The sequence below is a fragment of the Actinocrinis sp. genome, from assembly GCF_035653575.1.
In the GTDB taxonomy this organism is placed as follows: Bacteria; Actinomycetota; Actinomycetes; order Streptomycetales; family Catenulisporaceae; genus Actinocrinis.
Window position 1 is genome coordinate 1 of record NZ_DASRBQ010000111.1, and the last position, 114890, is coordinate 114890.

Genomic DNA, 114890 nt, shown 5'->3' on the forward strand with positions numbered 1-114890 from the left:
GGGATCGCCCGAGCGGCAGGAGCACGCTGCTCAGCAAGGCGGTGCCCAACAAGGCAGTGCCCAACAAGGCGGTGTCCAACAAGAGCAGGGCGGCGCCCAGCAAGAAGAGCGTGGGCAGAACCTCCCGGTGCCGCAGTGGTCGGCGCAGCAGCCCGCGCCCGCGCCGTGGTTCCTCGGCCAACCCGGGCCGGTGCCGCCGAACTTCCCGCCGCCGTTCCCGCCGGCCGCCATGCCGCCGCTGCCGCCCCCCACGCCGGATCAGGCGAACTGGCCGAACCACGCTCCCGGGATGCGGCCGCCGCAGCAGCAGCCGGGCCAGCCGGGGCAGCCTGCGCAGGACGGGCAACCCGGTCAGCCGGGCGATCAGGGCCAGGCCGACGCCGGCCAAGCGCCCGGCGCCCCGCAGCAGCCCGGCAACGTGCCCGCGAACGGTCCGGCGCGCAAGCCCGGCCAGAGCCCCGGTCCCGCGCTCGGCCCGTACGGCAGCCCGCAGCAGCCGGCCCCGTGGCTCGACCCCGACCGGTACAACCAGCCAGGTCAGCGCCCTCCACAGTACGATCCGCGCTCGCCCTATCGGCCCCCGCAGCCGCCGCGCCAGCCGCAGCAGCCGCGCGGGGAGGAACCTGCCAAGCGCCCGCCGCTGAGCCTGCGCACCCGCTGGGCTCGCGGCCTCGCCGTCGGCGGCGCGGTATGCACGCTGATCACCCTGCTCAACGGCTACCGCAACTTCCCGGACTGGCTGATCGGCGCGTGCGCGGGCCTGGCGATGTCACTCGGCGGCCTGTGGTTCGGGACGTTCGCGCAGCGCGACGCCCTGCGCAAGTCGCAGCGCGCGCCGGAGGCCGTCGCCTCAGTGGTGTGGAGCAGCATCTCCTCGCTGATAGCGCTGGCCATCGTGTCCTATTCGCTGATCTTCTTCCCGCAGCTGCGGCAGTACTCGGACTGCATGCGCGCGGCGAACACGATCGCGGGGCAGAGCGTCTGCCAGGAGCAGTTCAAGAACTCGCTGGCCGCGTTGCCGTGAGCGGCGTGGCCGGTCCCGAACCCGCCGTCGGCGTCGGCCGGGGCGGGGCGGCGGCGAGCGCGTTCGCGCCGCTGCGGCGCAGTCCGCGGACCTTCGCGCTGCGGTTCGGAGCCGTCGCGGTGGCGTCGGTCGCGGCGGCCTGGGTGCATCAGAACCACGATCCGGGAGCGCTTTGCCCGTTGCGGCGCGTGACCGGCGTGCCGTGTCCGTTCTGCGGCTCCACGACCGTGTTCATGGAGGCGGGCGCGGGGCATTGGGGCGCGGCTCTCGCGGCGAACCCGGTGACCGTCGTCGCCGCGCTGCTGTTCCTCGCCGCGCCGCTGCTGGCCTTCGATCCGTTCGGGGCGCTGAACCGGCTGCCCGCCCGGCTGCGGTGGTTCGGCGGCGCGGCGCTCGTGGCCGGATCCTGGCTGTGGCAGCTGCACCGCTTCGGCTTTCTGGGTTAATACCCGTTCAGAGCACTGGAGAATGTGGCAGATCCGGCAAAGCCTGACGATGGAGACAGAGAACCCGTCAGGAGGAACGGATGAGCAGCACACCGGATCAGCCGCAGCAGCCCGAGCGTAAGCCGGAGCCGTCCGAGCAGGAGGCCACCGCGGCCCGTGACGCCCTGCGCGACCTGCCGAACCAGCCGCGGAGCGACGAGGTCGGCGCGACCGCGTACTCGGCGGTTCCTCCCCCGCTGCCGCCGATCGAGGACCCGGCGCAGGGCCCGGTGCAGGATCAGATCCCTGGCATGGCCGAGCAGCCGCAGACCGGTTTCGCGGCGCCGACCGCGCCGGAGGCCGCGCAGCAGAGCCCTTATCAGCACCAGCCGCCGCCGCAGCAGGCCTCTCAGGAGCCGCAGGATCAGCCCGGCTACGGTCAACAGCCGTATGGCCAGCCCCAGTACGGCCAACCGCAATACGGCCAGCAGCAGCCTTCGTACGGTGACACGCAATACGGTGGCACTCAGTACGGTGGCACTCAGTACGGAAGCGGCACCTACGGCGCCTATCAGGCCGCTCCTCCCCCGCCGGTCTACCAGCAGGGATACGGCTATCCCGGCAGCGGCCTACCCGTCGGAATGCCCCCGCTCGCCGACTGGGGGCAACGCGCCGGCGCCTTCGCCCTCGACAACGGGCCCACCATCGTCGCCGGCTGGATCGCCGGCGCCACCCGCAGCGTCACCCTCGACGTCATCTTCGGCGTCCTCAGCTTCCTCGGGCTGATCTGGGCCATCGTCAACGCCGTGCGGGCCGGGCGCAGCGGCCAGTCCTACGGCAAGCGGGTCCTCGGCATCCGGCTCGCCCGCCTCGCCGACGGGCAGCCGGTCGGAGCCGGCTTCGGCTTCCTGCGCCTCTTCCTCAACTGGCTGTTCTGGATCGCCTGCCTCCTGCCCGGCGTCCTCAACCTGCTCTGGCCGCTCTGGGACGGCAAGCGGCAGACCTGGTCCGACAAGATCGCCCGCTCCGTCGTCGTGCGCACCCAGTAGCGGCGGCCGCCGCCTGGCCCGGAAGTAGTCGAGCACGTACCAGAACCCGAATCCGACGATCGCCACGGAGCCGAGCTCTGCCACCACAGCGAGCCCAACCTCCCACGGCGTCGGGCCGACGACCGCCATGGCGCCCGCGGCGACTGGTCCACCGGAGAGCACCGCAGCTGCCGCGGCCAGGGCGCCGACCGGGGGCAGCGCCGCGCCGAGCGCCGCGGCGCGGTCCGTGAACCCGCGCAGCGAGCGGCCGATGATCAGCACCGCGGCGGCTCCGGCCAGCAGCGGGACGGCGAAGACCAGGTAGAGCCACGGCGAGGCGGCACCGGGATGCGGCACGGCCTGCAGCAGCGGCAGCCCCGGCAGCGCCCCGTGCGTTGATCCGCGCACTGAGACCGAACTGCCGGCGCCCACCGCGAACCCCGGTCCGGCGAGGTAGCTCAACGCCCAGACCACTAGGTTCGGCACGAGCGCGAGGTCGATCAGGAACAGGCCGAAGTCTCCCGCGGTGCCCTGTCCGATCGTCGTACCGAGCTGCGCCACCTCGGTGAAACGCAGGCCGACCGCGAGCGCGGCGAGCAACGCGGCACCGCAAGCGAACACCGCCAACGCCGCCGCGCCGGCGCGCACGGCCGTGGCGGCCCATCGCTCAAGGCCCGGGGTGTGGACGCTGAGCAAGCCCGCGCCGAACGCACAGCAGGCGATGATGCTGGAATAGCCGGCGGCCGCGCCCACCGCGGCGTGCAGCGGACCCGAGGCGGCGCTCCAGGCGATGGCGAGCGCGGCGAGCGGGTAGCAGGCGGCGACGGCGACCAGCGCCCAGAGGCCCGCGCCGAAGCGGTGCGCCGCGTACCGTCCCGCGAGCAGCAGCGAGGCGGCGGGCAGGATGGTGAAACCGAGCGGGGAAAGCCCGAAGGGGCCGTCAGGAGTCTGCAACAGCACGTGGTGCGCGGCCAGCCAAAGCTGCCCGGCGACGTGCAGCGGCTCCGCGTACGACCCGCCCGTCGGCGCCGCCATCGCCCACACGCCGAGCGTCAGCGCGGCCGCGACCAGCCAGCCGCCGGCCGCGATGACCACGGCGGTCGCGGCGCCGACCGCGAGTTCGGAGGCGTGCTCGACCACGGCGGTCGCGGCGTGCTCCAGCAGGTGCCCGGCCTCGGTCCGGAGCGCGGCGACGCGACCGGACAGCCCGCCGGGCGGGAAGTCGTCGTAGCCGGGATCAAGGTCCAGCCATACGCAGTCTTCCGGCTCTGATCCGGGTTCCAATCCGGACTCGGGCACCGTCTCGGGCGGCGCCGGGGAGTCGACTGGCGGCTGCGGGCTGTCGGCCATGACACCCATGCTGGGCGCCGGGACTTGCGCGAACAGCGCAGGCGCGCCCGTTCTTCACCCGAGTGAAGGACGAGCGCGCCCGCGATCGCTACGGCGTCAAGGCGTTACCGCGTCCGGCGACACGCTGAGCGTGCCGTCGTGCTGCTCAGAGCGCTTCGACGATCTCGCGCATCAGCCGCGCGGTCTCGGACGGCGTCTTGCCGACCTTCACGCCCGCGGCCTCCAGCGCCTCCTTCTTGGCTTGCGCGGTGCCGGACGAACCGGACACGATCGCGCCGGCGTGGCCCATCGTCTTGCCCTCGGGCGCGGTGAAGCCCGCGACGTAGCCGACGACCGGCTTGGTGATGTGCTCCTTGATGTACGCCGCGGCCCGCTCCTCGGCGTCGCCGCCGATCTCGCCGATCATCACGATCGCGGCGGTCTCCGGGTCGTCCTGGAACGCCTGGAGCGCGTCGATGTGCGTGGTGCCGATGACCGGGTCGCCGCCGATGCCGACGGCGCTGGAGAAGCCCAGGTCACGCAGCTCGTACATCATCTGGTAGGTCAGCGTGCCGGACTTCGAGACCAGGCCGATCTTGCCGGCCTTGGTGATGTCGGCCGGGATGATGCCCGCGTTCGACTTCCCGGGGCTGATCAGGCCGGGGCAGTTCGGGCCGATGATGCGGGTTCCCTTGCCCTGCGCGTAGGCCCAGAACTCGGTGGAGTCGTGCACCGGGATGCCCTCGGTGATGACCACGGCCAGCGGGATGCCGGCGTCGATGGCCTCGATGACCGCGCCCTTGGCGAAGGCCGGCGGCACGAAGATGACCGAGACGTCGGCGCCGGTCTCCTTCATCGCCTCGGCGACGGTGCCGAACACGGGGATCTGGGTGCCGTCGATCTCGACCTTCTCGCCGGCCTTGCGCGGGTTGACCCCGCCGACGATCTTCGAGCCGGAGGCGAGCATGCGCCGGGTGTGCTTCATGCCCTCGGAGCCGGTCATGCCCTGGACGATGATCTTCGAGTTCTCGTCGAGGAAGATAGCCATTCTCGTCACTCCCCTACTTCGCCGCGGCGAGCTCGGCCGCGCGGGCAGCGGCGCCGTCCATGGTGTCCACCTGCTCGAGTCCGGGCAGCCCGGCCTCGGTCAGGATCTTGCGGCCGAGCTCGGCGTTGTTGCCGTCGAGCCGGACCACCAGCGGCTTGTCCACGGCCTCGCCGCGCGAGCCGAGCAGCGCGAAGGCCTGCACGATGCCGTTGGCCACCGCGTCGCAGGCGGTGATGCCGCCGAAGACGTTGACGAACACGGACTTGACCGCCGGGTCGCCCAGGATGATCTCCAGGCCGTTGGCCATCACCTCGGCCGAGGCGCCGCCGCCGATGTCCAGGAAGTTCGCCGGCTTGACGCCGCCGTGCGCCTCCCCGGCGTAGGCGACCACGTCGAGGGTGGACATGACCAGGCCGGCGCCGTTGCCGATGATGCCGACCTCGCCGTCGAGCTTGACGTAGTTGAGGTGCTTCTCCTTGGCCTTGGCCTCCAGCGGGTCGGCCGCGGCCTTGTCCTCGAGCTCGGCGTGGTGCGGCTGGCGGAACCCGGCGTTGGCGTCGAGGCTGACCTTGCCGTCCAGCGCGGTGATCTTGCCGTCCGGGGTCTTGACCAGCGGGTTGACCTCGACCAGGAGCGCGTCCTCCGCGACGAAGACCTTCCACAGGCTCTGCAGGACGTCGGCGACCTGGTCGGCGACCTCAGCGGGGAAGTTCGCCGCCGCGACGATCTCGCGGGCCTTCTCGGGGGTCACGCCCACGGTCGCGTCGACCGGGACCTTGGCCAGCGCCTCGGGCTTGGTGACCGCGATCTCCTCGATCTCCATGCCGCCCTCGACCGAGGCCATCGCCAGGAAGGTGCGGTTGGCGCGGTCCAGCAGGAAGGAGACGTAGTACTCGGCCTCGATGTCCGCGGTCACCGCGAGCATCACCTTGTGGACGGTGTGGCCCTTGATGTCCATGCCGAGGATCTGCTCGGCCTTCGCCCGCGCGTCGGCGGGGTCGGCGGCCAGCTTCACGCCGCCGGCCTTGCCGCGGCCGCCGGTCTTGACCTGGGCCTTGACGACCGCCTTGCCGCCGAGCCTGGCCGCGGCCGCCTCGGCCTCGTCCGGCGTCTCGGCCACTTCGGCCGGCAGGACCGGCACACCGTGCTTGGCGAAGAGTTCCCTCGCCTGGTATTCGAAAAGATCCACGCGCGTCCGTCCTCAGTGACTGACGGCTCGGGGCGGCTGCTCGTCCCCGGCCTACCTAGGAAGCTGCTATGAGGTTATCCCGGTTCGGTGAATGGCCCGTAACCGGCCGCCTGTGATGTGCGTCTACAGCACGCGTGTCCGGTAGCCGGACGGGAGCGGGGCGAGGTGCTTGCTCGCGGCCCCGGAGTGCGGGCACAAGCTCGCGGGGCCGGCTGAGTGCCGTTCCTGCGGTCAGGCGGTGCCGGCGGGGGCGAAGTTCTGCCCCGAGTGCGGTACCGCGACCTGACGGCGTTTCAGGCGCGAATGGCCTGACTGCTACGCCGAGGGCGCGCCGTGATGCGCGCCCTCGGCGGTACGGCTAACCCTGCACGACGATCGTGCTGCACATCTTGTCGGCGAAGGTCTGGTTCTTGGCGTCCCAGAGCGGCCACAGGAAGCCGATGTAGCAGAACCCGTCGGCAATGTGCGCCAGCCTGCGCACGATGGCCATGCCGAAGCCGGTGTACCGGCCGTCGGCTTCGCGAATGACACGGATGCCGACGACCTTCTTGCCGATGGTCTGGCCCGTGGTGCCCTGCCGGTAGAGCTGCCACAGCTCGAAGGCGAGGGCGCCGAGGTAGAGAAGCACGATGAGCAGGATGCCGAGCGCGGAGATCCCGCCGCCGGTGTAAGTTTCCGTGTTCGGGTCGTAGGTCGAACTCGTGCTCGTCGCGGCGAGGAAGACGAAGAAGAGGATCAAGACCGGAACGCCGACGATCACTGCGTCGAGGAGAGTCGCACCGACGCGGGCGCCCCATGTCGCCAGCTGCGCAGGGGGCGCACCGTAGTAACCCGGCGCTCCGCCGTAGGGCGCGTACTGGTTGTAGGGGCCGCCCTGCGGCGGGTATCCCGGTTGCGGATAACCCTGCTGGGGATAGCCAGGCTGCGGGTAACCCGGCTGCTGCCCGTATCCCTGCTGCGGGTAACCGCCGGTCGGCTGGCCGAACTGCGGCGCGCCGGGCGGCGCGTCCTGCGGCGTGCCTTGTGGTTGAGACCAGCCGCCCGATGCGCCGGTACTCGGGTCTTGAGGTGACGTTGACATAGACCGGGACAGTACCGATGCATCCGACGTCCGCGAAAGGGGGTTCGCCCGGTCAGCCGGAGGCGGCGTATGGCGCGAGGTCACGGCGCTCGATGGCGGCGGCCATCAGCGGGCCGAAGCGGTCCGGCGTGCACGCGAACGCGGGGACGCCCAGCTCGGCGAGTGCGGCGGCGTTGCGCTGGTCGAAGGCGGGAGCGCCCTCGTCGGAGAGCGCCAGCAGGGTGATGCACTGCACCCCGGTCGCGGTCATCTCGGCCATCCGGCGCAGCATCTCGTCGCGGATGCCGCCTTCGTAGAGGTCTGAGATGAGGATGAAGATCGAGTCGGTGGGCCGGGTGATCAGCGACTGGCAGTAGGCGATCGCCTTGTTGATGTCGGTGCCGCCGCCGAGCTGTGTGCCGAACAGCACGTCGACCGGGTCGGTGAGCACCGGCGTCAGGTCGACCACCTCGGTGTCGAAGGCGACCAGGGAGGTCTTGAGGGTCTTCATCGAGGCGAGGACCGCGCCGAAGAGCGAGGCGTAGACGACCGACGCGGCCATCGAACCGGACTGGTCGATGGCGAGGATCACGTCGCGCTTCACGGTCTTGGCCGCGCGGGCGTAACCGACGAGCCGCTCGGGGACGATGGTGCGGTATGTGGGCTGGTAGTGCTTGAGGTTGGCGCGGATCGTCCGGTTCCAGTCGATATCGCGCGGCTGCGGGCGGTTGGTGCGCGCGGCCCGGTTGAGCGCTCCGGTGACGGCGGCCCGGAAACCTTGGGCGAGCTGGCGTTCGAGCTCCTCGACGACGGTGCGCACGATCTGCCGTGCGGTCTGCTTGGTCTCCTCGGGCATCAGCCGGTTGAGGGAGAGCAGGGTGCCGACAAGGTGCACGTCCGGTTCCACGGCACTCAGCAGTTCGGGTTCGAGCAGCAGCTGACGCAGGTTCAGCCGGTCGACCGCGTCGCGCTGCATGACCTGGACGACGGAGCTGGGGAAGAACTCGCGGATATCGCCGAGCCAGCGCGCGACGTTCGGGGCGGAGGCTTGCAGCCCGGCGCTGCGCTGCCCGCGGGTGTCGGGGCGGCCACGCGGCGCGGTCTTGCCGTTGGCGGCGGCGTAGAGCGCGTCGAGGGCATTGTCCATGCGCTGGTCGCGGCCCCCGAGCTCGCCGCAGGAGCCCTCGGCCTCGCCGCCGAGCACGAGCCGCCAGCGGCGCAGCCGCTCGGTCTCGGCGGCGTTCGAATCGGCAGCGGTGGTCACGGCGCGGGCTCCAAGCTCTTGTCGGGCGACGGCGGGGTGGCGGGCGCGGAGGCTTCGGTGTCGGGGTTCTGCCCGGTCAGCAGCAGTCGGACGGTCGGCAGCGCCGCCGCGAACCAGTCCGCGGCGATACCGGTCGGCAGCGTGGCGGCCGGCGCGTCCGGCGTGCTGCGGTCCGCGCGGCCGAGCTGGGCGGCGCGTTCGCCGATGGTGCGCTGCTCGGGCGTGCTGAAGGTGGAGAAGGTGCGGCGCAGCAGCGGGAGCACCTGTTCGAAGCGGTCCGGGTCGAGTTCGGCGAGCCAGTCGTCGATCAGCCGGAGCAGCGTCTTGTCGTGCGCGAGTACGAGGCCTGACCCGGCCAGGAAGCCCTCGAGCCAGCCGGCCGCGTCCGCGGGTTCGGTGCCGCGGGAGAGCGCCTTGGCCATGCGGGCGGCCACGTCCTCGGCGTGGAAGAGCCCTGCGTCGCTCAGCAGCCGGGTGGCGCGGCCGACCAGCAGGCCGTGCGCGCCGGAACCGCCGAGGTCGGCCACCTGACGCAGCGCCTGCACCCAGGGCTCGCGGATCGCGTCCTCGTCAAGGGTCTGAATCGCGGCGTGTACCTTGCCGAGGGCGGGGGCGAGGGCGCGCGCCGCGTCGTCGTCCACGTTGACGCAGGCCGGCGGCAGGCCGATCGCGATGCGTACCGCGATACCGCGCACGACCGTGTGCAGTCCGTCCGCGCGGGTGCCGCGCACGTCGCCGTATCGCAGGATGTTGGCAAGCGGCGGCAGCGCCGTGGCCAGGTCGCCGATGTCGGTGTCGAGCGCGGCGCGGTTCTGTACCTGGGCGATCAGCGGATCAACTGCGTCGGGCAGATCGGCGGTCAGCGCGCGCTGCACCAGGACCGTGAGCGAACCGAGCGCCTCGGTCTGCGCCGCGGTGTCGAGCACCTTCGCGGTCGCGGCGGCCAGCACCGTGGTGCCCCAGACCGCGGCCTCGACCAGACGCACCTCGAACAGCGGCTCCCAGGTGACGTCCCAGGACTCGCGGAAGGTGCCGGAACCGCGCGAGCCGACGGCGACGGCCCAGTCGATGCCGAGCAGCCCGAGGCGGTGGAAGAGCTTCGAGCGGTCAAGGTCGGTGGCGTTGCGCAGGTCGAGGTTGTACTGCTTCTGCGCGGCGGTCCTGGGCACCCGCAGCCGCTTGGCCTCGCGGGTCAGGTCGGCGGCCAGCGGCACCGTCGGCACGCCGCTCGGGACGCTGCCGAGCGTTTCGCCGACGACCAGTTCCCGGCCGATCAGCGCCAGCGGCTCCTCCCGGCCCTCGCACAGCACCGCGACCGTGGCCTCGGTCAGCTCGGCCAGGCCCGGCATGGGCCGGCCGCGCAGCGCGGCCAGGGACTCGGCGAGCCGCACCCCCTCGATCAGGTGCGCGGAGGAGACCGGATACCGCTCGGCGCGCAGCAGTTCCGCGACGGACGCGAGCCAGCGTTCCGCGATGTGGTCGTCGGTGTCGAACAGGTGCTGATACCAGCCCGGGGAGCCGATGCCGGCGCCATAGCCGGAGTGGTAGGACAGCCGGCTGTGCGTCCACGGCACCCAGGTCAGCTTGGTCACGGTGGCTTTGCTCTGCTTGGGCAGGCTCGCGAGCAGCCGCTTGTCCGCGGCGGCGGTCGGCGGCGTGGTCTCGCACCCGTCGCAGATGCCTGACAGCGCCGGCACGTGATAGGCGCCGCAGACCACTGCGACACGCTGCGCGCCGTCGGCGAGCGCCGCGCGAAGCACCATGCGCATGTGGGCTTCGCGCAGCGCGTCGCGCCGCGGAGTCGGTGCGTGCTCCCGCACCGCGGCCATGGCCTCGGCGACGGCGTCGAAGGCCGCGAGCGGCTCCCCTCCGGTCGCCCGCCGCCCCGTCTCGTCCTCGCCGTACTGGCCGCCGCGATGTTCGACGACGTCCTCCCACCACGCCTCCGGATCGGCGTATCCGGCGGCCTCGGCCAGCTGCGCGATCGGGTCGGGGCCGTCCGCGCCTTCCGCGTCCGCCTCCGGCTCGCCGGACAGCGAGACCGCGGCGGGCAGATCGCAGAACCCGGCCTCGATCCCGCGGGTGGCGGCGTACTGCAGCGCCGTCCACTCCGGAGAGAACGCGGCGAACGGCCAGAACGCCGAGACCTTCGGGTCCTGCTCCCGGTAGGCGAGCAGGGCGACCGGAGGTTCCATGCCGTCCGCGCCGACCAGCGGGATGAGCGGATCGGCGTCGCCGGGCCCCTCGATCAGGATCCTGTCGGGTTCGAAGGCTGACAGGGCCGCGGCGACGGCTCGCGCCGAGCCCGGACCGTGGTGCCTTACTCCCAGCAGAACGACTTGCGCCGCGCCGTGGTTCACGCCGAAAGCTCCCGGCAGGCCTCGTAGAAGGAGGACCATCCGTCGCGCGGCCTGACCACGGTCTCCAGGTACTCGCGCCAGACCACCGGGTCGGCCGACGGGTCCTTGACCACGGCGCCGAGGATGCCGGCGGCCACGTCGTGCGGGCGCAGCGTGCCGTCGCCGAAGTGCGCGGCCAGCGCGATGCCGCCGGTGAGCACGGAGATCGCCTCGGCCGGGGAGAGGGTGCCCGAGGGCGACTTGAGCTTGGTGCGGCCGTCCTCGGTCACCCCGGAGCGCAGCTCGCGGAACACGGTGACCACCCGGCGGATCTCCTCCGCGGCGGCCGGGATCTCGGGCAGCTCGAGGCCGCGGCCGAGTTCCGCCACGCGCCGCGCGACGATTCGCACCTCGTCCTCGGCGCTGGCCGGCAGCGGCAGAACGACGGTGTTGAAGCGGCGGCGCAGCGCGGAGGACAGGTCGTTGACGCCGCGGTCGCGGTCGTTGGCGGTGGCGATGACGGTGAAGCCCTTGACCGCCTGCACTTCGTCGCCGAGTTCCGGGATCGGCAGCGTCTTCTCGGACAGGATGGTGATCAGCGTGTCCTGGACGTCGGCCGGGATGCGGGTCAGCTCCTCGATGCGCGCGATCTTCCCGCCGGACATCGCGGCCATCAGCGGCGAAGCGGTCAACGCGTCGCGGGAGGGGCCGTGCGCGAGCAGCTGCGCGTAGTTCCAGCCGTAGCGCATCGACTCCTCCGCGGTGCCCGCGGTGCCCTGGACCAGCAGGGTCGAGTCGCCGCAGACCGCGGCGGACAGGTGCTCGGAGACCCAGCTCTTCGCGGTGCCTGGCACGCCGAGCAGCAGCAGCGCGCGGTCGGTGGCGAGGGTGGCCACAGCCACCTCGATCAGCCGGCGCGGGCCGATGTACTTGGGCGTGATCTCGGTGCCGTCCGCCGCCCTGCCGCCGAGCAGGTAGGTCGTCACGGCGCGAGGTGAGAGGTTCCAGCGCGGCGGGCGCGGCAGGGTGTCGCCCTTGGCCAGCGCCTCGAGTTCGTGTGCGTAGGCGTCCTCGGCGTGCGGCCGCAGGACGGCTGGTTCGGACAGCGGGTTGGTCATCGTCGGCGATTCCTGCCTGTCTCAGAAGATGGGAGGAGCGAGTTCGGCGAGCATGTCGTGGCGGAAGTCCAGCAGGGCAAGCATCGAGACCAGGTCGATGCGGGAGGCCTGGTTCACGCCCGGGCCGCCCGGCGCCGTCGCCACAGCCTGCTCGGCCACCAGCGCGGCCACCCGGTCGCGCAGCGCGACTGGGGCGTTGTCCGCGAGCGCGACCTGCAGCTGCTCGGCGATCCAGCCGGTCCACGCGGGCTGATCGGCCCGGCGGCCGTGCTCGACGAGCGCGTCGAGCAGCAGTTGCGCCCCGTCCAGCGGCCAGGGCTCGCCGGTGCGGGTCATCACGAAGTTGTGCAGGTCCCGGCCGATGCCCCGGGCGCCGGCCAGCAGCCGGGCCACCTCGGCGGTGAAGTCCGGCGGCTGCGGCTTGTCGCGTTTGCGTTCCAGGCTGCCGGCTAGCAGCGTGGCCTCGTCGCGCACCTGCTTGGAGGCGTCCCGGATGAGGGTCTGCACGAACGGCAGGTCCTCTTGGTCCGGGTAGCGGGAGAGCAGCGCGAGCAGGCCGAGTTTGACCGGCACGCGCTCGCCGGCCCAGGTCTCCCGGATCAGCCGGCGGGCCGCGTCGGCGTCGGTGAGGTAGAGCCCTGCGACGTACGCGATGCGGTCGTCTGGATCAGGGCTCTGCCAGTCCTCGGGCCACAGCTGGGAGCGGGCCTCGCGCAGCAGGTACTTCCAGTTGCCGCCGGTCGCCACGAGCCAGCGTCCGGGTTCGCCGGCCACGGCAGCGAGGTCCACCCGGATCAGCATGTTGGTACGGCCGAGGTCGAGCAGCGGCGGCAGGAACGCGGCGGGCAGCCGGTATCCGGCGGCGCGCACGGCGGCGAGCCACTCCGGAAGGTACTTGGGGTACGACTCCAGGATGGTGCGCAGCCTGCGGGCGGCCGGTTCAGGCAGCGGCGGCCGCGGGTCCGCGGGCGCGGGAGCCGGCAGCGTACCCTCGAAACGTTCCGGCGGCCGTCCGACACGCCAGGCCAGGGCGCTGAGTGCGGCCTGGGAGAGCAGGACGAGCGCAGGATCCTGCGATGCCTGGCCCGCTGCCGAGCCGGGGCCCGCGGCCTGCGGCACCGGCCGCCGATCCGTACCGACCAGTGCGATCGACACCAGCTCGGCCCAGTCGACGGGCTGCGTATCCGTCACCACAAGCTCGCCGCCTGTCCGTTGTTCCAGATCGTGATCGGGGTCAGCCCGGCGGGCCGGTAGAGGCCGAACAGCGGTGCCGGATGAGCCCCGCCGCAGGCGAGCAAGGACTGACATAGCTGTTCGGCACGTGTCGGGTCCGCGCCGTCGGCGCTCGCGAGCAGAGGGACCCGGCCGCCGCCCTTGGCGTCGACGATCTGCCACGCCTCCGGCTTCGGGCCGACCAGCGGCACCGCGGCGTCGAGCACGACCGGTACCGCGGCGGTCCACGGATCGGCGGCGAGCGCGGCCGCGAAGCCGGCGGCGGCCTCGTCCAGCGTTCCGCCCTGCGGGCCTTCGCCGCCTGACTCAGCTTCCTGGTTCGGCTTAGTGTCCTGATTTGGCACGGTGTGTTCGACCACCGTGTGCTCGACCACCGTGTGCTCCACCAGGACCGCGCGCAGCGGTACCGCGTCCGGTGCGAACGCCAGTTCCGCCTCGACGACGGCGCCGGCGGGCAACGCGATGCCGAATGCTTGGCCCGGCGGGGCGAATGCCAGCAGCATGGCGATCCGGCCGTCCGTCTCGCGTTGCAACCAGACCCGGCGCTCGACCAGCTTGTCCGCGGCCAGGTCCCGGCAGCCGAGGACCAGCCAGCGCCCGGAGGCGTGCTCGCCGACCTCCGCGACCTCCGCGGCGGCCATGGTCAGCCCGATCCGGCGGCGCACAGTCGCGGCGAGCGGCGCGGGCAGCGCGTCGCGGTGGCGCCAGCCCTGGATGAGCAGGTGCAGCAGGGAGAACTCGGCCAGGGTGCGCTCCGGCCAGTCCTCCGGCGAGTTCAGGCAGTGAGTCAGTTCCCGTACCCGCGTGGCCAGGGCGCCCGCCTGGGCGTCGATCAGGCGCCGGGCCAGGTCGTCGATCGGCCGGTATCCGGCGGCGCGCAGCCCGGTCAGCCCCGAGCGCACCTGGTCGCACAGCCACAGTTCCAGGTCATCGAGCCCTGCGTCGATCCGCTGAATGCGTTGCGCGGCGCGGCGTTCGGCCGCTTCAGCCGCCTTGCGAGCGGCCGCCGGATCCGCGTCGTCCCCCTCCCTCGCGGCTCGTTGCGCGGCCGCGGCTTTGCGCGCCTCGCTGCGCTCGGCCCGCTCGCGGCGCGCGTCCAGCCAGTCGCGCACGCGCTGCGGCGGCTCCTCGGCTTCCGGCACCCCGCCCGCGGACCAGAGCAGCATCAGGCCGAGCGCGTGTTTGCACGGGAACTTGCGCGAGGGGCAGGAGCAGGCGTAGCCGGGCGTCCCCTGGTCTGCGGAGAGCTCGACAGTGACCTGATACGGCTTCGCGCCGCTGCCCTTGCAGTCCCCCCACAGCAGGCCCACCGCGCTTTGCGCGCCACAGTCGCGCCACGGCCCAGGTGCGGCCAGTTTCGCGCCCGCACGCTGCGACGACGCGTCCGGGGCCAGCGCGTGCACCCGGTCGGCCGACCAGCGCTGCGCCGCGGCGGGGTTGATCGTTCCTGCCATGGACGAGACACTATTCGATCGCGCCGACAGAGGCGGGAACGACTGTTACAGGGCGCCGTGCGACAGCTGACCGCACAGGTACCAAGGGCTAGACTCGGGGTGCGACCTGCCGCCGGGAGGGCTGTGGTTTGGGCCTCGAGATCGAGTTCGACTACGACGACACCCAAGGCGGCGTGTGGTCCCCCGCCCGCGAGGCGCCACCGCTGCACGAGCGTGTCGGCCGGCGCTGGAACGCGGGCCTTTCCACGGGAAATCCGCTGTTCGTGCAAGCGGGTATCGCCTTGGCCGCGCTCGCACTTGGCGCCGCGTCCACGGCCGGATTCCTGGAAGGCAGGTCCGCGGCACGGGACCGCGCGATCGTCCGCCTGCACTTGGCACCGATCGATCCGTTCGTCATCGAGCCGCTCGCTCCCGCGCCGAGCGACGTGCGGCAGTTGCTCGCGACACCGTGGACCAACACCTTCGACCAGCACGTGACCCTCAATGTGATCAATGACAGCCCTGATTCGGTCGCGCTGCTCGGCGCTCAGATCACCGCCCCGCAGTTCGGTACCGCGACACTGACGCCGGTAAGCTCCGGCGCTCCGACGGCTCCTGGCGCCGTCACCGCGCTGCGCGGCGTCGCGCACTTCGTCTGCGGCGATTTGCCTTCGGTGGATCCAGTCGCCACGGTCGCCCGGCTCACGCTCCGCACGGCGGACGGGCACACGCGCGTGCAATCGCTGATGGTCGACCGCTTCAGCGACGTCGAAGAGGTGACCGTGTGCGCGGCGATGCCCGGCCCGCAGGTCGTCACGGCAACCAAGGCGTCCACGCTGCCGATGCTCTTCCCCGGCGACTACCTCTATGACGTCGACGTCACCAACCGCGCGCCGTTCCCGCTGCTGGCCGCCATACCGCTGAACCTGCGCGCGAGCTGGATGTCCGGCGCGGGCCTGGACGTGCAGCTGTCCAATCCGCTGCCGGTGACGGTGCCGGCCCGCGGCTCGGCCCGCATCGAACTCTTCGTCAGCGTTCAGAACTGCAATGTCGCGCGCGAGGCGGTCCAGGCGGGATACGCGTACGACGCTCTGGCCTTCACCGACGCCCGCGACGGCCCGTCCAATCCCCAGGCGCGCGAGAGCGACCAGAGTCTCGCCCTCTACGATCCGGCGGTGATCAACCAGTACTGCGGACTGCCCGAACTACCCGGGATCAGCGGCGGCGGCAATGGTCATCTCAAGTAGCGAATTCGGTACCGCGGCCCGGCTGCGCCAGCACACCGGCGTGGTCGCCGTGATTGTGGCCGTCGCGGGCTTCGCGTTCGGCGCGTACGGCGCGTACCGCTTCGTGGACAAGCCGCAGCCGGCCCCGATCCTGCTGCGCCAGGCCACCGAGCCGGTGGACATGTCGAGCTACGACGAGGTACCCGGCTCCGGTGGCGTGCTGGTACTGCTGCGCAATGACGGCACGACGACGGTCGACGTCATCGACGCGGCGTTCGCGCGCACTTCGGCCGCGCCGCCGCTGTATATCGCGCCCGCGTCGGTACCGCCTGGCGGCGAGGTGAACGTGTACGTGGCCGTTCCCGGCAAGTGTTTCTCGGGCAACAACTTCGTGGCGGTCACCGACGATCCGCCGCCGGTCCGGATCACGGTGAGCGCGCAGGAGCACGACGGCCCGCTGCGTTTCGTCCCGGTCGAGGTCACCGGCACGCTGGCGATGATCCTGGCCCAGTGCGGACTGACCGGCACCGGTTAAGGCAGCTGAGCCGCCGCCGCGGCCCCAGAATGCGGGCCAGCTCAGGATTCAGCACTCAGGACGCGGTTGCGACCGCCGGGCCGAGCTGTGCGTTCACCCAGTCCACGATCGACTGCGTCGGCGTGCCCGGGGTGAACACCGCGGCGACCCCGGCGTCCAGCAACGGCTGGATGTCGGCGTCCGGGATGATCCCGCCGACGAAGACCTTGATGTCGGCCGCGTCCCGCTCGCGCAGCAGCTCGACCACCTTGGGGCACAGCGTCATATGCGCGCCGGAGAGGATGGAGAGCCCGACGCCGTCCGCGTCCTCCTGGATCGCGGTCGCCACGATCTGCTCCGGCATCTGGTGCAGGCCGGTGTAGACGACCTCGATCCCGGCGTCGCGCAGCGCCCGCGCCACGACCTTCGCCCCGCGGTCGTGGCCGTCAAGACCCGGCTTCGCGATCACCACGCGGATCGGTCCGGACTCGCTCATTGGGCACTCCCTGCTGCGTCATCGCCTGCGGACAGTCTCCTTCGAAGGGTAGCGGAGGCCGCTAAAAGCCGCGTTGTGACTCCCACCACCCGCGCTACAGCGGCCGGGTTCGTGCCAGCACCACCTCAGGAACGGGTGACCGCTCCCTCGCGGGGGGTGCTCGCCGGCCGGGAGAGTTGGGGCATGACCTCGACATACGCGATCGAAGCGCAGGGATTGACCAAGCGATACGGCGGCAAGGCCGCCGTGGACGGTCTGAGTTTCACCGTCGCGCCGGGCAAGGTGACCGGCTTCCTGGGGCCGAACGGGGCCGGCAAGTCGACCACGATGCGGCTGCTGCTGGGGCTTGAGCGGCCGGACTCCGGAAGGGCGCTGATCAACGGCCGCCCGTACGCCTCGCTGCGGATCCCGCTGACCCAGGTGGGGGCGCTGCTTGAGGCCAAGGCCTTTCACAAGGGCCGCACCGCGCGCAACCACCTGCTGTGCCTGGCGCAGTCGCAGGCCCTGCCGGCCCGGCGGGTCGACGAGGTGATCGACTTGGTCGGGCTGCGCGATGCGGCGCGGCGGCGAGCCGGGGGCTATTCGCTCGGCATGGCTCAGCGGCTCGGGATCGCGGCGGCGCTGCTGGGCGACCCGCGCACCATCGTGCTCGACGAGCCGGTGAACGGGCTCGACCCGGAGGGCATCCTCTGGATCAGGAATCTGATGAAGCGGCTGGCCGCCGAGGGCCGTGCGGTGCTGGTCTCCTCGCACCTGATGAACGAGATGGCGGTCACCGCGGACCACCTGCTGGTGATCGGCCGCGGCCGGCTGCTGGCGGACTGCTCCACGGCCGAATTCATCCGGCGGCACACCGATCCGGCGGTTTACGCGGCGACTCCGGACGTCGCGAAGCCGGCGCTGCTCGAAGAGGCGTTCATGCGGCTGACCGCGAACGCCGTGGAGTACGCCGCCCGCTGACCCGCCGCCATGCGGCGCGACTCGCGCGGAGGCAGGGGACCGCGCGATGCGCGCCGCGAGCAGCAGCCACGACCGAAACCCGAACCGGCACCTCCGGATCACCCGGCCTTGCCTCGGCCCGCCCCGGCGGCCGAGAACCCACCCACGAGGGGAAATCATGAGCACTCTGACCATCGCGCCGACCACGGCGACGCGGCCGACGCACGCTCCCGGCTTCACCGATCTGCTGCGCAGCGAGTGGACCAAGTTCAAGACGCTGCGATCCACCTGGTGGTCGCTCGGCGCGATGCTGTTCTTCTCGCTCGGCATGTCGATCCTGCTCACCTCGCTGTTCACCGCGCACTACGCGACGCTCGGCCCGGAGGACAAGGCCAGCTTCGGCAACGACACCATCGGACTGATCCTGCAGCCCGGCGCGCAGCTCGGGGAGCTGGCCCTCACCGTGCTCGGCGTCCTCTTGATCAGCTCCGAGTTCTCCACCGGCATGATCAAGGCGACCGTGCTGGCCGCGCCGCGCCGCACTCCGGTGCTCGCGGCCAAGGCCGTGGTGCTGGCCGCGGTGGTGCTGGTGCTCTCCGAGGTGATCGCGTGGGCCTGCTTCTTCGTCGGCAGCGCGATCGTCCATAAGCACGCGAGCGTCACCCTCTCCACCCCCGGCACGCTGCGCGCGATCCTCGGCTTCGGCGGGGTGATGGCGATGACCTCACTGATCGCGCTGGCCACCGGCACCCTGCTGCGGCACACCGCGGCGGCGGTGAGCGTCGCCCTGGGCGTGAACCTGGTCGTGCCGATCCTGCTCCAGCTCGTCCCCGGCAGCGCGGGCCGGCACCTGAGCTACGCGATGCCGCAGCGGGCCGGCCAGCTGATCATGGACCGGACGGAGTCCGTCAACACGCCGTACAGCCAGTGGACCGGCTTCGGCATCGTCGCGCTGTGGACGGTTGTCCTGCTCGCACTCTCCTTCTGGTCGATCAAGAAGCGCGACGTGTGAGCCCTGATCGGCAACACTGAGAACCGACCAAGACGTTCGCAACGGCCATGGACCTCCGGAAAGGAACGGCAATGATCGCCAAGCGCGCGCTGCGAGAGATCATCGCGGCGCGCACTTGGCGTGAGGTGCTGTACGCGCTGCTCGGCTGGCCGCTCGGCATGCTCGGCTTCGCCGCCGTCGCGGCGACCTTGCTGCTGACCGTCGCGTCGATCGGGACTGTCGTGGTCCTGGTGCCGATACTGCCGCTCTTCCTCGCCCTGGACCGCGTGGTGGCCGGGCTGTGCCGGCGCACGGCGAATCGGCTGCTAGGGCTGGATGTGCCGAAGCCGACCCGGCAGCCACGCGGGCCGGGCCTGCTCGGCTTCCTGGGCCGGTACGTCGCCGACCCGGTCTCCTGGCGCTCGGTCGCGTATCTCGCACTGCGGCTGCCGCTCGGGCTGGTGCAGTTCGGGTTCGGCGTCCTGCCTTGGCTCTATGCGTTGACGTTCATGGGATATCCGCTGATCTGGAAGCTGACGCCGGGGCACGTCACCGATCGGTACGGCGTTCGCCACAGCTCGGCGCTCCAGCTCGGCAGCTTCTACTTCGACACCTGGCCGCGCGCGATGCTGGCGGCGGCGTTCGGTGCGCTGGTGCTGTGCGCTTGCCCGTGGATCACCCGCGCCTCGCTGCTCATCGACCGCTGGCTGCTGCCCCGGCTGCTTGGCCCGTCGGCCAGTTCGGTGCGGATCAGGGAGCTGGAGGAGACCAGGGCGAACGCGATCAACGAGGCCGCGGCCACGCTTCGCCGGATCGAGCGCGATCTGCACGACGGGGTGCAGGCCCGCCTGGTCGCACTCGGCATGCAGCTCGGGCGGGCCGAATCCCGGCTCAAGGCGCAGGAGTACGACCGCGTCTCGGAGCTGGTGCGCACGTCGCGGCAGGACGCCAAGGAGATCATCGGCGAGCTGCGGGAACTGGTGCGCGGCATTCACCCGCCGGCGCTGGATTCAGGGCTCGAACCCGCGCTGCGCACGCTGGCGGCGCGTTCGCCGATCCCGGCCTCGGTGCGCGTGGAACTACCACAGCGCCCGCCCGCCTCGGTGGAGACGATGCTGTACTTCAGCGCGGCGGAGCTGCTGACGAACGCCGGCAAGCACAGCGGGGCGTCCACGATCGCGCTCACGCTGCTGTCCGACGGCGAGCGCACGCGGCTGATCGCCACGGATGACGGCAAGGGCGGCGCGCGGCTGGACGGCGCGGGCACCGGGCTGCGCGGACTGGCCGAGCGGGTACGAACCGTAGACGGGCACTTGGACGTGGACAGCCCGCCGGGCGGCCCGACCACGATCACGATCGAGCTGCCGATCAGGCTGTGACGGAACCGGCAACGGGTTGGAACGGGACGGGATAGCAATGCTCGTAGTCATCGCCGAGGACACCGCGATCCTGCGCGGCGGGCTCATCGGCCTGCTGGAGGACGAGGGGCACCAGGTCGCCGCGGCGGTCGCCGATGGCGAAGCGCTCAAGCTCGCGGTCGCCGAGCACCGGCCCGACATCGTCGTCGCCGACATCAGGATGCCGCCCACCCATACCGACGAGGGCGTGCGCGCGGCGTTGGAGCTGCGCAGCCGCGACCCGAAGCTGCCGGTGTTGCTGTTCTCGCAGTACGTGGAGACGCAGTACGCGGGCAGGCTGCTGGCCGGCGGCTCGGCCGGAATCGGCTATCTGCTCAAGGAGCGCGTCTTGGACGTGAAGGACTTCGTAGACGCTTTGGAACGCGTAGCGGCGGGCGGTACCGCGCTCGACCCGGAGGTCGTTTCACAGCTGGTCGGCGCGAGCCGGGCCACCTCGGTCGCGGACGTGCTCAGCCCGCGCGAGCGAGAGGTGATGGCGCTGATGGCCGAGGGCCGCTCGAACAGCGCGATCGCCGAGGCGCTGTTCGTGACCGAGCGCGCCGTGGAGAAGCACGTGGCGAACATCTTCACCAAGCTGGACCTGCCGGTCTCCGCGGCCGACCATCGCAGGGTCCTGGCAGTGCTGCGCTACCTGGGTCTCGAGCAGGGCAGGTAGCGAGCCGGCCGCGGTATGCCGCCGGCGCTAGTACGGCACCAGTGACACCGGCAGCGGCAGCGGCTAGAGCTTCTGCAGTGGAGCGAACGCGAGCACCAGCTTGCGCACGCCGGAGGAGCCGAAGTCCACCGTCGCGTGCTCGCCGGAGCGTCCCTCGACCGCGACGACCGTGCCGAGGCCGTACGTGTCGTGCACCACCCGGTCCCCCGGCGCGACGGAGATCGGCTCCCGATTGCCGGGGCCGGCCGACTTGAAGCCCCGCTCCCGCGAGCGCTGCGCCGCTGCCGTCAGCGAGGGCGCGAGCGTGCCGAACGACGTGGACTGCGGTTCCGGGGCGGTGCGCTTCCAGTCGATCAACTTGTCCGGCACCTCGGACAGGAACCGCGACTGCGGGTTGTACGCGGGCGAGCCCCAGGCCGAGCGCATCACCGCGCGGGTGAAGTAGAGCCGCTGCCGCGCGCGCGTGATGCCGACGTACGCGAGCCGGCGCTCCTCCTCCAGTTCCTTGGCGTTGCCGAGCGAGCGGGTGTGCGGGAAGACGCCTTCCTCAAGACCGGTCAGAAACACGACCGGGAACTCCAGGCCCTTCGCGGTGTGCAAAGTCATCAGCGTGACCACGCCGCCGCTGTCGCGGTCCGGGATCTGGTCCGCGTCGGCGACCAGCGCGACCCGCTCAAGGAAGCCGGTGATCCCGCCCTCCGGATCGGTCTGCTCGTATTCGTGCGCGACCGCGACCAGTTCCTGCAGGTTCTCGACGCGGCTCTCGTCCTGCGGATCGCTGGACTCCTGCAGCTCGGCCACGTAACCGGTGCGCTCCAGGATCGACTCCAGCATCGCGGCCGGGCCGGCGCCCTCGGCCATCTGCTCGCGCAGCGCCGCCATCAGCGCCGCGAAGCCCTTGACCGCGTTCAGCGACCGCGCCGCCAGGCCGTACGCCTCGTCTGCGCGGTCGATCGCCGCGCCGAAGGAGATCCGTTCGCGCTGAGCCAGCGCGTCGAGCATCGCCTCAGCGCGCTCGCCGATGCCGCGTTTGGGTACGTTGACGACGCGGCGCAGCGAAACCGAGTCGTCCGGGTTCGCCAAAGCGCGCAGGTACGCCAGCGCATCCTTGACCTCCTTGCGCTCGTAGAAGCGGACGCCGCCGACCACCCGGTAGGGCAGGCCGACTCGGATGAACAGCTCCTCGAAGACTCGGGACTGGGCGTTGGTCCGATAGAAAACCGCCACCTCGCCCGGTTTAGCAAGCCCCTCGTCGGTAAGCCGGTCCACTTCGTTGGCGACGAACGCCGCTTCGTCATGCTCGTTGTCGCCGACATAACCGGTGATCAGCGCGCCGTCGCCGGCGTCCGTCCACAGGTTCTTGGCCCGGCGGCTCTTGTTGCGGTCGATGACCGAATTGGCCGCGGCCAGGATCGTCTGCGTCGAGCGGTAGTTCTGCTCCAGCAGGATCGTGGTCGCGTTCGGGTAGTCGGCCTCGAACTCGAGGATGTTGCGGATGGTCGCGCCACGGAAGGCGTAGATCGCCTGGTCCGCGTCGCCGACCACGCACAGTTCGGCCGGCGGCACCTCGCCGGCCGCGTCGTGCGCACGGTCATCGGGTCCGGCGCCGACCAGCTCCCCGTCCACGGTGTACTTCGGAGCCTGCGACACCGCTCCGCCGACCAGCTCGCGCACCAGCACGTACTGCGCGTGGTTGGTGTCCTGGTACTCATCGACCAGCACGTGCCGGAACCGGCGCCGGTAGGACTCGGCGACCGCAGGGAACGCCTGGAACAGGTTGACCGTGGTCATGATCAGGTCGTCGAAGTCCAGCGCCTTGGCCGCGATCAGCCGCTGCTGGTAGTTCGCGTAGACCTCGGCGATCAGCCGCTCCTGCTCGCTGGCGGCCTTGTCCCTGGCGCTCTCGTGGTCGACCAGTTCGTTCTTGAGCGCGGAGATCTGGGCCAGCAGGCCGCGCGGTGGATGCCGCTTCACGTCCAGTTCCAGGTCGCGGGCCACCGTGGTGATCAGCCGGCGCGAGTCGTCCGCGTCGTAAATCGTGAAGGACGAGGGCAGACCGAGGTGGGTGTGCTCGCGGCGCAGGATCCGCACGCAGGCCGAGTGGAACGTGGAGACCCACATGATCTTGGCCCGCGGCCCGACGAGCGCGGCGACGCGCTCCTTCATCTCGGCGGCTGCCTTGTTGGTGAACGTGATCGCCAGGATCTCGCCGGGATGCACCCCGCGCTCGGCCAGCAGGTAGGCGATCCGGTGAGTCAGCACCCTGGTCTTGCCGGATCCGGCGCCGGCGACGATGAGCAGCGGGCTGCCGGTGTGCACGACCGCCTCGCGCTGGGCCGGGTTGAGCCCGGAGAGCAGGGCCTCCGGATCGAGCCCGGAACGCAGCCTGGCGGGGGCGAAGGTGCGCGCGGCCTCGGCGCGCTCGTGCTCCACGTCCTCGGGCGGCGGCGCCGCGCCCTCTTCCTCCTCGGGCGGCGGCTCGGGCAGCCAGTCGCGCTCCGCGAGGTCGCCCTCCACCGGGAAGGCCGCTGACGGGAGCGCGGGCAGCGCCGCCTCGGCCCGGGTGCGCGCCACGGCACGACCGGCACCGGGCGGCGGCTTGGGCAGGTCGAAGAGGGGGGCTTCGTATGAAGCTGAGGAACTGCTCATCGTGGGACCGAGTTTAGAGCGCGCGGCCGACAGGATCGGCGGCCTGGCCGGGGCGCTGGTGGCGGGCACTGGCGCGGCCGGAGTGCCGGCGCGCGCCGGTACCGGATCTTGCGGATCGTCAGATGTGGGAACGGCGGGCGCCGAAAAGACGTTGCCATGCCTGAACGCGAACGCTATGACGCCGGAATGCCGACACACGCGGCTGAACGAGGCAACGCGCGAACAACACGGTGTGGAGCAGAGCAGTTACTCATCCGCTGCGGCGGGCGGGTCAGGGTCCGCCGAAGCCTCGCCGCGCGCTCCGGGCGAGGCCCGATTTTACCGACATGATGTCGTGAAAATCTCGGGCCAATGTGCTCTACGTCACGGCGCCGGGCGGCCCCGGGTTTAGCGTGGAAACCGAGCGGGCAAAACGGACTTTCAGGTGCAGAGGCTCAGGCAGCGGCCGAGAGGGCCGAACGCCGCGCCGGCGTCGCGCCAGGGTTCTGCGGGCAAAGACGAAACAAAATCCCGAGGCCCGCGGCGGCCATTCGGGCGACATCTCGCTATGGTTACGGGCCAGAAGTCGGCGAGCCTGCCGGTCCCCCGCACCGGCCGCCGGCTTCCGCGCCGAGTCCCAAGGCGTTCGGCAGGACCGAGATGCGCGCCCCTCTCCCCAGTGGGCCGGATCAAGACCTGCAGTCGCCACGGGAGCCGGGGACCCACAGTCCCACCGGGGTGAATCGCCGCGCCAGACTCGTTCGGTCACCGCCGAGCGCGCCGGGCAAGGCGTAGGGCGACTTCTTCCAGCCCGAACCCGTCAGCTAACCCGGTAGGCGCCGTCGGAAGAAGGAGTTATGGCGTCTCATCGCGCCCCGAAGGTAACCGGTAGAGCTACCGCCGCGGCGGCCGTGGTCGGTGTGACCGCAGGCACCGTCGCGCTGATGCCGGGAACCAGCCAGGCGTCACCGACGCAGAGTCTCAGCCAGGTCAAAGCCGAAGTCGCGACGCTCAACCAGCAGGCCGAAGTCGCCGGCCAGCAGTACGACGCGGCCCAGGAGCAGTACGCCAAGCTTCAGCAGAAGGTCGACGGGCTTCAGGCCCAGATCACCCGCGAGCAGTCGGCGCTCGACACCCTCGAGACCACGATGGGTTTGCAGGCGGCCGCGCAGTACCGCAACGGTGGCATCTCCCCGACCCTTCAGCTCGCGCTCAACGCGAGCCCGGAGAAGTACCTGAGCCAGGCCGGGATGCAGGACCAGCAAGCCCAGCAGGAGGCGATGCTGCTCAAGAGCATCGTCCAGGAGAAGGCCCAGCTCGCCCAGGACAAGAAGGCCGCCACCGCGGCGCTGGCCGAAGAGCAGCAGGTACGCAGCCAGGCCGCGGCGCACAAGGCCCAGATCGCCGCCTCGCTCACCAAGGAGCAGGCGCTGCTCGCGACGCTCTCCGCCCCGGTGCGCGCCACGATCGCCGCCGGAGGCGGGTCGACCAGCGGTTACAACGGTCCGCTGCCCGCTGTCTCCGGCCGGGCGGCAGCAGCGGTCGCCTACGTCAAGTCGAAGGTCGGCGACCCGTACGTGTATGGCGACACCGGCCCCGGCGCATTTGACTGCTCCGGTCTGATCTACGCCGCGTACGCCTCCGCCGGCATGTCGATACCGCGCACGTCGGAGGAGCAGGCCGCCGCGGCGACCTCGATCCCCGAGTCGGCCCTCCAGCCAGGCGACGTCATCTACTTCTACGGATATCCGCCGAGCCACATCGCGATGTACGTCGGCAACGGCATGTTCATCGACGCGCGCAACTCCAACGTCGGGGTGGTCTGGGGTTCGCTCGACCCGTCGTCGAAGTACTACTCGTACATGCCGGTCTCGGGCTACGGCCGGTTCTGACAGCTGAAGGCGCGGGCCGCACGGCGGTCCGCGCCGGAACCACCGGCCCTGGTTCGCCTCACCGGCCGTCAATCGACGCGGTCGGTACAACTCCACCAGCGTCCGAGCACGCAGCGCTTCACTGACCGCGGTCGCGGTAGCGACGCACCGCCTCCAGTGCCTCATGAAGAAGCGGGCCTGCCAGGTCGGCCTTCCCCTCCCCCCGACCGGCCTGGCAGCCGCCCCGACAGCGCCCGGACCGTCGAAACCGCCGCATCCAACCCCACCACCTCCCGCGGCCACCCACCCGACGGTCCGGGCGCACCTTTGCGCCGCGGCCCGCCGTCACCGCAGTGCTGAATTCGCGGCGGCACTGGATTCGCGGCTGTACTGAGTTCGCGGTGGCACTGGATTCGGCGCTGTACTGGCTTCACAGCTGCACTGAGTGCGCGCCGCTGTACCGAACTTCGGCGCCGTCCCGGCCCGTACAGCCACGCAGCCGCGCGCTCCGGCCGCGGTGTCAGACCTCTGCCGAAGCCTCCGCGAACGCCGCCCAGAGCCGCGCGTACGCCCCCTGCGCCGCCAAGAGCGCGTCGTGCGTCCCGTCCTCGACGACACGGCCGCCCTCCAGCACCAGGATCCGGTCTGCGCGGGCCGCCGTGGTCAGCCGGTGTGCGACGACGAGCGTGGTGCGGGCGCGGGCCACCTCGTCCATCGCCCGGGTGACCGCGGCCTCGGTGGCCAGGTCGAGCGCGGCGGTCGCCTCGTCCAGCAGCAGGATGTCCGGATCGACCAGGTAGGCGCGCGCCAGCGCGAGCAGTTGCCGCTGCCCGGCGGACAGGTTGCGGCCGCGCTCGCCCACCTGGTGCAGGTATCCGTCGGACAGTCGCGCGACCACGTCGTGCGCGCCGACCGCCCGAGCCGCGGCTTCGACCTCTGCGTCAGTCGCCTCGGGACGGCCGTAGGCGATGGCGTCGCGAACCGTGCCAGGGAACAGATATGCCTCCTGCGGGACCACGCCGAGCCGCGCGCGATAGCCGGCCAGGTCGTACTCGCGCAGGTCCACGCCGTCCACGCGCACCGAGCCCGCGGTCGGGTCGTAGTAACGGGCGACCAATTTGACCAGCGTGGACTTTCCCGCGCCGGTCTCGCCGACCAGCGCCACGGTCGTGCCGGGCTCGATGGTCACGCCGATGCCGCGCAGCGCTTCAGGAGCGTCCGGTGAGTAGGCGAAGTGCACGTCGCGGAACTCGATCCGACCGGTCAATCCGTTCGCCGGAATCGCCAGCGGTTCCTCGGCCTCAGGCGTGGCGGTCGGCGTGCGCATCAGGTCTCGGATACGGCGCAGGCCGACGTTCGCCTGCTGATAGCCGTCGAAGACCTGGGAGAGCTGCTGGATCGGCGAGAAGATCATGTCCACGTACAGCAGGTACGCGATCAGCGCGCCGGCGGTCAGCGTGTGCTGCCCGATCCGGTGCGCGCCGTAGACCAGCGCGAGGGCGCCGGCGAGGTCGGCGAGGAACTGGACGAACGGGAAGTACGTCGCGATGTACTTCTGCGCGCGGGTGCGGGTGACGCGGTAAGCGTCGGCCTTTCCGGCGAACCGGTCGCGGTTGACGCCCTCACGCCGGAACGCCTGAGTCACCCGCATTCCGGCCACGTTTTCCTGCAAGTCCGCGTTGACCGCGCTGATCCGCTCGCGCGCCTCGGTGTAGGCGCGGGAGGACTTCTTGCGGAAGATCAGGGTCGCGGCGACGAGGATCGGCAGCACGGCGTAGACCACCAGCGCCATCCGCCAGTCCAGCACCAGCAGGGCGGCGGCGATGCCGAAGAAGGTGAGCACCGAGACCACGGCGGCCGAGACGCCGTTCTGCAGGAAGGAGGCGAGCGCGTCGATGTCGGTGGTCATCCGGGTCATGATCCGGCCGCCCATCTCCTTCTCGTAGTAGTCCAGGCCGAGGCGCTGGAGGTGCGAGAAGGACTTGACGCGCAGCAGGTAGAGCAGGCGTTCGCCGGTGCGCCCGGTGACCATGGTCTGGATCGACTCGACGATCCAGTCGCCGACCACCAGCAGCAGGCCGAAGATCGACATGGTGACGATGACGTGGTACGCCGCGCCCTGGATGCCCTGGTCCACCGCGGTGCGGATCAGGGCCGGAATGAGGAGCGAGGCGAGCGCGTCGGCGGCTTCGAGCAGCAGGCCGAGGGCGAGCAGCCAGGCGAACGGACGCAGCAGCCTGCGCAGCGAGAACTCCGGCTCCTCGGCATGTACGAGGGCTGCGTCGAGGCCGGGTTTGTCGGTCGCGGGCGGCAGCGCGGCGACCTTCGCCAGCAGCTCGGGAGTGGCGGGCAGCGCGGCCATGATCCGGCCCGGGCCGCCGCCCCCGCCGCCCTCGGCCCGCCGCTTGTAGTAGGCGGCGAGGGGGTTGACGCCGGCGAGCTTCGAGCGGTCCCAGAGTTCCGGCGTCACGCCGCCGACCAGGACGCCCTTCGGCTTCGCGCCGTTGATCGAGCCGGAGCCCGCAATCGCCGGCGCCGCGGCGTCGAGGACGGCCTCGGCCTCCGCGACCACGCCGGATTCCAGCTCCGGGTCGGCCAGCACCGCGCTCAGCTCGCCAGCGTCCACGCCCTCGGCGTCGTCGCCGGGACCGGAGAGCAAAAGCCGGTAGAGGGGGCAGCGCCGCTCAAGCTCTGCCGCCGTGCCGACGTCCACCAGGCGTCCTTCGTCGAGCACTGCGATCCGGTTCGCGAGTTGCAGCGTGGAGCGGCGGTGGGCGATCAGGACCGTCGTGCGCCCGGCCATCACCCGGCGCAGCGTCGCGTGGATCTCGGCCTCGGTGGCCGCGTCGATCGCCGAGGTCGCGTCGTCGAGCAGCAGGATGCGCGGATCGGTCAGCAGGGCGCGGGCGAGGGCGACGCGCTGGCGCTGGCCGCCGGAGAGGGTCAGGCCCTGCTCCCCGACCACGGTGTCATAGCCCTGCGGAAGGTCCTCGATGAACCGCTCGGCCTCGGCGGCGCGGGCGGCGGCGCGGATCTGCTCCTCGGTCGCGTCCGGCCGCCCGTAGGCGATGTTCGCCCGCACCGACTCGGAGAACAGGAACGCGTCCTCCATCACCAGGCCGATCGAGGCGCGCACCGAGTCGGTGGTCACCTCGCGCAGGTCGTTCCCGCCGATGCGCACCGCGCCGGACTGCGGATCGTAGAAGCGGGGCAGCAGCATCGCGACGGTCGACTTGCCGGAGCCGGCCGTGCCCACCAGCGCCAGCGTCTCGCCGGGCCGCACCTCCAGCGTCAGGCCTTTGAGCACCGGGCGGGAGGGCAGGTAGCCGAAGGTCACGTTCTCGAACGTGACGCCCTCGGCGCCCTCCGGCAGCGGCGGCGCGTCCGGCAGGTCGGTGATCTGCGGCTTGCAATCGATGACCTCGAAGACGCGCACCGCGCTGGCCCGCACCTGCTGGCCGAAGGTCAGCAGCGTGGAAAGGGCGCGCACCGGCCCGCCGAACTGGGCCAGGTAGGCGGAGAAGGCGAGGAAGGTGCCGAGGGTGATGTGCCCGCGCAGCGCCAGCCAGCCGCCGAAGGCCAGCACGCCGAGCTGTCCGAGGGTGGGGATCGCGCTGAGGGTCGGGTTGTACTTCGCGGTCAGCCGGATCGAGCGCAGCCGGGCGGCGAACACCGACTCGGCGGCGCTCTCGAGCTTGCGCACCTCCTGGCGCTCCTGACCGAAGCCCTTCACCACGCGCACGCCGGTGACCGCGGACTCGACCACGCCGGCCAGCATCCCGGCCTTCTGCTGCGCGTCCCAGGTGGCCGGGAACAGCCGCTTGCGGGCCAGCGTGGTGACCACGGCGAGGCCGGGGCCGACGGCGAGCCCGATCAGCGTGAGCTCCGGCGAGAGCACCAGCATCGCGACCAGCGAGCTGATGAAGGTGAGCATCGTGCCGACCAGCATCGGGGACATCCCGAGCAGCTGGGCGACGATGTTGATGTCGGAGGAGGAGCGCGAGACGATCTGCCCGGTCTCCAGGTTGTCCTGGCCCTGCCCGTCGAGCTGGGTGAGGGCGTCGAACACGTCGGTGCGCAGGTCGTTTTGCACCTCGATGCCGACCCGGCCGCCGACGTAACGCCGGGTGCGCGAGACGACCAGGTTCAGTACCGCGACGGCGATGAGCGTGATCGCCCAGGGCAGCAACGGCTGCGAGTGCCTGATGATCACGTCGTCGATGACAGCGCGCTGAATCAGCGGCACGGCAAGGTTGATGCCGGTGAGCGCGAGTGAGGCGACCACGGCGACGATGACGAGTTTCTTGTACTTCCAGGTGTAGCCGAGCAGCCGGCGCAGCCAGCCTTCTCCGCTGGCTGCGGCGCCGGCGTTGCGAGCGCCGGCGCTGCTGTTCGTCCCCGTGGCCCCGTCCCGCTTTGCGCTGCTCGACCGCCCTGCTGGAATCCTCGTCACCTGACCCCCTCGTCTTGGCTCCGAGTATTATATATGAGAAAGACTCACTAATCTCAGACGAGTCTGCGCGCGGTAGCCCAGCGGGACAGTTCGTGGCGGTTGGAGAGCTGCAGTTTGCGCAGCACGGAGGACACGTGGCTCTCCACGGTCTTCACCGAGATGACCAGCTCACGTGCGATTTCCTTGTACGCGTAGCCGCGAGCGATAAGGCGCAGCACCTCGCGCTCACGCGCCGTCAGCCGGTCCAGCTCCTCGTCCACGGGTGCGGCCGAGCCCGAGAACGCGTCCAGCACGAAGCCCGCCAAGCGCGGCGAGAAGACGGCGTCACCGTCGGCGACCCGACGTACCGCGTCGACGAGTTCGGTACCGGTGATGGACTTAGTGACGTAGCCGCGCGCCCCCGCTCGAATGACTCCGATCACGTCCTCGGCGGCGTCCGAGACGGAAAGCGCCAAGAACCGCACCTCGGGCGCACGTGCGAGACACTGTTTGAGGACTTCGATTCCGCCGCCGCCCGGCAGGTGCACGTCGAGCAGCACGACCTGTGGCCGCGTCGCCAAGATGACCGCGACGGCGCGCGGCGCGTCGTCCGCTTCACCGACGACCTCCACCGCAGCGCCGGCTACCTCGTCGAGCTCTGCGCGCACGCCGGTGCGGAACATGCGGTGGTCGTCGACGAGCACCAGCCGGATCGGGGTGGCCGCCGTAGCCGCCGCTTCGCCGGCGGCCATCGCCTCGCCTCGATCGACTTCGGCCTCTGCGCTCGACACTTTCTCACGCCCCTGATCAGTCACGACGCCACTCTATGCGTACCTCGGTGCCCTCGCCGGGCGCGGTGCGAATGCTTGCCTCTCCGCCGAATCGCCGCATTCTTCCGACAATGGACTCGCGGATGCCCATTCGGTCGGTGGCGACGGTGTCCAGCTCGAATCCCGGTCCGCGGTCGCGCACGAAGACCTCGGCGCTGCGGGTGCGGTTGCCGTCGGTCTCCAGCTCCGCGTAGACCGAGATCGGGGCGCCCTTCGCGTATTTCGCCGCGTTGACCGCGGCCTCCCGGGCGGCCGCGACACAGGCGCCCAGGTGCTCGTCGAGTGGCGCGTCGCCGACCGTGACCACCTCGATCTGCACGCCGTGCCGGTCCTCGACCTCCGCGACCGCGGCCTTGATCGCCTGCACGAAGGTCTCCGGCGGCACGTCGCCTCCCGAGCGCGGCCGCGGACCGCCCTCGTAGAGCCAGGAGCGCAAGTCGCGCTCCTGCGCCCGGGCCAGCCGCGCGACCTCCGCCGCGTCGGCGCTGCTGCGCTGAATGAGCGTCAGCGTGTGCAGGACGGAATCGTGCATCAGCGCCGCCACCTCGGCCCGCTCCTGGGAGCGGATGCGCTCGGACCGCTCGGCGGACAGGTCGCGGAAAACCCGCAGCAGGAACGGCGTCGCGATCAGCAGCACCCCGGCGACCAGCGCGCCCGCGGCGAGCAGGACGCGGCCGGCCTTGTTCCATGGCACCCCGCCGGAGACCAGGACCGCGATGCCGCCGAGCACCACCGCCGAGCCGAGCAGCCCGCGCAGCAGCGAGGAGGGATTGAACCGGTGCGGCCGGAGCCAGCGCGCGCGCTGGGCGTCGTCGGCCTGCCGCCACAGCACCCCGAGCCCGACCACCACGGCGGCCACCGGCAGCAGGACGTTCCACTTGCCCGAGTTGTTCGTGCCGCCGATCCCGATCACCAGGACCGCCTCGGCGGCGATCGCGATCGCCACGGCCGCACGCGCACCGGGGCGCGGAGCCGAGCGGTCGACCTGAGGCACCTTGCCGAGCGGCACGAACAGCCAGAAGGCCGCGTACGTGACGATGCCCGCGCCGCCGACGAACACGAGCAGCACGAAGGCGAGCCGCAGCAGCCAGACGTCGACGCCGAGATGCAGCGAGAGTCCGCGCGCGACACCACCGACCAGCCGCCGTTCCGAGGATCGGTAGAGGCGGCGGGTGCCTTCGGGCAGCGGCGGCGTCATCACAACGGCATCACGACAGCCATGCTCACACGGCGCGCGGCGATTGTGCATCGGGGATGACCCGGAGCCGGACTCGGGGATGAACTTCCGGGTTGGATCCTGGGAGCGCCCGATGGCAGGAGCCGCCGGGCGCGGCAGTCTTGGGGACATGAGCGATGCAGAAGCGGGTGGGGCCGGAATGAGCGGTGCTGAGTCGAGTGGCGTCGGCGCGGGAGCGGGGAACCCGGGCGCGGCAGGCACTGCGGGGAGCGGTGCGGCGGCCAGCGCAGGGGCGGGGAACCCGGGCGCGGCAGGCGCTGCGGGGAGCGGTGCGGCGGCCAGCGCTGGAGCGGGGAACCCGGGCGCGGGGCACCTAGGCGCGGGGACCGGTGCGGCGGCCGGCGCTGGAGCGGGGAACCCGGGCACGGGGAACCCAGGCGCGGGAGGCGCTGCGGGGAGCGGCGGCGCCTGGGGCTGGGGCCCGGGCACGGCGGCCGGGGGCGCGCGGGGAGGCGCGTCCTCGGCCGGATGGGGAGCGTACAACGCCGGAAGTGCGCAGCCGGGACCGGAGCAGGGGCCGGGCTCGGCGCGACCGGTACTGCGCCGCGATCGACGCTCCAGGATGATCGCCGGGGTCTGCGGGGGCCTCGGCCGGCACCTGGACGTCGATCCGGTGGTGTTCCGCATCCTGTTCGTGGTGCTCACCTTCTTCGGCGGCTTCGGCCTGCTGGCTTACGCGGCCGCGTGGCTGTTCGTGCCCGCGGACGGGGAGCATGAGTCAGAGGCGCACCGGCTGTTGACCGGGCGCAGCACGCTGGGCGCGGTGGCGGTCGCGGTGCTCGTGGTCCTCGGCTTCATGGTCGCGCTCACCACACTTGCCACCGGCTTCCACCACGCGATCCCGCTGCTGGTGCTGGCGGCCGCGATCATCCTGGTGCTGATCTGGCGCGGTGACGCGCGCCGCGGCGGCCAGCCCGGAACCGCGCAGTACGCCGGTCCGGATGCGGGAGCAGGCGCGGGAGAGCGGCCGCAACCGTGGTGGCAGCGTCCGGTACCGACGTATCCGGCTCCCGGACCTGGCGCGAGCGCGCCGAGCGCCGCGGGTGCGATGGGTGGCGAAAGCGCTCCGGTCGACGCCCCGCCGGAGGGATTCGCCGCGGAAGAGGCGGCGTACGGCTCCGCGCTCGGCTGGGAGTACCGCGGCTACGTCCCCGGTGCCGAGGCCGCGGGAGCAGCCGGCCTCACCGGCGAGGCTCCCGAGGTCGACGAGCCGAGGCAGCGGCGGCTCAGTGGCCTGACGCTCTCCGTCGCGCTGCTGATCCTCGGCGTGATCGGGGTGCTGGCGCAGGTCGGCGTGTTCCACGTCGGCGGCACGTCGGGGCTGGCGCTGGCGGTCATGGCCGTCGGCGCGGGAATGGTCGTGGGCGGCCTGTTCGGGCGTGCCAGGGCGCTGATTCCGCTGGGCCTGGTGCTGTCGGTGCCGTTGATCGTGGCCAACGCGATCGGCGTCCCGCTGCGCGGCGAGACCGGCGACACGACGTGGGCACCGGCCTCCGCCGCGACGATCCGCTCGCCCTACAACCTGGCCGCGGGCAAGGGCCAGCTCGACCTGTCGAACGTCGATCCGCGAGGCGGCACCGTGCACGTCACCGCCTATGTCGGCGCGGGCCAGATCCTCGTCACCGTGCCCGACGACGTCGCGCTCCAGATCACCGCGCACGTGGGCGTGGGCCGCATGCAGTTCCCGGACGGCTCGCAGCGCTCCGGCCTCGACCTGACCAACGGCTTCGAGGCCGCGTCGATCGGCAGCTCACACGGAACGATCGTGCTGGACCTCAAAGCGGGCGCCGGAGACCTGGAGGTGGACCGTGCCAACTGAACCGTTCGAGCCGATCGAGCAGCCCGGCGAAGAGACGTTCACGGAACCGCTCTCCGCGCCACTACCCGAATACCCGACTCTCCAGGAAGCGACGACGGTGGCAGCGACAGCAGCGACAGACCCCGAGCGCCCGAACGAGCGCGGCACTCGCACCGGACGAGGAATCTCGATGCGCGACTCGGCCGACCCGGTGTCCATCCTCGCCGGACTCGTGTTCTTCCTGCTCGGCGGGGCGTACCTGCTCGCGTCGGGTGGGCATCTCGACGTCAACGCGGGCTGGACGCTCTCGTTCCTGCTGCTCGGTCTAGGCCTGTCCGGCGTCGTCGGCGGCTTCCTTCGCGCCCGCCGCAACGGCCGCGCCCGAGCCGGCTCCCGCAGCCACGACGATTGGTGACGCGCCCTAACGCGAGCCGACTCCGGTCGCGCCCGTCTTTACAGTGCAGATGACTCACGGGAGGCTGGCGCCATGCGGAAGCTGATCTACGGCATGAATGCGACCCTGGACGGCTATATCGCCGCACCTGGCGACGACATCGGCTGGGGCGGGCCGCCGAGCGACGAACTCTTCGAGTGGTGGCTCGTCCAGGAACTCGCCAGCGAGCTCTCGCTCTACGGGCGCAAACTGTGGCAGACGATGAGCGCCTACTGGCCGACCGGCGACCAGCAGCCCGACGCCACCCCGGCGCAGATCGAATTCGCACGGAACTGGCGGGACACACCCAAGGTGGTGTTCTCCTCGACGATCGACAAGGTCGACTGGAACACCCGCCTGTTCACCGGCGACGCCGTCGCCGAGATCGCCCGGCTCAAGGCCGAGGACGGCGGACCCATGAAGATCGGTGGCGCAACGCTCGCCGCCGCTGCCATGCGGGCCGGACTGATCGACGAGTACGCGCTGGCCACCGTGCCGGTCCTGGTGGGCGGCGGCACGCCGATGTTCACCGCGCTGGACAGCTGGGTCAACCTGAACCTGGTCGAGACGCGGACGTTCCCCGGCGGCGTCGTGCTGACCAGATACGAGACGCGACGCTAAACAGCCGGGCCAGAGTGGCGGCGGAAGCCGCAGGCGTTACCAGGCCAGCCGCAGGCGTCATCAGGCGCCGGCGAATCAGACCTCGTCGGCGAGGATGTCGAGCGGATAGTCGCTCGTCTCCAGGCCTGCGGCCGTCACGACGCGTACCGTCCACGGGCCCGGTTCGGCCTCATACGGGATCGGTACCGTCACGGACGTGTCGGTGGGGTTGATGAAGGCGCCGTCCTGGTCCGGGACGAGCGGGACATGGATGTGGATGGGGCCGAGCTTGACCACGATACGGGCCAACTGGTCGGGGGACGCCGCCGCCGCGGGCACGAAGCCGAGGCCGCGGATCTCGATCTCGTCGCCCTGCCGGATGGGGCCGTCCGGCTCACCCGGAGTACGAACCCTGACGACGGAGACCAGAACCGGCTTGCGCACTTCGGTCAGCTTGACCGCCAGATAGAGCACGGCGGCGCCGAGCGCGATGGCGGTGACCGCGGCGGGCAGCTGCGGGAGCTGATACGGGTTCTCGGCCAGCCCGATCACCAGGAACAGCACGCCGACGAGGTTCACCGGGAGCCACACCGCGGCGGCCAGCGAGCCGAGGCCGGTCTCCTCGACCAGCAGGTCGCGCAGCTGCGAGCGCTGGCCCGGCAGGTACGGCGCGGCCCTGCGGCGCATCCGCGCGGCCAAGACCGCGCTGCTGATCACCGCGACCACGACCGGTGTCGCGAGCAGCGCAAGGTACTCCCAACGCAGATGCGAGAGGGACGCGGTGATCTGCGCGCGTTCGGCCGGATCGCCCGCCGCGATGTCCTCGACCCCGAAGTACACGAAGGCGGTCGCCAGGCTCGCCGCCCACAGCACCCCGAGGGTGCGCGGCAGCGAGAGCCTTCCGTCGACCCCGATCAGAAAGCACAGCACCCCGCCGATGTCGCTGTGCACCAGGCTGAACAGCGTGAACAGCGCGGCGAAGGCGAGGAAGGCGACCGGGGCCGCGGTCCGCGGCATCGTCCAGCCGTCCGAGAGCGGCAGCGTGGCCAGGTCGACCACAAGCACCGCGACCAGCAGCCACCACGCGCCGCGCATCGCCTGCCGGCCGACCAGCGCCAGCCAGGCCGCGTTCTCCCGCCGCGACGCCGCGGCCAGCCGGCCGGCCCGACGGGTCAGCTCGTCGGAGATCCACTGCCGCGCGCCGGACTCCGAGTGCGACAGCGCGGCCGGTACGCCCTCACCGCGGGCGAACTCCTTGCAGCGGTCGACGAACTGGGTGAGTTCGAGGTCGTAATCGCGCCGGACCTCGCCGTGGAGCTGCGGCCCATGCAACTGCGGTCCGTGGGCCACGCCCGCCCCTCCCTGTGTCACGAATCGGCAGCAGGCTCGGAGCGTACACCGGTGAGGCCACGCGCCGGGCGGGGACGGTGCGGCGGATGGGAATCCGTTACGGGATATCGATAATCCGAGACCGGAAGGTCCGCGCGGGCGCCGGTCTCACTCCCACTCGATGGTGCCCGGGGGCTTGGACGTGACGTCGAGCACCACCCGGTTGACGTCGCGCACCTCGTTCGTGATCCGCGTCGAGATCCGGGCCAGCACGTCATACGGAAGCCTGGTCCAGTCGGCGGTCATCGCGTCCTCGGAGGAGACCGGGCGCAGCACGATCGGGTGCCCGTATGTCCGGCCGTCGCCCTGGACGCCGACCGAACGCACGTCCGCGAGCAGCACCACCGGGCACTGCCAGATCGCCCGGTCGAGCCCGGCCTTGGTCAGTTCCTCGCGGGCGATCGCGTCCGCGTCGCGCAGCAGCTCCAGCCGCTCCTCGGTGACCTCGCCGACGATGCGGATGCCGAGGCCGGGGCCGGGGAAGGGCTGGCGCCAGACGATCTCGGGGGGCAGGCCGAGCTCCTCGCCGACCCGGCGCACCTCGTCCTTGAACAGCTTGCGCAGCGGTTCGACGAGTTCGAATTCGAGGTCGTCGGGCAGGCCGCCGACGTTGTGGTGCGACTTGATGTTCGCGGTGCCCGCGCCGCCGCCGGACTCGACCACGTCGGGGTACAGGGTGCCCTGCACGAGGCACCAGTCGGCGGGCGAGGCGCTGTGTGCGGACTCTGCGTCGCCGGCGACGATCTCGGCCTGCGCCTGCTCGAAGACCCGGATGAACTCCCGGCCGATGATCTTGCGCTTCTCCTCCGGATCGGTCACCCCGGACAGCGCGTCGAGGAAGCGCTGCCTGGCGTCGACGACCTTGAGCTCCACTCCGGTGGCCGCGACGAAGTCCTTCTCCACCTGCTCTGCCTCGCCCTTGCGCAGCAGCCCGTGGTCCACGAACACGCAGGTCAGCCGGTGGCCGATGGCCCGCTGCACGAGCGCGGCCGCGACCGCGGAGTCCACCCCGCCGGACAGGCCGCAGATCGCGCGGCGGTCGCCGACCTGGGCGCGCACGGACTCCACGGCCTCCTCGACGATGTTGACCATCGTCCAGCTCGGGGTGATCCCGGCGCCGTGGTACAGGAAGTTCTCCAGCACCTTCTGCCCGTGCGCCGAGTGCAGCACCTCGGGGTGGTACTGCACGCCGTACAGCCGCCGCTCGTCGTCTTCGAAGGCTGCGACCGGCGTTCCGTTCGTGCTCGCGCTGACCAGGAAGCCCTCGGGCGCGGCGACGACCGAGTCGCCGTGCGACATCCACACCGACTGCGCGGCCGGGGTCCCGGCGAACAGCGTCGAGGAGGACTCGCGCACGGCCAGGTCGGTGCCGCCGTACTCGCGCGTCCCGGTCTTGTCGACCACGCCGCCGAGCGCCCGCGCCATGGCCTGGAAGCCGTAGCAGATGCCGAACGTGGGCACGCCGGCGCGGAACAGCTCCGCGGCCACGTTCGGCGCGCCGTCGGCGTAGACCGAGGAGGGGCCGCCGGACAGGATGATCGCGGCCGGGCGCCTGGCCAGCAGCTCGGCGACGGACGTGTCGTGCGGCACGATCTCGCTGTAGACCCGCGCTTCGCGGACCCGGCGCGCGATGAGCTGGGCGTACTGGGCGCCGAAGTCGATGACGAGGACCAGGGGGGAAGTGGAGTCCATAGTGCGACCAGTTTAGGGGACCGGCGGAAAGCGGCCGTCCGCCGCGAGGGTCCCCGTGCCTGGCCGGACAGGAGTGATCCCGGCGGTCTGGCACGGGGACGGGAATGGTACGCGGACGCTGCCGGCTGTCCCCTGCCGGCGGACACGCACCGAGGCGAGGTCCCACAGCCGCGGGTCGGTTGTCGCTCGCCCGGCCCCGGCCGTTCGCCCCGGCCCATCCGCCGTGGACAACGACTGATCGGACGTCCGGTTACGCGCGTCCGCGGCCGAGTTCGAGCAGGGCCATGGCGATCGCCGTACCGGGGCGGCCGAGCGCGGCGGAGTAACGGGCGATGATCTCGGTCTCCCGGCGCAGGTCCACCCGGCGACCGCCATCGGCGATCCGGGCGGCTTGGATCTGCCGGGAGACGTCGATCCGGCGTTGCACCAATGCGGCGATCTGGGCGTCGAGGGCGTCAATACGTTCACGGCCGGAGAGCACGCCCTCAGGGCCGTCAGGGCCACCGGCGGCCTCGGAGGCGATCGCTTCGGCGGGTGACGGGGCGCTGCTCGACGCCGCGGGCTCGGTGCGTGCGGCAGGCGCGGCGGGCGCGGCCTGGGACTGGGGCGAAAGCTCGGTGGCGGTCATGGTCGGTCGGTCCTTCCGGAGGGGTCCTTGCGGGCGGTGTGGGAAGGCGCCGGCCGGTCCGCACGACCCGAGGCGAACGCGACGGCGCCCCGGACCCTGCGGGGTCCGGGGCGCCGTAAGTGGTCTCGCCGTGTTCGTCAGCGCGCGACCGCCTGGCTTGCCGGACCTGCCGGAAAGCCATAGCTAAATCGCCGGGACTGAAGCACGTTCGTCACCTTAGCAGAACGCACGAAGAGTCCGGCTCGCGTCCACGAGCCGGACTCACCCGCGCTTGACCGAAGACTCAGCTCCAGCTCTGGGCGTTGGACGACTCGGTCTGCCGGTAGGCCTGCTCGGTCTCGTCGAGCACCCGGCCGATCGTCTGCAGCACGTTGCCCAGGTCGGTCTGAGCCTGCATCCACTGCTGCTGCTTCTGCTGGTACTGCTCGGACGCGGAACCGGTCCAGCTTGAGACCAGCGGCTGCAGGTAACTGTGCAGGTCGTTGAGCTTCTGCTCCAGGCTCTGATACGTGGCCTGAGTGTTCTGCGCGGCCTCCGCGATGGTCGCGAAGGTGACGACGACGCTGCCGGAACCGTAACCAGACATTTCCTACTCCCCTCGTGAATTCAACAACCGGCGCGCGGCGGATAAGAACCCTGCCGTCTGCCTCTTACTGGAGACCCTTGAGAATCGCGCCGATCTGCGACGAGTTGTTCTCTTCAGCCGTCGAGTAGGCCTTGTTGCTCGAGTCGAGCATCTCGGCGATGCTCGCCAGAGCCTGCGTCAGCTTGCTGGCGTCCTCCTGCCAGCGGCTCATCAGCTGCTGGAACGCGCTGGCCGCGTTGCCCTTCCAGGAGCCGGCGACCGGCTCGAGCTTGCTCATCAGCGAGCGCAGTTCCGCGTTGATCTCCTCGCTGACCTGCTGGACCTGCTGGGCCGCCTTCTGCATCGTCGCAGCGTCTGTTGCGTAAGATCCGGCCATCGTTCACCATCCCCGTCAAATCAGGAAATCTGCGTATAGGACAACTGTGAGGTTGTCAGATCCACCATTCCCGCGCTCCCCCAAGCCCCAAGGCCCTCGCAGAGGTGACGGTTCGGTGCCATCTGCCCCTACACGCTACTGGCACGAGCACGGCGGCAGAAAGCGGGGTAACAGACATTACCAAGTCTTTACCCCCGCCCGGCGCGTCGTGATCGACGGGATGCAGCCGTCTGACGCGGCCCGCTATCAGCGCTCTGGATCAGGTCAGCGCCTTATGAGCGTTGGCGCCGACCCCGTGGCTACTTCATTCCGAGCCGCTTGAGCAACCGCAGCGAGAAGCTCAACTGCTTGGTGTAACGCTCGGCGGAGAATCCGAACCACGGGGCGAGCGGCAGTACCGTCTGCCGGGCGATCGTCTGCACCTCGGTGTATCGGTGGATGCCTTCGGCCCCGTTGCGGCGGCCGAGCCCGGAGTCGCCCATTCCGCCGATGGCCGCGCCGACGGAGCCGAAGGCCGCGGCGTAGGCCTCGTTCACGTTGACCATTCCGGAGTGCAGGCGCAGCGCGGCCTCGCGCGCGCGCTTCGTGTCGCGGGTCCACACGGCCGCGTTGAGGCCGTACGGGGTGTCGTTGGCCAGCTCCAGGACCTCGGCCTCGTTCTTGAATCCGTACACTGACACGACCGGGCCGAAGGTCTCCTCGCCGTACACGGACATGGCCGGAGTCACCCCGGACAGGATGGTGGGCTCGTAGAACAGCGAGCCGACGTCCGGCCGGCGCCGGCCGCCGGCCAGCACCTTGGCGCCCTTGGCCCGCGCGTCCTCCACGTGCAGCGTGACGGCTTCGAGCTGCTTGGTCGAGGCAAGGGAGCCGATCTCCGCCGAGTAGTCGAGGGCGCCGCCGAGCCGCAGCGCCTTGGTCTCGGTCACGAAGCGCTCGATGAACTGGTCGTACAGCGAGTAGTGCACGTAGATGCGCTCGAAGGACACGCACAGCTGGCCGGCCGATGAGAAGCAGCCGCGCAATGCGCCCTGCACCGCTTTCTCCACGTCGGCGTCGTCGAACACGACCATCGAGTTCTTGCCGCCGAGCTCCAGCGAGCAGCCGATCAGCCGGCCGGCGGCCTGCTGGGCGACCTGCCGGCCGGTCCGCGTCGACCCGGTGAAGGCGACGTAGTCGGCGTGGTCGACCACGGCAGGTCCGGTCACCGGGCCCTCGCCGGTGACGATCTGCCACACGTCCTCGGGCAGTCCAGCGCGGACCGCGAACTGCCGGACGTAGAGCGCGGTGAGCGTGGTGGCGTTGTCCGGCTTGTGCACGACCGCGTTGCCCGCGACAAGGGCCGGGGCGATGTCCATGACGACCAGCGCGAGCGGATAGTTCCACGGCGTGATCAGCCCGACGACGCCCTTGGGGTGGCGCACCTCGGAGACCTTGGTGAGGCCGGGCAGGATGCCGGGGCGGCGCCGGTCCTTGAGGTACCCGGCGGCCGCGGCGGCGTAGTGGCGCAGCGCGGCGGCCGAGCCGGCGAGTTCCTCGTAGGCGTGCAGCCGGGCCTTGCCGGTCTCGATCTGGACGAGGTTGAGCAGGTGCGGTTCGTTGTCGAACAGCAGGTCGTGCATGCGGCGCAGCACCGCGGCGCGTTCCCGCACCGGCCGGGCGGCCCAGGCCGGCTGCGCGGCGCGGGCCTTCTGGAAGGCCAGCCGCACGTCGCCGGGCGCGGACTGCGGCAGATCGACGATGACCTCGCCGGTCAGCGGGGCGTGGATCGGCGTCGACGCGGCCTTGGAGCCGACCACGACATCCTCGACCAGCCGGGCGACGAACTCGCGCGGCAGGTGCGGGCGTATGGACTCGAGTCTCGTCGCCGAGCCGCCGTTCGCGCCCACTCCGGCGCCGGCGCCCGACCCCCCTCCGACCGATTGGCTTTGTGCCGTCTGGGGAGTCACACCGCTCGTCGTCATGCGCACAGACTAGAGCGGCCACCTCGCTGAATCCAGACCAGGTTACCGGCAAGTAATCGAGCTTGGCGCAAGGTGATCAAGCAGCGCCGCGATCAGACCACGGTGAGCGGGAGCAGCTTCTTCCCGGTCGGGCCGATCTGGATCTCGGTCTGCATCTGCGGGCACACGCCGCAGTCGAAGCACGGGGTCCACCGGCAGTCATCGACCTCGACCTCGCGCAGCGCGTCCTGCCAGTCCTCCCACAGCCATTCGCGGTCGAGTCCCGAGTCCAGGTGGTCCCAGGGCAGCACCTCGACCTGGTCGCGCTCGCGCGTGGTGTACCAGGGCACGTCGACCGGCTCGTCCTTGAGCGCACGCTCGGCGGCCTGCATCCAGCGCTCGTAGGAGAAGAACTCGCTCCAGCCGTCGAAGCGGCCGCCGTCCTCGTAGACGGCGCGGATGACCTTGCCGATCCGCCGGTCGCCGCGGGAGAGCAGGCCTTCGACGATGCCGGGCTTGCCGTCGTGGTAGCGGAAGCCGATGGCACGGCCGTAGTCGCGGTCGGCGCGGATCGCGTCGCGCAGCTTGGCCAGGCGTGCGTCGGTCTCCTCGGCGCCGAGCTGCCCGGCCCACTGGAAGGGGGTGTGCGGCTTGGGCACGAAGCCGCCGATGCTGACGGTGCAGCGGATGTCACGGCTGCCCGAGGCTTCGCGCCCGGCCTTGATGACGTTGCGGGCCATCTCGGCGATCTGCAGCACGTCCTCGTCGGTCTCGGTGGGCAGGCCGCACATGAAGTACAGCTTGACCTGGCGCCAGCCCGCCGAGTAGGCGGCGCTGACCGTGCGGATCAGGTCCTCCTCGCTGACCATCTTGTTGATGACCTTGCGGATCCGCTCGCTGCCGCCCTCGGGCGCGAACGTCAGGCCGCTGCGACGACCATTGCGGGACAGCTCGTTGGCCAGGTCGATGTTGAACGCGTCGACGCGCGTCGAGGGCAGCGAGAGCGAGGTGTTGGTGCCCTCGTACCGGTCGGCCAGGCCCTTGGCGATGTCCGCGATCTCGCTGTGGTCCGCGGAGGAGAGCGAGAGCAGGCCGACCTCTTCGTATCCGGTGGCGGACAGGCCGCGCTCGACCATCTCGCCGATGCCGGTGATCGAGCGCTCGCGCACCGGCCGGGTGATCATGCCGGCCTGGCAGAACCGGCAGCCGCGGGTGCAGCCGCGGAAGATCTCGACCGACATGCGTTCGTGCACGGTCTCCGCCAGCGGGACCAGCGGCTGCTTCGGGTACGCCCACTCGTCGAGGTCCATGACCGTGTGCTTGGACACGCGCCACGGCACGCCGGTCCGATTCGGCACCACGCGCTTGATCCGGCCGTCCGGCAGATATTCGACGTCGTAGAAGCGCGGGATGTACACGCCGCCGGTGCGCGCGAGACGCATCAGCAGCTCGTCGCGGCCGCCGGGCCTGCCCTCGGCCTTCCAGGCGCGCACGATGTCGGTGATGGTGAGCACCGCCTGCTCGCCGTCGCCAAGTACGGCCGCGTCGATGAAGTCCGCGATCGGCTCGGGGTTGAAGGCGGCGTGGCCGCCGGCGATGACCACCGGATGCGACTCGTCGCGGTCCTTGGCCTCCAGCGGGATGCCGGCCAAGTCCAGCGCGGCGAGCAGGTTGGTGTAGCCGAGTTCGGTGGAGAAGGAGACGCCGAACAGGTCGAACGCGCCGACCGGCCGGTGTGCGTCCACGGTGAACTGCGGCACGTCGTGCTCGCGCATCAGCGCCTCGAGGTCCGGCCAGACCGAGTAGGTGCGCTCGGCCAGCACGCCCTCGCGCTCGTTGAGCACTTCGTAGAGGATCATGGTGCCCTGGTTGGGCAGGCCGACCTCGTAGGCGTCGGGATACATCAGCGCCCAGCGCACGTCGCAGGCGTCCCAGTCCTTCACCGTGGAGTTCAGTTCGCCGCCGACGTACTGGATCGGCTTGCGCACGGAGGGCAGCAGGGCTTCTAGACGGGGCCAGACGGAGTTCACCACGGTCCCAGGCTACCTGGTGGAGCGCAGCCTGACGTTTTCCAGCAGGCCGACGGCGATGAAGTTGGCGAACATCGAGGAGCCGCCGTAGGAGACGAACGGCAGCGGGATACCGGCCACCGGCATGATCCCGAGCGTCATCCCGATGTTCTCGAAGGTCTGGAAGGTGAACCAGCACAGCACGCCGGCCGCCAGCAGCAGCGGGAAGGGCTCGGTGGCCAGGCGGGCGATCGTGCAGGCCCGCCAGAGCAGCACCGCGAACAGCGCGATGATCAGCAACCCGCCGACCAGGCCGAGCTCCTCCCCGGCCACCGTGAACACGAAGTCGGTCTGCTGCTCGGGCACGAACTGGCCATTGGTCTGCGCGCCGTGGAAGAGGCCCTGTCCGAAGATGCCGCCGGAGCCGATCGCCAAGCGCGCCTGATGCGTGTTGTAGCCGACGCCCTGCGGGTCGAGGTTGGGGTCCGCGAACGCCGCGAACCGGTTGACCTGGTGTGCGGCCAGCAGGTGCAGCTTGACGATCGCGACCACGCCGCCGGAGGCCGCGAGCGTCAGCAGCGCGAGCACCCTCAGCCGGACGCCGGAGACCACGATCATGCCGACCACGGTGGCGACGATGACCATGGTGGTGCCCAGGTCGGGCAGCAGCGCGATCAGGCCCATCGGCACGGCGGCGGCCAGCAGCGCCAGGGACAGCAGCCGGGCGGACGGTACGTCTCCGGGCCGGCGCGGGTCGAAGACCGGGGCGAGCAGGTCGGGGGCGCGCCGGACGGTGGGCCGGGCCGCCAGGGTCATCGCCACCGCCATCACCACGCCCACCTTGGCGAATTCGGCGGGCTGGATGGAGAAGCCGGCGCCGAGTTCGATCCAGGAGCGGGCGCCGTTGACGGTCGAGCCGAGCGGGGAGAGCACCGCGAGCAGGCCGAGGACGGCGAACAGGTACACCGCCGGGGTCAGCGCGCGCATCCGCTTGTGGTCGAGGGCGCTGACCGCGGCGGCCAGAACGAGGCCGACGCCGAGGTTCAGCAGGTGGCGCTTGAGGAAGTACTGCGGGTCGCCCCCGGTCAGCGCGCTGCGTTCCCGAGTGGCCGACCAGACAAGGAGCGCGCCGATCAGGGCGAGCGCGACCGCGGATCCGGCCAGCGGCCAGTCGAACCGGCGCAGCGCTCCGCCGCGGCGAGCGGCGGCCCGCACGCGTTCGGTCGGGGAATCGGCCGGCGCGACGGCGACCGCGGGGACGCCGGCCTTCTCACCGATGATCATGTGGCCGTTCCCATTCGGTACGGGATCCCTCTCGACCAGTTCGCGCGGTACACCTCTGCGAAGCGACGTTCCGGGAGGAAGTACGCGGCGGCGGCGAGGACCGGGGGTGCGTCATGCAGCGAGGGCCTGACCGCGGAGACTCCGTAGGCGGGCGGCGGCAGGTACGGCGGCGGGAGGATCTGGTCAGCGGGGGCGACCAGTGTGCCGTCCGAGCGGATCTGCGGAAGGGACGCGGGCGGCTGCGGCAGCATGGCGGCCTGCGGGTTGATCGCGCCCTGCTGGACGCCGTAAAGCGCCTCTTCGATCTTCTCCACCGCCGGACCCGAGGTCATCGCGCCCTGCCCGCCCTGCGAGACCATCATCGCGACCGCGTACTGCGGGTGGTTCGCCGGGAGGAACGAGGCGAACACGGAGGTGGCCTGCTTGCCGTAGACGTCCGCGGTTCCGGTCTTCGCGCCGACCGCGATCTTGTCCAGCGGCCAGCCGCCGAACACGCCCGACGCAGTGCCTTCCTGCGCGACGCCCTCGAACGCGTTGACCAGGAAGGAGCGCGTGGCCGGCGAGACCGGCACGTGCCCGACCACCTTCGGCTGATACGTCGCGACCACGTGCCCGTCCGGGGAGATGACCGCCTTCTCCAGGTGCGGCTGGTACAGCGTCCCGCCGTTGGCCAGCGCCGAGTACGCGCGCGCGAGTTGCAGCGGGGTGACCAGGATGCCGCCCTGGCCGATCGCCTCGATGACCGCGTCGCCGCCGCGGAACTGCCAGCCGTCCTGGCAGTTCTCGTACGCGATCTGCTTGAGGTACGCGGCGCGGGTCGGGTCGGAGGCGGCCACCTCCGGATAGCCGGTCTGCGCCCGGCGGCACCAGACGTCCTTCATCTGCTTCCAGGTGGCCAGCTTCTCCTGCCGGGTCTGCACGTCGCCGCCGGCCTCGCCGGGCAGGTCGATTCCGGTGCGGCGGCCGAAGCCGTACTGCGCGGCCATGGTCTGGACCGGGTCGGCCGGGTGCGCGACCGGGCGGTTGCCACCGTCGTGCAGCCACATCTGGTAGGCGGCGCGGTAGAACACCGTGTCGCAGGAGACTTCGATGGTGCGCTTGAGCGAGATGGGACCGAAGGCCTCGCCCTCGAAGTTGTGGAAGGACTGGCTGCCGACCTCGAAGGAGGGCGAGCAGTCGTAGGTGCCGTGCGCCGGGAAGCCGTCTTGGAGCATCGCGGACGCGGTGACCAGCTTGAACGTCGAACCGGGGGCGAACTGGCCCTGATACGCGCGGTCCAGCAGCGGGACGCCGGCGTTCGGGTCTGTCAGGTGCGCGTAGTCGGCCGCGCTGATGCCGCCGCTCCACACGGTCGGGTCGTAGCTCGGGTAGGTGGCCATCGCGACCACCCCGCCGGTGTTCACGTCGAGCACGACGACCGCGCCGGAGTCGGCCTTGTAGTGCGCGCTGCTGTTCTTGTCCCAGCCGCCGCGCGCGGTCTTGATCGCCGCCGCGAGCTGCTGTTCGGCGACGGCCTGAATGCGCGCGTCAAGGGTGGTGACCACGTCGTCGCCGGCGACCGGTGCGGTGGAGGAGACGGTGCGCACGGCGCGGCCGAGGTTGTCGACGGCCACCTCGGACACCCCGGAGACGCCGCGCAGCTCCTTGTCATAGGTCTGTTCCAGCCCTGAGCGGCCGACCATGTCCGTGGGCTGATAGGTAGAACCGGGGGCGCTCAGCTCGTCCGGGCTGACCGGGGAAAGGTAGCCGAGTACCTGCGAGGCCTGGACGCCGTATGGCTCGGGGTAGGCGCGTTGCGCGGCGGGCACGACCGCGATACCGGGGAACTGGTCGTGCTCCTCCATGATCTTGACGGCGAGCGGCGGCGGCACGTCCTGCGCGACCGGGATCGGCTGGTACGGCGAACCGGTCCAGCAGGGCTGGGAAACCGTCGGCGAGCAGAGCCTGGCGCGCTGCTCAAGCTGCGCGACGGGTACGCCGAGGGTGTCGGCGAGCCGTTCGAGCACGGCCTTGCCCTGGTGCGGCTGCTGCGTCAGCGTGCTGAGGTCGACGGTGACTTCGAGCACGGTGCGGTTGTCCACCAGCGGCCGGCCTTGGTCGTCGAGGATCGAGCCGCGCACCGCCGCGGTCGCCACCGTGCGCAGGTCGTTGGCCGCGGCCGCCTGCTGGAACTGCGGCCCGGAGCGCACCTGGAGGTACCAGAGCCGGACACCGAGCGTGCACAGCAGGGCCAGTACCAGCACCTGCACGACGGACACGCGGCTGCGCGCGAGTTGCGGCACGGACAACGGACGGTTCACACCCTCTCAGCCTCGGAACGCAGCCCGGGGCTGGTGTGCGCCGGGCCGGGGAAAACGGGGCCCTGGACGGCGTTGCCGACCGGGGCGAGATAGCGGGCGCCCCCGCCGGCCACACGGCGGGCCAAGGCGGCAAGGCCGGGAACGACCAGGGGCGTGGCGACGGCGGTGTACAGCGCGGCGGCACCGAGGGCGAGCAGCAGGCCGGGGCGGGAAAGGCCGATGCCGTCGCCGAGGGCGAGGCCGATCAGAGTATTGAGGATCAGGGCGAGCGCGGCGTAGCAGCCGGCCCGCAAGCTGGTGCGCAGCGCGGAGCGGCGCACCTCGCGGGCGGCGCGCCCGGCAAGCGCGCCGACGACGGTCAGCACCAGGGCGTGCCGTCCTACCGCGCCGAGCGAGGGCGGCGCGAGGTCCTGGATGAGGCCGGCCAGGAAGCCGGCCGCCGCCCCGCCGGCGGTCCCCCACTCGGCGGCGAGAGCCAGCGCGACAAGTAGGACCAGATCCGGCACCGCATAAGGCAGATGCAGCTTCGGCACGACCGACGACTCGAGCGTGAGCGCGAGGATCGCGGCGGCAGCAGTCAGCGCGGCACGCAGCAGGGTTCGCATGGTCTCCTGACCTCTTCCGGCGCGGTTTGGGCTGCTACGGCTGCGTCGCGCCGGCTGACTGAGGGTCGGATGCAGCGGCGCCCGGCACCATCGCGTCGCGCGGATCTGTCCGCGGAGGCTGCACAACCACGGCCACTGTGTCGACGGACGTCGCGTTGACGTACGGGGTAACCAGCACCGTGCGCGTCAGCGCGCCGGGTGTCGAAACGACCTGACGCACCGTCCCGACCGGCACTCCGGGCACGAATGGCGCGTCACCGGCCGAGCCGAGGGTGACGACCACGGCACCCGGCTTGACCTCGAGCTGCGGATCCAGGAACTCGACGCGCAGCGTATGCGGGTCCTGACCGGTCGCGGTGCCGATGGTGCCGGAGCCGGCGAGCCGGACCCCGACCGTGGAGGCCGGGTCCACGGCCAGCAGCACGGTCGCGGTGTACGGGCCGACCGCGGTGGTGCGGCCGACCAGCCCGTCGCCGGTGACGACGGTCTGGTTCTCGGTGATGCCGTCGCGCGTCCCGGCGTCGATGGTGGCCGACCAGGTTCCGTCCTGGGCGGGGGAAAGGCCGACCAGCCGCGCGGGCACGGTCCTCAGGCCGCCGAGCGCGGTCAGTCGCAGCAGCTTGTCGAGTTGGTCGGCCCGTGCGCGGTTCTGCGGATCGGTCTCCAGCTGCGCTTTGAGCGCGGCGACCTGCGCGTTGAGCTGCGTGATGCGCTGCTGGTCCGCGGCCGAGTGGCCCCAGCCGCTCAACAGCGACCCGACGCCGCGCACCCCGCTGTCCGCGGCGCGCTGCACCGGTCCGAGCACTGACTGGCCGAGGGAGCGGACCTTGCCCAGCGGGCCCGGAGCGCCGGGGCGGTCGCCGTGTGCGTCGACGGTGATCAGCGCGAAGCCGGCCAGCAGCAGCCCGACCAGCACGATCCGGGTACGGCGCGTGTCACGCATATAGCCGCGTCCTTCATGCCCGCACTCCCCCGGTCACCTGCGGCTCTGCGCACCGAGCACCGGCTGCAGCGCGTCGAATTCGTCCACGCAGCGGCCCGAGCCGAGCACCACCGAGTCCAGCGGGTTCTCCGCGATCAACACCGGCATCCCGGTCTCCCGGCGCAGCCGCTGATCCAGGCCGCGCAGCAGCGCGCCGCCGCCGGTGAGCACGATGCCGCGGTCCATGATGTCGCCGGACAGCTCGGGCGGGCACTTGTCCAGGGTGTCCTTGACCGCGTCCACGATCGCGGCCACCGGCTCGTCGATCGCGCGGCGGATCTCGGTGGAGGTCAGCACGATGACCTTCGGCAGGCCGGAGACCAGGTCCCGGCCGCGCACCTCGGCGTGCAGCTCGGAGTCGTGGTCGTCGGCCGAGCCGATGGTGATCTTCAGCTCCTCGGCGGTGCGCTCGCCGAGCAGCATCGAGTACTCCTTCTTGGCGTACTGGATGATCGCGTTGTCCAGCTCGTCCCCGGCAGTGCGGATGGAGGAGGCGGTCACGATGCCGGCGTAGGAGATGACCGCGACCTCGGTGGTGCCGCCGCCGATGTCCACCACCATGTTCCCGGTGGCCTCCTGGATCGGCAGGCCGGCCCCGATCACGGCCGCCATCGGCTCCTCGATCAGGTGCACCTGGCGGGCGCCCGCGGCGTCGGCGGCGTCCTCGACCGCGCGCCGCTCGACCCCGGTGATCCCGCTCGGCACGCAGATGACCACGCGAGGCTGGGCGAGCAGCCGGCGGTGGTGCACCTTGCGGATGAAGTACCGCAGCATCCGCTCGGCAATCTCGAAGTCGGCGATGACCCCGTCCTTGAGCGGGCGGATGGCGACGATGTTGCCGGGGGTGCGGCCCATCATCTTCTTCGCCTCGGCGCCGACCGCGAGCACCGCCCCGTTGTGCGTGTTGACCGCGACGACCGAGGGTTCGTTGAGCACGATCCCCTTGCCGCGCACGTAGACCAGCGTGTTCGCCGTTCCGAGGTCCACCGCGATGTCACGGCCGACGACCGACATGCCCATATTCGTACCAGTTACCTTCCGCGATCACCCACGCCCGTCTTCAGACAGTACGGGTGCTTCCCGCCGATTCGCGGCAAGGAAACGGAGGTTCCACCGGACGAGGGACCGGTTTCTGGTCTGGTTGGCGGGACCGGGAAGCGGCTGCTTCCCGGTCTGCTCAACCCTGCTCGGGGAAGAAGATCTTGATCTCGCGCTCGGCGGAGGCGGGCGAGTCCGAGCCGTGCACCAGGTTCTGCACCACGGTGGTGCCGATGTCGGTGGCCAGGTCGCCGCGGATGGTCCCGGGCGCTGCCTTGACCGGGTCGGTGGCGCCGGCGAGAGTGCGGAAGGCCTCGATGCAGCGGTGCCCCTCGATGATCATGGCGACGACCGGGCCGGAGGTCATGAAGGAGACCAGCGGCTCGAAGAACGGCTTGCCCTCGTGCTCGGCGTAGTGCTCCTCGACCAGTTCGCGGGGCAGCGCCCGCAGGTCCAGCGCGACCACTCTGATCCCCTTGGCTTCGATCCGCCGGATGATCTCCCCGGTCAGCGCGCGGCGCACGCCGTCCGGCTTCACCAGCACGAGCGAGCGTTCCACGGGGGTCGCCACCATCATCTCCTCAAGCAGTCGCGCGACGTCTGATTCGACGTCTGTGGTTCTCTTGATGGTATGACCCGGATCAGCGGGCCTTCACTCCAGGACGCTCTGTAGAAGTTGGCGTAGAAGTTGGCGGCTCGGCGTCCGCTTCGGCGGCCTGCTCGTCCGATCCCGCCTCCTGCTCGGCCATCCGCTGCGCCTTGATCTGCTCCGCCTTCTGGCCGAAGTGCAGTCCGGCCCACCAGATCGCGGTGAAGATGACGCCGAGCACGAACATGTCGGTGACCAGGAATCCGGCGGCGATGAAGCCGATCTGCAGCGCCCATCCGACGCCGTACGCCCAGCGGTACCGCATCATTCCGGACAGCAGGATGCACACGCCGCCCAGGACGACGGCGACGATCCAGTCGCCGGAAGGGTGCAGCTTCGCCGCGACCAGGCCGAAGAAAAGGGCGATGAACGCCTCGAAGACGAGTACGGAGGCGGCCATCCGGCGCATCGGATCGCCCTTTCTGCTTCAGTGACCGAGGCTGACCTGTCGGCCGTTCGAACCTCCATTGAAGCAGCCGCGGCGCTGCCTCTTACACAGGGTCTGGTCACCTAGGGCCTAGTGGCGCAGCAACCGCCCGGCCTCGCCCGCGGTGACCACGGACCCGGTGATCAGGACCCCGGTGCCGCCGAGCGAGGCATCCGGCACCCCCTCCTCGGCCAGGCCGATCGCCCGCTCGATCGCGTCGTCGAGCCGGTCCACCGGGGTGACCCGCTCGGGACCGAACACGTCACCGGCGATCGCGGCCAGTTCGGCGACCGGCATCGCGCGCTCGGTGGAGTTGCGGGTGACCACCACCTCGGCCAGTACCGGTTCGAAGGCCTCGAGCACGCCGCGCACGTCCTTGTCCCGCATCGCCGCGATCACGCCGACGAGGTGGTCGAACGAGAACTCCTCGGCGACGGCCTCCGCGGTGGCCAGCGCGCCGCCGGGGTTGTGCGCGGCGTCGATCAGGACGGTCGGGCTGCGGCGCACCACCTCCAGCCGGCCCGGCGAGCGGACCGCGGCCATGGCCTCGCGCACGATCTGCGGTTCCAACGTGCCGCCGCCCTGGCCGGCGCCGAGGAAGGCCTCGACGGCGGCGATGGCGCAGGCGGCGTTGTGCGCTTGGTGCACGCCGTACAGCGGGAGATAGACGTCGTCGTACTCCTGCGACAGCCCCTTGATGACGAGCTGCTGGCCGCCTACCGCGAGCTGACGGTCCATCACCCCGAACTCGATGCCCTCGCGCGCCACGGTCGCGCCGACCTCGGCGGCCTGCCGCAGCAGCACCTGCGCGGCCTCCAGCGGCTGTTGGGCGAGCACGACCAGCGCGCCGGCCTTGATGATCCCGGCCTTCTCCCAGGCGATCTCCTCGACGGTGTCGCCGAGCAGGTGGGTGTGGTCGAGCGAGATCGGGGTAACCACCGCGACCTGCGCGTCGATCACGTTGGTCGAGTCCCAGGTGCCGCCGAGCCCGACCTCGACGACCGCGGCGTCCACCGGGGCGTCCGCGAAGGCCGCGTAGGCCATGCCGGTGATCATCTCGAAGAAGGAGAGGGGGAAGGGCTGGCGCTTGTCCACCAGCTCGGCGAACGGCTGCACGTCCCGGTACACCTCGACGAACCGCTCGCGGCTGATCGGCTCGCCGTCGAGGCAGATCCGCTCGCGCATCTCCTCCAGGTGCGGGCTGGTGTAGCGGCCGGTGCGCAGGTTCAGCGCACGCAGCAGCTCGTCGATCATCCGCGCGGTAGTGGTCTTGCCGTTGGTGCCGGTGATGTGGATCGACGGATAGGAGCGCTGCGGCGAGCCGAGCACGTCCACGAGGTCTTCGATCCGGTCCCGTGAGGGTTCGAGCCTGGTTTCCGGCCAGCGCCGCAGCAGCTCCCCCTCGACCGCCCGGTACTCCGCCTCGATCCCGTCCTGCCCCTGTCGCGTGCTCATGGGCTCATCTTCTCTTACTGCGCGACTGGTTTCTTCCGCGCGGCCGGGACGCGCGCGCCCGCCTTCTGAGCAATCCCCTTCTGACCGCCCGCCTTCTGACAGCGCGGGCAGAAGTACGACGATCGGTTCATGAAGGCGACGCGGGTGATCGGCGTGGTGCAGCGGCCGCACGGCAGGCCGGCCTGGCCATAGGCGTTGAGGGAGCGGGAGAAGTAGCCTGACTCGCCGTTGACGTTGACGTACAGCGAGTCGAACGACGTGCCGCCGACCTCCAGCGCCTCGGCCATCACCGCACGGGCGGCGGCGAGCAGGCGCTTGGCCTCGGGCAGGGTCAGCGAGGTCCCGGGCCGCTCGAAGTGCAGCTTGGCGCGCCACAGCGCCTCGTCGGCATAGATGTTGCCGACTCCGCTGATCAGCGACTGGTCGAGCAGCGCGCGCTTGACGCCGGTGCTCTTGGCCCGCAGCGCCGCGAGGAACTTCGCGTCCTGGAACTCGGCGTCCAGCGGATCGCGGGCGATGTGCGCGATCGGCGCCGGCACGCCGTCTTTGAGCGGCTCGAGGCTGAGGCCGCCGAAGGTGCGCTGATCGACGAAGCGCAGCTCGGGACCGTCGTCGGTGAACGTCACGCGCACGCGCAGGTGGGTTTCGTCCGGGGCGCCGACCGGCTGGATGAGCAGCTGACCGCTCATGCCGAGATGGCCGAGTACCGCTTCATCCGCTCCGAGCGGAATCCACAGGTACTTGCCGCGCCGCTGCGCGACGCCGAGGGTGCGGCCGACGAGTCTGGAGGCGAAGTCGTCCGGGCCGGCGACGTGTCGCCGGATCGCCCGCGGGTGCAGCGCCTCGACGGTCGCGACCGTGCGTCCCGCCGTCCAGCGCTCCAGGCCCCGGCGGACGACCTCGACTTCAGGCAGCTCCGGCATCGGGTTCCGCCTTCGCCGAGCCGTAGACCGCGCGAATGGCCCGGTAAGCGTGCTCCGCGGCGATCTGCTCGGCGACCTTCTTCGAGCGGCCGCGGCCGGACGGGTACTCCTTGTCCGCGACGCGCACCCGGGCCTCGAAGAACTTGTCGTGGTCCGGGCCGTCCTCGGTGACCAGGTACACCGGCACGCCGAGCCCGTGCTCGGCGGTCAACTCCTGCAGCGAGGTCTTCCAGTCCAGGCCCGCGCCGAGGCCCGCGGAGGCCTCGATCAGCCCGTCGAAGAGCCGGTGGATGAGCGCCCCGGCGGTCTCCAGGTCGTGGTCCAGGTAGACCGCGCCGATCAGCGCCTCCATGGTGTCGGCGAGGATCGAGGACTTGTCCCGGCCCCCGGTGGCCTCCTCGCCCTTGCCCAGGCGCAGGAACTCCCCGAGCCCGAGCGAGCGGGCCACGTCCGCCAGCGCGCGCGAGTTGACCACGTGCGAGCGGAACTTGGCCAGCTGCCCCTCGGGCAGGTCGGGATGCGTGTCGTACAGCGTGCTTGTGACGACGAGACCGAGCACCGAGTCGCCGAGGAATTCGAGGCGCTCGTTGGTCGGCACATTGCCGTTCTCGTAGCTGAACGAACGGTGGGTGAGCGCGCGCTCGAGCAGCTTCGCGTCAAGCGGAACGCCGAGCCGCTGCTCCAGCACGGCCGGGGGCACCTGGGAATCGGTCACGGCGGCTTCCAGCCGTCAGACGGCGACGACCTGGCGCTTGTTGTAGGTGCCGCAGTTCTCGCACAGCGTGTGCGGGAGCTTGGTCTCGCCGCAGCGGTCGCAGGTGGCCAGGGTCAGCGGCGCGGCCTTCCACTGGGCACGCCGCGAACGGGTGCGGCTGCGGGACTTCTTGCGCTTCGGAACGGCCACGGTTCGAACTCTCCTGGTCATCGCCCGCCGCAGGCCGCCAAGCCGGCAGCGGGTAGGGAAAAACTGCTGCGATTTTACCGTGCCCCGCGAGGATCCCGGGGCTCGCGTTTCCGCGTGGAGCCGTTCGGCGGGCCGGCCGGCTCCCTTATTGCTCAGACGACTGTACTGGACAGCGCCGACTGCTACTTACCTACTGCGTCGTACTGCTGATTTACCCGCCGTTCCCGCGCTGTTGGCCGGTTTCGGCGGATTGCGGACCTTCCGACCCGCCACCCGGCATCGCCAGGCTGCTCAGCGCCGCCCAGCGCGGGTCCACGGTCTCGTGTCCGTGGTCCGGGTCGTCGGCCAGCCTGGCGCCGCACTGCGCGCACAGCCCCGGGCAGTCCTCCCGGCACAGCGGCTGGAGCGGCAGCTCCAGCATCACCGCGTCGTGCACCAGCGGGCCGACGTCGATCAGGTCCTCCACCACGAGCTGGGCCTCCTCCGCCTCCTCGGCGGTCAGGTCCTCGAGGTCGTAGTAGAACAGCTCCTGGAATTCGGCGTCGAGGTCCACCTCGACCGGGTCGAGGCAGCGCACGCACTCCCCGACCAGCGAGCCGGAAACCCGCCCGGTGGCCAGTATCCCTTCCACCACCGACTCGACCCGCAGGGTGAGCCGCAGGTCCGCGCCCTCGGCCGAGTAGAGGCCGTCGAGCGTGGTCGCCTTCTCGCCGCCGAGCAGGTCCGCGGCCGGCAGATCCCGGTCGAACTCGCGCATCGCTCCGGGGCGACGGCCGAGCTCCCGCGCGTCGAAGACGAACGGGGACCGCGCGTCGAGACGGCGTGGCTTGGGTGCGGCAGGCATGACGGCTTCCAGCTTGAAAGGGTGGGGTGGTCGAGCACACGGTCCGAGGTAGCGCAACCGGCCGTCCAGAGTAGCAAAAAGCTGGGCCGTTCGAGGAACGGCCCAGCTCAGCGTCGCTTTCGCTACGGTCTCACCCGTGCCGCTCGGCGCCGGACCGGGCCGGTCGGCGCCCTCGGCCCGGCTTAGCGGCCGTATCCGTCGTGCTGGAACTGCCGCACGTCGATCAGGCCGGTGTCGAAGTACGAGGTCTCGTCTGCCGGGTACTGCGACGGCGGGGCCTGGCGCTGCGCCGGCGGCTGACCGTACTGCCCGGACTGGTGGCCGTAGTCGTCGCCGTACTCGGAGCCGTAGCCGCCCCCCTGCGGGTCGGTGTGGAACTCACCGGTGCCGTACCCGTGGGCCGCGCCCTGGTCGTACGCACCCTGCTCGTAGCTGTAGCCCTCGTGCTGGTCCGAGCCGTACGCACCCGCGGCCGCGTAGTCGCCCTGCCGCTCAGGGTATCCCTCGCCGTACTGGTGCTGCTCGTACGGGCGCTCCGCCTCGGCGAAGGCGTCCACGGTGAAGTCCTGGCTCTCGTACCCGTCGAAGGAGCTCTCCCCGCCGGAGAAGTCCCGCGAGCGTCGGCGCTCCTCGGCGACCGCGTCCTGCTCCTCGACGTGCCGGCCGAGCTCGTCCATCGGGTTGCTGCTGCCGCGCATCTTCTCGCGACCGCGGCCCACCGCCTGGATGGTCTTGGTGAGCACCACCTCGAAGTTGGCCAGCTTCTGGTCGACCCAGTCCTCGGCCTCGGCGCGCATCTGCTCGGCCTCGCGCCTGGCCTCGGCCAGGATGCGCTCGGCCGCGCCGCGCGCCTCCCGGGACACGTCGGTGTTCCCGATGATGGACTCGCGCTCGCTGCGGGTGCGCTCGAGCAGCCGCTCGGCCTCGCGGCGGCCGTCTTCGAGCACGGACTCGCGGTCGGCGAGCACCCGGCGGGCATGCTCCATCTCTTCCGGAAGCCCCCGCCGCAGGTCGTCGAGCAACTCGAGCACCTGGGCGCGGTTGATCACACACGAGGCCGACATCGGCATAGCGCGTGCGCTCTCCACGATCTCGATGAGTTCGTCGATCTTGGCATTCACGTCCACCGGACTGGCACTCCCTGTTTCACGGGCGGCGCCCGGAAGCGGGCGTCCCGCCAACGGTACCCCGTACGGCTCAGTGTGCGAGTGCCGCGCCGGGAATGGCTGCTCTGCCGTGAATGGCGCTATCGCCGGTAATGCCCGAAAGGCTAGCTATAGATATGACGTACCGTCACGTATCGGTCACTTAACACGCACCTCTGCGGTGCGTTACTTGCGCAGACGCTCGATCAAACGCTCCAACACCGCGTCGGGAACCAGGCCCGCGACGTCCCCGCCGAGCGCGCAGACCTCCTTGATCAACGAGGAGGACAGGAAGCTGTAGAGCGGATTGGTGGCCACGAAGAGCGTCTCGACGTCGGCCAGCCGGTGGTTCATCTGGGACATCTGCAGCTCGTAGTCGAAGTCGCCGACCGCGCGCAGCCCCTTGACGATGCCCCGGATGCCGCGCTCCCGGCAGAAGTCGACCAGCAGTCCGTCGACGACCTCGACCTTGACGTTGGGCAGGTGCGCGGTGACCTCGCGCAGCATGTCCATCCGCTCGCCGTAGGGGAACAGGCCGTTCTTGCCGGCGTTTTTGCCGACCGCGACGACCACCTCGTCGAACAGCTGCGCCATCCGGCCGATCACATCGAGGTGGCCGTTGGTCACGGGATCGAAGGAGCCGGGACACGCCACGCGGCACAGCTTCGACTTTTCCGGGAGGCCGGGATTGGGGTCCACGAGACAGTCCTTGTCATCGTCGGCAGAGCTTGTCGTCGTCGGGGCGCCAGTCAGGTCGAGCCGCTCGTCAGCTGGCAGCGTCTGATTCGCTCGTAGCACCGGCTTGGCGGCGACCGTACCAGACCGTGCCCTCGCCATACGCGCGGGACCGCAGGGCGCCGAACCCCGCAGGCCAGCGCCACTCGGGACCGCGCGACGCGCGCTCGACCGCGACCATCGCGCCGGGGGCGATCCAGCCGTTGTCCGCGAGCGAGACCAGCACCGCGGCCAGATCCTCGGCGGGCATCGCGTACGGCGGGTCGAGGTATACGAGGTCGTACGGTTCGTCCGGGCAAGGGGTCGCGGCGAGGTGCTCGACCCGCTCGATCGCGATGCGCGCGCCGGGCAAACCGAGCGTGTCGAGGTTCGCATGCATGACGCGGACCGCCGCGCGATCCGAATCGACCAGCAGCGCGGCAGCGGCACCGCGGGACAACGCTTCGAGCCCGACCGCTCCGGAACCCGCGTAGAGGTCGAGGACACGCAGTCCGCCGAAGCCGTTGAGCGCGGCGTCGAGCGCGGAGAACAGGCCCTCTCGAGTGCGGTCGGAGGTCGGTCGGGTGCTGCGGCCGTCAGGCACGGCGAGGCGTCGCCCCCGCGCGCTCCCGGCGATGATGCGTGTCATGGCGCCGATTCTGCCCGCAGGCACGTGGTGAATGCCTAATGGAGGGCGTGGTGACGTACTCCGGCTCCGTTACTCGCTCAGGATTTCTCGAGGAACGTCGCCCGATCGGAGGTGACCAACGCGGCGACCGCGGCGGCGAGCGCCGGTTCCCCGATCAGCTCCGGGTCGCGGTCCACCAGCTCGGTCGCGGCCTCGCGGGCGTCGCGAAGGAGGTCCTCATCGTGCAGGACGCGTAGCAGCTTGAGCGAGGAGCGGCGTCCGGACTGGCTCGCGCCGAGCACGTCGCCCTCCCGGCGCTGCTCGAGGTCGATGCGGGAGAGCTCGAAGCCGTCGAGGGTTCCGGCGACCGCGTCGAGCCGCTCGCGCGCGGGCGAGTCGGCCGGTGCCTCGGTGACCAGCAGGCAGAGTCCGGGCGCCGTTCCGCGGCCGACCCGGCCGCGCAGCTGGTGCAGCTGCGAGACACCGAAGCGGTCGGCGTCGAGCACGGCCATGACGGTCGCGTTGGGCACGTTGACGCCGACCTCGATGACGGTCGTCGCGACCAGCACGTCGACCTCGCCCGCCGCGAAGGCGGTCATCACCGAGTCCTTCTCCTCGGGCGCGAGCCTGCCGTGCAGGACGCCGATGCGCAGACCGGCGAGCTGCTGCTCGCTCAGTTGCCGGGCCATGTCCACGACGGACAGCGGCGCTCGTGCCGCTGAGGCAGGCGAGGCGAGGTCGTCGAAGGAGAGCTGTGCCTGACCTTCGAGCGCCGACTCGGCGTCCGCGTCGTCGTCGCCGTGACCGTCGCCGGCGCCGTCACCATCGAAGTCGTCCGCGTCCGGCCCGGCTTGATTGCGCCGCCGCCTCGCCTTCGGTTGCTCATCGTTCTGTGCCTCGTAGCCGCCCGCCTCGTCGCTGCCGGTCTCCGCGCCGTCGCCGATCCGCGGGCAGACCACGTACGCCTGGTGCCCGGCGGCGACTTCCTCGCGGATCCGGTCCCAGGTGCGCGCGAGGTAGTGCGGCTTGTCGGCGGCGGGCACGACGAAGGTGGAGATCGGCGAGCGGCCGCGCGGCAGCTCCGCGAGCACGGAGGTCTCCAGGTCGCCGAACACGGTCATGGCCACGGTGCGCGGAATCGGTGTCGCGGTCATCACCAGCAGGTGTGGCGGCTTCTCCGCCTTCGCGCGCAACGCGTCGCGCTGTTCCACACCGAAGCGGTGCTGTTCGTCCACCACGACCAGGCCGAGGTCGGCGAACTGGACGGTGTCCTCGATCACCGCGTGCGTGCCGACCACGATCCCGGCCGCGCCGCTCGCCGCGTCCAGCAGGTTGGCACGCCGTTCCTTCGCACCCTGCGATCCGGTGAGCAACGCCACGCGGGTGCCGTCGGGATCGCCGTCCAGCTGGCCGGCGCGGGCGAGCGGGCCGAGCAGGTCGAGGATCGAGCGGTGGTGCTGCTGGGCCAGCACCTCGGTGGGCGCGAGCAGCACCGCCTGGCCGCCCGCGTCGACGACGGTGAGCATGGCGCGCAGCGCGACCACCGTCTTTCCCGAGCCGACCTCGCCTTGCAGCAGCCGGTGCATCGGGTGCGTGGCCGCGAGGTCCTGCTCGATCTGGCGGCAGACCTCGCGCTGACCGGCCGTCAGCTGGAAGGGCAGCCGTTCGTCGAAGCGGTCGAGCAGGCCGCCGGTCCGCACCGGCCTGGGCACGGCGGGCAGCGCGAGCGCGGCGCGGCGGCGTTGCGCCAGCACCACTTGCAGCGGCAGCGCCTCGTCCCACTTCAGCCGGATCTTCGCGAGCTGATAATCCGAGCGCTCCTCGGGCCGGTGCACCTTCTCGAAGGCCTCGCGCAGGCCCAGCAGCCGATGCCGGTCGCGCACCTGCTGCGGCAGCGGATCGGGCACGGACTTGAGGCTGTCGAGCGCGAGCCTGACACAGGCTTGGATCTTGCGGGTCGAGAAGCCCGCGGTCGCCGGATAGAACGGGATCAGCTCGTTCGCGTAGCGCTCGGCCTCGGCCTCGGCGTCCTGGTCGTCCTTGAGCAGCTCGAACTCGGGCTGGGCGAGCTGGCGGTGCCCGCGGAACTCGGTGACCCGGCCGGAGAAGAGTCCCACGCGTCCCGGCCGCAGGTCGCGGTCCAGCCAGGGCTGGTTGAAGAAGGTGAGCGCCAGCGAGGAGGTGCCGTCGGTGACCGTGACCTCGGTCAGCGAGCCGCGGCGGCCCTTGAACGGGCGCTTGGTGACCTTCTCCACCTCGGCCAGCACGGTGACGTAGTCGTCGAGCGTCAGGCTCGCCAGGTCGCTGAGCTCGCCGCGCTTGGCGTACCGGCGCGGATAGTGCCGCAGCAGTTCGCCGACCGTGTGCAGCTCGAGATTGCGTTCGAGCACCTTCGCGGTACGGCCGCCGACCAGGTCTTTGAGGGGTTCGGCCAGCGGGTCGGCTACTGCGGTCGGCCGACCCCGGACCGTTTCGACCATCGCGCTCCTCGCTCCTGCCGTGCTCACTCCACCCCGATCAGCAGCGGCCAGCCGCTCTGGCCGCCCTCGTAGGCGACTACGTCCATCTCCGGCCTGGTCGCGTGTACACGTGCCCGCACGGCCTCGACCAGTTCCGCGGCGTCCAGGCGGGTCCCGTCCGGTCCGCCGGAGGCCTCGTCGAGCCCGTCGCCGGTGACTAAGGTCACCATCTCACCGCCCGCCGACACCATGCGATCGACCACCGCGAGCGCCGCTTCGAGCAGGGTCGAGCGGATCAATGCGACGTCGCCCTCGATGAAGCCGAGCACGTCGCCGGCGTGGCACACCCCGGCCATGGTCCACGCGTCTTCCACGGCGACCTGCAGGGCGGCGTGCCGGGTGGCTCCGGCGGCGGCGGTCATGGCGACTATGTCGGCATCGAAGCGGCGGCCCGGCTCGTGCACGGCTACCGCGGCGATGCCCTGCACCACGGCCTTGCTCGGTACGACGGCGACGCGGGCGCCGGAGGAACCGCGGTGCACCTGCTCGGCGGCGGCGGACGCGGCGGCGAGACCGTCCGGGTCGTTGACCAGGATAATGATCTCCTCGACCCCGGCGTCCGCGATGGCCCGGCTGAGCTGCGCGCTGTTCGGCGGGCGCCCGCTGGTGCAGGCCAGCGGGATCGCTCCGGCCTCTGCGAACAGCTCCGCGATACCGGGTCCGGGTGCCGCGGCGAGTACCGCGCGACCTGGCGCGGCGCGGTAGTGCGGGGCGGCTGCGGTATGGCCGGCTGACTGAGATTCAGCGGAGTGCGCGCCGACCAGCTCCCCGTCCCATGCGTTGTCGCTTTGCGTCGCGACGGAGCAGTTGGCCAGCGCGGTCACAGTGAGGTCGTAGGGCCTACCGAGCCGGATCGCGGCCTCGATCGCCGGTCCCGGCTGGTCTACGTGGATGTGTACCCGATAAGCACCGTCGCCGCCTGCGATCACCAACGAGTCGCCGTCGCCCTGTTCGCAGAGCTCTTCGAGCGTGGAGCGCAGCTGCGCGAGTTGCGGTTCGCTCGCCTCGAGCATGTAGAGGACCTCGAAGGACGGGGACGCGACCGGCTTGGTACGGGCGGCTCCGTTGTTGCTCACGGCCGAGACCGCCCTGGGCGGAACACGCACACGCCCCACTCTTACCGCGCGCGTGGGGTCGTAACCGCCGAGTAGTGCGGCGAGTACGTCGAGCAGGATGCACACGCCGCGACCGCCGGCGTCGACGACGCCCGCTTGGCCAAGTACCGGGAGCTGCGAGGGCGTGAGGGCGAGGGCGGCCTCCGCCGCGTCGCGCGCGGCCTCGGCGACGGCTGCGAAAGTGGGTTCGAGAGTCCAGTCCCCCGGTAGGTTCGTACCGTCCACCACGGCGCACGCGGCGTCGGCAGCGGCCCTGGCGACCGTGAGCATCGTCCCCTCGACCGGGACGGCGACCGCCTGCCAGGCCAGTTCGGCGGCGTCGGCGAGCGCGGCGGCGAGCACGCGCGGGCCGGCCGGTTGACCGTCCCGGATCGCGGCCCCGACCTCGTCGGCGAGCCCGCGCAGCAGCTGGCTGAGAATCACCCCGGAGTTACCGTGCGCGCCTTTGAGCGCACCGGCGGCGAGAGCGCCGAGAGCCGCGGCCGCGCCCGCCTCCCCGGCCTCCGCCTCGGCGCCGGGATCGAGCGCGTCGAGTCCCTCGCACGCGGATTCGAAGGTGAGGAAGAGGTTGGTGCCGGTGTCCGCGTCGGGCACCGGGAAGACGTTCAGCGCGTCGAGCTCCTCGCGGGCACGGCCCAACGCGGCCAGGCAGGCCCTGGCCCACAGTCGTACCGCCGGCCCGTCGAGCGTCTCAAGCACGCTGTGCCTCTCTGTCCGCCGGGGTCGGAAACAATCTGTACCCGAGGATATGTGCTACCCATACCGCTGGAGCAGGTTCGCGACACGGACCGGATTGGCTCTTGCCGGGCCGGTTGGGTTACCCTGACCAGGTTGCCTATCGGCGTCTGCGTCCCACGACGGAGATGACTCGGCTCCGGCGACAAGCTCTCGTACGTAACCATCGGTCTTTTGGAGTGTCTCCCGTGGCTGCCACCTGCGATGTCTGCGGCAAGGGTCCGGGCTTCGGCATGAATGTCTCGCACTCGCACCGCCGCACCAAGCGCCGGTTCAACCCGAACATCCAGCGGGTCCGCACCACGCTGCCCAACGGGACGCCGAAGCGTCAGAACGTCTGCACCAAGTGCCTGAAGGCGGGCAAGGTTTCCCGCTAGGCGCAACGGCTAGGGCCCCGCATCGTCCTCGCGACGAGCGCGGGGCCTTCTGCTTGCCGCGATTCCCCTTCTGCTTGCCCCGGTTCCATTGCGCGAACGCTTTGCGCGTCAGCGTCTCCAGCCGTGGTCGACTGGCCCGATACCTGAGCCCAGCAGGAATCCGGCCCTGATCGCGCCCGTGACGTACAGCTTCGCGGCGCGTACAGCCTCGGGCATGCTGCGGCCCAACGCGAGGTATGAGGCGATGGCGCTGGCGAGTGTGCACCCCGTGCCGTGCGTGTGGCGGTTCTTGTCGCGCTCAGCGGTGAGTGTGACTTCGTCCGGGCCGTTGGTGAGCAGGTCCGTGCACCAATCCGAGTCCAGGTGCCCGCCTTTCACCAGCACCCACCCCGGGCCGAGATCGAGCAAGTTCGCCGCGGCTTCCCGCATCCCGTCGAGGTCCGCGACGGGAAGGCCGGTTAGGGCGCGGGCCTCGTCGAGGTTCGGTGTGATGATCGTCGCACGCGGCAGCAGTTCGGTCCGCAGAACGTCGAGGGCGTCATCGGCGAGCAGCGCATTGCCGTGCTTGGAGACGGCTACCGGATCGACGACCACGGGGATGGACGGATCGAGCGTGGCGAGCAGTCGCGCCACCTCGGCGACCGCATCCCTGGTGCCGAGCATGCCGACTTTCACCGCCTCGACGCCGATGTCCTCGACGACAGCGCTGAATTGCGCGGCTACCGCTTCGGTCGGCAATTGCCAGACTCCGTGCACACCGGTGGAGTTCTGCGCGGTGACCGCCGTGATGACGCTCATGCCGTGCACGCGCAGTGCCAGCATCGTCTTGAGATCGGCTTGAATTCCGGCGCCGCCGCCTGAATCAGAACCCGCGACCGTCAGGACCCGAGGTCTCCGCCGCTCACCGAGTCGCACCCAGCCCCGAACCTCCTCGTCCGCGTCAACGTCCGATTCCACGCGCGCGTTGAGGTAGTCCATGTACTGCCGCGGGTCCTCCGCGTCAGGCAAAGTGATCCCACCCTTGGCTGCCGCGCCATACCTTACCCGCAACGGTGATGCGTGGCGCGGCGTGATCGGCGGATCGCTTGGCCACCGTGCCTATCACTGTCCAGCCCGGCGGTACGTCGGCCGCGGCCGGATAGCACGCGGCAAGTGCGTGGTCCTCGCCACCGGTGAGAATCCAGCTGAGCGGATCGATCCCGAGACGATCGGCTACAGCGCGCATTTCGTCGGGAATCGGGAACGCTTCGGGTTCGAGGTCGATCCCGACGTCGCTCTCCCGGGCAATGTGGCCGAGGTCCGCGAGCAGCCCGTCGCTGACGTCGATCATCGCCGTCGCGCCGGCCTCAGCTGCTAGGGGGCCCTGCGCGTACGGCGGCTCGGGCATGCGGTGCCTCGAGAACGCCTTCTCCGGTCCGGAGGAACCGTTCGCCAGCAACGCGTAGCCGCAAGCCGACCAGCCGAGTTCTCCGACAACCGCAACCTTGTCCCCCGGATGGGCGCCGGAACGAGTTAGCGGCGCCCGGCCGCGTAGGTCGCCGAGGGCAGTCACGGCGATCATGATCGTCTCGGCCCGGGTGGTGTCCCCGCCCGCGACGGAGACTCCGACCAGCGCGCATTCGTCAGCCAGGCCGGCGACGAGCTCGCGCGCCCAGGTGACGGTCAGGTCGGCCGGTGCGGCCAGGCCGACCAGCAGCGCGGTCGGGACAGCGCCCATCGCGGCGATGTCGGCGAGATTCTGCGCGGCGGCTTTTCGGCCGACCTGGTAGGCGGTGGACCAGTCGGTGCGGAAGTGGCGGCCTTCGAGGAGCAGGTCCGTGGAGGCGACCACGCGGCCGTCCGGCGCGGCGATCACGGCGGCGTCGTCTCCGGGGCCGAGCAGCACGGTCGGGCTCTGGACGGAGTGCCGCGCAACCCGGTCGATCAGTCCGAATTCGCCGACGTCGCGCAGAGTTTCGCCGCTGTCACCAACATCGCGCGCGGGTGCGCCCACAGCGCGCACGGGTACGCCGAGAGCTTCCGCATCCGCAGCCGAGTGGCCAGCGCCCCGGGCGTCCCCTGCGACCTCCGCCGCAACGTCACGAGCGATTCCCGCGCCATCACCACGGATAGCGCCCGACTGGCCAGCGCTCCGTGCGCCCCCTTCGACGTCCACCGCAGCATCACGAGCGATTCCAGCACCATCGCGACGGATTCCGCCCGACTGGCCATTGCTCTGACCGTCGCGCTCCGCCTCAACCGCGAACTCGGCCGCGCGGCGTATTTCGCCGGACGCGCCGACATGGCCGGTCCTGCTCCTGGCCCCGGCGTCCGCTTTACCGGTTTCGACGCTCTCCTCGGCCGCCCGTTCGCTCACTTTCAAAGCTTATGGCCACCCGCAGGTGGTAACGCGCCGCCTCCCCCTTGCGCCGGAGAGGTATCAGGCGGGTAACGTTTCGCCGTCGCATAGTTCTAATTGACTACTCTCACTAGTCCAACCGGATAGAGGAGCAGGGAGGACCGCATGGTGCAGGCGTACATCCTCATCCAGACCGAGGTCGGCCGGGCGGCTGCGGTCGCTCAGAAGATCGCGGGCCTGACCGGGGTCACCAACTCCGAGGACGTCACCGGACCGTACGATGTCATCGTGCGCGCAGAGGCGGAGACGATGGACGACCTTGGCAAGCTCGTGGTCGCCCGCATTCAGACGATCGACGGCATCACCCGTACCTTGACCTGTCCGGTGGTGCGGCTCTGACGTGCAGTACGCAAGGCTTCCCGTTTCACTCCAGGCGGCCGTCGCGCTCGGGGTGACCGCCCTGACCGGCGGCGCCGTCTGGCTGCTGTTCAACTCCGGCAACGCGGTCGCCGTCGCCGCGCCCACACCGACCTCGTCGAGCGCGCAGTCCGAATGCGCCGCGCTGACGAAGGCCGCGCCGCAGATTGTGGACAACGAGAAGCGCCGCAGTACCGATCCTTCTTCACCGCTTACCGCAGCCTGGGGCGATCCCGCGATCACGCTGCGCTGCGGCGTACCGGAGCCCGAAATTCTGCGACCCGGGTCGAAGACCTATGACCCGACCGCCGAAGAAGGATATTTCAACGGCGTCGCCTGGCTGATCGAGAAGACCAGCGACGGCTACCGATTCACCGCCGCCCAGCGCGCCGTCTACGTCGAAGTGGACGTGCCCAACGCGTACAGCCCGCAGACGGGCGCCGTCATCGATCTCTCCCCTGCCGTTATCAAGGCCATCCCGCGCAATGACGGCGCCTCGGGTCCGGACACCTCGCCGGCGGCCGGCGCGAATTCGACGGCTTCCGCTTCTCCGTCTGCTTCAGCCACTGCTTCTGCGTCGCCCAGCCCGTCGGCTTCCCGCTAGCGCTAGCGCAGGCCGGTCGGGCGGGACAGCGCCTCGTTGATGAGCTGGTCCACCAGCTGCGCGTAGGAGACCCCTGATGCTGCCCACATCTGCGGGAACATCGAGGTCGGCGTGAAACCGGGCATCGTATTGACCTCGTTGACCAGCCAGCGCGCCGGCCGGTCCGGGCCCTCGTCGGCCAGGAAGAAGTCGACGCGGGCCAGGCCCTCGCACTCCAGCGCCTCAAAGGCGGCCAGGGCCAGCCGACGCAGCTCGGCCGACTGCTCGTCGGTCAGCTCAGCGGGCAGGCCGATGTCCGTCGAGTCGTCCAGATATTTGGCTTGGAAGTCGTAGAACTCGTGGCCGCCGCGCACCTTGATCTCGGCCGGAACCGAGGTGCGCGGGCTCTCCCCCGGCCCGGCCAGCACGCCGATCTCGATCTCCCGGCCCCGCACCATCGCCTCGACGATGACCTTCGGATCGTGCTGCTGCGCGACCTCCATCGCGGCCGCGAGCTCCTCGGGACCGTGCACCTTCGAAATACCCATCGAGGACCCCGCGCGGGCGGGCTTCACGAACACCGGGAAGCCCAGTTCCGCGACCGCCGCCGCGACGCCCTCCGGGTTCCGTAGCCACTCGCCGCGGCGCACCGCCACATACGGCCCGACCGGCAGCCCCGCTGACGCCAGCAGCCGCTTCATGAACTCCTTGTCCATGCTGACCGCGGAGGAAAGCACCCCCGAGCCGACATAAGCCACGCCCGCGAGGTCCAGCAGGCCCTGCAGCGTGCCGTCCTCGCCGTACGGGCCGTGCAGCAGCGGGAAGACGACGTCCACCTCGCCCAGCGCCTTGGGCACCGAACCGGGCTCGTGCACAGTCAGCTCGCGGGCGGTCGGGTCGGCGGCCATGGTGACCAGCGCGCCGCTGGTCTCGTCGATCCTGGCCGGCAGGTTCCCGCCGGTGATCGCCAGCTGCGCGGTCTCCTCCGACGCCATCAGCACCCAGCGCCCGTCGATGGAGATGCCGATCGGCAGCACCTCGTAGCGTTCCGGATCGAGGACGCGCAGCACGCTGCCCGCGGTGACGCAGGAGATCGCGTGTTCGGAGGAACGGCCGCCGAACACGACGGCGATCCGGATCTTGCGCTGCTGCGTCGGCGGCACGGAAGGCAGGGACTCGCTCATAGCAACGAGACCTTACCGTCTTCGCCGTACGGACTCCTCAGTAGAGCGACTCCGACTTGGCCGATCGCGCCATCAGCGCGGCCAGCATCTCGCGCGGCGAGCGGCCGTCGTGCACGACCGCCACCACGGTTTCCACCAGCGGCATCTCCACGCCGTGCCGCCGGGCGAGTTCGAGCACTGACGCGCAGGACTTGACCCCCTCGGTGGTCTGCCGCACCTCCTGCTGCGCCTCGGCCACCGTGCGCCCGCTGCCGAGCAGGCTGCCGAAGCGGTGGTTGCGGGAGAGCTGGGAGGCGCAGGTGGCCACCAGGTCGCCGAGGCCGGCCAACCCGGAGAAGGTGTACGGGTCCGCGCCGAGCGCGAGGCCGAGCCGCGTGGTCTCGGCCAGGCCCCGGGTGATCAGCGACGCCTTGGTGTTGTCGCCGAGGCCCATGCCGTCGGCGATTCCGGCGGCCAGGCCGATCACGTTCTTGACGGCGCCGCCGAGCTCGCAGCCGATCACGTCGGTGTTGGTGTACGGCCGGAAGTAAGGGCTGTGGCAGGTCTTCTGGAGCCGCTCGGCCACCGACTGGTCCGCACAGGCCACCACGCAGGCCGCCGGGTGCCGCTCGGCGATCTCCTGGGCCAGGTTCGGCCCGCTGACCACCGCGATCCGGTCCGGCGCGGCCCCGGTCACCTCCGCGATGACCTGACTCATCCGCATGCAGGTGCCCAGCTCGATGCCCTTCATGAGCGAGACGAGAACGGTCTGCGGGGGGATGAGCGGGGCCCAGCGGGTCAGGCTCTCGCGCAGGCTCTGCGCCGGGATGGTGAGCACGAGGAAGTCGGCGCCGTCGAGCGCGGCGGCCGGATCCGTGGTCGCGTGCACCGTCTCGGGCAGCGTGATCCCGGGCAGGTACTCGGGATTGTGGTGCTCGCGTTCGATCCGGTCGACGACCTCGGCGCGCCGCCCGCACAGCACGGTGTCGGTGCCCGCGTCGGCGAGTACGAGGGAGAAGGCGGTCCCCCAGTTGCCGGTTCCGAAGATGGCGGCTCGGGTCACGCCTGCGCCCCCGAGTCCGCGGCGTTCTGAGCGCTCGTCTCAGTGCCAGTCCCAGTGCTCGGCTTCGGCTTCGCGTCCGGGTCGAAGCGCTCCGCCGGGGGCTGTTCGCCGCGCAGTTCCGCCAGCATCCCGGTGATCACGTCCATGATGTGCTCGGTCGCGGTGCGCAGCGCCTCGCCGGTGACTTCGGGGCCGAACTCGGCGCGCAGGTCGATCGGCTTGCCGGCGGTGACCTTCAAGGTCTTGCGCGGGAAGAAGTCCGGCTTCTTCGAGTAGTGGGCGAAGACCTCCTGAGCGCCCCACTGCGCGATCGGCAGCACCGGAGCCCCGGTGCGCAGCGCGATGCGGGCCGCTCCGGTCTTGCCGACCATCGGCCACAGGTTCGGGTCCTTGGTCATCGTGCCTTCCGGATACACGATGATCGTCTCGCCGCGTTCCACCGCAGCCAGCGCGTCCTTGAACGCCAGCGCCGCGTCGCGGGACTCGCGGTACACCGGGATCTGGCCTGCCGCGCGGAACAGCTTGCCCAGCGTCGGCTGCTTGAACACCCCGGCCTTGGCCAGGAAGCGCGGCGTACGGCCCGCGGCGACCAGGAAGTGGCCCACCGAGATCGGGTCGAAGAACGAATAGTGGTTCGCCACCACGATGACCCCGCCCTCGCGCGGCACGTTCTCCATTCCGCGCCAGTCCCGTTTGACCAGGACCACCAGCAGCGGCCGGCAGATCGCCTCGATGAACTTGAACGCTGCCCCGGGCCGGGGATTGCGGCGCGATGCGCGGGCCACCGTCGATCCTTCTTCCGTTGTGCTGGCCAGTGAAGTGGTGCTCGGCGGTTGATCGCACGGACCGGCCGGAGCACAGCGCTTCAGTGTCCCGCGCCAGGTGCTCGGGTGCCAAGCTCGACAGGTCCCGCGCACTTGCGCCGCCGGGACGTGGGAAGATCTTCGGGTGTGGTCCGTGGTGATTCCCGTCAAGCGGCTGCCGGAGGCCAAGTCCCGGCTTGCGCCGCTTTCCGGCGAGCACCGAGCCGCGCTGGCGCTGGCATTCGCGAGCGACACGGTCGTCGCGGCCGTCGCCTCGCCGGTGGTGGCGGCGGTTTTCGTGGTCACCGACGACCGGCGGGTGGCTCGGCGGCTCGGTGCACTCGGTGCACGCATCGTGCCCGATGACGCTTCGGGCGGACTCAACGGCGCGGTCGAGGCAGGGCGGATCCACGCGCTCGCGGACGATCCACGGCGCCGCGTAGCCGCTCTCACCGCCGATCTGCCGGGCCTGCGTACCGTGGATCTGACCGAGGCCCTGGCCTCAGCTCCGGACGGCCGCGCGTTCGTCGCCGACGCCCCGGGAAGCGGAACGACGTTGTTGCTCTCGGACGCGCACGGCACGCTCGCCGCGCGTTTCGGGGTCGATTCGCGCTACGCGCACGAGGCGAGCGGCGCGCTGCTGCTGGCCGGCGCGGGTCGCTCGTTGCGGCGCGACGTGGACACCATGGACGATCTGGCGGATGCGATCGACCTCGGCGTGGGCGCGCACACCACAGCCGCGCTCAAGCTTCTGGACTGCGCGCCTCGGCTGGGCGACTGCGCCCTACGCTGACCTCGGGCCGGGCACTACGCTGATCGTATGCAAGGGACCGTTCGCGTTTTCGACCCCGAGACCAGGGGCGGCTCCGTACTGCTCGACGACGGAACCGAGTTGGCTTATGACGCCGCCGCTTTCAACGCCGGCGGACTGCGTCTCGCGCGTCCCGGACAGCGTGTCGCGCTGCGCGTCGATGCGGAAGGGCGCATCACGGCGCTGACTCTGGCCACTTTGCCGCTGCCGAATTAGCCCGGCGCGATGGTGAATCGCAGGCGGCAAATCCGGCCTCGGCGATTTCTGATATCCGGCCCCGGAACTGACGCCCCGTCGAACTAACAGAAAGTCAGGAACCGGCAGGAAACGACAGACAGCGGCCCGGGTATCGCGCGATACCCGGGCCGCTTGTCAGGTCTGCCGGCGGTGCGCCGGCTTAGCGGTGGCGGCGTTCAGAGCCGCTTGCTTTCGAAGCTACTCGCTTTCGAAGCCGCGCCCTCTCAACGCCGCAGCCTTTCAACGCCACGGTGCTTCAGTCCCGCAGTGCTTCAGCGCCGCGATGCTTCAGTCCCGCGACCGTTCAACGCCACGGTGCTTCTGCCCCGCAGTGCTTCAGCGCCGCAGTTCCATCAGCGCCTATCTGCGCCGCCGCGCCTTAGCGCTTCTTGGCGGTGGTCTTCTTCGCGGTCGCCTTCTTGGCCGCGGTCTTCTTGACAGCGGTCTTGGTCGCCGGGGCGACGGCCGCGGTCTTGCGGGAGACCGGCCGGGCCGCGGCCTTCTTGGTCACCGTCTTCTTCGCGGTGCTCTTCGCCGCGGCCTTGGTCACCGCCGCCTTCTTCGCGGTGGCGCCGCGGGTGGTGGCCGCCGCCTTGGTCGCGGTGGTCTTACGCACGGCGGCCTTCTTCGCCGGCGCGGCCTTCTTGGCGGCGGTCGCGCGGGCGGGGGCCGCGGTGGCGCGCGAGGCGGTCGCGGTCTTCTTCGCGGCGGCCGCGCCGGTGCGCTTGGCAGCCGTCTTCTTCGCCGCGGCGCCCTTGGCGCTCTTCTTGGCGCCGTTGACCTCGTCCTTGAAAGCCTGGCCGGCGCGGAACTTCGGCACGGTCGCCGCCGCCACCTTGACCTGCTCGCCGGTGCGCGGGTTGCGCGCGATCCGGGCCGGCCGCTTCGCCGACTCGAAGGTGCCGAACCCGGTCAGCGAAACCTTCTCACCGGCCACCACCGCCCCGGTGATCCCGTCGAGTACCGCGTCGACCGCTTCGCCGGCCGCCCGCCGCGACACCTCGAGCTTCTCGGCAACCGCGTCGATGAGCTGCGCCTTGTTCACGTTGCTTCCCTTTGGGGAGGGTGCGGTGCGCGGTACGCGCCGCACGGGTGGAAACCTGGGCCGCCGCGCCCGGATTTCCCTCCGGTCGTAACGACCTTTTCCGCACCGTAGAGCGATGAATCGGGCGAATCAATCACCAACGGCCCTAATCACCCTTGTGTCGCAATGGTTTCCACCGAGGGAGGAACGCCGGAAGTCGGACTATCCGCTTCGAACCGCGCGCTATCCGGGTTCTGCGGCCGCCGTTAAACCTCCGGCGCGGCGCCGCGCTTCTCGTCTACTGCGCTCAGAAATCGCTCGAGACGGCGCATGGCGTCATCCTGATCGTGTCGGGAAGCGGCGGTGATGACGAGCAGCCGCCTCACGAAATCAGCCCGGTCCGGCAGTTCCAGATCCATTCCGCGCAACACGCCGTGCGCTTCCTTCAGCAGCTCGGCCAGCCGCGCGTAACCGGAAAGCTGCCGCAGTTCCTCGGAATCGAACAGCTCGCCCGCGGACGTGGCGCCATGGCCGGTTTCGTCACCGTCCTGATCCGCGCGCTGTTCCACCTGCACTCGTCCATTGTGCCCCGAGTTGAGGCATGCTCCAGCCACGCGCCGATTGGCGCACTCAGACATCCACGCGCCCGCGTCCAACGCGCAAGCGGCGCGTCGTACCGGTGCTGACCGGTACGACGCGCCGCTTGCGATCTGCTTGATCGGTTAGGCCGGAATAGGCTGCGTGACCGGCTTGAACGACGGACGCTCCGTCTCGAAGGTGTCGATCGCGTCCACGTGCCGCAGGGTCAGGCCGATGTCGTCGAGCCCTTCCAGCAGCCGCCAGCGCGTGTAGTCGTCGATCTCGAAGGCCGCGACCAGTTCGCCGGCGCGCACCTCGCGCGCCTCCAGGTCGACGGTCACCTCCGCCTTCGGGTCCGCCTCGATCAGCTCCCAGATTTGCTCGACGGTCTGCTGCGGCAGCACGACGGTCAGCAGGCCGCCCTTGAGCGAGTTGCCGCGGAAGATGTCGGCGAAGCGGGAGGAGATGACCGCCTTGAACCCGTAGTCCTGCAGCGCCCAGACGGCGTGCTCGCGGGACGAGCCGGTGCCGAAGTCGGGCCCTGCGACCAGGACCGAGGCGCCGGCCCGCTCCGGCTTGTTGAGCACGAACTCCGGGTCGTTGCGCCAGGCGGCGAACAGCCCGTCCTCGAAACCGGTGCGGGTGACCCGCTTCAGGTACACCGCCGGGATGATCTGATCCGTGTCCACGTTCGAGCGGCGCAGCGGAACCGCGGTGCCGGTGTGGCTGATGAACTTCTCCACGGCTCTCAGACCTCCAGCAGATCGGACGGGGCGGACAGGTGGCCGGTGACGGCGGTGGCTGCGGCGACCAGCGGCGAGACCAAATGCGTGCGCCCGCCCTTGCCCTGCCGGCCCTCGAAGTTGCGGTTCGAGGTGGAGGCGGAGCGCTCGCCCGGGGCCAGCTGGTCCGGGTTCATGCCGAGGCACATCGAGCAGCCCGCGAAGCGCCATTCCGCGCCCGCCGCCTCGAAGACCTTGTCCAGGCCCTCCGCCTCGGCCTCGAGGCGCACCCGCGCCGAGCCGGGCACGACGAGCATCCGTACGCCGTCGGCCACCTTTCGGCCCTTGATCACCTCAGCGGCCGCACGCAGGTCCTCGATCCGCCCGTTCGTGCATGAGCCCACGAACACGGTGTCGACCGCGATTTCACGCAGCGGCGTGCCCGCGTTCAGGCCCATGTACTCCAGCGCCCGCTCGGCGGCGGCGCGCTCGTTCGGGTCGGCGAACGAGGCCGGGTCCGGGACGCGGTCGCCGAGCGGCGCGCCCTGGCCGGGGTTGGTGCCCCAGGTGACGAACGGGGTCAGCGCGTCCGCGTCGATCTCGACCTCGGCGTCGAAGACCGCGTCCTCGTCGGTCTTGAGCGTCGACCAGTAGTTGACGGCCGCCTCCCAGTCCGCGCCCTGCGGGGCGTGCGGCCGGTCCTTGAGATAGCCGAAGGTGGTGTCGTCCGGCGCGATCATGCCCGCCCTCGCGCCGGCCTCGATCGACATGTTGCAGATCGTCATCCGGCCTTCCATGGACAGCTCGCGGATCGCCTCGCCGCGGTATTCGAGCACGTAGCCCTGCCCGCCGCCGGTGCCGATCTTCGCGATCACGGCCAGGATGACGTCCTTGGCGGTCACGCCCGGCTTGAGCCGGCCGGTGACGTTGATCGCCATGGTCTTGAACGGCTTGAGCGGCAGCGTCTGGGTGGCGAGCACGTGCTCGACCTCGCTGGTGCCGATGCCGAAGGCGAGCGCGCCGAACGCGCCGTGGGTCGAGGTGTGCGAGTCGCCGCAGACGATCGTCATTCCGGGCTGGGTGAGGCCGAGCTGCGGTCCGATCACGTGCACGACGCCCTGGTTCGCGTCACCGAGGGAGTGCAGCCGTACGCCGAACTCGGCGCAGTTGCGGCGCAGCGTCTCGATCTGGGTGCGGGAGACCGGGTCGGCGATCGGCTTGTCGATCTCCAGGGTGGGGGTGTTGTGGTCCTCGGTGGCGATCGTCAGGTCCGGCCGGCGCACCTTGCGGCCGGCGAGCCGCAGCCCGTCGAAGGCCTGCGCGCTGGTGACCTCGTGCACGAAGTGCATGTCGATGTAGAGCAGGTCGGGTTCGCCTTCGGCGCGGCGCACCAGGTGCGCCTCCCAGACCTTCTCGGCCAGGGTGCGGCCTTTGTCGGCCGCGGCCCCTGAGGCATTGGCTGCCATCGGTTTTCTCTCCTTCGGCTTCGCCGGCCCCGCCGTTGGGGTTGCTCCGGCGATGGGCGATAGGCACAGTCACACCGGCTGCTCGGCGGATCAACACCATCTGCCCGGCGCTGCGCTCGTCGAACTCGGTCGGTGGGACGAGCCTGGCACCGTCTCAATGGCCATCGCATTTGTGTCTCGTGATTTGAGATGGCAATATCGTTCCATGGACACAGCCCGCTCCGTGGACAGCCTCCGCACCGTGGATCCGGCCCGCGCCCTGGATCCGCTTGCCAGAGCAGCGGAATCGGCCCGCGCCGGGGATCCGGGCCGCCTCGCGGACCCGCACGCCCGACCGGCGGACAGCCTGCGCTCGATGGAGGGTGCCCGCCCGCTCGACTCCGGTTCCAGCGGGGTCGGAGTGCTGGACAAGGCCGCCGCCGTGCTCTCCGCGCTGGAGGCCGGCCCGGCCACCCTCGCCTCCCTGGTCTCCGCGACCGGCCTGGCCCGGCCGACCGCGCACCGCCTGGCGGTGGCGCTCGAGCACCACCGCCTGGTCTCGCGCGACATGCAGGGCCGGTTCATCCTCGGCCCGCGCCTGTCCGAGCTGGCCGTCGCGGCCGGCGAGGACCGGCTGCTCGCGGCGGCCGGACCGGTGCTGACACACCTGCGCGACATCACTGGCGAGTCGGCGCAGCTCTACCGGCGGCAGGGCGACATGCGCGTGTGCGTCGCGGCCGCGGAGCGGCTCTCCGGCCTGCGCGACACCGTTCCGGTCGGTACCGCGCTGCCCATGGCCGCGGGTTCCGGCGCGCAGGTGCTGCTGGCCTGGGAGGAGCCGGACCGGATGCACCGCGGCCTTCAGGGGGCGCGGTACACGGCCACCACGCTGGCTGGCGTGCGCAGGCGCGGCTGGGCTCAGTCGGTCGCGGAACGCGAGATGGGCGTCGCGTCGGTCTCGGCGCCGGTGCGCGGCCCGAACAACCGGGTGATCGCGGCGGTGTCCGTCTCCGGGCCGATCGAGCGGCTGACCCGCCAGCCCGGAAAGTTGCATGGCGAGGCCGTGGTCGAGGCGGCGGCGCGGCTTTCCGAGGCGGTCAAGCGCGGCTCCTGACCCCGGGTCCGTGCGGCGCGATCCGGACGTCTTCGCGCCTGCTTAAGCCGGGCCTTGGCCGGCCATAGCAGAATTCGACCATGCCGATGGACCTCGAACTGCGCGGCCGCACGGTGCTGATCACGGGCGCCTCCAAGGGGATCGGGCGCGCGTGCGCCGAGGGTTTCGCGGCCGAGGGCGCCGTGCTCGACCTGGTCGCCCGCAGCGCGGCGGACCTGGAGCGGGCCGCGGACGAGCTGCGCGAGACCCGTTCGGCGAAGGTGCGCACCCATGCGCTCGACCTGAGCCGGTCCGCGGATCAGCGCGAGCTCGCCGAGCGGCTGGAGGCCGTGGACGTCGTCGTGAACAACGCCGGCGCGGTACCGGCCGGTGACGTCTCCCGGGTCGACGAGGAGTCTTGGCGGCGCGCGTGGGATCTGAAGATCTTCGGCTACATCAACCTCACGCGACTGCTCCTGCCGCGGCTGGAGGCGCAGGGAAGCGGCGTGTTCGTCAACGTGATCGGCACGTCCGCGCTGCGTCCGACACCGGACTTCATCGCCGTGTCATCCGGTAACGCAGCGCTCGATGCCTTTACACGCGCACTCGGCAGCAACTCGCTCAAGCGCGGCGTGCGCGTCCTCGGCGTGCATCCGGGGCTGATTCTTACCGATCGGTTGATCTCCCAGGCCCGGCTCTACGCGGACGCGAAGCTCGGCGATGCGGAGCGGTGGCGGGAGATGATTCCCGCCGACACTCCGCCGGGCACGCCGGATCAGGTGGCGGACGTCGTCGTGTTCCTGGCGTCGGCCCGCGCCAGCCACCTCAGCGGCATCGTCGTGCCGGTGGACGGCGGAGCTACCGCGTCCTGAACTGCGTGCCTGTTGCCCTGTGCCTGTTGCCCTAAGCGAAGCTCAATGAGGCGTTATCGGGGCGGCGCTCTAGACCTCTGCACGGCGGGCGCGCGGCATGATGCGCAGGTGGGCGACATACCGGCGCGGATATTGACGGGAAAGTGCCCGCGCCGAGCCCTTGACCTGTGAATTGGTCTAGTCCACTGTAAGAATTCGCCCGGATCGCGCGCGACGACCTCTCTCCCCTCCCCCGCGCGCGACGGGCCGCTCAACCCTCGGACCGCGATGCGGCTCGGGCCGGACGGCGCCCCGGTCCGCTCCGCCTCCCCCTCCGCCCGCCTGCGCCCGCACCCACGTCGCGCAGCCCGGGCGCGAATGTGAACAGGAGTAGTCCTTGAGAAGGAAGCAATTCGCGGCGCTGGGCGCGGTGGCCGCGGTCGGGATCGCCACCGGTACGACCTTCGCGCTGGCCACGTCGAGTAACGCGGCGACGACCGCGCTGTCGAGCAACTGGTACGCCTCCGCGCCGTACCTCTTCGTCAATGACACCGCCACACCCGACCCCGGCACCGTCATGGACGCGACCGGGCAGAAGGCCTTCGAGCTCGCGTTCATCCTCGACTCCGGCGGCTGCACCCCGTCCTGGAACGGCACGGACAACGTCTCCGGCGACACCTCGGTCGGCAACCTGATCAACGAGATCCGCGGCAAGGGCGGGGACGTCTCGGTCTCCATCGGCGGCTACGGCGGCACGAAGCTCGGTCAGGATTGCGGCACCCCGGCCGCCACCGCCGCGGCGTACCAGCAGGTGGTCAGCAAGTACTCGATCCACGCGATGGACTTCGACCTGGAAGAGCCGGAGTACGAGAACAGCACGGCGATCGCCAACGAGCTGGGCGCGGCGCAGATCCTGCAGCGCGACAACCCCGGCATGATCATCACCGTGACCATGCCGGGCACCACCTCGGGGACCGGCTGGTTCGGCACCCAGCTGCTCGACGAGTCGAAGTCGCTCGGGTTTACCCCGGCCAGCTTCTCGATCATGCCGTTCGACGGCGGGTTCAACGGTGGCTCCTCGCAGACGGCTGCGCTCGACGCCTTCCACAGCCTGCTGGAGACGCACATGGGCTGGGACAGCGCGACGGCCTACGCGCACGAGGGCATCTCGATGATGAACGGCCGCTCGGACACCGGCGAGTACTTCTACCAGTCGGACTTCCAGACCGTGCTGAGCTACGTCGAGAACAACCACCTCGGCAGGTACACCTTCTGGGACGTCAACCGGGACCGGCAGTGCAACCCGCCGGACAACAACGGCGCCACCTCCAGCTCATGTAGCAGCGTTCCGCAGGCCGACTGGGACTTCACCAAGTACACGACGCAGTTCGCCGGCGCGACGCCGCCCACGACCGTTCCGTCCAGCACGCCAAGCTCGAGCCCGACCGGCGGCACCGGCGGCGGGACGTGTTCGGCTCCGGCGTGGGTGTCCACGACCGCGTACAACGGTGGCGCCGTGGTCTCCTACAACGGCCACACCTGGACCGCGAAGTGGTGGACCCAGGGCGATATCCCCGGCAACAACGCGCAGAACGTGTGGACCGACAACGGGGCGTGCAGCGGAGGCGGCAACCCGAGCCCGTCCGCGTCGAGCACCACCGGAGGCGGCACCTGCTCGGCCCCGGCGTGGGTGTCCACGACCGCGTACAACGGTGGCGCGGTGGTCTCCTACAACGGTCACACCTGGACCGCGAAGTGGTGGACCCAGGGCGATATCCCCGGCAACAACGCGCAGAACGTCTGGACCGACAACGGAGCCTGCTAGCGCTTCGGCAGGACGCGATAGACAGCGGTAGACAACCGGAGCTCGGCACCGTGAAGGTGCCGAGCTCCGGCGTTTTCAAAGACTGGGGTTGTAAAGCTCGCGCGCGCTGCGCTAAAGTGGCCAACCGCGCATATTTGCGCGCAGCCCAAAATAAGCCGGTGCTCCGGCTGCTTCATACAGTAGGGACCTGGGAGGCGTCTTGTCAAGCGGATCCGCCGAAATCGCCCGCGAGCAGGAGTACGTGACCATGCTCTACGACCGGCTCGACGCCTTGCGCGGGCGCACCGCGGCCCGATTCGCGCAGGTGCTGCGGCAGGAAGGCGGCACGCCGCAGAGCCGCACGGAGCGCGACGTCGCCGCCTCCGACCACGCGGAACGGCTCGTTCAGCTCGACGCCGCCGAGAACGGGCTGTGCTTCGGCCGGCTCGACTTCGACTTCGCCGGCGACGGGGAGACCGGCCCGGGCGAACGGCGCTACGTCGGCAGGCTCGGCATCCGCGACGAGAGCGACGACTACGAGCCGCTGCTGATCGACTGGCGCGCGCCCGCGGCCCGGCCGTTCTACATCGCGACCGCCGCGGCCCCGCTCGGCGTCCGGCGGCGCCGCCACATCAAGACCCGGCAGCGCACCGTCACAGGCCTCGACGACGATGTGCTCGATCTCGACGCCTTGGACGGCCACCGCGACGCGGCAGGTGCGGCCGATGGTCTCGTTGGCGAGGGGGCCTTGCTCTCCGCGGTCACCGCGAACCGGACGGGCCGGATGCGCGATGTCGTCGAGACGATCCAGGCGGAACAGGACTACGCGATCCGCGCCGACCTGCCCGGCGTCCTGGTCGTGCAGGGCGGCCCGGGCACCGGGAAGACCGCGGTCGCACTGCACCGCGCCGCCTACCTGCTCTACACCCACCGCGAGCGGCTGGCCCGGCGCGGCGTGCTGATCGTCGGGCCGAACCCGACCTTCCTGCGATATATCTCGCACGTGCTGCCCTCGCTCGGCGAGACCAGCGCGGTCTTGCGCACGCTCGGCGAGCTGTTCCCGGGCGTCGTGGCCGAAACCGTGGAGCCGGCCCGGACCGTGGAGATCAAGGGCCGCGCGGTCATGGCGGACCTGCTGGCCGCGGCCGTGCGCGCCCGCCAGCGCGTGCCGGAGAAGGAGCTGGAAGTCGAGATCGACCATGTGACCTACCGGGTCAGCCGCGAGACCTGCGCCGAGGCGCGAGAGCAGGCCCGCCGGACGCTGGAGCCGCACAACCTGGCCAGGCCGACGTTCGTCGCCAGGTTCCTCGACGCGCTGGCCGAGCAGGTGACGCGGCGGCTGAACGAGGATCCGTTCGGGGAGCTGACCCGCGAACTGGTCGCGGAGATCGAGCGGGATCTGCGGCAGATCGGGGACGTCGGTGAGGCCCCGCTGGAGGAGGAGCTGCTCAACCGCCGCGACGCCGAGGAGATCCGGCGCGGTCTGCCCGAGGAACCGGCCGTGCAAGCCGCGCTGGACTGGCTGTGGCCGGAACTCACGCCGCAGCGGCTGCTCACCGAGCTGTTCGCCGATCGCGACCTGTTGGCAGAGGCGGCGGCTGGACTGCTCACGCCCGAAGAGCAGGCCGCGTTGCACCGCGAGATCGGACCCGAGGAGAGCGCGGCCGAGGAGAGCGCGGCCGAGGGAAGCGGGGCGGGCTGGTCCGTGGCCGACGTGCCGCTGCTCGACGAGGCCGCCGAATTGCTGGGCGAGTCGGACGAGCAGGCCGAGGAGGAGGAGCGCCGCCGACGGGAGCGGCAGGTCGCCTACGCCCAGGGCGTGCTCGACATCCTCTCCGGTTCGGCCCTTCCGGACCTCGAGGACCGCAAGGACGACCTGGTGACGGTGACGGACTTCGTGACCGCGGAACAGCTCGCCGACGAACAGGACTACCGCGGCTACCTCTCCGTCGCCGATCGGGCCGCCGCCGACCGCACCTGGACCTTCGGGCACGTCATCGTCGACGAGGCGCAGGAGCTTTCCGCGATGGCCTGGCGGCTGTTGATGCGCCGGTGCCCGAGCCGGTCGATGACGGTCGTCGGGGACGTGGCGCAGACCGGGGATCCGGCGGGCACCGACTCGTGGGGCGCGGTGCTGGAACCCTATGTCGGCGACCGCTGGCGGCTGGCCCGACTGACCGTCAACTACCGCACTCCGGCGGAGGTGATGGCGGTCGCGGCGAAGGTGCTGGCGCGGATCGACCCGGCGCTCGAACCGCCGCGTTCCGTGCGTGAATCAGGGGTCGAACCGTGGCGCGAGTCGGTGCCGGCCGCCCAGCTGCCGGCTAGGCTCGGCGAGGTCGCGGCGGGCGAGGCGGCGGCGGTCGGCGAGGGCAGGCTCGCGGTGATCGTGCCGACGCGGCACGCCGCGCGGCTCGCCGAGGCCGTGCGGGCCGCGGTTCCGGACGCGGCGTTCGGCCCGGACCCCGACCTCGAACGCCGGACCGTGGTGCTGACCGTCCGGCAGGCGAAGGGGCTGGAGTTCGATACCGTACTCGTCGTTGACCCTGACGCGATCGCCGCCGATCCGCCACGCGGCGACAACGACCTGTACGTCGCGCTCACCCGGGCCACCAAGCGGCTGGCCATCCTGGCCGTGGACGGCTGTTTCGAGTCGGACGACTGAGAAGGCCGACGGGGATGGTTGGGGAACGGGAATACACTCCCCTCGCGGCCGCCGAGCCGGAGCGGAATAAGTTTACTGTCATAAGTCGGGCTGCCGGGGAAACCGCAAAAGCCGTGCGGCTCCACGACGACCTGCCGGATTTCCGGCGGCCCGACGATCCCGCGCCGGCGCTCGGCCTCGGACTGGGGCTGGCGCTGGCGCTGCGGCTGAAGAGGTGAGCCGAAAATACCGGTTAAGTTCACTACCGCGGCGAAGCCGACATGCGCCGCGGCGACCGAACTTTTTCCAACAATGGTCTATACCTTGATCACGGAAAACCCCCGCGCCGACCCCGAATGCGACTTCTGACATCGGCGCCCACCTGTGCCTATGCCGCCCAGATCACGAGTTCGCGAATTTCCTGGTTAACGCTCATACGCAGACGCCATAATGTTCATGCGCGCCACCCGATCGAGTGAATGCGTGCGAAATACTAGACATCGCCAGCTGTAAAGACGATGCTATGGCACGCGCTCTGGGGAGGTAACCGTGGGCAATGGCGCGACTCCGCACGTGATAGGTACCGGAAACGATTCCGGCCGTCCGCCGCATCAGACCGCGGCGGCCGCGCCGAGCGCCGGCGGGCTCGTGGTCGTGCGGGATGAGCGCGGCGTGCTGTCGGTGATGCACTGCCTGCCCGACGAACTCGTCCTCGATCCCGGATTTCAGCAGGCTTATCGCGCCGAATGCGCGGCGATGGCGGCCCTCGGCGAGCCCCGGGTCGCCGAACCGCTCAGCTACATCATGGACGCCGGCGGGCGCATCGTGGCGACGGTGCGCCGGCACTTTCCCGGAGTGCCGCTCTCCGAGCTGCTCACCCGCGCGCGGGGTGGGCGCGGCCTCGACGCGCAGGCCGCGGCGACCGTGGCCAGCGACGTGCTGGTCGCACTCGACGCCTTACACCGGCGCGGCGTCGCACATCGCCGGCTCGAACCGACCGAAATCATCGTCGGGCGCACCGGGGAATGCGTCGTCGTCGGCGCGGGACTTGCCGTACGCCCACGGACCAGTGGGTCCGGCATCGACGACCTCGGCGCCGCGATAGCGTTCGACCTGGCCGCGGTGCCGGAATTGTTCGCGCTCTGCCTCACCTCCGGCCGGGTCTCCGGCCGGGACGCCGCGCCCCAGCATCACGGCGCGGAGAAACTGCACGGGATAGCGCAGAATATTTATACGGCGCTGGCCGAGTCGCGCCACGCACCGGTGGAGCGCTGGGAGCAGGGTGGCGTCGCGGCGGAAATGCTGGCGGAGCTGGAGGCCGCGGCCCAGGCCTTCGGTGCCGGGTGGCGCGATCGCGGACACGAACGCCTCGCCCTGTGTGCACGAACTCTGCATAAGCCGCGGGCAATGCATATCGATCGGGGCGCACGGGAGCATCGCCGCCGCCCCACCGCGCTGATCACCCGCTCCCCCGCGCTGCACAGCGAAGCACCGCAGGCTCCGATTCTGACAACCGCGGCGACGAGGACCGGCGGCATACCTCGCGAGGCCTGGGGCGTGCTGCCCAAGGGCACCGGGAAACGCGCGGTCCGGCGCGGCGTGCTGGCCACCTGGTCGCTGCGGGTGGTGGCCATAGGTGTACCGATAGCGGTGTTAGTCCTCGGCATCGCGTTGATCAGCGGAACTTTCTCCCGGTCCGCGCCGAAGATTCCACCGCCCCCTTCGCTCGCCGTCGAAACCGGGGCGCAGGCGCCCGCGGCCAGCGCGGTGCCGGGCGCGGCCAGCCCTTCAGCCAGCCCGAGCCCGTCGAACACGCCGTCTCAGGGCATCGTCCCCGCGTCCGCAGCGACCTCGCCGCCGCCGGTCACCGCCGTCACGTCGCTGTCCATCACCAGCCTCACCTTCACGGCGGCGTCGTCCGGTACGGCCACCGTCGTCGTGGACACACGCACCAGCGGGACCGCGACTGTGAACGTGGCCGTGACCATCACCGAGAACGGCCCCAACGGACCGACTTCACGCACCGACCACTTCACTTTCTCCGGACAGCACGAGTACACGTTGAGCGACAACTTCCAGGCGATGCCGTGCGCATGGGGCACCATGAAGCAGGTGGCGGCCAAGGTCAAAGTGAGCGCGACCGTGCCGTCCACGAAGGCGGCGGCGGCGACCGCGTCCGGGATCCTGTACTCCTCGCCGTGCGGCTGAGCGGAACCTTTCGCCACCATCCAGCCCGAGGCGCTCAGCCGGCTTGGCGATCCACTTCCGCCGCGCCGGCCCGGGCCTGCGGGTCACCGCTCTGCACCGCCGCTTCGCGCTCCGCCTCGGCGTTGATCTCCGCTCCGATGAGCACGGCGATCGCGGCCAAATACAGCCAGAAGATGAGGATCACGACCCCGGCGAACGCCCCGTACGTCTTGCCGTACGAGCCGAACTTGGCCACGTAGAACGAGAATCCGAGCGAGGCCAGCAGGAAGATCGCGGTGCCGACCAGGCCGCCGGGACTGACCCACTGCCAGCGCGGCGAGGGCCGGTTCGGCGCGTAGAAGTAATACACCGAGAACAGCAGCGACACCACGATGAGCGTCGCGACCCACCGCACGATGGTCCACACCACCACGAACGCGGACCCGGCGACGCCCACGTGCCCTTCGATCGCGTGGCCGAGCGGCGCACCGAACACCAGCAGCACCGCGGCGACTCCGCCGAGCAGCGCGGTCACCGCCATCAGCGGGAAGGAGCGCAGCCGCGTGGCCACGAACTTACGGTCCTGGGGAACCTCGTAGGCGATGTTCAGGCCGGTCTGCAACGCCGCCATGCCGGCGGACGCGCTCCATAACGCCACCACGACGCCGATGATCAGCGCGGTGAGCGAAGCGGCCGAGGAGCGGGAGGTGGCCGAGTTGACCGCGTCGGCGAACACTCCGGACGCCCCTGGCGGCAGCGCCGTATTCAGCCCGTCGACCAGGTGCTTGATTGTCCCAGCGCCGAGACGCAGCAGGCTGGTGATGCCGAGCACCGCGATCAGCGCCGGGAAGAGCGCCAGGAACCAGTGGTAGGCCAGGCTTCCGGCGGTCATGCTGCACCGGTCGCGGGAGAACTTCTTCGCACCGCGCACGAGCGTTTTGCGCCATCCCGTCTCGCCGAGGTCGAGCGGGGTGCGCGGGCCGCTCGGGGCGGTCTCGTTCTGCGGCGGGATAGTCTCCCGAGACTGCTCCGAATCTGCCATGAACGCGCGGTACCCGGTCGTACCCGGATCTAACGGTTGGCATGGCCGTCCACGGGCATTCGCCATCTCGCCGCCCGGTTTAGCGACAGCCGCGCCGGGTTACCGAAAGTGCGGGGCTTGACCGTTGCTGCGTGAAATGATCAGCGAGTGTTCGACGACGGGCGGAGGTGGGCTGACCTGACAGGCCAGCAACCCAGCGACCCAGCGAACGTGGCACGGTCGGTACTGGCGAGTATCCGCGGCGTCCCACCGGATGAAATCCCGGCGCGCCTTTGTGCGCTCTGCACCGAACTGCTCCCGGTCACCGGCGCGTCCATCTCGTTGATGGCTCAGGCCGCGGCGCGGCGCCTGCTGTGCTCCTCCGACGAGGTGGCCAGGCAACTGGCTGAGGTCCAGTACACCCTGGGCGACGGGCCCGGCCTGCACGCCTTCTCGATCGGCGCACCTGTCTTCGCCGCGGACTTGACCAAGGGCGAGGACGCGCGACGGTGGCCGGTGTTCGCGCTGCGGGCGCTGGAAACCGGCGCCGAGGCGGTGTTCGCCTTTCCCCTGGGCATCGGGGCCATCGCGGCCGGGACGCTCGACTTGTATCGCGACAGCCCCGGAACGCTGTCCGAGACCGAGACGGCGGCCGCGCTGCTTATCGCGGACGCGGCCACGCTCGGGGTCCTTCGCCTCTATGCCGGGCGGGGAGAGACTGAGTACATCGAGGGCAACGGCGACATGGACTGGCTCGGCGGCGAGTCGGACCACGACGAGGTACATCAGGCGACCGGAATGGTGATGATCCAGTGCGACGTCGGGGCGGAGGAGGCGCTGCTGATGCTGCGGGCGCGGGCGTTCGCCAACGGAATATCGCTTCCCGCTCTCGCTCGCGACGTCGTCGAGCGCAGGATTCTGTTCGGCGGGGGCGATGAGGGCTAGCCGAGGCGCTCGGGTTGAGGCCCCGGGTGGCGCCGCAGTGAGCGGGATGAGGAGGTGGGCATGGGCCGGGATCAGAAGCTGAGCGACGCGTTCGTGGGCTTGGCGGACACGCTCGGCGAGAACTTCGACGTGGTCGACCTGTTCGAGCGGCTGGCCGCCCACTGTGTCGCGCTCAGCGGCGCGAGTGCGGCCGGGGTGATGATGTCCGACGGGCGCGGCCGGTTGCGCGTCGTGGCGGCCTCGCAGGAACGCGCCGCATTCCTCGATCTGTTCCAGCTGCAGATCGGCAAGGGACCGTGCGTCGAGTGCTACGGCACCGGCGAGCCGGTGATCGCGGTGCCGGTGGCGACCCGCGAGGAGCAGTGGCCGGAACTGGTTCCGGCCGTGCGCGAGGCCGGATTCGGCGCGATCGCCGCCGTGCCGTTGCGGCTGCACGAGAACGTGATCGGCGCGGTCAACCTGTTCTACGCCCCGCCGCAGCCGTCGACCGACGAGGACGTGTACCTCGTCCAGGCGCTCGCCGATGTCGCCGCGATGGCGATGCTGCGCTGGCCCTCGCCGCAGACCCGGCCGGAGGACATCATCGCCAGGCTCCAGGCGACCATCACCAACAAGGTGGCGATCGAGCAGGCGAAGGGCGCGCTGGCCCAGTTCGGCGGAATCGAGATCGCCGAGGCCGGCGAAGCACTGCGCGCGTACGCACAGGCCCGGCGGACCCGGATCACCGACGTGGCGCGGGCGGTAGTGCGCCGCACGCTGCCACTGGAGGAAGTGCTCGAATATTCGACCGCGACACCCCGGCGCGTGGTCGGGGAGAGCGGCTGAGGGCGCGCCGGAAAGGGTGCCAAGCGCGGCGGAAGCGGCTACCGGGGCTACTGCGGCGGCAGGTCCTCGCGGCGGACCTCGTTCGGGTCAAGCCCGGTACGCACGACGTATTCGGCGACGTGGCGCAGCTTGACGTTGAGGCGTTGCGAAGCCTGCGTGAGCATTCCGAAAGCCCGCCGCGAGTTCACCCGGTGACGCTCCATCAGAATCCCAGTGGCCTCGCCGATCACCTGCCGGCTGATCATCGCGGTACGCAGCGAGGCGATCAGCGAGGCTTGATTCAGCGCGGCGGAGGAGTGGGCGGCGTAGATCGACGCCATCTCCACCGCGGCTTCGTCGAACGCGGCAGGCGCCGCGGCGTGCAGGTTCAGGGCGGAGGCGCCGCCGTGCTCGGAGGGCAGGCTGCACGCGATCATGCTGCCGATTCCGAGGCGGGCGGCCGCTTCGGCGAAGCGCGGCCAGCGTCGTTCCGTGGCCATGTCGTCGATCCGGAACACCGCCAGGTGCGACAACTCGCCGGCGGACAGGCACGGTCCCTCGTGCAGCCTGGATTGGGCCTGGTCCACCTTGAGCACCAGTTCGTCGCTGTAGGCACGGGTGGTCAGCCGCTTGTCCCTGGTGACGACGGTGACGCCGGCCCACATTGCCCCGTGCACCGTGCGCGCGGCCAGCTGCACGACCCCCTGAAGAGTACGTTCGACCGACGGCTGATCGAGCATGGTGCGCGACACCTGTGCGAACTTCATGGCCAGCTGCCTGGCACCGCCGTCGGTCGTCATCGGTCCTCCCAACCGCCACTTGTGTCGGGACGTGCCGTTACAGCACAGTCCTTGCTACCCGCGCCAGGCTGCGGCATGCAAACGCAACACAGCGCCGACGGGCTGAGGAACACTGGCCGCGTCACGAGGCTTCTTCGTCCTGGCAGCCGTGCGCGTAGGGCCGTGACCTGTGCAGCCCGTGTCGTGAGCCGAGCGCCTTGGAACGGCTTACCAAAACCATCCCGACCGCTACCGCGACCAGGGCGGCGGCCTCGCCGGTCAGCGCCAGCGGGGTGTCGCGCAGCCGTTCGCGGAAGACCGCGACGCCCAGGGCGATGCCGGTCAGCGGTTCAGCGAGCACTCCGGCCGGCAGGGAGACGTGCAGCGGCGCCGCGTCGAAGGCGCTCTGCGTCAGCAACAGCCCGATGATGGCCGCCGCGACCAGTGCGTACGGCTGCCAGTGCGCGATGCTGCGCAGAACGCCGGAACGGGCGGTGAGCAGCCAGGCGCGGGTGAGCGAGTCCTGCACGCCGAAGAGGATCCCGCCCGCGCCCGCGAGCAGGACCGCCCCTACGCCCAGGCCCAGCCGTTTGGCCGCCCACGCCAGCAGCCCGGCGGCGGCGACCGCGACGGCGGCGGCCAGCCAGCGCGGGGAAAGCCCGGCCGGGTCGCGTCCGCCCGCCGGGCTGCCTGCCAGCAGGAAGACGGCGACGCCCCCGCTGGCCAGCACCGCGCCCGTCCACTCCCGGCGGCTGAGCCGCTCCCGGTACAGGCCGTGTGCGATCGCCAGGGCGAAGATCAGGCTGGTGGCCAGGATCGGCTCGACCTTGGCGATGTCGCCGTGTCCGAGCGCGATGGCGCCGAGCAGCTGGCCGCAGACCATGGCCGCGATTCCGCCGAGCCACAGCGGTTTCCTGGCCAGGCTCAGCAGCAGCGAGAAGTGCATCACCCGTTCCAGCGGCTCACGGTACGCGGCATGCTGCTGCGCCACGAAGCCGAGCCCGAGGAAGCACGCGGCGGCGAGCGCGTAAGGAATGCTCATGGCGAGCCCACTGGCACGGCCCGCCATGACTTGGAATCGGCGCAGGGTGAAATCGACACGGCGCCCCAGCATGACCCGGCGGCGGCGTCGCAATCACGCCCGGGCCCCATTCTTAGCAACGACTCAGCATCCCGAGGCCGCGGGCATCACCGATCCGCTGGCTCCCGGGCGGGAGCCGCGCCTGGTCCGGGCACATGAACGATTCGGGCGGGGGTAGACGTGATCAACCATCCCGCGCAACCACCTGGAGCAGCTGATGGGACTCTTCCGGCGCAAGAAGCCAGAGACGGACGTGCCGATGGACCCGGCGGTGGCCTCGTCACGCGACCAGGGCGGGGAACCGGACGAGCGATTCCCGGACCAGAACTCCACCACCGGAACCACCCCCTCGGGCGAGTTCGTCGGCCGGGCGTCGGGGGACGCACCCGGCGACGTGGAGCCCTCGGGTGCGGAGCGGCGGGCCGAGGCCCGCGCCAGGACGGCCGACACGCGGAAGGAATGACTGGACGCCATAGCGTCCCGGGCGTGGAGGCCGCGACCATGGGCCTCCACGCCCGGGACCGATCCGGTTCGGGCGGCTAGCAGGCTCCGTTGCTGGACCAGACCGCCCATGAGGTCGCGGCGCCGGGCACCGCGCCGGTCGAGTAGTACGTCGCGGTGTAATTCGTTCCCTGATACGAGACCTTGTCGCCCGGCACGTAAGAGGTGCTCGGGTTCCAGGCCGGCGCGCAGCCGCCGCTCCCGGACGAGGGCGTCGGGGAAGCGCTCGGCGAGGGCGACTTGCTCGGGGACGAGCTCGGCGAGGCGGAGGGCGAGGCGCCGGCCGAGGCCGACGCTGACGCTGACGCGGAGGGTGTGCCGCCCGGCGGGGTGCCTCCGTACGGGTTCGCGATCACCGTGAGCGTCCGGTTCTGCACACCCCAGCCGTTCGCCTGGGTGCCGGGCAGCCACACGTCCACGGTGTCGTTCTGGATCCAGGTGCCGATGTCGATCGCGACACAGTCGCCATATCCGGGGATGTTGAAGTAGGTGCCCCACGGGATAACCCGCGGGTCGGTCGCGCAGCCGCCGAGCTGTGCGTTGTAGCCGGAGGCGGTCTGGCCGACGTCGTTGTACGAGGTCACCAGCATGTTGATCTTCGTGCCGACCGGGACGCTGCCCGCCCCGGTCGCGATGGTGCCGTCCGAGCCGAGCCAGTAGGGCTGGGAGAGCTGTCCCATCGACGCGTCGCTGCCGCTGGTGTCGTACATCGCCACCACGTCGTAATAAGCGTTCTGGCACGGCGCGGTGTCGGTGACCGTCAGCGGCGTGGTCTGTCCCCAGTAGCTGACGTAGCCGATGTCCACGCCGTCGCGCCACACCTTGTACGCGACCGCGTTCGGCACCTTGGCGATGGTGATGGTCACCTGGCCGTTCACGAGGCTGCCGGTCAGTGTCGGCGCGGCGGGGCGGGAGGTGAAGTTCGCCGCCTGCGCGGTCTGCAGCGGCGGGGTCCAGGGGGTGACGGAACGGGCCGGCGGGGTGATGCCGGCGGCCCAGAACGGGCAGGCGGGCAGGGACGCGGCGGTCGTCGTTCCGGCCGCGTTCGCTGCGCTCAGCGGGACGAGTGCGACGGCCCCGGCGCCCGCGGCGGCCGCCGCGGTCGCGGCGATCCAGTAACGCGCACGCCGGTGGCGGAGTGTCGCCGTGAGGAGGTTCACTGTCGTTCGCGCCTTCTTCGGTCCGGGCCGGCCGGATCCGCGGGGTGGGCGGTCAGGCCTGGCGTGGTCGGGGACTGCGAGAGGCGCCGGCGCCGCGACGTCTGATAGGTGCTCAGCTGGTGGGTGGCAGGTCGGATCGGCCTCAGTGAAGCGCGGCGGCCGAGGCACCGTCAAGGGTCTAGACCAGTTCTTAAGGTTGGGTATGGAACCTCATAGGAGTGGGCGAGGAAGCGGGGTGAACGCGATGCGCGGCGATCTGGCGCGTTGCACGATCGGGGTGCTCGCCGTCGTCGGTGCGACAGTCGGCGGCATAGCGGCCGCACCGGGCAAAGCCGCTCCGGCGCCGGCCGGCGAACGCATCGCGATCGACGTTCCGGTCGCCTCGGCGTATCAGACCGTGCACATCCGGATCACCGGCCTTCCGCCGGGCTCCCAAGCCACGATCACGTCATCAGCCCACGACTACGCCGGCAAGCTCTGGCAGGCGCGGGCCGCGTTCACCGCCGACTCCTCCGGAACAGTCGACCTGGCGAAACAGGCGCCGACGAGCGGCAGCTACACCGGCGTCGACGCGATGGGCCTGGTGTGGTCGATGAATCCGGGCTCGGCCGCGGGCGGCTCACCGTCCTTCTTCTTCCTGACGGCGCATCCCGAGGCCGAGCCGAGCTTTCCGATCAACCTCGCCGTCCGCGACGAAGCCGGAAGCGTGACGCGCGCGACGCTCACCCGCCTTTGGATGGCCCCAGGAGTCACGCATCGAACCCTGACAGTCCCGGCGGACGGCATGTATGGCGACCTGTATCTGCCTACGCCATCAGCCGGAGCCGTGCGCCGTCCCGCGGTGCTGCTGTTCGGCGGCTCGGAAGGCGGCGAGAGCGAGCGGTACACGGCAGCGGTCCTCGCCTCCGAGGGATACCCGGCGCTCTCGCTCGCGTACTTCGGCGAACCCGGCCTGCCCAGCACCTTGACGAACATCCCGCTGGATTACTTCGCCGACGCCGCCCGCCTGTTGGCCAGGCAGCCCGAGGTTGACCCGCGGCACGTGCTGGCCCTGGGAGCTTCGCGCGGCGCCGAGGCGGCGCTGCTGCTGGCGCAGAACTTCCCCGACCTGATCCACGGGGCGATCCTGTACGCACCGACCGCCCAGGTCAACCCGTCTTTCCCGGACGGCGTGAGCATCGCGTGGACCTTGCATGGCGTCGCCCTGGCGGCCGGGATGTCCATCCCCGTGGACCACATATCTGGGCCCGTGCTTCCCATCGCAGGAGCCGATGACGCGGTGTGGAACTCACCGCAGTCGGCGACGCAGATCTCCATGGAACTCGACGACGATCGCAATCCGTATCCGCATAAGGCGCTGATCTACCCTGACGCCGGTCACGGGATCGACGCGGGTGTCGACGTTCCGTCCTCGACGAGCTACACCTATCCGGACTCCGGATACACCCTTGAGTTCGGCGGCACCCGAAAGGGGGATGCCGCGGCTCAGCAGGCCGCCTGGCAGCGGGTCCTGGCTTTGCTCGCCTCGTTGCGGCAGCCGTAGGGCACCGCGCAGGTCCGGTCCGCCGCACTCGCGGCACGCACGACGGAACCGGGACACGATCCGCTCCGTCCAAAGCGCGACGGTCCCGGAAGGCGGGACTCAGTTGAACGGGACGGGTGGGCATGAGCGACATGCGGGGTCACACATTGTCGAGAACCGCGGACAATCCGGTTTATACCCGACTCAAGGCGTGGACGAGGCGCAGCGCTCGATCGCGAGCGGCAGCGGCGTCCGCGGCAGTGCTTATCCTCGGCCTCACCGCCGCCTGCGCGAGTTCGACGGCTGCGTCACAGAGCAACGCGCAGACCGGGCAGGCGGTCGGTTCATCGCCTCGTGCGGATTCCGGAGTCGGCGACCCGCTAATAATGCAGCCTGGCAGCACCTGTCCGTCTACGTCTACTGATCCCGCGATCGCCAAGCTGCGCGCCGGAACCAAGCAGGTGGCGCTGCCGCCGGACTTCCGTCCGGTCGCGGCCGTACGCTGCGAATTCCCGATCCGCACGGTGCCCGGAGACGGGGAGTGGCAGTTCGCCGACGCTCAGCGCGCTGATTCCGGAATGGCGCAGCTGGTCGCGGCGCTCAGGCTTCCGTCCCAGACGGCGGCTCCGGGTGCGTTGATCGCCTGTCCGGCTATGGGTATGGCGATGCCGCCGTTCGCGCTGGTCGACGCAAAAGGCAATATAGTCAGCCCTCTGTTACCGCACGATGTGTGCGGGTTCCCGTTGCAGCAGGTCACGAAGGCGGTCGATGCTCTTCCCTGGCGCACGGAGACCGAGCAGCGGCTGCATCAGACGCGCACGCAGGCAGAAATCGACACCGGATGCTCGGCCTCGTACAAGTACTTGTTCGAATACCCGGTTTCCGACACACCCGAGCCGTGGAGCAAGGTGCGTCATCCGATGAGCCCGCCGCCGACGGTTGTGTGCGTGTACGCCGTCGATCCGTCGACGTTCAAGGACTACATCGCGATCGGTTCGTTCACGCATGGCGCCAAGCTCACCCCGGCCCAGCAGACCGCTGTCGTAAAGGCCTTCGATGACGCGAGCGGGACCGGAACGCCGGCCCCCACCTGCACCGCCAAGGCGACCCGTTTCGTCTCCGTGGACGGACCCGGCACGATGGTCGAACTCGATGGCTGCAAGCGCGTGCGCTGGCCAAACAATTTCATGAGCACCGCGCCGGACTCACTTCTGCAGCTCCTCGCGTCGCTCGTCATCGGCTGAACCGGCGGCCCGGCCGGCTTTGGAGCCGTGTCGGCGCTGGTAGCCCCAGAGGCCGCGGTGCGCGACGTTGTACTCCATCGGCGTCGGCTTCCGCACCCGGTGATTGCGGTCCCAGACCACCAGCGAGCGGCGCACGGTCCACAGCACCCAGTGCCGTGGCTTCAAGTCGCTGGGCGTCGGCGGGTTGACCGGCCCGTCGTCGTGCGAGGTGACCTTGTAGCGCTCGCCGGCGTCGAGCTGCGCGAGCGGGGCGCGATAGCTGCCGTCCGGCAGCTGCTCCACCACGCCGACATCCTGGCCGAACAACACGTCGCGCCAGTCGGAGCGCTGCAGTTCCAGGCAGACTCGCCGGGTGATGAAGAACACGAGGATCGGCAGCCCCCACACCGCGATCCGCAGCGCCCATACCAGATGAATGATGGAGAGCCGGAAGATCATCGTGTGGATGTCGTCGGCGCCGGCGAAGGTGAGCACCACGTAGAAGGTGATGCCCGCGGCACCGATCGCGGTGCGGGTCGGCTGGTCGCGCGGCCGGTCGAGCAGGTGCTGCTCCTTGCGGTTTCCGGTCACCCACTGCTCAAGGAACGGATATAGGTAGAGCAGGAGGAACAACACCAGTGGCATGAAAGCCGCCGGGAGGAACACGTTCCAGACGATGGTGTGCCCGAGGAAGTTGGTCGTCCAGTTGGGCATCAGCCGCAGCGAGCCCTCCAAGAAGCCGAGGTACCAGTCCGGCTGCGATCCGTACGTGGCCTGCGATGGATCGTAGGGCCCGTACAGCCAGATCGGGTTGATCTGCACGAACGCGGCGAAGAAGGAGAGCAGGCCGAAGGTCATGGCGAACAGTCCTGCGCTCTTCGCGGCGTAGGTCGGGATCATCGGGCGGCCGACCACGTTCATGTTCCGGTGGCCGGGGGCCGGGTACTGCGTGTGCTTCTGGTAGAAGATCAGCAGCAGATGGACGCTGATCAGCCCGATGAGCAGGCCGGGGATCAGCAGGATGTGCGCGGTGAACAGCCGGGTGATGAAGATGGTGCCGGGGAACTGGCCGCCGAAGATGAAGAAGGACAGGTAGGTCCCGACGATCGGGATCGAGAGCACGATGCCCTCGAAGGTGCGCAGCCCGGTGCCGGAGAGCAGGTCGTCGGGCAGCGAGTAGCCCGCGAAGCCCTCGGCGATCGCGAGGATGAAGAGGGTGACCCCGATGAGCCAGTTGATCTCGCGCGGCTTGCGGAACGCCCCGGTGAAGAAGATCCGCAGCATGTGGATGCAGATCGAGGCGACGAAGAGCAGCGCGGCCCAGTGATGGATCTGCCGGATCAGCAGGCCGCCGCGGATGTCGAAGCTGATGTTGAGGGTCGACTCGTACGCCTCGGACATCCGCAGGCCGTCCAGCGCGGCATACGAGCCGTGATATACGGTCTCGCTCTCGCTGGGCCGGAAGAACATGGTCAGCCAGATGCCGGTGATGACCAGGATGACGAAGCTGTACAGGGCCATCTCGCCGAGCAGGAAGGACCAGTGGTCCGGAAACGCCTTGCGGATCAGCGACTTGGCCTTGGCGATGCCGAGCCGCTGGTCGGCGGCGTCGGCCAGGCGGGCGGCGGTGGACCGCGGCGGGGATTCGGCCTTGACGCGTTTCGCCATGTCGCGCGCCCCTCTCAGGCTTCCGCTTCCGAGCCGACCGAACCGGTGGCGTGCACTGCGCCGTCGTCCTGCACAGCGCCGTCGTCGTGCACAGCGCCGTCGTTGTGCACAGCGCCGTCCCACGCCGCCTGGTGCCGGGCGTCGAACAGCGGGGCGTAGCCGGTCACCGGAGGCACTGGGCCGGCGAAGTTGTAGCGCGGCGGCGGCGAGCTGGTCGCCCACTCCAGGGTCTGCCCCTGCCAGGGATCGGATCCGGCGCGCTTCTTGGCCCGCAGCGAGAAGATCACGTTCATCAGGAACAGCCACATCGCGATCGCCAGGATCCCGGCGCCGATGCTGGAGATCAGGTTCGCCGTGGTGAAGCCGTCCGAGGCGCGGTAGGTGGAGACGCGTCGCGGCATGCCCTCGTAGCCGAGCCAGAACATCGGCAGGAAGGTGGCGTTCGTGCCGACGACGTAGAGCAGCCAGTGCCAGAAGCCGAGCCGCTCGCCGAGCCTGACGCCGATGGCCTTCGGGAACCAGTAGTAGAACCCTGCGAACAGGCCGGCCACGCTGCCGCCGAAGAGCGTGTAGTGGAAGTGCGCGATGAGGAAGTAGCTGTCGTGCACCTGATAGTCGATCACCGGCGTGCCGACCATGATCCCGGTCAGGCCGCCGATCAGGAACTGGACCAGGAAGGCGAGGGCGAACAGCAGCGGGGTCTTGAACACCAGCCGTCCGCCGATCAGGGTGCCGATGATCGCGAAGTACTCGAGCCCGGCCGGGACGATCAGCAGGAAGGAGGTGAGCGAGTAGTAGTCGTTGACGATCTGGCCGGTGGTGAACATGTGGTGCCCCCACACGCTCATCGACAGTGCCGCGAACAGCAGCAGCGAGAGCACCACGCCCTCGTAGCCGAACAGCCGCCGCCGCGAGAAGGTCGCCACCACCTCCGCGACCGCCCCGACGAAGGGGAAGAACATCACGTAGACCACGGGATGGCCGTAGAACCAGAACAGGTGTTGGTACCCGATCACCCAGGTGTTGGAGTGAAACACCGAGGGATCGATCCGCCCGACCACGATCTCGCTAAGCGCCAGCAGCAGGTCCGGGAACGCGGTCAGCACCATGAGGCAGGTGGCCACCATCGACCAGGTGAAGACCGGCATCCGCCGCAGCGTCATGCCCTGACCACGTTTCGCCAGCGCGGTCCACAGCACCGTGCCGCCCTGCGCCATCATCCCGACCGTGGACATGTAGACCCCGACGATCCACACGTCCATGCCCACGCCCGGGGTGAATTCGCTACTGGATAAGGGCACGTATGCGGACCAGCCGTCCGACGCGGCGCCGCCCGCGGCGCCGAATCCGGAGAACATCACCACCGCGCCGACGACGTAAAGCCAGTAGCCGAAGGCGGTCAGCCGCGGGGCCGCGATCGTCGGGGCACCGACCTGCAACGGCACCAGGTACACGCCGAAGCCGAGCGCAAACGGGGTGATCGCCAGGTAGATCATCCCGGAGCCGTGGATGGTGAACAGCTGGTCGTAGAGCGAGGAGGAGACGATGCTCTGGTCCGGCTGCGCCAGCTGCGAGCGCATGGTCAGTGCGAGCAGCCCCATGAGGAAGAAGATCACCAGCGCGGTGCCGACGGTCAGCAGGCCGATGCGCTTGTGGTCGGTGCTGCTCAGCCAGCCGGTGAGGCCGCCGTGCGCGGCGGTGGGCCCGGGACGGGTCTCGACCACACTCACCGGACAGGCCCGTTCGCCGCCCCGGCCGCGCGGCTTCGCATCCGGTCGCTCTTCCTGCGGTCGCTCTTCATACGGTCGCTTTTCATACGACAGTGCCCTGATGCGCGCTGCTCCACGCCGCGAACTGCTGCGAGGTGACCGCCTTGAGCAGGAACTCCATCTGGTAGTGGAACTGGCCGCAGTACACCGCGCAGCGGCCGATCCACTCGCCGGGCTTGGCCACGTGCAGGGAGAAGTCGTTGACGTGGTTCGGGAAGGCCTCGATCTTGTACTTCAGGTCCGGGATCCAGAACTCGTGCACCACGTCCTTCGAGGTGAGCGCGATGTCGATGTCGCGTCCCGCCGGCACCACGAACACCGGGCGGCCGCCGATCTGGGTGGGCGGCACCGTGATGTGCTGGTCGGGGTAGCTGAACTGCCAGCTCCACTGCAGGGCCAGGACGTTGACCTTCAGCGGCGCGCTCGCGGCGGCCACCGGCTGCTGCTCCTGGCCGTTGGCCCCGGCCGTGTCGACGGCGAGGAAGATCGCGAAGCCGAGCAGCACGGCGGCATACCCGAGCTCCACCTTGTTCGCCTTCGAGCGCTTGGACGGCTCCCGGCCCGGCCGGGCCCTGAACCAGTAGGAGGTGAACGCCACCACCCCGCTGACCACGACGAAGACGCCGATGGCGATCCACGACTCCATGCCGAAGACGCGGCCGAACACACCCCGGGTATCCACACGCCCTCCAGCTTTTGCGGGTGCCCGGCCTTACCCGCAGCGGCGGCCAGCAAACTGGGGCCAAGGGGGCATTGCCGACGAGCGGGGCAGGTCAAGGCCGGCCTCACGGCCGAACGGGGCAAATCTGGCGCGGCGGCCGTGCAGTTCACGGCCGGGCGGGTAGCAGGGGCGGCGAGCAGGCGTCAGACGGCCTGCGGTCCGGCGCCGCCACGCGGCCCGGCGGCGAATCAGCAAGAGGAGGTCTCATGGCCCAGCAGGTGCGGGAGATCATGACCACCGCGCCCGTCAGCGTCGATCCCGGCACTTCGGTGGCGGAGGTGGCGCGGCGGATGCGCGACGAGGACATCGGCGCCGTACTGGTCGCCGAGGGCGACAAGGTCCGCGGCCTGGTCACCGACCGCGACCTGGTCGTGCGGGTGCTGTGCGAAGGCGGCGACCCGGACCGGCACAGCGTCAAGGAGGCGTGCAGCCCCGAACTGGTCAGCGTCTCCCCCGACGACGAGGTGGACCAGGTCGCGCGGATGATGCGCGAGCACTCGGTGCGGCGGGTGCCGGTGCTGGAGAACGGCCGGGCGGTCGGCATCGTCTCGCTCGGCGACCTGGCCATCGAGCGCGATCCCGAGTCGGCGCTCGGCGACATCAGCTCGACCAAGAGCAACCGGTGACGGGGTGAGAATCCGACGGTGACCCGGCGCGGGGCCGGCCGCGGCGCGGCGGTGATCGGTCTGGTGCTCCCCGGCCGGTCGCCGCCGCCTCGGCTACGGCGACCCGCTTAGGCCGAGTCGCGGATCAACTCAGCGCGCCGCGCAGCCGGGCGAATATCGCCGCCAGCAACCGCGAGACGTGCATCTGGGAGTACCCCAGCCGCGCCCCGATCTCGCGCTGGGTCATTTCCTGGAAGTACCGCATCTTCAGGATCTCCCGGTCGCGGTCGTCGAGCGCGGCGATCAAGGGTTTGACGGCAGTGCGGTCGATCACCGAGTCGAGCCTCGGGTCCTCGGCCCCGACGAAGTCGCCGAGCGTGGCGTCGGCCGACTCGCTGCGGGTCGGCCGGTCGAGCGAGGCGATGCTGTACACCCCGGCCGCGACCAGCGCCTCGGCGACAAGCTCCGAGGTAACGCCGAGCCGCTCGGCCAGTTCCGCGACCTTCGGCGAGCGGCTGCGTTCGCGGGTGAACTGATCCGCCGCGGCGCGCACCGACTGCGTCAGCTCCTGCATGGCGCGCGGAACGTGTACATCCCAGGTGGCGTCGCGGAAGTATTTCTTGATCTCGCCGAGGATGACCGGGGTCGCGTAGCCCAGGAATCCGGTACCACGCTCCGGATCGAAGTTGTCCACCGCCTTGACCAGCGCCAGGTACGCCACCTGCACGAAGTCCTCGGCCAGCTCCCCGTGACCTCCGTAGCGCAGCGCGATGTGCCGCGCGTACCGCATGTGATCCTCAATCAGCTGGGTGCGCAGCCGTTCCCTTTCCGGATCCTCCGGAGACAGGTCCTTGAGATGCCGGAACAGGACCATCGTTTCGGCGCGCTTCTTCGCGTACGGCGAGGCCACGCGGGACTCGTCGCTCTCGCAGCTCGGCTGGGAACTGGCCGTGCACATGGCGCCACGCTAGTGCCGGCCGGTAATGGACGCATTGGACCGCAGGCTGGTACATACCACGTAGCCGCGTGCATCCGCGCAGGCCAGCGATCTGCTACGGCGCCTCGTCCGCGCGTGAACAGTGAGTGATTGGTTTGATTGGGCCATCACTCGCCGACCAATTGGTCCGCCGGATCTGATACCAAGTCAGCCGCCGCCACCAGCGGCGCGGTCGGCCGCGCGGCGGCACGGTTGGACGACCGTGCTACTTCACAGGTTTCAACGCCGCCGACTCCGGCTAGTAATGCGCCACCTCGCTGAGTCGGAGACGCACCTATGCCCCAGCACGCTAAAACAACCGCGTCACGCACACCTGTTCCTGCCGCGGCTGTGGCAGCGGCATCGTCAGCTTCTACCGCCACTGATTCTTCTACGGTCGCAGTCGTGCCCGCGCCGACAACGCTCCCGGTTTCGCCGACCCGGAGGAAACCAAGACCGGTGACGCTGTCCGAGCAACCGCACCAGGCAACCCGCGTCGCGCTGTTGACCGGCGCCTCCTCCGGAATCGGAGAAGCTATCGCACACCGCCTTTCCGAAGAGGAGGACTTGAGACTGCTGCTCAGCGGCCGCGACCGGGTGCGGCTGCGCCGAGCCGCCCGCGGCACCAACGGCGTCGTTCTGCCGGTCGACCTTGCCGCGCCGGGCGGCAGCGAGCGGCTGGCCAGGCTCGCGCTGCACACCGCCGGCCGGGTGGACCTGCTGGTGGCCGCGGCGGGCATCGGCTGGTGCGGGCCGTTCGACACGATGCCGATACCGAGCATCGACCAAGTGCTCTCGGTGGACCTGACCGCCGCGATGCGCCTGGTGCGACAGTTGCTGCCGCAGATGATCGCGCGTCGCCGCGGCAACATCGTGCTGATCGGCTCGATGATCGGGCAAGCGCCGCTCGCCTACGAGGCGGTCTACGCGGCAGCCAACGCGGGACTGGCCGCTTTCGCCGAGAGCCTGCGCTTCGAGCTGACCGGAAGCGGCGTCAAGGTCACGCAAGTGGCGCTCGGCCCGGTGGACACCGCCTTCTTCGAGCACCGCGGAATTCCGTACCAGCACACGCGTCCGCGCCCGATCCCCGCGTCACGGGCGGCCAACGCGGTGGTGCGCGCCATGCTGCGCGGCCGCGACGAGGTCAGCATCCCGCGCTGGGCCGGGCTGCCGCGCCGTCTCCGCGGAGCCTCGCCGGGCATTTACCGCAGGCTGGTGACCCGGTTCAGTTAGTCGTTAGTCGGGGCGGGCTTCAGCCGGTCCGGCGCTCTGTTTGACCTGCCCGTGGTTGACCTGCGTGTTGGGCCTGCCCGTCGCTCTTCGCCGAGGCCTCGGCGTCGCCGGGGTCCGCGCACTCGGCGTCGAAGCAGGACTTTGTGTCGGATCGCGCATCCGCGTCCGGGGCGCCGAAGCGGGTCTCGATGTGGATCTCCGGCAGCCGCTGCTCGGCCTGCGCGTATGCCCGGTACGCGGCCCGGTCCTTGTCGGTCAGCGGCGGCGGGAAGAGGCTGCGCGGCCACAGCCGGCGCGTGCGCACGACGTCGATCTCCGCCGCGTAGATGGTCAGCTGCGCCTGGAGATACAGCCACGCGAGCAAGCCGAGCACCAGCCCGAAGATGCCGTAGAGCGAGGAGGAGTGCCGAAGTTCGTGCGTTACGAAGTACCCGCCGAGGTACTGCAGCGTTTGCCAGATGATCGCCGAGATGATTGCGCCGAGCCGCAGCTCACGCCAGGTGATCTGCGCGGCCGTGGCCACGCGCAGTCCGAGCCAGAACAGCCCGATGTTCAGGGCGAGGGAGAGCGCGACGATGCCGACCCGGCTCCACGGCCCGAACTCGTGGCCGCCCCAGGCGCTGATGCCGGACAACGCGGTCGTCACCAGCACGCCGAGACCGATCACGCCGATCAGCGCGAAGCTGCGCACCCAGGAGACCGGGAAGCCGGGCCTGGCCCTGCGCGGCACCGCCCAGACCTGGTTCATCGCGTTCTGCACCGCGGAGGCCACGCCGCGCGCGCCGAGGAAGGTGCCGACCAGGCCGATGCTCAGCTCGCCGCTGCCGGTCCCGAGGGAGTGGATGTTGTCGCGCAGCTGCGGGCCGATGACCGGGAACTCGGTGAGCGCCGAGTTGAGCACGTCCTGCTGCAGCTGCGGATTGCCCGCGAGCACGAAGCCGAGCACGGTCACCAGCACCAGCAGCATCGGGAAGACCGAGACGAAGGCGTAGTAGGCGATCAGCGCGGCCAGGTTCCCGGCCTGGTCGTCGCCGAACTTGCGCCAGACGGCGATGGGGAACGCCAGCACGGCGTGCCGCTGCTGGAAGCGGTCCACCGCGGCCAGCAGTCGTGCGATCCAACCACCCACGGGCCTCACCCTCCACGGGCACCTGAACTTCCCGCCCGTATGCCCGTGTCCTGTGAGGTCATGCTTCGCTACGCTGAACTGAGGATGCTGCGGTTCGGCCGAGGGGGCGGGTCGGGGTGGGGGCACCAGGTGCGGCGCGATCAGCGAAAGCCGCGAAGGATCGGGCGCGGCCGGGTGGCGGCGCGGCGCTGAGGTCCAAGCGCACCGCCCGGCCGGGAAAACCAGTACGCCAGGCGTCGGCAACAGGCTTCGTGGTCGCCTGGCTGCTGCTCGCGGGATCAGTGTCCTTCCTCGCGTGGGCTTGGATCGCCAGCGGGCAGGCCGATGCGTATCAGTCGGGACGGATCTGCGCCGTCGGCGCCCCGACCGACTCCGGGTGCCGCATCGTCGGGACGGACACCGTGGTGCGTGCATATCAAACGGCTGGCTCGCGCGGCGGAGAAGCCACCACGACGCTGATCCTGCGCGGCCATGGCGACGTGCCCGGCGGGACGGTGAACGGCCAGATGGCCGACTTCACCGGACTCCCGCCGAAGCCCGGCACGGCCATCTCAGTCGTCGCGTGGCGAGGAACCGTCATCAGTGCCCAAGGCGACGGATTCAGCGGCGGCTCGAACGCGAACCCGGTCAACGAGTTCGACATCGTATGCGTCGTTGCGATGCTGCTTCTCGTGGCGGGCCTCGGCGTCGTGCACCTCGCGCGAAGTTCCCGCGACCACGGTCCGCGCGGGCGGCTGCGCAAGGCGAGACGCAACGGCTTCATCTTCGTCATTCCGGCCGTAGTCCTGCTCCTGCTGCGCGATACCGCCTCGTCGGCCTTCTTCGCGACCGTCAGCGCGCTGTGGATTCTGGCCTGGTGCGCCGCGTCCACACGGCCGCTGCTGCGCGAGATCGCCGCCGAGGCGAGATCGAGGCCGCAGCCCGCAACAGTCCGCGAGGCAGTGAACGAGGTGCGTACCGCGTGGCGGGCAGCCGCGCCGCGCTCGGACGGTTGCCCGGTCAGCGAGCAGGAACAGGCGTGGATCGAGGAATCCATGCTCTGGTTCACCACGCAGTTCGGCTACGACCCGGTCCAGCGGCCCACCGTGCTGCCCACGCGTGACTTCTTCCCGCTGCCTTATGCGGGCACTGACGAAGACATCAAAGCCCTGGTACGGACTGTCTGCCCGATGATGGGCCTGCCGCCAGATCGGATCACCGTCCGGCTGGTGGGCACGCCGTCCCGCGATCCCGAGATGTTCAAGTACGTCGTGCACAGCGAGAGCTTCGCGGCGGGCGTCTTCGAGCAGGACGAAAGCGGCGCGAGAATCATCACCCTCGATCGCGACTCATCTGCCGACCAGTCGCGCATGACCGCGGTCATCGCACACGAACTCGCGCACGCGAGGCTGAACGGTGAGGGCAGGATCGAGCCCGGGCGGGCGGACATGGAGGCGCTCACCGACCTGGCCACGGTCTTCTTCGGCCTCGGCATCTTCAACGCCAACGCCGCGCGTACCGCGAAGCCGAACGCCTCCGGCGTCTCGGTCCAGCGGCTCGGCTACCTGGATCAGCGCATGTTCGGGTACGCACTCGCCTGCTACACGCGGATGCGGCACAACCCCGCGCCGAAGTGGCAGTCGTATCTTTCGCCACCACCGGGCGAGTACCTGAAGAAAGGCGTCGCGTACCTTCAAAAGGCCGCGCCGTACGGCGGCTTCCCGACCCAAAAGCAGAACACGTAGAACGCGCGCTTCGCAGGTGGACTGAGCGGCCCGGACGCGCCGCGGCTACCCCACCAGATCGCCGAGCGCCGCGTGGGCCAGGTGCGCCGCGCCGATCAGCCCGGCATCAGTACCCTGCTGCGCTGGCACGACGACCAGTCCGCTGGTGAACGGCAGCGCGGCGTACTCCTTCAGGTGCCGCCGCAGCGGGTCGAGGAGCAGCTCTCCGGCCTTGGCGACTCCGCCGCCGACGACGACAGCGTCGATCTCCACGAGCGCCGCGGTGGCCGCGACGCCGGCGGCGAGCGCGCGGGCGGCCCGGTCGAACGCGGCCAGCGCCGCGCGGTCCCCCGCGCGTGCCGCATCGGCCACCGCCTTGGCCGAGCGGTCGCCGTTCGGCGGCTGCCAGCCTTCGCTGATCGCCCGGCGCGCGATCGCCGGGCCGCTGGCCATCGTTTCCACGCAGCCGCGGCCACCGCACGGACACGCGTCGCCGTCCACGGCCACGCTCAGGTGGCCGACGTGTCCCGCGTTGCCGGTCGGGCCGGGATATACCTCGCCGCCGAGGATCAGGCCGCCGCCGACTCCGGTCGACACCGTCATGCACAGCGCGTTGGCATACGGCTGCGCGGCACCGAGCCAGTGTTCTGCGGCAGCCAGCGCCACGCCGTCGCCGCCGAGCACCACCGGCCGTCCGCCGACGGCCGGAAGCCCACGCACCCGCTCGACCAGCGGGAAGTCACGCCAGCCCGGGATGTTGACCGGCGAGACGCTGCCGCGGCTGATGTCCACCGGGCCGGCGCTGCCGATGCCGACCGCCGCCACCCGCTCCCATCCGGGCCCCGCCGAGATCGAGCCGACGACCCGCGCGACGGCGGCCATCACCTCGTCGGCCGGCCGGGTCGCACGCGTATCCGCGACAACGTGCCTTGATATGGCGCCCGCCGCGTCGACGAGGGCACCGGCGATCTTCGTGCCGCCGATGTCGATCGCGGCCACCAGGCTGGGGACGTTCATCCGATTTGACGGCTCCTTGCGGCGCCCGGGATCGGCGGGGCGCTGATCGCAACGTACACGAGGATGACCGGCATCGCGACGATCAGAGCCAGCCCGAAAGGCCGCGGCCCTGGAAACCGGGAAAACCCCGAAACCGGCGCCGGGTCTTCGGACCGGCCCCGGGCTCAGAACTCCACGCGCATCACGACGCGCCGGACCGTCGGCCGGCTCACCTCGGTGAATCCGGCCGCGACGAAGCTGTTGCGATCACCGACGTAGAGCTCGCCCCAGGTCATCTCGTAGCCCGGTTTGACGAGCATCGGATAGGCCTCGAGCGCCCGGGCGCCGCGCTCGCGGGCGAAGCCGACCGAGGCCGCGGCGAGCGCACGGGCAACCCCGCGCCGCCGGAAGCCGGCCCGCGTGACGAAGCAGGTGACGGCCCACACGCCGGGGTCGTCCTTGTCCTCGGCCCGGCCGGCCCACGGCACCTTCTGCGTACGCAGGTGCGGGTACTCCACCCGCGGCGCCACCGCGCACCAGCCGGCCGGCTCGCCGTCGAGGTAGGCGATCAAGCCACTGGTCTCGCCGGGCCCGGCGCCCGAGTCGGGGTCGGCGTCGCATCCGACCTGCTCGCGGTGTCGCCACTCGCGCTCCTCGCGCGCCAGCGCCAGCCACTCGGCGGCCGGAGTACGAAACCACTGGCACTGGCAGCGGGCCGGCTCGCCGCGGCGCCCGAAGACGGCCTGCACGTCCTCCCACGAGGCCTCGTTCGCCGGCACGATCCGGATCGCTTCCGCCATGATCGACCCCGTCCCTTCCAATTCGGAAGCTACGTTAACCTCGCCCTCGGACAGCCAGCCCGCCGCCGCGCCCTTGGAGCGAACCATGACCGCCGAACAGCGCCCCGTCGTCGAACACGCCCAGCTCACCATCACCCCCGGACGCGAGGCCGAGTTCGAGCAGGCGTTCCAGCGTGGCGAGCAGGCCATCGCCAAGTCCCCCGGCTACCGCTGGAGCCGGCTGATCCGCCAGGTGGAGGACCCGAGCGTCTACCTGCTGCTGGTCGGCTGGCAGTCGCTCGAAGCGCACACGGTCGAATTCCGCGGCTCCGAGCTGTTCCCGCAGTGGCGCGGCGCCGTCGGCGAGTTCTTCGCCGCGGCCCCGGTCGTGACCCATTTCGACGCCCGGGACCTCTCCTCCGGCGAGGTCGTCTAGCCCGAACCTGCGCGCGTGCGCGGGGTCAGCCGGCGTCGGCGCAGCCGAGGTCGCGGTGAGTCAGGGACATGAGACGCGCGGTGCCGGGACGCGGCAGCCGGACGGTGAGTTCGCCGCGTTCCGGATCCCAGGACAGGTCGGTGTCCGTAGCCGTCGCCGCGGGGAAGAGCGTGCGCGGGGTCACATCGTGGCCGCGCAGGTGCGGTACGGCGAGGGTTTGTTCGCTGGCTGACTCGCCGATTCGGCGCCAGGCGGTCAGGTACGTCGCGAACGGTGCTCGCTGGCCGAGGGCGACCCACGGGTCGGTCCAGCCGGGCAGACCGAGCGGCCAGAAGGGGACCGAGCGCGGGATGTCGGCGCGGATCAGCTTGTAGACGGCGATCGCCTCGGCGACCAGCGCGCGTTGTTCGGCGCTCATCCGGTTCAGGTAGCCGGAAAGGTGGACCCGGCCGAGCAGTGCGCTGGTGAGCGTGAAGGCGTTCAGGTCCTCGTCGTAGCCGGGCTGCGGATACGCCCAGACCGCGGCCTGCTCCGGCGTCATCGCGGCGGGCGCGGCGGCCGCGATCGGCGGGTAGCGCAACGGGTCCTGCTGGTCGCTGGTGGACTGGAGCTGGAGCCTGGCCAGCAGCGCGTAGTCGGTGCGCATGCCGCCGGAGGAGCAGTTCTCCAGGATGAGCCCGGGATGCCGGTCGAGCACGGCGTCGAGCCAGGCCAGGTAGGCGCGCTGATGCCCCAGCAGCCCGGAGCCGGCGCTGCCGCCGAGATCGGTGCCGGGACCGGGGTTGATGTTGTAGTCGAGCTTGAAATAGCCGACGCCGTAGTCCGCGACGAGCCGGTCCACGACCTGGTCCAGGTGCCGCACCGCGGCCGGGTGGCGCAGGTCCAACTGGTAGCGGCCGTGCTCGACTACGCGGATCCCGTCGCGCTGGAAGAACGCCTCCTCGGGCAGCCGCGCCGCGACCGGGCTGCGCAGGCCGACGACCTCCGGTTCGAGCCAGAGCCCCGGCACCATGCCCGCGGCCCTGATGCGGTCGGTGGTCTTGGCCATGCCGTCCGGGAAGCGCGACCTCGACTCCTGCCACTCGCCGACGCTGTCCCACCAGCCGGCCGCGTCGTCGTCGTACCAGCCGGCGTCGATGACGAAGACCTCGGCGCCGACGCCGGCCGCCGCGTCGATGAGCGGCGCGAGTTTGTCCGCGGTCGGGTCGCCCATCAGGGTGTTCATGTAGTCGTTGAAGATGACCGGCAGCGTGGCTTGTTCCGGGTGCGGGCGGCGCAGCGCGCGGCGGTAGTTCGTCAGCTCGCTGATAGCGGCGGCGAGGGCGTCGTCCGCGGACCCGAGCGGGGCTGCGCCGAAGGCGACCGCGGCAGGCACGGTGGTGAACTCGTCCCCCGGTTCGAGCGCCTGCCGCCACTGGTGGTCGCAGTCCGTGGGGCCGAGCAGCGCCAGGTAGGCGGTGCTGCTGTGTTCCCCGATCTCCCAGCGCCAGCCGGCGCTGCTCTCGACCTGCCATGTCAGCGCTCTGCCTCCGCCGCGCGCGACGAGGGCGCCCATCGGCAGGTGGCGGCCGGTGGACCAGCTTCCCTGGCTGGTGCGATGGAAGCTGCTGCGCGGGTCCTGGTGGTGCCGGGCCCGGTCGACGTCCACCAACGCCTCCCGCAAGGGGGCTCGGTGCCAGCGTCCTTCGGCCAGCCAGTCGTTGTCGGCCCAGTGCACGTCGAGGCCGGCCAGGTGGTCGCGCCCCTCCCCCGCGTCATCCGCTTCCGCCGCCTCGTCGACGAGGCCTGAGATGACGAACGAGGTCACCGATTCGAGCACGAGGCGCCGCACGCCGCGGTTGGCGATGCGGACCGTCGCCTGCACTGCGCCGACACCGTCGGGCGACCGCAGCAGGATCTGCGCCGCCAGGCCGCTGTCCGGATCCGACAGGTCCACGCGCAACTGCGACCAGATGCCATCTCGGCTCTCCTCGTGCCCCTGGTACAGCAGCCGCGATCCGGCGGCGGCGTGAATGCTGCGCTCGCCGGAACGGTTGCGCCCGGATCCGGCCACCAGCACCTCGACTAAAGGCAGGAAGAGCGGACCGGTCAAATCGCCGTCGATGTCGGTGCACGCCTCGTCAGCGATGGTGGCGAGGCCCGCCGCGGAGCCGAGCGCGGCGAGGCGCACGACGCCGTCACGGCCGACGCGGAACTGCAGCCGAAGGTCCGCGTCACCCCAGGTGAAGCTGCTGACCTGGGTTTTCGCCGGGCTGGCTGGGGCCTGGGGCACGGTTGACTCCTCGCTGCGCCGCGTCGCGACCGGCGCGCCGAGCGTACCGCGCGCGGGCCGAAAAGGACGTCGCGCACTCGGTCGGCAGGTCTTGACAGGGGATATGTGACCGTTCACAATCCTGGCATGTCTGTGACCGGTCACACAAGCCCCTCGCCCGCCGAGAGCACCTCGGAGCAGGCCGCCGGCGGCCCTTCCCGCCAGCGCACTCGCGCGGTGAGCATCCGGGACGTGGCGAAGGCCGCGGGGGTCTCTTACCAGACGGTCTCGCGCGTGATCAACGGCAACTCGTATGTGCGCGACTCGACCCGGGACCGGGTGCAGGCCGCGATCGCCGAGCTGGGCTTCCGGCCGAACTCGGCGGCGCGCGCACTGGCCAGCGGGGAGAACCGGTCGCTGACCGTGGTCACCTCCAACACGACCCTGTACGGCTACGCGGCCACGCTGCAGGGCATCGAGGAGGCCGCGCGCGCCGCCGCGTTTTCCGTCGGCATCAGCGTTCTGGAATCCTCCGACGACGGGCACGTGCGGGCCGCCGTCGACCGGGCCGCGGACTCCAGCGGCTCGGTCATCGTGATCGCGTTCGACCACGCCGGAACCCTTGCGCTGCAAGCGATTCCGGACGGGGTGCCGGTCGCCGCCGCGGTGGAGACACCCGAGACCGCGCCGCAGGCCGGACAGCCGTGGGTGTGGATCGACGACGGCGAGGCGGCGCGATCCGCGACCCGCTACCTGCTCGAACTCGGCCACCCGACAGTGCATTACGTCGCCATCCCGTCCACTACGCACACCAGCCGCCGCACCGCCGGATGGCGCGCAGCCCTCACGGCAGCCGGCGTGACGGCGCCCGAACCCGTGGGCGCCGGCTGGGACGCGCTGGCCGGCTATCAGGCCGGCCGCACTCTCGCCCGCGACCCCGCGGTGAGCGCGATCCTGTGCGGCAACGACGACCTCGCGCTCGGCGTGATCCGCGCGATGCACGAGGCCGGACGCAGCATCCCGGAGAGCGTGAGCGTCGTCGGGTTCGACAACGCCCCGCAATCAGCCTTCTACACCCCGGCGCTCACCACCGTGCGCATGGACTTCGTCGAGCTCGGGCGGGCTTGTTTCGCCCTGCTGCACAGCGAGATCGAGGGCGCCGCCCCGATCGTGCCGCACCCGGTCGGCCGCCCCGAGCTCATCGTGCGCGAGAGCGCGGGCTCCTTCCACCACGCATAGCCAGCCGCATCCACCCTCACCCTCATCCGACGGAAAGCAGACTTCGATGAAGAAGATTCTGACCGGCGCGGCGCTCGGCTGCGCCCTCGCCCTCGGCGCGGCCGCCTGCTCCAACCCGAGCAGCGGCGGCTCGTCCGCTCCGGCCGCCTCCGGCTCGCTCAACCCGACCGCCTCGCTCAAGGGCGTGACCCTCACCTTCTGGACCGCGCAGAACAGCGTCGGCGAGCCGAAGCAGGTGATATCGGCCTTCGAGAAGGCGACCGGCGCGACCGTGAACACCGTGGTCGTCCCGGACCCGTACGAATCGAACTTCCCGACCAAGCTGGCCTCGGGCGAGAAGCCGGACCTGGCCTTCTGGCAGCCGACCCAGTCCACGCTGCCGTTCATCAACCCCGCGCAGAACCTGCTCAGCCTCGACAACGAGCCGTGGATCAAGCAGCTCGGCTCCACCGAGCAGTCCCTCGGCCAGGTGGACGGGCACCGCTACGCCGCGGTCGTCACCTCGCCGGCGGTGCTCGGCGTGTACTACAACAAGGCCGACTTCGCGCAGGCGGGCATCACCAGCATGCCCAAGAGCTACGACGAGCTGCTGGCCGACGCGAAGCTGATCAAGCAGAAGGACGCGGGCGTCGCCCCGTTCTTCGAGGTCGGCGGGGACAAGTGGCCGCTGCAGTGGCAGGTCCAGCTGCAGATGACGGATCTGCCCGCCTCCTTCTGGACAGCGCTCAACGCGAACAAGGACTCTTGGACCAATCCCGCGATTGTTAGCGCTATCACGAAGTACAAGAGCCAGGTTCTCGACGGCGGACTGGCCCAGGCCGACTACAAGACCGGCACCTTCGTGGACCAGGGAACCGCGATCATGAAGGGCACCGCGGCGATGGCGGTGAACGTGACCTCGCTCCAGTCGGAGATCCAGGCCGCCTACTCCACCGCGCAGATCGACCAGGCGATCGGCTGGTTCCCGGTGGCCGACTCCGCCGCGCAGGCCGAGTACTCCCCCGACCAGACCAACGGCGTGGTCGCGTTCAACACCGGCGACTCGGCGAAGGAGAACGCGGCCAGGCAGTTCATCGACTTCTGGCTGACCACCGACTACAAGGACTACATCGACTCGCAGAAGGTCGTCTCGGTGGAGCCCTCGGTGCCGAACCCGGACGGCCTGCCGCAGACCGCGATCGCACAGGCCCAGGCCCTGCCGACGGCGACCGGCGTGTTCCAGGTCAAGGCCCTGACGGCGCCGGACATGCACCTGGCCCTGGCCGACATGATCTACGGCACCAAGACCCCGCAACAGGTGGCGCAGGCCTGCGAGGACCAGTTCACCCAGGTGCTCAAGGCACGCGGCGTGGCAGGGTTCTAATGGGTTCGGCGTCCGTACTTGACCGCCTCTTCGAGCGTGGCCGGGGCGGCGGCGCAGGGTTCGCGACCCCTTCTCAGTGGACACTGCGCGGCCGCGTCGAGCGGCGCGAAGCCTACAGCCGCCCTGAAGCCCCGGCCACGCTCGAGGAGCAAACGGCCGCGCCGAATGGAGCGGCATCGGGGCGGGAAGCCGGGACTTCCTCCGGGTCGTCCCGGCCGCGCCGGCGCGGTGGGCGGCCGTCCACCGGACCACGCGGCGGCGCGAAGCGGCGGGTGCAGCACCCGTGGTGGTTCGCGCTGCCCGCGCTCGCCGTCTTCGCAGCGTTCTTCCTCGTCCCGAACGTGCTCAACTTCTTCTACCCGTTCACCAACTGGTCCGCGTTCCACTCCTCGATCTCCTTCGCGGGCCTGTCGAACTTCCGCACCATCGCCCACGACGGCTCGCTGCAGCTCGCGCTGCGCACCACGCTGGAATACGCGGTGGGCGTGGCGATCTTCCAGAACGGATTCGGGCTGATCCTGGCGCTGCTGCTGGAGAAGGACACCCGGTTCAACCGGTTCTTCCGCGCGGTGTTCTTCCTGCCGGTGCTGCTGTCCGCGCTCGCGGTCGGCTACGTGTTCCAGGCGCTGCTCAACCAGGACGGCGCCGTCAATGCCCTGCTTTCCGACCTGACCGGCACGCACGTGGACATCGCCTGGCTCGGCTCGACCACGTGGACGCTGGTGCTGCTGACCGTCATCCACGGCTGGAAGTGGATGGGCCTGGCGATGCTGGTGTACCTGGCCGGGCTCAAGTCGATTCCGGGCGACGTGACCGAGGCGGCCGCGCTCGACGGCGCCGGGGCGTGGCGCGCGTTCTGGGCGATCCGGTTCCCGATGCTGGCCCCGGCGCTGACCTTCAACGTGACCACGGCCCTGATCGGGTCGATGAACACCTTCGACATCGTGCAGGCCACGACCAAGGGCGGCCCGGCCGACTCGACGCAGGTGTTCAACATCTACATGTTCCGCATCTTCGGCGAGGGACTGTACGCGCAGGCCTCCGCGATGAGCCTGGTGCTCTTCGCCGTGGTGGTCGTCATCGCGATCCCGGTGATCCTCGGGATGCGGCGCAGGGAGCGGGTGCTGCTGTGAGAGTCCTGAGCTATCGAACCCTGCGACCGGCCCTCGTCGTGGCGATGGCGCTGGTGTTCATCGGCGTGCCGCTGTGGCTGGTGCTGGTCACCTCGGCCAAGCCGCAGGGCGAGGCGATCAAGCCGAATCTCGCGCTGCCGCGGCACTGGCAGCCCGGGACCAACTACCGCGGCACCTTCGACCAGGGTCAGATGCTGCGCGGCTTCGTCAACAGCGTGCTGGTAGTTGTCCCGTCCGTGGTCCTTGTGCTGCTGCTCGGCGCGGGCGCGGCGTGGGTGTTCGCCCGCCGCTCCGGCCGCCTGGTCTCGGCGGCGTACGCGCTGAGCATCAGTGGTCTGCTGCTGCCGCCCGCGGTCATCACGATCGTGATGGAGCTGCGGCAGCTCGGCCTGGCCAACACCAGGCCCGGGATGATCGCGGTGTACACCGGGATGTACCTGTCCACGGCGATCTTCTTCATGACGGGCTTCATCAGAACGTTGCCGTACGAGCTCGAGGAAGCGGCCCGCATCGACGGCGCAGGCTCGTGGAAGGTGTTCACCCGGATCGTCCTGCCGCTGCTGCGCCCGGTGATCGCCACCGCGACCATCATGGTGATGCTGTTCGCCTGGTCGGACGTGTTCTACGCGTTCTTCGTGCTCGGCGGCGGCGCGGACGCGACCCTGCCGCTGAACCTGTATCAGGTCGCCAGCGCGGCGCTCTACCTGAACAACTGGCACCTGATCTTCGCCTATGTGGCCCTCATGTCGCTGCCGATGGTCGCGGTCTTCGTCATCGCGCAGCGTCGCATCATCGCCGGCATCACCAGCGGCGCCGTCAAATAAGTAAGGCCCCTGAAGGGACAACGATGTTCCACATACCCATGCGCAAAACCACCGGGTCCCTCATGAGTGCGGCGCTGATAGGAACCGCGCTCGTCGCGACCACCGCTCCGGCGCACGCCGCGACGCAACAGATCACCGTCAACTTCGGCTCCAGCACAGGACCCGTCTACCACGGTGCATCCGGCGCGCTCTACGGTCTGGCACAGGACGGTGTGCCGGGCCTTCCGCTGCTCGCGCCACTGCACGTCCGCACGATCGCGCAGAAGCCGCCGAACGGCGCGCAGCATCCCGGCGGCGATGCCGACAAGGTCGCCGGGGAGTTCGTGGCGGCCGGCGGCTCGCAGATCCTGGTCTACGTTCAGGACTACTACTCACAGTGGCCGTATCAGAACAACGGCCTCGCGGACTACGAATCCGTAATCGACACAGTCGCCGCCTCGCTGAAGGCGAGCCCATACCACAGCCACTACGTGTACGTACCCTTCAATGAACCGGACGGCAACTGGTACAGCCCGCTCAGCTCGAACCTGGCCAAGTTCGAGTCCGACTGGGCCACGATCTACCACCGGATCAAGGCGGACGACCCGAGCGCGGTCATCGCCGGGCCGAACACCGCGGTCTACGACTCGAGCATCTTCTCCGGCTTCCTGAGCTACGCCAAGGCGAACGGCGTGCTGCCGGACATCGTCACCTGGCACGAGCTCGCGCCGTCGTCGATCTCGAACTTCCCGAACAACCTGGCCTCGCTGCGCTCCATCGAGTCCTCGCTCGGCCTCGGCAACCTGCCGGTCAACATCGACGAATACGCCGACCAGCGCGACCTGTCGGATCCCGGGCAGCTGGTGCAGTGGATCTCCATGTTCGAGAACGCCAAGGTCGACGCGGACCAGGCGTTCTGGGACATCGCCGAGAACTACTCGGACAACGCGGTGGAGGCCGACAAGCCGGACGGCTCCTGGTGGCTGTACGACTGGTACGGCCAGCTGACCGGAAACACCGTCGCCGTCACGCCGCCCAGCCCGAACACCGTGGACACGCTGCAAGGCGTAGCTGCCCTGGACACCGGCAAGAAGCAGGCGCGCATCCTGCTCGGCGGCACCTCGGCGGCCTCGAACCTGGTGCTGACCAACATCCCGTCGAGCACGTTCGGCGGCAAGGTGCACGTCTCCATCCAGTCGACGACGTGGAGCGGATACGACGGCGCCGCCTACACCCCGAAGAGCATCGCAGAGGGCGATTACCCGGTCTCCGGCGGCTCGGCCACGATCCCGGTCGCCACGACCGATCCGATGGCCGCGTACCAGGTCGTCGTGACCCCGGCCACCGCGGCGTCCGGCACGGTCGCCACCGACACCGCGTGGTCGGGCCGCTACGAGGCGGAAAATGCCGCGCTCACCGACGCGACCGTCTACAGCCAGGGTTCCGTCTCGAACTACTACGGCCACGCCACCTCCGGCGGCCAGGACGTCGGCTCGATCGACAAGTCCGACAGCCGCGTCGTCTTCACCGTCAACGTGCCGAGCACCGGCCGCTACCTGCTCAGCACCTTCTACGGCAACCAGACGGCGTTGCCGGCGCAGCAGATCTTCCGCATCGACTCAGGGTCCTGGTCCTACCTCAACTATCCGGCGACGCTGAACTGGGTGTTCCGTTCGCACCTGGACCGATACGTCACCCTCACCGCGGGCACACACACGCTGACGTACGGCGTGTCAGACCCCTCCTTCGGCACCGCGACAGGACAGGTCACCCTCGACCGCATCGACCTGACCTACGCGCCGAGCGCGATCCCGGGAGTCACCGGCTCGGCCACGCGCTATGAAGCCGAGACCGCCGATCTGTCCGGTGGCGCGAGCACCGCCTCCGCGCAGACCGGCTACACCGGCACCGGCTACGTGACCGCGCCCGCGTCCTCGACCACCACCTTCGCGGTAGAGGCCGACGCGGACGGCTACTACACACTCGGCCTGCGCTACGCCACCAGCGCCGCGGCTACCTCGAACGGCTTCCAGCTCGCTCTCGACGGCGCGACTCTGGAGAACGTCGCGACCAGTCCGACGTCATGCGTCTGCTGGAATCAGACCTCGAACCGGGTCTTCCTGCACGCAGGTATCAACGACGTGGCATACACCACGACCGGCGCGGCCAGCGCGAAGATCGACCGTCTCGACGTAACCCCGGACACCGCCGACGCGGGCTCCACGGTCACCTACCAGGCCGAAGCCTCCGGCAACACGCTCGGCGGCACAGCAGTGGTCGCAAGCAACGCCTACGCGTCCGGCGGCAAGTACGTGGGCTACATCGGCAACGGCTCCGCCAACACACTGACGTTCAACGGGATCAACGCGCCGACGTCCGGCACGTACCGGGTCGCCGTCACCTACGCCAACGACGACAGCACCAACTCGGGCAACTACAACGAGAACCTGATCGACCGCGCCGCCGTCATCACCACCTCGGCCGGCACGAACGTGACGGCGCACTTCCGCAACACCTACTCCTGGAGCCAGTTCTGGACCCTCGACGTGACGGTCCAGCTCAACGCCGGGTCGAACAGCATCACCTTCGCCAACCCGAGCGCCTACGCGCCTGACATCGACCAGATCACCGTGGCCCCCGCCGCGCTGAGCTGACACTGGACCGGCAACAGTGAATTGATTGCCGCCGCCGGTCCTCGAACCGTGCGCCGTTAACGGCTAAACCGCATTGCCGTATTGCCCATTGCCGCCGCGGGTCCCAGACCTGCGGCGGCAATACATTCCCGCTCCTGACGCAACGCGCCGAGCCGGCTTAAGCACCGCCGGACTCGCGCGAGGGTGGGTGTGGGTAAGCGTCACGCGACACGCCAGACCAAGTCAGACCACTCCAAGAACCAGCGCGGACGCATGTCCGTATCAAACGGATACAAGACTTCTATCCGCGTCGGACGGACACAAGGCTCTGATAACGAGGCCGAGCCGCACGCCACCCCGGCACGCGCGGGATCGTCACCGGCTGGGTCGGCAAAGAAGGCGAACAACACATTGCCGCCGCGGGCCCCAGACCTGCGGCGGCAATACGCGTTTGTCCCACTGAACGGGACGACTCTGGCTGGCTCAGGCGCCGATCGTGTCGAGTTCGGCGAGGGCGTCGTCCGGCAGCACGAGGTCGGCGGCGGCGATGTTCTCGCGCAGGTGGCCGCGGGAGGAGGTGCCGGGGATGAGGACCATCGTCGGCGAACGGTGCAGCAGCCAGGCGAGTGCGACGTTGTGCGGCGTGGTGTCGAGGCGGGCGGCGACCTCGCCGAGGGTGCTCGACTGCAGCGGGGTGAAGCCGCCGAGCGGGAAGAACGCCGCGTAGGCGATGCCCTCGGCCGCGCAACGGTCCACCAGCGCGTCGTCCTCGCGGCGGGCCACGTTGTAGAGGTTCTGCACCGTGACCACTGGCGCGATCGCCTGCGCCTCGGTGAGCTGCTCGTCGCTGACGCTGCTGAGGCCCAGGTGCCGGATCAGACCCTGTTGCTGGAGTTCGGCCAGCGCGCCGAACTTCTCGGCGAACTGCGGCTCTGGAGCCGTACCCTCGGCCGTGCCGACCCGGAAGTTGACCACGTCGAGGTGGTCGAGGCCGAGGCGGCGCAGGTTCTCGTGCACCTGAAGCTTGAGGTCCTCCGGTTCGCGCCGGAAGATCCACGATCCGTCGTCGCCGCGCCGGGCGCCGACCTTCGTCACGATGTGCAGGTGCTCGGGGTAGGGGTACAGCGCTTCCTTGATCAACTCATTGACGACGAACGGGCCGTAGAAGTCGGCGGTGTCGATGTGGTCGACGCCGCGGTCGACGGCCTCGCGCAGGACCGCGATCGCCTCGTCGCGGTCCTTCGGCGGGCCGAAGACGTGCGGCCCGGCCAGCTGCATCGCGCCGTAGCCCATCCGGTGGATCACGAAGTCGTCGGCGATCTTGAAGGTGCCGCCGAGGGTGTTCTCAGTCATCGGTTCCGGCTCTCGGTTTCGGTGTGTCGGTTCGGTATCCACTCTCAAGTCTTGATCGGGCTCGCGCGCGCTGGGTATGTCCCGCGCATCCTGGGAGTGGCAGGACCAGTCACTTCGCGTACCCGGCGCTTAAGCTCGAACCATGGACAGGGACAGGCTGGGCTGCACGCAGAACCCGGGGAACAGGTCGAACGCTTTGGGCGACTACCTGCGCGCACGACGCGACCAGGTTCGTCCCGAGGACGTGGGCCTTGTCGCAGGCGATCGCAGGCGAGTACCGGGTCTGCGTCGCGAGGAGCTCGCGCTGCTCGCCGGAATCAGCACCGACTACTACCTGCGGCTGGAGCAGGGACGCGATCAGCATCCTTCGGCCCAGGTCCTCGACGCGCTCGCCGAGGCGCTGCAACTGGACACCGAGGCGACCGCCCATCTGCACCGGCTGGCCCGGCCCGCTCCGCGCCGCCGGGCACGTCCGCGGGCGGAGCGGGTGCCGACCGGGATCGCACAACTGCTCGGGCAGCTTCCGTTGCCCGCGTTCGTGACCAACAAATACATGGACCTGCTCGCCGTGAACGCCCTGGCCGGCGCCTTGGCGTCCAACTTCACCCCCGGCCGGAACCTGTTGCGGCAGCTGTTTCTCGACCCGGGTGCCCGCGAGCTGTACCTGGACTGGGACCGCACGACCGCGAGCGTGGTCGGCGGCCTGCGCGCACGGGCCGGGGCCGATCCGACCGATCCGCGGATGATCGAGCTGGTCGGCGAGCTGTCGCTGGGCAGCGAGCGGTTCCGCACCCTGTGGGCGCGGGCCGAGGTCGGCTACCGCTCCGACGGAACCAGCCATCTGCGCCATCCGCAGGTCGGCGAGCTGTACCTGCGCAAGGAGAAGCTGGACATCGCGCGGACCGACGGCATGCAGCTGGTCATCTTCCACGCCGAGCCCGGCAGTGAGACTGCCCAGGCCCTGGCGCTGCTCGGCTCGCTGGCGGCGACGCGCGAGCGCGAGGACGCCGAGCGAGGGCGCGAAGGCGGGCGGGTAGACGCCGCGAGCCGAGAGCGGCGAGCGAAGCTGAATCAGGCTACTGATTAATCGGTGGCGATGCGGGTCAGCTCACTGCTCCGTGTGGCCGAGATCCGGGGCGGCGACGAAGGTGACTCGCGTGGCGCTGGTCGCGTGCTGCTCGAACAGAATCAGCTCATTGTCGCGGGCTCGCAGCACGGGGCCAGGAACGTACAGCGTGCGCTGCGGTCCGCGCGACCAATAGCGGCCAAGGCAGAACCCGTTGATCCAGACCACGCCCTTGCCCCAGCCCGACGTGTCCAGGTGCAGGTCGCCGGGTTCCGGCAGATCGAAGGTGGCGCGGGCGAAAACCGGGCCGACGAGGGCGTTGGGCGCGGCGTGCGACGCGTCGTCCCCTGAGGCCGCGCGCAGCGCCTCTGCGACCGGTTCGATCACGGCGAGGTTCAGCGGCAACACC

At 70.4% G+C, this 114890-nt stretch carries 97 protein-coding genes, 5 pseudogenes and 1 riboswitch (1 of these 103 running past the window's edge); of the genes and pseudogenes, 40 read left to right on the plus strand and 62 right to left on the minus strand.

Features of this window, described 5'->3' with window-relative positions:
- Both VFA06_RS15410 and VFA06_RS15415 read left to right on the plus strand, forming a co-directional pair.
- Window positions 1-1024, plus strand: a pseudogene (locus VFA06_RS15410) (hypothetical protein); the annotation flags it as partial.
- Window positions 1025-1029: 5 nt separating this feature from the next.
- Window positions 1030-1470 carry a DUF2752 domain-containing protein gene (locus VFA06_RS15415; protein ID WP_324841252.1) on the plus strand — a complete coding sequence of 147 codons (441 nt, stop codon included), beginning with the start codon at window positions 1030-1032 and terminating at the stop codon, window positions 1468-1470.
- On the opposite strand, the gene VFA06_RS15420 is transcribed toward VFA06_RS15415, so the two are convergent.
- Window positions 1467-1964, minus strand: a complete 498-nt coding sequence (locus tag VFA06_RS15420; RefSeq protein WP_324841253.1) for a hypothetical protein — start codon at window positions 1962-1964, stop codon at window positions 1467-1469. The genes VFA06_RS15415 and VFA06_RS15420 overlap by 4 nt on opposite strands.
- A gap of 126 nt (window positions 1965-2090) precedes the next feature.
- Between VFA06_RS15420 and VFA06_RS26090 the strand changes: the two genes are divergently transcribed.
- Entirely contained in the window at window positions 2091-2498 is a 408-nt protein-coding gene (locus VFA06_RS26090; RefSeq protein ID WP_414639902.1) for an RDD family protein, read from the plus strand.
- A gap of 66 nt (window positions 2499-2564) precedes the next feature.
- On the opposite strand, the pseudogene VFA06_RS15425 reads toward VFA06_RS26090, so the two are convergent.
- From VFA06_RS15425 to sucC, 3 genes and pseudogenes are all read right to left on the minus strand, one after another.
- Window positions 2565-3836 (minus strand): annotated as a pseudogene (locus VFA06_RS15425) (DUF6350 family protein); the annotation flags it as partial.
- A gap of 136 nt (window positions 3837-3972) precedes the next feature.
- Window positions 3973-4854 carry a succinate--CoA ligase subunit alpha gene (gene sucD / locus VFA06_RS15430; RefSeq protein WP_324841255.1) on the minus strand — a complete coding sequence of 294 codons (882 nt, stop codon included), beginning with the start codon at window positions 4852-4854 and terminating at the stop codon, window positions 3973-3975.
- 13 nt (window positions 4855-4867) lie between these two features.
- Window positions 4868-6043 (minus strand): ADP-forming succinate--CoA ligase subunit beta, encoded by a 1176-nt coding sequence (gene sucC / locus VFA06_RS15435; RefSeq protein WP_324841256.1) that lies wholly within the window; start codon window positions 6041-6043, stop codon window positions 4868-4870.
- Window positions 6044-6212: 169 nt separating this feature from the next.
- Here sucC and VFA06_RS15440 point away from each other — a divergent pair, with 169 nt between their 5' ends.
- On the plus strand, window positions 6213-6329 hold the full coding sequence (locus tag VFA06_RS15440) for a zinc-ribbon domain-containing protein (RefSeq protein WP_324841257.1): 117 nt from the start codon (window positions 6213-6215) through the stop codon (window positions 6327-6329).
- 72 nt (window positions 6330-6401) lie between these two features.
- Here VFA06_RS15440 and VFA06_RS15445 read toward each other — a convergent pair whose 3' ends face one another.
- The 6 genes from VFA06_RS15445 to VFA06_RS15470 are packed head-to-tail and all read right to left on the minus strand — an operon-like array spanning window position 6402 to window position 14511.
- Window positions 6402-7124, minus strand: a complete 723-nt coding sequence (locus tag VFA06_RS15445) for an RDD family protein (protein WP_324841258.1) — start codon at window positions 7122-7124, stop codon at window positions 6402-6404.
- A gap of 52 nt (window positions 7125-7176) precedes the next feature.
- Window positions 7177-8367, minus strand: coding sequence for a VWA domain-containing protein (locus tag VFA06_RS15450; RefSeq protein WP_324841259.1), 1191 nt, complete (start codon window positions 8365-8367; stop codon window positions 7177-7179).
- Entirely contained in the window at window positions 8364-10727 is a 2364-nt protein-coding gene (locus tag VFA06_RS15455; RefSeq protein ID WP_324841260.1) for a DUF5682 family protein, read from the minus strand. The genes VFA06_RS15450 and VFA06_RS15455 overlap by 4 nt, the downstream gene beginning before the upstream one ends.
- Window positions 10724-11824 (minus strand): AAA family ATPase, encoded by a 1101-nt coding sequence (locus tag VFA06_RS15460; RefSeq protein ID WP_324841261.1) that lies wholly within the window; start codon window positions 11822-11824, stop codon window positions 10724-10726. The genes VFA06_RS15455 and VFA06_RS15460 overlap by 4 nt, the downstream gene beginning before the upstream one ends.
- A 21-nt stretch (window positions 11825-11845) precedes the next feature.
- Entirely contained in the window at window positions 11846-13015 is a 1170-nt protein-coding gene (locus tag VFA06_RS15465; protein ID WP_324841262.1) for a DUF5691 domain-containing protein, read from the minus strand.
- On the minus strand, window positions 13012-14511 hold the full coding sequence (locus tag VFA06_RS15470; RefSeq protein WP_324841263.1) for an SWIM zinc finger family protein: 1500 nt from the start codon (window positions 14509-14511) through the stop codon (window positions 13012-13014). The genes VFA06_RS15465 and VFA06_RS15470 overlap by 4 nt, the downstream gene beginning before the upstream one ends.
- Window positions 14512-14639: 128 nt before the next feature.
- On the opposite strand from VFA06_RS15470, the gene VFA06_RS15475 reads away from it, so the two are divergent.
- Window positions 14640-15737 carry a hypothetical protein gene (locus VFA06_RS15475; protein ID WP_324841264.1) on the plus strand — a complete coding sequence of 366 codons (1098 nt, stop codon included), beginning with the start codon at window positions 14640-14642 and terminating at the stop codon, window positions 15735-15737.
- Window positions 15721-16251, plus strand: coding sequence for a hypothetical protein (locus VFA06_RS15480; protein ID WP_324841265.1), 531 nt, complete (start codon window positions 15721-15723; stop codon window positions 16249-16251). The genes VFA06_RS15475 and VFA06_RS15480 overlap by 17 nt, the downstream gene beginning before the upstream one ends.
- A 55-nt stretch (window positions 16252-16306) precedes the next feature.
- Here VFA06_RS15480 and VFA06_RS15485 read toward each other — a convergent pair whose 3' ends face one another.
- Window positions 16307-16726: a cobalamin B12-binding domain-containing protein gene (locus tag VFA06_RS15485; protein WP_324841266.1), complete on the minus strand. Its 420-nt coding sequence runs from the start codon at window positions 16724-16726 to the stop codon at window positions 16307-16309.
- A 183-nt stretch (window positions 16727-16909) separates the two neighbouring features.
- Between VFA06_RS15485 and VFA06_RS15490 the strand changes: the two are divergent.
- The 4 genes and pseudogenes from VFA06_RS15490 to VFA06_RS15505 all read left to right on the plus strand — a co-directional run.
- Window positions 16910-17650, plus strand: a pseudogene (locus VFA06_RS15490) (ABC transporter ATP-binding protein); the annotation flags it as partial.
- Between the two features lie 193 nt (window positions 17651-17843).
- Window positions 17844-18677, plus strand: a complete 834-nt coding sequence (locus VFA06_RS15495) for an ABC transporter permease subunit (protein WP_324841268.1) — start codon at window positions 17844-17846, stop codon at window positions 18675-18677.
- A 71-nt stretch (window positions 18678-18748) separates the two neighbouring features.
- Window positions 18749-20035, plus strand: a complete 1287-nt coding sequence (locus VFA06_RS15500) for a sensor histidine kinase (RefSeq protein WP_324841269.1) — start codon at window positions 18749-18751, stop codon at window positions 20033-20035.
- Window positions 20036-20072: 37 nt separating this feature from the next.
- Complete coding sequence (locus VFA06_RS15505; protein WP_324841270.1) at window positions 20073-20729, plus strand: response regulator transcription factor; 657 nt, start codon at window positions 20073-20075, stop codon at window positions 20727-20729.
- A 63-nt stretch (window positions 20730-20792) separates the two neighbouring features.
- Here VFA06_RS15505 and pcrA read toward each other — a convergent pair whose 3' ends face one another.
- A complete protein-coding gene (gene pcrA / locus VFA06_RS15510; protein ID WP_324841271.1) occupies window positions 20793-23378 on the minus strand; it encodes a DNA helicase PcrA in 2586 nt (861 codons plus the stop codon).
- 666 nt (window positions 23379-24044) lie between these two features.
- Window positions 24045-24211: riboswitch (cyclic di-AMP (ydaO/yuaA leader) on the plus strand.
- 3 nt (window positions 24212-24214) lie between these two features.
- Between pcrA and VFA06_RS15515 the strand changes: the two genes are divergently transcribed.
- On the plus strand, window positions 24215-25249 hold the full coding sequence (locus tag VFA06_RS15515) for a C40 family peptidase (protein ID WP_324841272.1): 1035 nt from the start codon (window positions 24215-24217) through the stop codon (window positions 25247-25249).
- A 499-nt stretch (window positions 25250-25748) separates the two neighbouring features.
- Here the strand turns inward: VFA06_RS15515 and VFA06_RS15520 are convergent, their stop codons facing one another.
- From VFA06_RS15520 to VFA06_RS15530, 3 genes are read right to left on the minus strand one after another with little or no spacing between them, the layout of a single operon-like run.
- Complete coding sequence (locus tag VFA06_RS15520) at window positions 25749-29681, minus strand: ABC transporter ATP-binding protein (protein ID WP_324841273.1); 3933 nt, start codon at window positions 29679-29681, stop codon at window positions 25749-25751.
- A gap of 53 nt (window positions 29682-29734) precedes the next feature.
- Window positions 29735-30412 (minus strand): response regulator transcription factor, encoded by a 678-nt coding sequence (locus VFA06_RS15525; protein ID WP_349260199.1) that lies wholly within the window; start codon window positions 30410-30412, stop codon window positions 29735-29737.
- A 55-nt stretch (window positions 30413-30467) separates the two neighbouring features.
- A complete protein-coding gene (locus VFA06_RS15530) occupies window positions 30468-31688 on the minus strand; it encodes a PspC domain-containing protein (protein ID WP_324841275.1) in 1221 nt (406 codons plus the stop codon).
- A 178-nt stretch (window positions 31689-31866) separates the two neighbouring features.
- Between VFA06_RS15530 and VFA06_RS15535 the strand changes: the two genes are divergently transcribed.
- From VFA06_RS15535 to VFA06_RS15545, 3 genes are all read left to right on the plus strand, one after another.
- The gene (locus VFA06_RS15535; protein ID WP_324841359.1) at window positions 31867-33546 is read left to right on the plus strand and encodes a PspC domain-containing protein; all 1680 of its coding nucleotides are present in this window, start codon (window positions 31867-31869) and stop codon (window positions 33544-33546) included.
- Window positions 33536-33940, plus strand: coding sequence for a hypothetical protein (locus VFA06_RS15540; RefSeq protein WP_324841276.1), 405 nt, complete (start codon window positions 33536-33538; stop codon window positions 33938-33940). The genes VFA06_RS15535 and VFA06_RS15540 overlap by 11 nt, the downstream gene beginning before the upstream one ends.
- A 72-nt stretch (window positions 33941-34012) precedes the next feature.
- Window positions 34013-34579: a dihydrofolate reductase family protein gene (locus VFA06_RS15545; protein WP_324841277.1), complete on the plus strand. Its 567-nt coding sequence runs from the start codon at window positions 34013-34015 to the stop codon at window positions 34577-34579.
- Window positions 34580-34654: 75 nt separating this feature from the next.
- Here VFA06_RS15545 and VFA06_RS15550 read toward each other — a convergent pair whose 3' ends face one another.
- The 24 genes from VFA06_RS15550 to VFA06_RS15665 form a co-directional block, all read right to left on the minus strand.
- Window positions 34655-35908 (minus strand): hypothetical protein, encoded by a 1254-nt coding sequence (locus VFA06_RS15550; RefSeq protein ID WP_324841278.1) that lies wholly within the window; start codon window positions 35906-35908, stop codon window positions 34655-34657.
- Window positions 35909-36055: 147 nt separating this feature from the next.
- A complete protein-coding gene (guaA, locus tag VFA06_RS15555; protein WP_324841279.1) occupies window positions 36056-37639 on the minus strand; it encodes a glutamine-hydrolyzing GMP synthase in 1584 nt (527 codons plus the stop codon).
- Window positions 37640-37889: 250 nt separating this feature from the next.
- Window positions 37890-38267, minus strand: a complete 378-nt coding sequence (locus VFA06_RS15560; RefSeq protein WP_324841280.1) for a chorismate mutase — start codon at window positions 38265-38267, stop codon at window positions 37890-37892.
- A 283-nt stretch (window positions 38268-38550) separates the two neighbouring features.
- Window positions 38551-38853: a WXG100 family type VII secretion target gene (locus tag VFA06_RS15565; protein WP_324841281.1), complete on the minus strand. Its 303-nt coding sequence runs from the start codon at window positions 38851-38853 to the stop codon at window positions 38551-38553.
- Between the two features lie 64 nt (window positions 38854-38917).
- Window positions 38918-39229, minus strand: a complete 312-nt coding sequence (locus VFA06_RS15570) for a WXG100 family type VII secretion target (RefSeq protein ID WP_324841282.1) — start codon at window positions 39227-39229, stop codon at window positions 38918-38920.
- A gap of 299 nt (window positions 39230-39528) precedes the next feature.
- A complete protein-coding gene (locus VFA06_RS15575; protein WP_324841283.1) occupies window positions 39529-41193 on the minus strand; it encodes a succinic semialdehyde dehydrogenase in 1665 nt (554 codons plus the stop codon).
- A gap of 92 nt (window positions 41194-41285) precedes the next feature.
- Complete coding sequence (locus VFA06_RS15580) at window positions 41286-43205, minus strand: TIGR03960 family B12-binding radical SAM protein (protein WP_324841284.1); 1920 nt, start codon at window positions 43203-43205, stop codon at window positions 41286-41288.
- A gap of 9 nt (window positions 43206-43214) precedes the next feature.
- The gene (gene rodA / locus VFA06_RS15585) at window positions 43215-44465 is read right to left on the minus strand and encodes a rod shape-determining protein RodA (RefSeq protein ID WP_324841285.1); all 1251 of its coding nucleotides are present in this window, start codon (window positions 44463-44465) and stop codon (window positions 43215-43217) included.
- Window positions 44462-46765, minus strand: coding sequence for a penicillin-binding protein 2 (mrdA, locus tag VFA06_RS15590; RefSeq protein ID WP_324841286.1), 2304 nt, complete (start codon window positions 46763-46765; stop codon window positions 44462-44464). Before mrdA ends, rodA begins: the two co-directional genes overlap by 4 nt.
- Window positions 46762-47370 carry a rod shape-determining protein MreD gene (gene mreD / locus VFA06_RS15595; RefSeq protein WP_324841287.1) on the minus strand — a complete coding sequence of 203 codons (609 nt, stop codon included), beginning with the start codon at window positions 47368-47370 and terminating at the stop codon, window positions 46762-46764. Before mreD ends, mrdA begins: the two co-directional genes overlap by 4 nt.
- 34 nt (window positions 47371-47404) lie before the next feature.
- Window positions 47405-48313, minus strand: coding sequence for a rod shape-determining protein MreC (gene mreC, locus VFA06_RS15600; RefSeq protein ID WP_324841288.1), 909 nt, complete (start codon window positions 48311-48313; stop codon window positions 47405-47407).
- A 33-nt stretch (window positions 48314-48346) separates the two neighbouring features.
- Complete coding sequence (locus VFA06_RS15605) at window positions 48347-49366, minus strand: rod shape-determining protein (RefSeq protein ID WP_324841289.1); 1020 nt, start codon at window positions 49364-49366, stop codon at window positions 48347-48349.
- A 163-nt stretch (window positions 49367-49529) separates the two neighbouring features.
- Window positions 49530-49964: a nucleoside-diphosphate kinase gene (ndk, locus tag VFA06_RS15610; protein ID WP_414639901.1), complete on the minus strand. Its 435-nt coding sequence runs from the start codon at window positions 49962-49964 to the stop codon at window positions 49530-49532.
- Between the two features lie 67 nt (window positions 49965-50031).
- Window positions 50032-50439 (minus strand): DUF4233 domain-containing protein, encoded by a 408-nt coding sequence (locus VFA06_RS15615; protein ID WP_324841291.1) that lies wholly within the window; start codon window positions 50437-50439, stop codon window positions 50032-50034.
- A 117-nt stretch (window positions 50440-50556) separates the two neighbouring features.
- Window positions 50557-52032 carry a bifunctional tetrahydrofolate synthase/dihydrofolate synthase gene (gene folC / locus VFA06_RS15620; RefSeq protein ID WP_414639903.1) on the minus strand — a complete coding sequence of 492 codons (1476 nt, stop codon included), beginning with the start codon at window positions 52030-52032 and terminating at the stop codon, window positions 50557-50559.
- Window positions 51936-52844, minus strand: a complete 909-nt coding sequence (gene mutM, locus VFA06_RS15625; protein WP_324841293.1) for a bifunctional DNA-formamidopyrimidine glycosylase/DNA-(apurinic or apyrimidinic site) lyase — start codon at window positions 52842-52844, stop codon at window positions 51936-51938. Before mutM ends, folC begins: the two co-directional genes overlap by 97 nt.
- Window positions 52828-53559: a ribonuclease III gene (gene rnc, locus VFA06_RS15630; protein ID WP_324841294.1), complete on the minus strand. Its 732-nt coding sequence runs from the start codon at window positions 53557-53559 to the stop codon at window positions 52828-52830. Before rnc ends, mutM begins: the two co-directional genes overlap by 17 nt.
- Window positions 53560-53574: 15 nt before the next feature.
- Entirely contained in the window at window positions 53575-53748 is a 174-nt protein-coding gene (rpmF, locus tag VFA06_RS15635) for a 50S ribosomal protein L32 (protein WP_324841295.1), read from the minus strand.
- 211 nt (window positions 53749-53959) lie between these two features.
- Window positions 53960-54592 (minus strand): YceD family protein, encoded by a 633-nt coding sequence (locus VFA06_RS15640; RefSeq protein ID WP_324841296.1) that lies wholly within the window; start codon window positions 54590-54592, stop codon window positions 53960-53962.
- Window positions 54593-54774: 182 nt separating this feature from the next.
- The gene (locus VFA06_RS15645) at window positions 54775-55719 is read right to left on the minus strand and encodes an ATP synthase F0 subunit B (RefSeq protein WP_324841297.1); all 945 of its coding nucleotides are present in this window, start codon (window positions 55717-55719) and stop codon (window positions 54775-54777) included.
- A 204-nt stretch (window positions 55720-55923) separates the two neighbouring features.
- Window positions 55924-56400: a pantetheine-phosphate adenylyltransferase gene (gene coaD / locus VFA06_RS15650; protein WP_349260200.1), complete on the minus strand. Its 477-nt coding sequence runs from the start codon at window positions 56398-56400 to the stop codon at window positions 55924-55926.
- Window positions 56401-56503: 103 nt separating this feature from the next.
- Window positions 56504-57100 (minus strand): 16S rRNA (guanine(966)-N(2))-methyltransferase RsmD, encoded by a 597-nt coding sequence (gene rsmD, locus VFA06_RS15655; protein ID WP_324841299.1) that lies wholly within the window; start codon window positions 57098-57100, stop codon window positions 56504-56506.
- A 77-nt stretch (window positions 57101-57177) separates the two neighbouring features.
- A complete protein-coding gene (locus tag VFA06_RS15660) occupies window positions 57178-59559 on the minus strand; it encodes an ATP-dependent DNA helicase RecG (protein ID WP_324841300.1) in 2382 nt (793 codons plus the stop codon).
- A gap of 23 nt (window positions 59560-59582) precedes the next feature.
- Window positions 59583-61412 carry a DAK2 domain-containing protein gene (locus VFA06_RS15665; protein WP_324841301.1) on the minus strand — a complete coding sequence of 610 codons (1830 nt, stop codon included), beginning with the start codon at window positions 61410-61412 and terminating at the stop codon, window positions 59583-59585.
- A 224-nt stretch (window positions 61413-61636) separates the two neighbouring features.
- On the opposite strand from VFA06_RS15665, the gene rpmB reads away from it, so the two are divergent.
- Window positions 61637-61825, plus strand: a complete 189-nt coding sequence (gene rpmB, locus VFA06_RS15670; protein WP_324841302.1) for a 50S ribosomal protein L28 — start codon at window positions 61637-61639, stop codon at window positions 61823-61825.
- Window positions 61826-61933: 108 nt separating this feature from the next.
- On the opposite strand, the gene thiD is transcribed toward rpmB, so the two are convergent.
- Window positions 61934-62833: a bifunctional hydroxymethylpyrimidine kinase/phosphomethylpyrimidine kinase gene (gene thiD, locus VFA06_RS15675; RefSeq protein ID WP_324841303.1), complete on the minus strand. Its 900-nt coding sequence runs from the start codon at window positions 62831-62833 to the stop codon at window positions 61934-61936.
- Window positions 62826-63818 (minus strand): thiamine-phosphate kinase, encoded by a 993-nt coding sequence (locus tag VFA06_RS15680; protein ID WP_349260201.1) that lies wholly within the window; start codon window positions 63816-63818, stop codon window positions 62826-62828. Before VFA06_RS15680 ends, thiD begins: the two co-directional genes overlap by 8 nt.
- 510 nt (window positions 63819-64328) lie before the next feature.
- Here VFA06_RS15680 and VFA06_RS15685 point away from each other — a divergent pair.
- A complete protein-coding gene (locus VFA06_RS15685; protein ID WP_324841305.1) occupies window positions 64329-64562 on the plus strand; it encodes an Lrp/AsnC ligand binding domain-containing protein in 234 nt (77 codons plus the stop codon).
- A 1-nt stretch (window position 64563) separates the two neighbouring features.
- A complete protein-coding gene (locus tag VFA06_RS15690; protein ID WP_324841306.1) occupies window positions 64564-65184 on the plus strand; it encodes a DUF3515 domain-containing protein in 621 nt (206 codons plus the stop codon).
- A gap of 2 nt (window positions 65185-65186) precedes the next feature.
- On the opposite strand, the gene VFA06_RS15695 is transcribed toward VFA06_RS15690, so the two are convergent.
- From VFA06_RS15695 to VFA06_RS15705, 3 genes are read right to left on the minus strand one after another with little or no spacing between them, the layout of a single operon-like run.
- Complete coding sequence (locus tag VFA06_RS15695) at window positions 65187-66347, minus strand: D-alanine--D-alanine ligase family protein (protein ID WP_324841307.1); 1161 nt, start codon at window positions 66345-66347, stop codon at window positions 65187-65189.
- Between the two features lie 37 nt (window positions 66348-66384).
- Window positions 66385-67389 (minus strand): NAD(P)H-dependent glycerol-3-phosphate dehydrogenase, encoded by a 1005-nt coding sequence (locus VFA06_RS15700; RefSeq protein ID WP_324841308.1) that lies wholly within the window; start codon window positions 67387-67389, stop codon window positions 66385-66387.
- Window positions 67386-68174, minus strand: coding sequence for a lysophospholipid acyltransferase family protein (locus VFA06_RS15705; RefSeq protein WP_324841309.1), 789 nt, complete (start codon window positions 68172-68174; stop codon window positions 67386-67388). Before VFA06_RS15705 ends, VFA06_RS15700 begins: the two co-directional genes overlap by 4 nt.
- A gap of 172 nt (window positions 68175-68346) precedes the next feature.
- On the opposite strand from VFA06_RS15705, the gene cofC reads away from it, so the two are divergent.
- Both cofC and VFA06_RS15715 read left to right on the plus strand, forming a co-directional pair.
- The gene (gene cofC / locus VFA06_RS15710) at window positions 68347-68985 is read left to right on the plus strand and encodes a 2-phospho-L-lactate guanylyltransferase (protein ID WP_324841310.1); all 639 of its coding nucleotides are present in this window, start codon (window positions 68347-68349) and stop codon (window positions 68983-68985) included.
- A 27-nt stretch (window positions 68986-69012) separates the two neighbouring features.
- Complete coding sequence (locus VFA06_RS15715; RefSeq protein ID WP_324841311.1) at window positions 69013-69219, plus strand: hypothetical protein; 207 nt, start codon at window positions 69013-69015, stop codon at window positions 69217-69219.
- A 400-nt stretch (window positions 69220-69619) separates the two neighbouring features.
- Here VFA06_RS15715 and VFA06_RS25930 read toward each other — a convergent pair whose 3' ends face one another.
- The 4 genes from VFA06_RS25930 to leuC all read right to left on the minus strand — a co-directional run bounded on the left by VFA06_RS25930 (window position 69620) and on the right by leuC (window position 73031).
- Window positions 69620-70285 carry an HU family DNA-binding protein gene (locus VFA06_RS25930; RefSeq protein WP_349260198.1) on the minus strand — a complete coding sequence of 222 codons (666 nt, stop codon included), beginning with the start codon at window positions 70283-70285 and terminating at the stop codon, window positions 69620-69622.
- A gap of 245 nt (window positions 70286-70530) precedes the next feature.
- Window positions 70531-70839 carry a hypothetical protein gene (locus VFA06_RS15725; RefSeq protein WP_324841312.1) on the minus strand — a complete coding sequence of 103 codons (309 nt, stop codon included), beginning with the start codon at window positions 70837-70839 and terminating at the stop codon, window positions 70531-70533.
- A gap of 147 nt (window positions 70840-70986) precedes the next feature.
- A complete protein-coding gene (leuD, locus tag VFA06_RS15730) occupies window positions 70987-71586 on the minus strand; it encodes a 3-isopropylmalate dehydratase small subunit (protein ID WP_324841313.1) in 600 nt (199 codons plus the stop codon).
- Window positions 71587-71591: 5 nt separating this feature from the next.
- Entirely contained in the window at window positions 71592-73031 is a 1440-nt protein-coding gene (gene leuC / locus VFA06_RS15735; protein ID WP_324841314.1) for a 3-isopropylmalate dehydratase large subunit, read from the minus strand.
- Window positions 73032-73386: 355 nt separating this feature from the next.
- Between leuC and VFA06_RS15740 the strand changes: the two genes are divergently transcribed.
- The 6 genes and pseudogenes from VFA06_RS15740 to VFA06_RS15760 all read left to right on the plus strand — a co-directional run bounded on the left by VFA06_RS15740 (window position 73387) and on the right by VFA06_RS15760 (window position 81610).
- The gene (locus VFA06_RS15740) at window positions 73387-74124 is read left to right on the plus strand and encodes an IclR family transcriptional regulator (RefSeq protein ID WP_324841360.1); all 738 of its coding nucleotides are present in this window, start codon (window positions 73387-73389) and stop codon (window positions 74122-74124) included.
- An 80-nt stretch (window positions 74125-74204) separates the two neighbouring features.
- On the plus strand, window positions 74205-74975 hold the full coding sequence (locus tag VFA06_RS15745; protein ID WP_324841315.1) for a short-chain dehydrogenase/reductase: 771 nt from the start codon (window positions 74205-74207) through the stop codon (window positions 74973-74975).
- A 376-nt stretch (window positions 74976-75351) separates the two neighbouring features.
- Window positions 75352-76572 (plus strand): annotated as a pseudogene (locus VFA06_RS15750) (carbohydrate-binding protein); the annotation flags it as partial.
- A 78-nt stretch (window positions 76573-76650) separates the two neighbouring features.
- A pseudogene (locus tag VFA06_RS26095) lies at window positions 76651-76779 on the plus strand (carbohydrate-binding protein); the annotation flags it as partial.
- 247 nt (window positions 76780-77026) lie between these two features.
- Window positions 77027-79423, plus strand: coding sequence for a HelD family protein (locus VFA06_RS15755; protein ID WP_349260202.1), 2397 nt, complete (start codon window positions 77027-77029; stop codon window positions 79421-79423).
- A gap of 528 nt (window positions 79424-79951) precedes the next feature.
- A complete protein-coding gene (locus VFA06_RS15760; RefSeq protein WP_324841318.1) occupies window positions 79952-81610 on the plus strand; it encodes a hypothetical protein in 1659 nt (552 codons plus the stop codon).
- A gap of 34 nt (window positions 81611-81644) precedes the next feature.
- Here the strand turns inward: VFA06_RS15760 and VFA06_RS15765 are convergent, their stop codons facing one another.
- Entirely contained in the window at window positions 81645-82631 is a 987-nt protein-coding gene (locus VFA06_RS15765) for a YihY/virulence factor BrkB family protein (RefSeq protein ID WP_324841319.1), read from the minus strand.
- A 210-nt stretch (window positions 82632-82841) separates the two neighbouring features.
- On the opposite strand from VFA06_RS15765, the gene VFA06_RS15770 reads away from it, so the two are divergent.
- Together VFA06_RS15770 and VFA06_RS15775 are read left to right on the plus strand one after the other, a co-directional pair.
- On the plus strand, window positions 82842-83555 hold the full coding sequence (locus tag VFA06_RS15770) for an ANTAR domain-containing protein (RefSeq protein ID WP_324841320.1): 714 nt from the start codon (window positions 82842-82844) through the stop codon (window positions 83553-83555).
- Window positions 83556-83615: 60 nt separating this feature from the next.
- Window positions 83616-84380: a GAF and ANTAR domain-containing protein gene (locus VFA06_RS15775; protein WP_324841321.1), complete on the plus strand. Its 765-nt coding sequence runs from the start codon at window positions 83616-83618 to the stop codon at window positions 84378-84380.
- 47 nt (window positions 84381-84427) lie between these two features.
- Here the strand turns inward: VFA06_RS15775 and VFA06_RS15780 are convergent, their stop codons facing one another.
- Window positions 84428-85159, minus strand: a complete 732-nt coding sequence (locus VFA06_RS15780) for an ANTAR domain-containing protein (protein ID WP_324841322.1) — start codon at window positions 85157-85159, stop codon at window positions 84428-84430.
- A 121-nt stretch (window positions 85160-85280) separates the two neighbouring features.
- The gene (locus VFA06_RS15785; protein ID WP_324841323.1) at window positions 85281-86180 is read right to left on the minus strand and encodes a DMT family transporter; all 900 of its coding nucleotides are present in this window, start codon (window positions 86178-86180) and stop codon (window positions 85281-85283) included.
- Between the two features lie 256 nt (window positions 86181-86436).
- On the opposite strand from VFA06_RS15785, the gene VFA06_RS15790 reads away from it, so the two are divergent.
- Window positions 86437-86682, plus strand: a complete 246-nt coding sequence (locus VFA06_RS15790; RefSeq protein ID WP_324841324.1) for a hypothetical protein — start codon at window positions 86437-86439, stop codon at window positions 86680-86682.
- Between the two features lie 76 nt (window positions 86683-86758).
- Here the strand turns inward: VFA06_RS15790 and VFA06_RS15795 are convergent, their stop codons facing one another.
- Complete coding sequence (locus tag VFA06_RS15795) at window positions 86759-87880, minus strand: 3D domain-containing protein (RefSeq protein ID WP_324841325.1); 1122 nt, start codon at window positions 87878-87880, stop codon at window positions 86759-86761.
- Window positions 87881-88124: 244 nt separating this feature from the next.
- On the opposite strand from VFA06_RS15795, the gene VFA06_RS15800 reads away from it, so the two are divergent.
- Window positions 88125-89423 carry an acyl-CoA thioesterase/bile acid-CoA:amino acid N-acyltransferase family protein gene (locus VFA06_RS15800; RefSeq protein WP_324841361.1) on the plus strand — a complete coding sequence of 433 codons (1299 nt, stop codon included), beginning with the start codon at window positions 88125-88127 and terminating at the stop codon, window positions 89421-89423.
- A 365-nt stretch (window positions 89424-89788) separates the two neighbouring features.
- Window positions 89789-90646, plus strand: a complete 858-nt coding sequence (locus VFA06_RS15805; RefSeq protein WP_324841326.1) for a hypothetical protein — start codon at window positions 89789-89791, stop codon at window positions 90644-90646.
- Here the strand turns inward: VFA06_RS15805 and VFA06_RS15810 are convergent.
- The 3 genes from VFA06_RS15810 to VFA06_RS15820 form a co-directional block, all read right to left on the minus strand.
- Window positions 90608-92293 (minus strand): ubiquinol-cytochrome c reductase cytochrome b subunit, encoded by a 1686-nt coding sequence (locus tag VFA06_RS15810; protein ID WP_324841327.1) that lies wholly within the window; start codon window positions 92291-92293, stop codon window positions 90608-90610. The two genes, VFA06_RS15805 and VFA06_RS15810, sit on opposite strands and share 39 nt — an antisense overlap.
- Before the next feature lie 14 nt (window positions 92294-92307).
- Window positions 92308-94023 (minus strand): cytochrome c oxidase subunit I, encoded by a 1716-nt coding sequence (locus VFA06_RS15815; protein ID WP_324841328.1) that lies wholly within the window; start codon window positions 94021-94023, stop codon window positions 92308-92310.
- 82 nt (window positions 94024-94105) lie between these two features.
- On the minus strand, window positions 94106-94744 hold the full coding sequence (locus VFA06_RS15820) for a cytochrome c oxidase subunit II (RefSeq protein ID WP_324841329.1): 639 nt from the start codon (window positions 94742-94744) through the stop codon (window positions 94106-94108).
- 245 nt (window positions 94745-94989) lie between these two features.
- Here VFA06_RS15820 and VFA06_RS15825 point away from each other — a divergent pair, with 245 nt between their 5' ends.
- On the plus strand, window positions 94990-95409 hold the full coding sequence (locus VFA06_RS15825; protein WP_324841330.1) for a CBS domain-containing protein: 420 nt from the start codon (window positions 94990-94992) through the stop codon (window positions 95407-95409).
- Between the two features lie 124 nt (window positions 95410-95533).
- Here VFA06_RS15825 and VFA06_RS15830 read toward each other — a convergent pair whose 3' ends face one another.
- The gene (locus VFA06_RS15830; RefSeq protein ID WP_324841331.1) at window positions 95534-96346 is read right to left on the minus strand and encodes a SigB/SigF/SigG family RNA polymerase sigma factor; all 813 of its coding nucleotides are present in this window, start codon (window positions 96344-96346) and stop codon (window positions 95534-95536) included.
- Between the two features lie 477 nt (window positions 96347-96823).
- Here VFA06_RS15830 and VFA06_RS15835 point away from each other — a divergent pair, with 477 nt between their 5' ends.
- A complete protein-coding gene (locus VFA06_RS15835) occupies window positions 96824-97597 on the plus strand; it encodes an SDR family NAD(P)-dependent oxidoreductase (RefSeq protein ID WP_324841332.1) in 774 nt (257 codons plus the stop codon).
- A gap of 19 nt (window positions 97598-97616) precedes the next feature.
- On the opposite strand, the gene VFA06_RS15840 is transcribed toward VFA06_RS15835, so the two are convergent.
- Window positions 97617-98726: a YihY/virulence factor BrkB family protein gene (locus VFA06_RS15840; protein WP_324841333.1), complete on the minus strand. Its 1110-nt coding sequence runs from the start codon at window positions 98724-98726 to the stop codon at window positions 97617-97619.
- Between the two features lie 251 nt (window positions 98727-98977).
- On the opposite strand from VFA06_RS15840, the gene VFA06_RS15845 reads away from it, so the two are divergent.
- Window positions 98978-100450 carry a hypothetical protein gene (locus tag VFA06_RS15845; protein WP_324841334.1) on the plus strand — a complete coding sequence of 491 codons (1473 nt, stop codon included), beginning with the start codon at window positions 98978-98980 and terminating at the stop codon, window positions 100448-100450.
- A 45-nt stretch (window positions 100451-100495) separates the two neighbouring features.
- Here VFA06_RS15845 and VFA06_RS15850 read toward each other — a convergent pair whose 3' ends face one another.
- Window positions 100496-101446, minus strand: a complete 951-nt coding sequence (locus VFA06_RS15850) for an ROK family protein (protein ID WP_324841335.1) — start codon at window positions 101444-101446, stop codon at window positions 100496-100498.
- A gap of 164 nt (window positions 101447-101610) precedes the next feature.
- Complete coding sequence (locus tag VFA06_RS15855; protein ID WP_324841336.1) at window positions 101611-102225, minus strand: GNAT family N-acetyltransferase; 615 nt, start codon at window positions 102223-102225, stop codon at window positions 101611-101613.
- Window positions 102226-102310: 85 nt separating this feature from the next.
- Here VFA06_RS15855 and VFA06_RS15860 point away from each other — a divergent pair, with 85 nt between their 5' ends.
- Window positions 102311-102640 carry an antibiotic biosynthesis monooxygenase family protein gene (locus VFA06_RS15860; protein ID WP_324841337.1) on the plus strand — a complete coding sequence of 110 codons (330 nt, stop codon included), beginning with the start codon at window positions 102311-102313 and terminating at the stop codon, window positions 102638-102640.
- Window positions 102641-102665: 25 nt separating this feature from the next.
- Here the strand turns inward: VFA06_RS15860 and VFA06_RS15865 are convergent, their stop codons facing one another.
- Window positions 102666-104912, minus strand: coding sequence for a glycoside hydrolase family 36 protein (locus tag VFA06_RS15865; RefSeq protein WP_324841338.1), 2247 nt, complete (start codon window positions 104910-104912; stop codon window positions 102666-102668).
- A 126-nt stretch (window positions 104913-105038) separates the two neighbouring features.
- Between VFA06_RS15865 and VFA06_RS15870 the strand changes: the two genes are divergently transcribed.
- The 5 genes from VFA06_RS15870 to VFA06_RS15890 all read left to right on the plus strand — a co-directional run bounded on the left by VFA06_RS15870 (window position 105039) and on the right by VFA06_RS15890 (window position 112083).
- Window positions 105039-106130: a LacI family DNA-binding transcriptional regulator gene (locus VFA06_RS15870; RefSeq protein ID WP_324841339.1), complete on the plus strand. Its 1092-nt coding sequence runs from the start codon at window positions 105039-105041 to the stop codon at window positions 106128-106130.
- A 46-nt stretch (window positions 106131-106176) separates the two neighbouring features.
- Complete coding sequence (locus VFA06_RS15875; RefSeq protein WP_324841340.1) at window positions 106177-107493, plus strand: extracellular solute-binding protein; 1317 nt, start codon at window positions 106177-106179, stop codon at window positions 107491-107493.
- Between the two features lie 272 nt (window positions 107494-107765).
- Window positions 107766-108626, plus strand: coding sequence for a sugar ABC transporter permease (locus VFA06_RS15880; RefSeq protein ID WP_324841341.1), 861 nt, complete (start codon window positions 107766-107768; stop codon window positions 108624-108626).
- 44 nt (window positions 108627-108670) lie between these two features.
- Window positions 108671-109450, plus strand: a complete 780-nt coding sequence (locus VFA06_RS15885; protein ID WP_349260203.1) for a carbohydrate ABC transporter permease — start codon at window positions 108671-108673, stop codon at window positions 109448-109450.
- A gap of 23 nt (window positions 109451-109473) precedes the next feature.
- Window positions 109474-112083, plus strand: coding sequence for a CBM35 domain-containing protein (locus tag VFA06_RS15890; RefSeq protein WP_324841343.1), 2610 nt, complete (start codon window positions 109474-109476; stop codon window positions 112081-112083).
- A gap of 462 nt (window positions 112084-112545) precedes the next feature.
- On the opposite strand, the gene VFA06_RS15895 is transcribed toward VFA06_RS15890, so the two are convergent.
- Window positions 112546-113415, minus strand: coding sequence for an oxidoreductase (locus tag VFA06_RS15895; protein WP_324841344.1), 870 nt, complete (start codon window positions 113413-113415; stop codon window positions 112546-112548).
- A 142-nt stretch (window positions 113416-113557) separates the two neighbouring features.
- Between VFA06_RS15895 and VFA06_RS15900 the strand changes: the two genes are divergently transcribed.
- Entirely contained in the window at window positions 113558-114502 is a 945-nt protein-coding gene (locus tag VFA06_RS15900) for a helix-turn-helix transcriptional regulator (RefSeq protein WP_324841345.1), read from the plus strand.
- A gap of 21 nt (window positions 114503-114523) precedes the next feature.
- On the opposite strand, the gene VFA06_RS15905 is transcribed toward VFA06_RS15900, so the two are convergent.
- Window positions 114524-114890, minus strand: the final stretch of a protein-coding gene (locus VFA06_RS15905) for a beta-galactosidase family protein (protein WP_324841346.1). It continues 1493 nt past the right edge of the window; only the last 367 of its 1860 coding nucleotides appear in the window; the start codon falls outside the window, past its right edge — the gene reads right to left on this strand; its stop codon occupies window positions 114524-114526.

What these genes read in the sequence shown, in the direction of transcription:
- VFA06_RS15605 (WP_324841289.1), bottom strand. Translation starts at nt 49,366, where the DNA reads ATGTCGGTCGTCGGCCGTGACATCGCGGTGGACCTCGGAACGGCGAAC.
- VFA06_RS15850 (WP_324841335.1), bottom strand. Translation starts at nt 101,446, where the DNA reads ATGAACGTCCCCAGCCTGGTGGCCGCGATCGACATCGGCGGCACGAAG.
- VFA06_RS15810 (WP_324841327.1), bottom strand. Translation starts at nt 92,293, where the DNA reads ATGGCGAAACGCGTCAAGGCCGAATCCCCGCCGCGGTCCACCGCCGCC.
- VFA06_RS15780 (WP_324841322.1), bottom strand. Translation starts at nt 85,159, where the DNA reads ATGACGACCGACGGCGGTGCCAGGCAGCTGGCCATGAAGTTCGCACAG.
- VFA06_RS15500 (WP_324841269.1), top strand. Translation starts at nt 18,749, where the DNA reads ATGATCGCCAAGCGCGCGCTGCGAGAGATCATCGCGGCGCGCACTTGG.
- VFA06_RS15445 (WP_324841258.1), bottom strand. Translation starts at nt 7,124, where the DNA reads ATGTCAACGTCACCTCAAGACCCGAGTACCGGCGCATCGGGCGGCTGG.
- leuC (WP_324841314.1), bottom strand. Translation starts at nt 73,031, where the DNA reads ATGGCAGCCAATGCCTCAGGGGCCGCGGCCGACAAAGGCCGCACCCTG.
- rsmD (WP_324841299.1), bottom strand. Translation starts at nt 57,100, where the DNA reads ATGACACGCATCATCGCCGGGAGCGCGCGGGGGCGACGCCTCGCCGTG.
- VFA06_RS15640 (WP_324841296.1), bottom strand. Translation starts at nt 54,592, where the DNA reads ATGCCTGCCGCACCCAAGCCACGCCGTCTCGACGCGCGGTCCCCGTTC.
- VFA06_RS15900 (WP_324841345.1), top strand. Translation starts at nt 113,558, where the DNA reads ATGGACAGGGACAGGCTGGGCTGCACGCAGAACCCGGGGAACAGGTCG.
- VFA06_RS15895 (WP_324841344.1), bottom strand. Translation starts at nt 113,415, where the DNA reads ATGACTGAGAACACCCTCGGCGGCACCTTCAAGATCGCCGACGACTTC.
- rodA (WP_324841285.1), bottom strand. Translation starts at nt 44,465, where the DNA reads ATGATCATCGGTGAGAAGGCCGGCGTCCCCGCGGTCGCCGTCGCGCCG.
- VFA06_RS15740 (WP_324841360.1), top strand. Translation starts at nt 73,387, where the DNA reads ATGGAGGGTGCCCGCCCGCTCGACTCCGGTTCCAGCGGGGTCGGAGTG.
- VFA06_RS15525 (WP_349260199.1), bottom strand. Translation starts at nt 30,412, where the DNA reads ATGGCCGCCGGCGAAGCGGCGGCTACGGCGGCCACCCCGATCCGGCTG.
- guaA (WP_324841279.1), bottom strand. Translation starts at nt 37,639, where the DNA reads ATGGACTCCACTTCCCCCCTGGTCCTCGTCATCGACTTCGGCGCCCAG.
- mreC (WP_324841288.1), bottom strand. Translation starts at nt 48,313, where the DNA reads ATGCGTGACACGCGCCGTACCCGGATCGTGCTGGTCGGGCTGCTGCTG.
- VFA06_RS15855 (WP_324841336.1), bottom strand. Translation starts at nt 102,225, where the DNA reads ATGGCGGAAGCGATCCGGATCGTGCCGGCGAACGAGGCCTCGTGGGAG.
- VFA06_RS15790 (WP_324841324.1), top strand. Translation starts at nt 86,437, where the DNA reads ATGGGACTCTTCCGGCGCAAGAAGCCAGAGACGGACGTGCCGATGGAC.
- VFA06_RS15775 (WP_324841321.1), top strand. Translation starts at nt 83,616, where the DNA reads ATGGGCCGGGATCAGAAGCTGAGCGACGCGTTCGTGGGCTTGGCGGAC.
- VFA06_RS15480 (WP_324841265.1), top strand. Translation starts at nt 15,721, where the DNA reads ATGGTCATCTCAAGTAGCGAATTCGGTACCGCGGCCCGGCTGCGCCAG.
- VFA06_RS15560 (WP_324841280.1), bottom strand. Translation starts at nt 38,267, where the DNA reads ATGACCGCCACCGAGCTTTCGCCCCAGTCCCAGGCCGCGCCCGCCGCG.
- mutM (WP_324841293.1), bottom strand. Translation starts at nt 52,844, where the DNA reads ATGCCGGAGCTGCCTGAAGTCGAGGTCGTCCGCCGGGGCCTGGAGCGC.
- VFA06_RS15695 (WP_324841307.1), bottom strand. Translation starts at nt 66,347, where the DNA reads ATGAGCGAGTCCCTGCCTTCCGTGCCGCCGACGCAGCAGCGCAAGATC.
- VFA06_RS26090 (WP_414639902.1), top strand. Translation starts at nt 2,091, where the DNA reads ATGCCCCCGCTCGCCGACTGGGGGCAACGCGCCGGCGCCTTCGCCCTC.
- VFA06_RS15615 (WP_324841291.1), bottom strand. Translation starts at nt 50,439, where the DNA reads ATGGCCGCCTCCGTACTCGTCTTCGAGGCGTTCATCGCCCTTTTCTTC.
- VFA06_RS15570 (WP_324841282.1), bottom strand. Translation starts at nt 39,229, where the DNA reads ATGGCCGGATCTTACGCAACAGACGCTGCGACGATGCAGAAGGCGGCC.
- VFA06_RS15505 (WP_324841270.1), top strand. Translation starts at nt 20,073, where the DNA reads ATGCTCGTAGTCATCGCCGAGGACACCGCGATCCTGCGCGGCGGGCTC.
- pcrA (WP_324841271.1), bottom strand. Translation starts at nt 23,378, where the DNA reads ATGAGCAGTTCCTCAGCTTCATACGAAGCCCCCCTCTTCGACCTGCCC.
- VFA06_RS15685 (WP_324841305.1), top strand. Translation starts at nt 64,329, where the DNA reads ATGGTGCAGGCGTACATCCTCATCCAGACCGAGGTCGGCCGGGCGGCT.
- VFA06_RS15515 (WP_324841272.1), top strand. Translation starts at nt 24,215, where the DNA reads ATGGCGTCTCATCGCGCCCCGAAGGTAACCGGTAGAGCTACCGCCGCG.
- VFA06_RS15825 (WP_324841330.1), top strand. Translation starts at nt 94,990, where the DNA reads ATGGCCCAGCAGGTGCGGGAGATCATGACCACCGCGCCCGTCAGCGTC.
- VFA06_RS15890 (WP_324841343.1), top strand. Translation starts at nt 109,474, where the DNA reads ATGTTCCACATACCCATGCGCAAAACCACCGGGTCCCTCATGAGTGCG.
- VFA06_RS15530 (WP_324841275.1), bottom strand. Translation starts at nt 31,688, where the DNA reads ATGACGCCGCCGCTGCCCGAAGGCACCCGCCGCCTCTACCGATCCTCG.
- VFA06_RS15765 (WP_324841319.1), bottom strand. Translation starts at nt 82,631, where the DNA reads ATGGCAGATTCGGAGCAGTCTCGGGAGACTATCCCGCCGCAGAACGAG.
- VFA06_RS15535 (WP_324841359.1), top strand. Translation starts at nt 31,867, where the DNA reads ATGAGCGGTGCTGAGTCGAGTGGCGTCGGCGCGGGAGCGGGGAACCCG.
- VFA06_RS15860 (WP_324841337.1), top strand. Translation starts at nt 102,311, where the DNA reads ATGACCGCCGAACAGCGCCCCGTCGTCGAACACGCCCAGCTCACCATC.
- sucD (WP_324841255.1), bottom strand. Translation starts at nt 4,854, where the DNA reads ATGGCTATCTTCCTCGACGAGAACTCGAAGATCATCGTCCAGGGCATG.
- VFA06_RS15755 (WP_349260202.1), top strand. Translation starts at nt 77,027, where the DNA reads ATGCTCTACGACCGGCTCGACGCCTTGCGCGGGCGCACCGCGGCCCGA.
- VFA06_RS15575 (WP_324841283.1), bottom strand. Translation starts at nt 41,193, where the DNA reads ATGACGACGAGCGGTGTGACTCCCCAGACGGCACAAAGCCAATCGGTC.
- VFA06_RS15870 (WP_324841339.1), top strand. Translation starts at nt 105,039, where the DNA reads ATGTCTGTGACCGGTCACACAAGCCCCTCGCCCGCCGAGAGCACCTCG.
- VFA06_RS15470 (WP_324841263.1), bottom strand. Translation starts at nt 14,511, where the DNA reads ATGGCAGGAACGATCAACCCCGCCGCGGCGCAGCGCTGGTCGGCCGAC.
- ndk (WP_414639901.1), bottom strand. Translation starts at nt 49,964, where the DNA reads ATGGTGGCGACCCCCGTGGAACGCTCGCTCGTGCTGGTGAAGCCGGAC.
- VFA06_RS15485 (WP_324841266.1), bottom strand. Translation starts at nt 16,726, where the DNA reads ATGAGCGAGTCCGGACCGATCCGCGTGGTGATCGCGAAGCCGGGTCTT.
- VFA06_RS15805 (WP_324841326.1), top strand. Translation starts at nt 89,789, where the DNA reads ATGCAGCCTGGCAGCACCTGTCCGTCTACGTCTACTGATCCCGCGATC.
- VFA06_RS15565 (WP_324841281.1), bottom strand. Translation starts at nt 38,853, where the DNA reads ATGTCTGGTTACGGTTCCGGCAGCGTCGTCGTCACCTTCGCGACCATC.
- VFA06_RS15830 (WP_324841331.1), bottom strand. Translation starts at nt 96,346, where the DNA reads ATGTGCACGGCCAGTTCCCAGCCGAGCTGCGAGAGCGACGAGTCCCGC.
- VFA06_RS15660 (WP_324841300.1), bottom strand. Translation starts at nt 59,559, where the DNA reads ATGGTCGAAACGGTCCGGGGTCGGCCGACCGCAGTAGCCGACCCGCTG.
- VFA06_RS15800 (WP_324841361.1), top strand. Translation starts at nt 88,125, where the DNA reads ATGCGCGGCGATCTGGCGCGTTGCACGATCGGGGTGCTCGCCGTCGTC.
- VFA06_RS15785 (WP_324841323.1), bottom strand. Translation starts at nt 86,180, where the DNA reads ATGAGCATTCCTTACGCGCTCGCCGCCGCGTGCTTCCTCGGGCTCGGC.
- VFA06_RS15885 (WP_349260203.1), top strand. Translation starts at nt 108,671, where the DNA reads ATGGCGCTGGTGTTCATCGGCGTGCCGCTGTGGCTGGTGCTGGTCACC.
- VFA06_RS15545 (WP_324841277.1), top strand. Translation starts at nt 34,013, where the DNA reads ATGCGGAAGCTGATCTACGGCATGAATGCGACCCTGGACGGCTATATC.
- mreD (WP_324841287.1), bottom strand. Translation starts at nt 47,370, where the DNA reads ATGCGAACCCTGCTGCGTGCCGCGCTGACTGCTGCCGCCGCGATCCTC.
- VFA06_RS15745 (WP_324841315.1), top strand. Translation starts at nt 74,205, where the DNA reads ATGCCGATGGACCTCGAACTGCGCGGCCGCACGGTGCTGATCACGGGC.
- VFA06_RS15875 (WP_324841340.1), top strand. Translation starts at nt 106,177, where the DNA reads ATGAAGAAGATTCTGACCGGCGCGGCGCTCGGCTGCGCCCTCGCCCTC.
- VFA06_RS15460 (WP_324841261.1), bottom strand. Translation starts at nt 11,824, where the DNA reads ATGACCAACCCGCTGTCCGAACCAGCCGTCCTGCGGCCGCACGCCGAG.
- VFA06_RS15495 (WP_324841268.1), top strand. Translation starts at nt 17,844, where the DNA reads ATGAGCACTCTGACCATCGCGCCGACCACGGCGACGCGGCCGACGCAC.
- VFA06_RS15715 (WP_324841311.1), top strand. Translation starts at nt 69,013, where the DNA reads ATGCAAGGGACCGTTCGCGTTTTCGACCCCGAGACCAGGGGCGGCTCC.